General features: G+C 65.3%; 103 protein-coding genes, 1 other RNA gene and 2 pseudogenes (2 of these 106 running past the window's edge). 43 read left to right on the forward strand and 63 right to left on the reverse strand.

What is annotated here, in order from left to right:
• Positions 1-1,422: the 5' portion of a protein adenylyltransferase SelO gene (locus THITHI_RS0100480; RefSeq protein WP_018231101.1), read on the reverse strand. It extends 60 nt beyond the left edge of the window; 1,422 of the gene's 1,482 nt are visible here — the first part of the coding sequence; the start codon lies at positions 1,420-1,422; its stop codon lies off the left edge, out of view.
• A gap of 123 nt (positions 1,423-1,545) precedes the next feature.
• On the opposite strand from THITHI_RS0100480, the gene THITHI_RS0100485 reads away from it, so the two are divergent.
• Positions 1,546-2,511, forward strand: coding sequence for a class I SAM-dependent methyltransferase (locus THITHI_RS0100485; RefSeq protein WP_018231102.1), 966 nt, complete (start codon positions 1,546-1,548; stop codon positions 2,509-2,511).
• A 119-nt stretch (positions 2,512-2,630) separates the two neighbouring features.
• Here the strand turns inward: THITHI_RS0100485 and THITHI_RS0100490 are convergent, their stop codons facing one another.
• The gene (locus tag THITHI_RS0100490) at positions 2,631-3,449 is read right to left on the reverse strand and encodes an NYN domain-containing protein (protein WP_018231103.1); all 819 of its coding nucleotides are present in this window, start codon (positions 3,447-3,449) and stop codon (positions 2,631-2,633) included.
• Positions 3,450-3,626: 177 nt separating this feature from the next.
• The gene (serS, locus tag THITHI_RS0100495; RefSeq protein ID WP_018231104.1) at positions 3,627-4,907 is read right to left on the reverse strand and encodes a serine--tRNA ligase; all 1,281 of its coding nucleotides are present in this window, start codon (positions 4,905-4,907) and stop codon (positions 3,627-3,629) included.
• 213 nt (positions 4,908-5,120) lie between these two features.
• Here serS and THITHI_RS0100500 point away from each other — a divergent pair, with 213 nt between their 5' ends.
• Positions 5,121-6,611 carry an FAD-linked oxidase C-terminal domain-containing protein gene (locus THITHI_RS0100500; protein WP_018231105.1) on the forward strand — a complete coding sequence of 497 codons (1,491 nt, stop codon included), beginning with the start codon at positions 5,121-5,123 and terminating at the stop codon, positions 6,609-6,611.
• Between the two features lie 124 nt (positions 6,612-6,735).
• Here THITHI_RS0100500 and THITHI_RS0100505 read toward each other — a convergent pair whose 3' ends face one another.
• From THITHI_RS0100505 to THITHI_RS0100535, 7 genes are all read right to left on the reverse strand, one after another.
• Entirely contained in the window at positions 6,736-8,871 is a 2,136-nt protein-coding gene (locus THITHI_RS0100505) for a YgiQ family radical SAM protein (protein ID WP_018231106.1), read from the reverse strand.
• 347 nt (positions 8,872-9,218) lie between these two features.
• A complete protein-coding gene (gene ispF, locus THITHI_RS0100510) occupies positions 9,219-9,707 on the reverse strand; it encodes a 2-C-methyl-D-erythritol 2,4-cyclodiphosphate synthase (RefSeq protein WP_269646186.1) in 489 nt (162 codons plus the stop codon).
• A 67-nt stretch (positions 9,708-9,774) separates the two neighbouring features.
• Positions 9,775-10,473 carry a 2-C-methyl-D-erythritol 4-phosphate cytidylyltransferase gene (ispD, locus tag THITHI_RS0100515; protein WP_018231108.1) on the reverse strand — a complete coding sequence of 233 codons (699 nt, stop codon included), beginning with the start codon at positions 10,471-10,473 and terminating at the stop codon, positions 9,775-9,777.
• Positions 10,470-10,757, reverse strand: coding sequence for a cell division protein FtsB (gene ftsB, locus THITHI_RS0100520; RefSeq protein ID WP_018231109.1), 288 nt, complete (start codon positions 10,755-10,757; stop codon positions 10,470-10,472). Before ftsB ends, ispD begins: the two co-directional genes overlap by 4 nt.
• Before the next feature lie 223 nt (positions 10,758-10,980).
• Positions 10,981-12,261, reverse strand: a complete 1,281-nt coding sequence (gene eno, locus THITHI_RS0100525; RefSeq protein WP_018231110.1) for a phosphopyruvate hydratase — start codon at positions 12,259-12,261, stop codon at positions 10,981-10,983.
• A 170-nt stretch (positions 12,262-12,431) separates the two neighbouring features.
• Positions 12,432-13,274, reverse strand: a complete 843-nt coding sequence (kdsA, locus tag THITHI_RS0100530; RefSeq protein WP_018231111.1) for a 3-deoxy-8-phosphooctulonate synthase — start codon at positions 13,272-13,274, stop codon at positions 12,432-12,434.
• A 4-nt stretch (positions 13,275-13,278) separates the two neighbouring features.
• The gene (locus tag THITHI_RS0100535) at positions 13,279-14,922 is read right to left on the reverse strand and encodes a CTP synthase (RefSeq protein ID WP_026185927.1); all 1,644 of its coding nucleotides are present in this window, start codon (positions 14,920-14,922) and stop codon (positions 13,279-13,281) included.
• A 688-nt stretch (positions 14,923-15,610) separates the two neighbouring features.
• Between THITHI_RS0100535 and THITHI_RS0100540 the strand changes: the two genes are divergently transcribed.
• The 3 genes from THITHI_RS0100540 to metK all read left to right on the forward strand — a co-directional run bounded on the left by THITHI_RS0100540 (position 15,611) and on the right by metK (position 18,503).
• On the forward strand, positions 15,611-16,417 hold the full coding sequence (locus THITHI_RS0100540) for a glycine/sarcosine N-methyltransferase (RefSeq protein WP_018231113.1): 807 nt from the start codon (positions 15,611-15,613) through the stop codon (positions 16,415-16,417).
• A 2-nt stretch (positions 16,418-16,419) separates the two neighbouring features.
• Entirely contained in the window at positions 16,420-17,259 is an 840-nt protein-coding gene (locus THITHI_RS0100545; RefSeq protein WP_026185928.1) for a methyltransferase domain-containing protein, read from the forward strand.
• Positions 17,260-17,333: 74 nt separating this feature from the next.
• On the forward strand, positions 17,334-18,503 hold the full coding sequence (metK, locus tag THITHI_RS0100550) for a methionine adenosyltransferase (protein WP_018231115.1): 1,170 nt from the start codon (positions 17,334-17,336) through the stop codon (positions 18,501-18,503).
• Between the two features lie 396 nt (positions 18,504-18,899).
• Here metK and tilS read toward each other — a convergent pair whose 3' ends face one another.
• The 4 genes from tilS to rnhB all read right to left on the reverse strand — a co-directional run bounded on the left by tilS (position 18,900) and on the right by rnhB (position 25,694).
• Complete coding sequence (gene tilS / locus THITHI_RS21070) at positions 18,900-20,150, reverse strand: tRNA lysidine(34) synthetase TilS (RefSeq protein WP_018231116.1); 1,251 nt, start codon at positions 20,148-20,150, stop codon at positions 18,900-18,902.
• Positions 20,151-20,318: 168 nt separating this feature from the next.
• Positions 20,319-21,278 (reverse strand): acetyl-CoA carboxylase carboxyltransferase subunit alpha, encoded by a 960-nt coding sequence (locus THITHI_RS0100560; RefSeq protein WP_018231117.1) that lies wholly within the window; start codon positions 21,276-21,278, stop codon positions 20,319-20,321.
• Positions 21,279-21,415: 137 nt separating this feature from the next.
• Positions 21,416-24,904 carry a DNA polymerase III subunit alpha gene (gene dnaE / locus THITHI_RS0100565; RefSeq protein ID WP_018231118.1) on the reverse strand — a complete coding sequence of 1,163 codons (3,489 nt, stop codon included), beginning with the start codon at positions 24,902-24,904 and terminating at the stop codon, positions 21,416-21,418.
• Positions 24,905-25,097: 193 nt separating this feature from the next.
• The gene (rnhB, locus tag THITHI_RS0100570) at positions 25,098-25,694 is read right to left on the reverse strand and encodes a ribonuclease HII (protein ID WP_018231119.1); all 597 of its coding nucleotides are present in this window, start codon (positions 25,692-25,694) and stop codon (positions 25,098-25,100) included.
• A gap of 208 nt (positions 25,695-25,902) precedes the next feature.
• On the opposite strand from rnhB, the gene THITHI_RS18220 reads away from it, so the two are divergent.
• Genes THITHI_RS18220 through lpxB form a run of 3 tightly spaced genes read left to right on the forward strand, consistent with a single transcriptional unit; the run spans position 25,903 to position 29,183 of the window.
• The gene (locus THITHI_RS18220) at positions 25,903-26,862 is read left to right on the forward strand and encodes a Gfo/Idh/MocA family protein (RefSeq protein ID WP_051079895.1); all 960 of its coding nucleotides are present in this window, start codon (positions 25,903-25,905) and stop codon (positions 26,860-26,862) included.
• Between the two features lie 58 nt (positions 26,863-26,920).
• Positions 26,921-28,015 (forward strand): DegT/DnrJ/EryC1/StrS family aminotransferase, encoded by a 1,095-nt coding sequence (locus THITHI_RS0100580; protein WP_018231121.1) that lies wholly within the window; start codon positions 26,921-26,923, stop codon positions 28,013-28,015.
• Positions 28,002-29,183, forward strand: coding sequence for a lipid-A-disaccharide synthase (lpxB, locus tag THITHI_RS0100585; RefSeq protein ID WP_018231122.1), 1,182 nt, complete (start codon positions 28,002-28,004; stop codon positions 29,181-29,183). Before THITHI_RS0100580 ends, lpxB begins: the two co-directional genes overlap by 14 nt.
• 55 nt (positions 29,184-29,238) lie before the next feature.
• On the opposite strand, the gene lpxA is transcribed toward lpxB, so the two are convergent.
• The 13 genes from lpxA to rpsB all read right to left on the reverse strand — a co-directional run bounded on the left by lpxA (position 29,239) and on the right by rpsB (position 42,219).
• Positions 29,239-30,033 (reverse strand): acyl-ACP--UDP-N-acetylglucosamine O-acyltransferase, encoded by a 795-nt coding sequence (gene lpxA, locus THITHI_RS0100590; protein WP_018231123.1) that lies wholly within the window; start codon positions 30,031-30,033, stop codon positions 29,239-29,241.
• A complete protein-coding gene (fabZ, locus tag THITHI_RS0100595; RefSeq protein WP_408643084.1) occupies positions 30,030-30,479 on the reverse strand; it encodes a 3-hydroxyacyl-ACP dehydratase FabZ in 450 nt (149 codons plus the stop codon). The genes lpxA and fabZ overlap by 4 nt, the downstream gene beginning before the upstream one ends.
• Before the next feature lie 100 nt (positions 30,480-30,579).
• Positions 30,580-31,593: a UDP-3-O-(3-hydroxymyristoyl)glucosamine N-acyltransferase gene (lpxD, locus tag THITHI_RS0100600; protein WP_018231125.1), complete on the reverse strand. Its 1,014-nt coding sequence runs from the start codon at positions 31,591-31,593 to the stop codon at positions 30,580-30,582.
• A 92-nt stretch (positions 31,594-31,685) separates the two neighbouring features.
• Positions 31,686-32,213, reverse strand: a complete 528-nt coding sequence (locus THITHI_RS0100605) for an OmpH family outer membrane protein (RefSeq protein ID WP_026185932.1) — start codon at positions 32,211-32,213, stop codon at positions 31,686-31,688.
• 104 nt (positions 32,214-32,317) lie between these two features.
• Complete coding sequence (gene bamA / locus THITHI_RS0100610; protein WP_018231127.1) at positions 32,318-34,597, reverse strand: outer membrane protein assembly factor BamA; 2,280 nt, start codon at positions 34,595-34,597, stop codon at positions 32,318-32,320.
• A gap of 7 nt (positions 34,598-34,604) precedes the next feature.
• The gene (gene rseP, locus THITHI_RS0100615; protein ID WP_018231128.1) at positions 34,605-35,969 is read right to left on the reverse strand and encodes an RIP metalloprotease RseP; all 1,365 of its coding nucleotides are present in this window, start codon (positions 35,967-35,969) and stop codon (positions 34,605-34,607) included.
• Entirely contained in the window at positions 35,966-37,192 is a 1,227-nt protein-coding gene (gene ispC / locus THITHI_RS0100620; protein WP_033336979.1) for a 1-deoxy-D-xylulose-5-phosphate reductoisomerase, read from the reverse strand. The genes rseP and ispC overlap by 4 nt, the downstream gene beginning before the upstream one ends.
• A gap of 79 nt (positions 37,193-37,271) precedes the next feature.
• Positions 37,272-38,093: a phosphatidate cytidylyltransferase gene (locus THITHI_RS0100625; RefSeq protein WP_026185933.1), complete on the reverse strand. Its 822-nt coding sequence runs from the start codon at positions 38,091-38,093 to the stop codon at positions 37,272-37,274.
• Entirely contained in the window at positions 38,080-38,829 is a 750-nt protein-coding gene (gene uppS, locus THITHI_RS0100630; protein ID WP_018231131.1) for a polyprenyl diphosphate synthase, read from the reverse strand. Before uppS ends, THITHI_RS0100625 begins: the two co-directional genes overlap by 14 nt.
• 32 nt (positions 38,830-38,861) lie before the next feature.
• Positions 38,862-39,419 (reverse strand): ribosome recycling factor, encoded by a 558-nt coding sequence (gene frr, locus THITHI_RS0100635; RefSeq protein ID WP_018231132.1) that lies wholly within the window; start codon positions 39,417-39,419, stop codon positions 38,862-38,864.
• Positions 39,420-39,425: 6 nt separating this feature from the next.
• Positions 39,426-40,154, reverse strand: coding sequence for a UMP kinase (gene pyrH, locus THITHI_RS0100640; protein WP_018231133.1), 729 nt, complete (start codon positions 40,152-40,154; stop codon positions 39,426-39,428).
• Between the two features lie 223 nt (positions 40,155-40,377).
• Positions 40,378-41,259 (reverse strand): translation elongation factor Ts, encoded by an 882-nt coding sequence (tsf, locus tag THITHI_RS0100645; RefSeq protein ID WP_018231134.1) that lies wholly within the window; start codon positions 41,257-41,259, stop codon positions 40,378-40,380.
• A gap of 99 nt (positions 41,260-41,358) precedes the next feature.
• Positions 41,359-42,219: a 30S ribosomal protein S2 gene (rpsB, locus tag THITHI_RS0100650; RefSeq protein WP_018231135.1), complete on the reverse strand. Its 861-nt coding sequence runs from the start codon at positions 42,217-42,219 to the stop codon at positions 41,359-41,361.
• A 265-nt stretch (positions 42,220-42,484) separates the two neighbouring features.
• Here rpsB and map point away from each other — a divergent pair, with 265 nt between their 5' ends.
• Together map and glnD are read left to right on the forward strand one after the other, a co-directional pair.
• Positions 42,485-43,264 carry a type I methionyl aminopeptidase gene (map, locus tag THITHI_RS0100655; protein WP_018231136.1) on the forward strand — a complete coding sequence of 260 codons (780 nt, stop codon included), beginning with the start codon at positions 42,485-42,487 and terminating at the stop codon, positions 43,262-43,264.
• Between the two features lie 8 nt (positions 43,265-43,272).
• Entirely contained in the window at positions 43,273-45,966 is a 2,694-nt protein-coding gene (gene glnD / locus THITHI_RS0100660) for a [protein-PII] uridylyltransferase (RefSeq protein WP_018231137.1), read from the forward strand.
• Positions 45,967-46,076: 110 nt separating this feature from the next.
• On the opposite strand, the gene THITHI_RS0100665 is transcribed toward glnD, so the two are convergent.
• Together THITHI_RS0100665 and THITHI_RS0100670 are read right to left on the reverse strand one after the other, a co-directional pair.
• Positions 46,077-46,451, reverse strand: coding sequence for a VOC family protein (locus tag THITHI_RS0100665; protein ID WP_018231138.1), 375 nt, complete (start codon positions 46,449-46,451; stop codon positions 46,077-46,079).
• Positions 46,448-47,011, reverse strand: coding sequence for a pyridoxamine 5'-phosphate oxidase family protein (locus tag THITHI_RS0100670; protein ID WP_018231139.1), 564 nt, complete (start codon positions 47,009-47,011; stop codon positions 46,448-46,450). The genes THITHI_RS0100665 and THITHI_RS0100670 overlap by 4 nt, the downstream gene beginning before the upstream one ends.
• A gap of 139 nt (positions 47,012-47,150) precedes the next feature.
• On the opposite strand from THITHI_RS0100670, the gene dapC reads away from it, so the two are divergent.
• From dapC to THITHI_RS0100720, 10 genes are all read left to right on the forward strand, one after another.
• Positions 47,151-48,347, forward strand: coding sequence for a succinyldiaminopimelate transaminase (gene dapC, locus THITHI_RS0100675; RefSeq protein WP_018231140.1), 1,197 nt, complete (start codon positions 47,151-47,153; stop codon positions 48,345-48,347).
• Between the two features lie 30 nt (positions 48,348-48,377).
• Positions 48,378-49,199: a 2,3,4,5-tetrahydropyridine-2,6-dicarboxylate N-succinyltransferase gene (dapD, locus tag THITHI_RS0100680; RefSeq protein ID WP_018231141.1), complete on the forward strand. Its 822-nt coding sequence runs from the start codon at positions 48,378-48,380 to the stop codon at positions 49,197-49,199.
• A 106-nt stretch (positions 49,200-49,305) separates the two neighbouring features.
• Entirely contained in the window at positions 49,306-49,650 is a 345-nt protein-coding gene (locus THITHI_RS0100685; protein ID WP_018231142.1) for an ArsC family reductase, read from the forward strand.
• Positions 49,651-49,732: 82 nt separating this feature from the next.
• Positions 49,733-50,863: a succinyl-diaminopimelate desuccinylase gene (gene dapE / locus THITHI_RS0100690; RefSeq protein ID WP_018231143.1), complete on the forward strand. Its 1,131-nt coding sequence runs from the start codon at positions 49,733-49,735 to the stop codon at positions 50,861-50,863.
• 127 nt (positions 50,864-50,990) lie between these two features.
• A complete protein-coding gene (locus THITHI_RS20025) occupies positions 50,991-51,134 on the forward strand; it encodes a DUF3096 domain-containing protein (protein ID WP_018231144.1) in 144 nt (47 codons plus the stop codon).
• Positions 51,135-51,175: 41 nt separating this feature from the next.
• The gene (locus THITHI_RS0100700; protein WP_018231145.1) at positions 51,176-52,135 is read left to right on the forward strand and encodes a pyridoxal-phosphate dependent enzyme; all 960 of its coding nucleotides are present in this window, start codon (positions 51,176-51,178) and stop codon (positions 52,133-52,135) included.
• Between the two features lie 258 nt (positions 52,136-52,393).
• Positions 52,394-53,932 carry a DUF3300 domain-containing protein gene (locus THITHI_RS19685; protein WP_018231146.1) on the forward strand — a complete coding sequence of 513 codons (1,539 nt, stop codon included), beginning with the start codon at positions 52,394-52,396 and terminating at the stop codon, positions 53,930-53,932.
• Between the two features lie 129 nt (positions 53,933-54,061).
• The gene (locus THITHI_RS0100710; RefSeq protein WP_018231147.1) at positions 54,062-55,363 is read left to right on the forward strand and encodes a TlpA family protein disulfide reductase; all 1,302 of its coding nucleotides are present in this window, start codon (positions 54,062-54,064) and stop codon (positions 55,361-55,363) included.
• A 68-nt stretch (positions 55,364-55,431) separates the two neighbouring features.
• Entirely contained in the window at positions 55,432-55,902 is a 471-nt protein-coding gene (locus THITHI_RS0100715) for an aminoacyl-tRNA deacylase (protein WP_026185935.1), read from the forward strand.
• 111 nt (positions 55,903-56,013) lie between these two features.
• On the forward strand, positions 56,014-56,961 hold the full coding sequence (locus tag THITHI_RS0100720) for a PDC sensor domain-containing protein (protein ID WP_018231149.1): 948 nt from the start codon (positions 56,014-56,016) through the stop codon (positions 56,959-56,961).
• 225 nt (positions 56,962-57,186) lie between these two features.
• On the opposite strand, the gene THITHI_RS0100725 is transcribed toward THITHI_RS0100720, so the two are convergent.
• The 4 genes from THITHI_RS0100725 to THITHI_RS0100740 all read right to left on the reverse strand — a co-directional run bounded on the left by THITHI_RS0100725 (position 57,187) and on the right by THITHI_RS0100740 (position 60,673).
• Entirely contained in the window at positions 57,187-57,939 is a 753-nt protein-coding gene (locus THITHI_RS0100725) for a glycerophosphodiester phosphodiesterase family protein (RefSeq protein WP_026185936.1), read from the reverse strand.
• A gap of 121 nt (positions 57,940-58,060) precedes the next feature.
• Complete coding sequence (locus THITHI_RS0100730; RefSeq protein WP_018231151.1) at positions 58,061-58,771, reverse strand: hypothetical protein; 711 nt, start codon at positions 58,769-58,771, stop codon at positions 58,061-58,063.
• Positions 58,772-59,127: 356 nt separating this feature from the next.
• Positions 59,128-59,883 carry an FKBP-type peptidyl-prolyl cis-trans isomerase gene (locus tag THITHI_RS0100735; protein WP_018231152.1) on the reverse strand — a complete coding sequence of 252 codons (756 nt, stop codon included), beginning with the start codon at positions 59,881-59,883 and terminating at the stop codon, positions 59,128-59,130.
• A gap of 88 nt (positions 59,884-59,971) precedes the next feature.
• Positions 59,972-60,673 (reverse strand): hypothetical protein, encoded by a 702-nt coding sequence (locus THITHI_RS0100740; RefSeq protein WP_018231153.1) that lies wholly within the window; start codon positions 60,671-60,673, stop codon positions 59,972-59,974.
• A gap of 147 nt (positions 60,674-60,820) precedes the next feature.
• Between THITHI_RS0100740 and THITHI_RS0100745 the strand changes: the two genes are divergently transcribed.
• Complete coding sequence (locus THITHI_RS0100745) at positions 60,821-61,288, forward strand: rhodanese-like domain-containing protein (protein ID WP_018231154.1); 468 nt, start codon at positions 60,821-60,823, stop codon at positions 61,286-61,288.
• A 55-nt stretch (positions 61,289-61,343) separates the two neighbouring features.
• On the forward strand, positions 61,344-61,760 hold the full coding sequence (locus tag THITHI_RS0100750; RefSeq protein WP_083908625.1) for a c-type cytochrome biogenesis protein CcmI/CycH: 417 nt from the start codon (positions 61,344-61,346) through the stop codon (positions 61,758-61,760).
• A 62-nt stretch (positions 61,761-61,822) separates the two neighbouring features.
• Here the strand turns inward: THITHI_RS0100750 and THITHI_RS0100755 are convergent, their stop codons facing one another.
• The 6 genes from THITHI_RS0100755 to cysM form a co-directional block, all read right to left on the reverse strand.
• A complete protein-coding gene (locus tag THITHI_RS0100755) occupies positions 61,823-62,251 on the reverse strand; it encodes a YciI family protein (RefSeq protein WP_018231156.1) in 429 nt (142 codons plus the stop codon).
• A 74-nt stretch (positions 62,252-62,325) separates the two neighbouring features.
• Positions 62,326-63,138, reverse strand: a complete 813-nt coding sequence (locus THITHI_RS0100760) for a class I SAM-dependent methyltransferase (protein WP_018231157.1) — start codon at positions 63,136-63,138, stop codon at positions 62,326-62,328.
• A gap of 248 nt (positions 63,139-63,386) precedes the next feature.
• Positions 63,387-63,806, reverse strand: coding sequence for a hypothetical protein (locus tag THITHI_RS0100765; protein ID WP_232199363.1), 420 nt, complete (start codon positions 63,804-63,806; stop codon positions 63,387-63,389).
• Between the two features lie 55 nt (positions 63,807-63,861).
• Positions 63,862-65,199 (reverse strand): 23S rRNA (uracil(1939)-C(5))-methyltransferase RlmD, encoded by a 1,338-nt coding sequence (rlmD, locus tag THITHI_RS0100770; RefSeq protein ID WP_018231159.1) that lies wholly within the window; start codon positions 65,197-65,199, stop codon positions 63,862-63,864.
• Positions 65,199-65,984 (reverse strand): 3'-5' exonuclease, encoded by a 786-nt coding sequence (locus THITHI_RS0100775; protein WP_026185937.1) that lies wholly within the window; start codon positions 65,982-65,984, stop codon positions 65,199-65,201. The genes rlmD and THITHI_RS0100775 overlap by 1 nt, the downstream gene beginning before the upstream one ends.
• Positions 65,981-66,871, reverse strand: coding sequence for a cysteine synthase CysM (gene cysM / locus THITHI_RS0100780; RefSeq protein WP_018231161.1), 891 nt, complete (start codon positions 66,869-66,871; stop codon positions 65,981-65,983). Before cysM ends, THITHI_RS0100775 begins: the two co-directional genes overlap by 4 nt.
• Before the next feature lie 275 nt (positions 66,872-67,146).
• On the opposite strand from cysM, the gene THITHI_RS0100790 reads away from it, so the two are divergent.
• Complete coding sequence (locus THITHI_RS0100790) at positions 67,147-69,909, forward strand: response regulator (protein WP_018231163.1); 2,763 nt, start codon at positions 67,147-67,149, stop codon at positions 69,907-69,909.
• A gap of 257 nt (positions 69,910-70,166) precedes the next feature.
• Here THITHI_RS0100790 and acpS read toward each other — a convergent pair whose 3' ends face one another.
• From acpS to rpoE, 14 genes are all read right to left on the reverse strand, one after another.
• The gene (gene acpS / locus THITHI_RS0100795; RefSeq protein WP_051079959.1) at positions 70,167-70,550 is read right to left on the reverse strand and encodes a holo-ACP synthase; all 384 of its coding nucleotides are present in this window, start codon (positions 70,548-70,550) and stop codon (positions 70,167-70,169) included.
• A 10-nt stretch (positions 70,551-70,560) separates the two neighbouring features.
• Positions 70,561-71,307 (reverse strand): pyridoxine 5'-phosphate synthase, encoded by a 747-nt coding sequence (gene pdxJ / locus THITHI_RS0100800; protein WP_018231165.1) that lies wholly within the window; start codon positions 71,305-71,307, stop codon positions 70,561-70,563.
• Positions 71,297-72,016 (reverse strand): DNA repair protein RecO, encoded by a 720-nt coding sequence (gene recO / locus THITHI_RS0100805; protein ID WP_018231166.1) that lies wholly within the window; start codon positions 72,014-72,016, stop codon positions 71,297-71,299. Before recO ends, pdxJ begins: the two co-directional genes overlap by 11 nt.
• Before the next feature lie 131 nt (positions 72,017-72,147).
• On the reverse strand, positions 72,148-73,053 hold the full coding sequence (gene era, locus THITHI_RS0100810) for a GTPase Era (RefSeq protein WP_026185938.1): 906 nt from the start codon (positions 73,051-73,053) through the stop codon (positions 72,148-72,150).
• A 227-nt stretch (positions 73,054-73,280) separates the two neighbouring features.
• Positions 73,281-73,949, reverse strand: a complete 669-nt coding sequence (rnc, locus tag THITHI_RS0100815; protein WP_018231168.1) for a ribonuclease III — start codon at positions 73,947-73,949, stop codon at positions 73,281-73,283.
• The gene (locus tag THITHI_RS0100820) at positions 73,946-74,326 is read right to left on the reverse strand and encodes a DUF4845 domain-containing protein (protein WP_026185939.1); all 381 of its coding nucleotides are present in this window, start codon (positions 74,324-74,326) and stop codon (positions 73,946-73,948) included. The genes rnc and THITHI_RS0100820 overlap by 4 nt, the downstream gene beginning before the upstream one ends.
• Before the next feature lie 50 nt (positions 74,327-74,376).
• The gene (lepB, locus tag THITHI_RS0100825; RefSeq protein ID WP_018231170.1) at positions 74,377-75,183 is read right to left on the reverse strand and encodes a signal peptidase I; all 807 of its coding nucleotides are present in this window, start codon (positions 75,181-75,183) and stop codon (positions 74,377-74,379) included.
• A 49-nt stretch (positions 75,184-75,232) separates the two neighbouring features.
• Complete coding sequence (lepA, locus tag THITHI_RS0100830) at positions 75,233-77,047, reverse strand: translation elongation factor 4 (protein WP_018231171.1); 1,815 nt, start codon at positions 77,045-77,047, stop codon at positions 75,233-75,235.
• Complete coding sequence (locus THITHI_RS0100835) at positions 77,040-77,282, reverse strand: glutaredoxin family protein (protein ID WP_018231172.1); 243 nt, start codon at positions 77,280-77,282, stop codon at positions 77,040-77,042. Before THITHI_RS0100835 ends, lepA begins: the two co-directional genes overlap by 8 nt.
• Positions 77,283-77,286: 4 nt before the next feature.
• A complete protein-coding gene (locus tag THITHI_RS0100840) occupies positions 77,287-78,717 on the reverse strand; it encodes a DegQ family serine endoprotease (protein WP_026185940.1) in 1,431 nt (476 codons plus the stop codon).
• A gap of 49 nt (positions 78,718-78,766) precedes the next feature.
• Entirely contained in the window at positions 78,767-79,240 is a 474-nt protein-coding gene (locus tag THITHI_RS0100845) for a SoxR reducing system RseC family protein (RefSeq protein WP_018231174.1), read from the reverse strand.
• Positions 79,237-80,223, reverse strand: coding sequence for a MucB/RseB C-terminal domain-containing protein (locus THITHI_RS0100850; RefSeq protein WP_018231175.1), 987 nt, complete (start codon positions 80,221-80,223; stop codon positions 79,237-79,239). The genes THITHI_RS0100845 and THITHI_RS0100850 overlap by 4 nt, the downstream gene beginning before the upstream one ends.
• Before the next feature lies 1 nt (position 80,224).
• On the reverse strand, positions 80,225-80,806 hold the full coding sequence (locus THITHI_RS0100855) for a sigma-E factor negative regulatory protein (protein ID WP_018231176.1): 582 nt from the start codon (positions 80,804-80,806) through the stop codon (positions 80,225-80,227).
• A gap of 30 nt (positions 80,807-80,836) precedes the next feature.
• On the reverse strand, positions 80,837-81,412 hold the full coding sequence (gene rpoE, locus THITHI_RS0100860) for an RNA polymerase sigma factor RpoE (RefSeq protein ID WP_018231177.1): 576 nt from the start codon (positions 81,410-81,412) through the stop codon (positions 80,837-80,839).
• Between the two features lie 176 nt (positions 81,413-81,588).
• On the opposite strand from rpoE, the gene nadB reads away from it, so the two are divergent.
• Complete coding sequence (gene nadB, locus THITHI_RS0100865; RefSeq protein ID WP_051079896.1) at positions 81,589-83,208, forward strand: L-aspartate oxidase; 1,620 nt, start codon at positions 81,589-81,591, stop codon at positions 83,206-83,208.
• Positions 83,209-83,275: 67 nt separating this feature from the next.
• Here the strand turns inward: nadB and orn are convergent, their stop codons facing one another.
• Positions 83,276-83,821 (reverse strand): oligoribonuclease, encoded by a 546-nt coding sequence (gene orn / locus THITHI_RS0100870; RefSeq protein WP_018231179.1) that lies wholly within the window; start codon positions 83,819-83,821, stop codon positions 83,276-83,278.
• Between the two features lie 292 nt (positions 83,822-84,113).
• Between orn and THITHI_RS0100875 the strand changes: the two genes are divergently transcribed.
• Together THITHI_RS0100875 and rsgA are read left to right on the forward strand one after the other, a co-directional pair.
• On the forward strand, positions 84,114-84,428 hold the full coding sequence (locus THITHI_RS0100875; protein WP_018231180.1) for a c-type cytochrome: 315 nt from the start codon (positions 84,114-84,116) through the stop codon (positions 84,426-84,428).
• 64 nt (positions 84,429-84,492) lie between these two features.
• Complete coding sequence (gene rsgA, locus THITHI_RS0100880) at positions 84,493-85,368, forward strand: ribosome small subunit-dependent GTPase A (protein ID WP_018231181.1); 876 nt, start codon at positions 84,493-84,495, stop codon at positions 85,366-85,368.
• A 53-nt stretch (positions 85,369-85,421) separates the two neighbouring features.
• On the opposite strand, the gene THITHI_RS0100885 is transcribed toward rsgA, so the two are convergent.
• The 7 genes from THITHI_RS0100885 to THITHI_RS0100910 form a co-directional block, all read right to left on the reverse strand.
• On the reverse strand, positions 85,422-86,213 hold the full coding sequence (locus THITHI_RS0100885) for a hypothetical protein (RefSeq protein WP_018231182.1): 792 nt from the start codon (positions 86,211-86,213) through the stop codon (positions 85,422-85,424).
• 55 nt (positions 86,214-86,268) lie between these two features.
• Positions 86,269-86,613, reverse strand: a complete 345-nt coding sequence (locus THITHI_RS0100890; RefSeq protein ID WP_018231183.1) for a histidine triad nucleotide-binding protein — start codon at positions 86,611-86,613, stop codon at positions 86,269-86,271.
• 84 nt (positions 86,614-86,697) lie between these two features.
• The gene (gene recR / locus THITHI_RS0100895) at positions 86,698-87,288 is read right to left on the reverse strand and encodes a recombination mediator RecR (protein ID WP_018231184.1); all 591 of its coding nucleotides are present in this window, start codon (positions 87,286-87,288) and stop codon (positions 86,698-86,700) included.
• Positions 87,289-87,295: 7 nt separating this feature from the next.
• Positions 87,296-87,622: a YbaB/EbfC family nucleoid-associated protein gene (locus THITHI_RS0100900; RefSeq protein WP_018231185.1), complete on the reverse strand. Its 327-nt coding sequence runs from the start codon at positions 87,620-87,622 to the stop codon at positions 87,296-87,298.
• Between the two features lie 166 nt (positions 87,623-87,788).
• Positions 87,789-89,402, reverse strand: a complete 1,614-nt coding sequence (gene dnaX, locus THITHI_RS0100905; protein ID WP_018231186.1) for a DNA polymerase III subunit gamma/tau — start codon at positions 89,400-89,402, stop codon at positions 87,789-87,791.
• A gap of 154 nt (positions 89,403-89,556) precedes the next feature.
• An RNA gene (ffs, locus tag THITHI_RS20030) (signal recognition particle sRNA small type) lies at positions 89,557-89,653 on the reverse strand.
• 175 nt (positions 89,654-89,828) lie between these two features.
• The gene (locus THITHI_RS0100910) at positions 89,829-92,393 is read right to left on the reverse strand and encodes a PEP/pyruvate-binding domain-containing protein (protein ID WP_018231187.1); all 2,565 of its coding nucleotides are present in this window, start codon (positions 92,391-92,393) and stop codon (positions 89,829-89,831) included.
• 200 nt (positions 92,394-92,593) lie between these two features.
• Here THITHI_RS0100910 and THITHI_RS0100915 point away from each other — a divergent pair, with 200 nt between their 5' ends.
• The 6 genes from THITHI_RS0100915 (at position 92,594) to THITHI_RS20470 (ending at position 100,604) form a co-directional block, all read left to right on the forward strand.
• On the forward strand, positions 92,594-95,125 hold the full coding sequence (locus THITHI_RS0100915; RefSeq protein WP_018231188.1) for an ABC transporter substrate-binding protein: 2,532 nt from the start codon (positions 92,594-92,596) through the stop codon (positions 95,123-95,125).
• Positions 95,118-96,233 (forward strand): ABC transporter permease, encoded by a 1,116-nt coding sequence (locus THITHI_RS0100920; protein WP_018231189.1) that lies wholly within the window; start codon positions 95,118-95,120, stop codon positions 96,231-96,233. The genes THITHI_RS0100915 and THITHI_RS0100920 overlap by 8 nt, the downstream gene beginning before the upstream one ends.
• Positions 96,230-97,564 (forward strand): ABC transporter permease, encoded by a 1,335-nt coding sequence (locus THITHI_RS0100925; RefSeq protein ID WP_018231190.1) that lies wholly within the window; start codon positions 96,230-96,232, stop codon positions 97,562-97,564. The genes THITHI_RS0100920 and THITHI_RS0100925 overlap by 4 nt, the downstream gene beginning before the upstream one ends.
• Positions 97,564-98,538, forward strand: coding sequence for an ABC transporter ATP-binding protein (locus tag THITHI_RS0100930; RefSeq protein ID WP_018231191.1), 975 nt, complete (start codon positions 97,564-97,566; stop codon positions 98,536-98,538). The genes THITHI_RS0100925 and THITHI_RS0100930 overlap by 1 nt, the downstream gene beginning before the upstream one ends.
• Entirely contained in the window at positions 98,535-99,512 is a 978-nt protein-coding gene (locus THITHI_RS0100935) for an ABC transporter ATP-binding protein (protein ID WP_018231192.1), read from the forward strand. The genes THITHI_RS0100930 and THITHI_RS0100935 overlap by 4 nt, the downstream gene beginning before the upstream one ends.
• A gap of 504 nt (positions 99,513-100,016) precedes the next feature.
• On the forward strand, positions 100,017-100,604 hold the full coding sequence (locus THITHI_RS20470; protein ID WP_156820435.1) for a DUF6602 domain-containing protein: 588 nt from the start codon (positions 100,017-100,019) through the stop codon (positions 100,602-100,604).
• 80 nt (positions 100,605-100,684) lie between these two features.
• Here the strand turns inward: THITHI_RS20470 and ltrA (THITHI_RS0100940) are convergent, their stop codons facing one another.
• Positions 100,685-102,046, reverse strand: a complete 1,362-nt coding sequence (ltrA, locus tag THITHI_RS0100940; protein ID WP_156820578.1) for a group II intron reverse transcriptase/maturase — start codon at positions 102,044-102,046, stop codon at positions 100,685-100,687.
• 399 nt (positions 102,047-102,445) lie between these two features.
• Between ltrA (THITHI_RS0100940) and THITHI_RS20475 the strand changes: the two genes are divergently transcribed.
• The 8 genes and pseudogenes from THITHI_RS20475 to THITHI_RS0100970 all read left to right on the forward strand — a co-directional run bounded on the left by THITHI_RS20475 (position 102,446) and on the right by THITHI_RS0100970 (position 111,709).
• Entirely contained in the window at positions 102,446-103,138 is a 693-nt protein-coding gene (locus THITHI_RS20475; RefSeq protein ID WP_156820436.1) for a hypothetical protein, read from the forward strand.
• 164 nt (positions 103,139-103,302) lie between these two features.
• Positions 103,303-104,826 (forward strand): transposase, encoded by a 1,524-nt coding sequence (locus THITHI_RS0100945; protein ID WP_018231194.1) that lies wholly within the window; start codon positions 103,303-103,305, stop codon positions 104,824-104,826.
• Between the two features lie 244 nt (positions 104,827-105,070).
• Entirely contained in the window at positions 105,071-105,715 is a 645-nt protein-coding gene (locus THITHI_RS20480) for a HEPN domain-containing protein (protein WP_198005554.1), read from the forward strand.
• Positions 105,716-105,825: 110 nt separating this feature from the next.
• Positions 105,826-106,050 (forward strand): annotated as a pseudogene (locus THITHI_RS0100950) (transposase); the annotation flags it as partial.
• Positions 106,051-106,656: 606 nt separating this feature from the next.
• Positions 106,657-108,105, forward strand: coding sequence for a group II intron reverse transcriptase/maturase (gene ltrA / locus THITHI_RS18230; RefSeq protein WP_051079897.1), 1,449 nt, complete (start codon positions 106,657-106,659; stop codon positions 108,103-108,105).
• A gap of 182 nt (positions 108,106-108,287) precedes the next feature.
• Entirely contained in the window at positions 108,288-109,031 is a 744-nt protein-coding gene (locus THITHI_RS0100960) for a transposase (protein ID WP_408643385.1), read from the forward strand.
• Between the two features lie 281 nt (positions 109,032-109,312).
• Positions 109,313-110,674, forward strand: a complete 1,362-nt coding sequence (locus THITHI_RS0100965) for a hypothetical protein (RefSeq protein ID WP_156820438.1) — start codon at positions 109,313-109,315, stop codon at positions 110,672-110,674.
• Between the two features lie 501 nt (positions 110,675-111,175).
• Positions 111,176-111,709, forward strand: a complete 534-nt coding sequence (locus tag THITHI_RS0100970; RefSeq protein WP_018231199.1) for a hypothetical protein — start codon at positions 111,176-111,178, stop codon at positions 111,707-111,709.
• Positions 111,710-111,751: 42 nt separating this feature from the next.
• Here THITHI_RS0100970 and THITHI_RS0100975 read toward each other — a convergent pair whose 3' ends face one another.
• On the reverse strand, positions 111,752-112,696 hold the full coding sequence (locus THITHI_RS0100975) for an MBL fold metallo-hydrolase (protein ID WP_018231200.1): 945 nt from the start codon (positions 112,694-112,696) through the stop codon (positions 111,752-111,754).
• Between the two features lie 594 nt (positions 112,697-113,290).
• Between THITHI_RS0100975 and ltrA (THITHI_RS18235) the strand changes: the two genes are divergently transcribed.
• From ltrA (THITHI_RS18235) to THITHI_RS0100985, 3 genes and pseudogenes are all read left to right on the forward strand, one after another.
• Positions 113,291-114,628, forward strand: a complete 1,338-nt coding sequence (gene ltrA, locus THITHI_RS18235) for a group II intron reverse transcriptase/maturase (protein ID WP_198005555.1) — start codon at positions 113,291-113,293, stop codon at positions 114,626-114,628.
• A 109-nt stretch (positions 114,629-114,737) separates the two neighbouring features.
• Positions 114,738-114,861, forward strand: a pseudogene (locus tag THITHI_RS20940) (transposase); the annotation flags it as partial.
• Between the two features lie 193 nt (positions 114,862-115,054).
• A protein-coding gene (locus THITHI_RS0100985; protein ID WP_018231202.1) for a hypothetical protein crosses the window boundary here: on the forward strand, positions 115,055-115,343 show its 5' portion. The gene runs 62 nt beyond the window's last position; the window shows 289 of its 351 coding nt (coding positions 1-289); it begins with the start codon at positions 115,055-115,057; its stop codon lies beyond the right edge, outside the window.

Here is a 115,343-nt window from a genome sequence, read left to right on the forward strand (position 1 = left end):
CTCCAGCTCCGGCTGCTCGTCGAAGGGCCGTTCCAGCATCCGCCGCAATCCATCCACCGCGCTGAAATCCCTGTCCTTCTCCGCCTGCGTGATAACCATCTGCGCCAGGTGATTGCGCAGGATGTACTTGGGATTCACTGAAAGCATGTGCGCCAGGCGATCTTCGTCAGGGCGGTCCTCCTGGTCCAGGCGGTCACAATAGTCACCCATCCAGGCATCGAAGGCCTCGGGCTCGCGAAAGCCCCAGCGGATGCCGCCGTACCAGCCCGGCTCGTGGAACCGGCCCACCGCACGGAAAAAGCGCGTGTAATCAATGCTGCTTTCGGCCATGAGCGCCAGCAGGCGGCTGACCAGTTCCCGATCGCCGTCACGGACTTCCAGGAATCCCAGCTTCTCGCCCATGCGTTCCTGCCAGGCCCTGTCAAACAGGACCTCGAAATCATCCAGCACCGCCGTGGCCCGTTCCCTGGCCGCCTCTTCGTTGGCGTCAATCAAGGGCAGCAGCGCCTGTGCCAGGCAGGCCAGATTCCACCAGGCGATCCCGGGCTGCTGGTCGAAGGCATAGCGTCCCTGAGGGTCGGAATGATTGCAGATGTGGCCGGGATCGTAGGCGTCCAGGAACCCGTAGGGACCATAGTCGATGGTCAATCCCAGGATGGACATGTTGTCGGTGTTCATCACGCCATGGGCAAAGCCCACCGCCTGCCAGCGGGCGATCAGCCCTGCGGTGCGCTCGACCACTGCCTCCAGCAGGGCCAGGTAAGGGTTGTCCCGTTCCGCAAGCTCCGGGTAGTGATGCGAGATGACGTAGTCGGCCAGTTCCTTCAGCCGCTGCTCCTGGCCCGAGTGGGCGAAGTACTCGAAATTGCCGAAGCGCACATGGCTCCGCGCCATGCGCACCAGGATCGCCGCCGACTCCACCTCCTCGCGGTACACGGGCATGTCGCTGCCCAGGATCGTGAGCGCCCGGGTGGTGGGGATGCCGAGTCCGTGCATGGCCTCGCTGGCCAGGTACTCCCGGATGGTGGACCGCAGCACCGCCCGCCCGTCGGCACTCCGGGAAAAGCGCGTGGGGCCGCTGCCCTTGAGCTGCAGTTCCCATCGTCCGCCGTCCGGGGCCTCCACTTCGCCCAGTATCACGGCACGCCCGTCGCCCAGCCGGGGCACATAGACGCCGAACTGATGCCCCGCGTAGACCATGGAGACGGGCTCCATGCCCGGCAACGGCACCTGCCCGGTGAAGGCGTTGACGAACTCCGCCCGGTTCGCCTCCTCGGGATCCAGTCCGATCAGCTCGGCCGCCTTCTCGTTGAAGGCGACACGATAGGGTTGGGGAAACGGGGCCGGTGGCGGACGATCATAGAAGTCATCCGGGAGACGGGCGTAGGAATTGATGAACCTGAGGAACTCTAATGTCGGCATGGAGCGATGTTGCTGTTTTCAGCAATTTATATCAAGACAGAGGCCGCGCGGGAAAGCGGAAAGAGGGTGGTTTTTTCCCAATTCCCAATTCACACTTCGCACTTTCGCTCCCCGACGCCACCCATGTCCGACCCCGTTCCCTTCCGCAATCGCCTGACCAAGAATCTCCGTCACTGGTCCAGATGGGCGCGCCGGCAGGGTATCGAATGCTTTCGCATCTACGATCGGGACCTGCCGGAGTTTCCGGTCGCCATCGATCTCTATGCAGGCCGCCCCCACGTGCAGGCCTACGAGACCCGCTGGGATGCCGATGAGCAGACCCACGATGCCTGGGTGGACACGGTGCGGAAAACGGTGGCGGAGTTGTTCGGGACCCCGCCGGGCGAACTGGCCTTCAAGGTGCGGCGGCGGCAGAGGGGAACGGCGCAGTACGAGGCCACGGGCCGCCCGCCCGCCCCCTTCGTGGTGCAGGAGGGAGGGCTCCAATTCGAGGTGGATCTGCATCGTTACCTGGACACGGGGCTGTTCCTGGATCACCGGCGCACCCGTGCCATGGTGCGCGACCAGGCGAAGGACCGGCGGTTGCTCAACCTGTTCGCCTACACCGGCAGCTTCACGGTCTACGCGGCCGCAGGCGGTGCGGCAGCCTCCCTCAGCCTCGATCTCTCCAATGCCTACCAGGAGTGGACGCGACGCAACCTCGGGCTCAACGGCCTGGACCTGCCGCAGCACAGGCTCGAGCGCCGCGACGTGATGGACTGGCTGGAGGATTCACCCCGGCTCGGTGAGCGCTTCGACCTGATCGTCCTGGACCCGCCGTCGTTCTCCCACTCCAAGGCCATGCAGACCACGCTCGACGTGCAGCGCGATCACCCCTGGATGATCAACCGGGCCCTCGGCCTGCTGTCGCCGGAAGGCGTGCTGTATTTCTCCAACAACCGGCGCGGATTCAGACTCTACGAAGGTGAACTGATCCCCTGCCACGTGGAGGAGATCACGAAACAGACTGTTCCGGAGGACTTCCGGCGCCACAGGCCGCACCGCTGCTGGGTGATACGGCGGGGAAGCTGGAAGCCGGGGCTGAAGTGAGAAGTGTGAATGGAAGTGCGAAGTGTGAATTGGGAAGTGCGAAATAACCCCTCTGACCCATACCCTTGGGCCATCCTTCCCACTTCCCAATTCACACTTCGCACTTCGCACTTCAAACGTCATTCCACCAGCTGGATGATATGCCCCCCCGAGCGCTCGTCCCGGGTCAGCCCGATCAGGCCTTCCTTTTCCGCCGCCTCCAGCAGTTCGCTGAATGAGCGGAAACCGTAGTAACTCTCGTTGAAACCCGGCTTGCGGCGCTTGATGGCCTGCTTGACCATGGAACCCCAGACGGGTTCGTCTTCTCCACGTTCTGTCTGGAGGGCCTCGGCCGTCTCGACGATGAGGTCCATGGCCTCCTGCTTCTTGTCGTCGCCTTCCGGTTCGGACTTCTTCGCCGAGGCCCCCTCCTTGCCACCGGACTTGGCCGGCTTGCGGGGCTTGCGCTTCTTCTGGGCGGCCTCCCGCACCAGGTCGTCGTAGTAGATGAACTCGTCGCAGGCCGCGGTGAGCAGGTCGGAAGTGGATTTCTTTACGCCCACGCCGATCACCAGCTTGTTGTTCTCCCGCAGCTTGGCCACCAGGGGCGAGAAATCGGAATCGCCGCTGATGACCACAAACGCATCCACATGACCCTTGGTGTAACAAAGATCCAGTGCATCCACCACCATGCGGATATCGGCGGAATTCTTCCCGGACTGGCGCACGTGGGGAATCTCGATGAGCTCAAAGGCAGCCTCATGCATGGGCGCCTTGAATTCCTTGTAGCGGTCCCAGTCGCAATAGGCCTTGCGCACCACGATGTTGCCCTTGAGCAGGAGCCGCTCCAGGACCCTGCCGATATCGAACTTCGGATACTTGGCCTCGCGCACACCGAGCGCGATGTTCTCGAAGTCGCAGAACAGCGCCATGTTGCGGATCTCAGCGGGACTCGACATGGGGGACCTCTCCGGGCAGTGTCAGCCTTCAGCGTACATCAAAGCGGCGGGGGTGTGGCTGTATTCCGTTGTGGGACGCAGAGGGCGCAGAGACGCAGAGAACGCAGAGCCTTTTGATCAAGAATCCTTTGCGCTCTCCGCGTCTCTGCGGCCTCTGCGTCAAGTCCCCAACCCCGCTCAGGCCGCCGGATCCATGATCTCGAGCCCGCCCATGTAGGGGCGCAGGGCCTCGGGGATGTGGATGCGGCCTGCAGCGTCCTGGTGGTTCTCCAGTACCGCTACCAGGGTGCGGCCCACGGCGAGCCCGGAACCGTTCAGGGTGTGCAGCAGCTCCGGCTTTCCGGTGTCCGGATTGCGGTAGCGGGCCAGCATGCGCCGGGCCTGGAAGTCCTCGAAGTTGGAACACGAGGAGATCTCCCGGTAGGTGTCCTGCCCCGGCAGCCAGACCTCGATGTCGTAGGTCTTCGCGGCCGAGAACCCCATATCGCCGGCGCACAGGGCCATCACCCGGTAGGGGAGCTCCAGCCGTTGCAGCACCTGCTCCGCATGGCCGGTGAGCGCTTCCAGCGCGTCCCAGGAACGCTCCGGCTGCACCAGCTGCACCAGTTCCACCTTCTCGAACTGGTGCTGGCGGATCAGCCCGCGCACATCCTTGCCGTAGGACCCGGCCTCGGAACGGAAACAGGGGGTATGGCACACGAACCGGGCAGGTACATCACCGGCCTCCAGTATGCTGTCGCGCGCCAGGTTGGTGACCGGCACCTCGGCGGTGGGGATCAGGTAATAGCCATGCTCCGCGATATGAAAGAGATCCGCCTCGAACTTGGGCAACTGCCCCGTGCCGCGCAGGGAATCGGCATTGGCGAGATAGGGAACATACACCTCCTCGTAGCCGTGCTCGCGCACGTGAAGGTCCAGCATGAACTGAACCAGTGCCCGATGCAGGCGTGCCATGGCGCCGCGCTTGACCGCAAAACGGGCGCCAGCGAGTTTCGCGCCCGCAGCGAAATCCAGCCAGCCGTGCGGTTCGCCCAGGCTCACATGGTCGCGCACCGGGAAGTCGAAGCGCCGCGGCTCACCCCAGCGGCGCACCTCCATGTTGGCCTTCTCGTCCAACCCGTCCGGCACCGAGGCATGGGGAACGTTGGGGATGCCCATGAGAAACTCGTCCAGCTCGTCCTGGAGCCCGGCGAGCCGGGTTTCGGCCTCTGCCAGCGCCTCGCCGATGCGCGAGACCTCCGCCTTGAGAGGCTCGATGTCCTCGCCCCGGGCCTTGGCCTGGCCGATCGCCCTGGAGCGGCTGTTGCGCTCGCTCTGCAGCTCCTGGGTGTGCACCTGGATCTGCTTGCGCTCCGCCTCCAGACGGGCGAAGGTCCCGGTGTCCAGTTCGAAGCCCCGACGGGCCAGCCGCGCGGCGGTCTCTTCCAGTTCGTTACGCAGGCGTTTCGGATCCAGCATGGGGCGTTCCTGGCTCGCAATTCACGGGAAAATCAGGGGCGAATGTTAACACAGCAGCCGAAGCTCCCGGGACGGGGTGGTGCTAGAATGAGAAGATCGTTTCAAGAGCCCCGACGCAAGGGCGCCAGTACACAGTGATACGGGAAAACGCCCTTTGAGAAATTAACGCCGTGCGCCCCTCCGTCCACCCTTTCAGACAGTGAATCCCACATCATGCACGCAGAAGCCCGACAGACCACCCTCGACGCCCGGCAACGGGAAGACCTGATGCGCGACCTGGCGGCGGCCCTCCCGGCGGAAGGGCTGCTGCACACCGTCGAGGACATGCGTCCCTACGAGTGCGACGGTCTGGCCGCCTACCGGCGCCTGCCCATGGCGGTGGCGCTGCCGGAGACCCTGGAGCAGGCCCAGGCGGTCTTGCACCTCTGCCGGGAAGCGAAGGTACCGGTGGTCGCCCGGGGCGCGGGTACGGGGCTCTCCGGCGGTGCCCTGCCCCTGGAGAACGGCCTGATCCTTTCATTGGCCCGCTTCAACCAGATCCTGGAAGTGGACGTGGAGAACCGCTGTGCCGTGGTGCAGCCCGGCGTGCGCAACCTGGCCATCACCGAGGCAGCAAGCCCGCACGGGCTCTACTACGCCCCCGACCCCTCCTCCCAGATCGCCTGTACCATCGGCGGCAACGTGGCGGAGAACTCCGGTGGCGTGCACTGCCTCAAGTACGGGCTCACGGTGCACAACGTCATCGGACTGAAGTTCCTCAATATGGACGGCGACCTCATCACCCTGGGCGGCAAGACCCTGGATGCCCCCGGCTACGACCTGCTGGCGCTGATGACCGGCTCCGAGGGCATGCTGGGCGTCATGGTGGAGGTCACCGTGCGCCTCTTGCCCAAACCCGACCGGGCGCAGGTGCTGCTGGCCTCTTTCGACCAGATCGACGATGCGGGTCACGCGGTGGCCGCCATCATCGGCGCGGGCATCATTGCGGCGGGCCTGGAGATGATGGACAACCCCGCCATCCGCGCGGCCGAGGATTTCGTGCACGCCGGCTACCCGGTGGACGCCGCCGCCGTGCTGCTGTGTGAACTGGACGGCAGCAACGCGGAAGTCTCGGAACAGATCCTGGAAGTGCGGGAACTCCTGCTGGCCCACAAGGCCACCGCGGTGCTTACCGCCGAGACCGACGAGCAGCGGGACCGCTTCTGGGCCGGGCGCAAGGCGGCCTTCCCCGCCGTGGGCCGCATCTCGCCGGACTACTACTGCATGGACGGCACCATCCCCCGCAAGCATCTGGCCACGGTCCTGAACCGTATCGGCACGCTCGGCGAGGCGTACGGCCTGCGGGTGGCCAACGTCTTCCACGCCGGCGACGGCAACCTGCACCCCCTGATCCTGTTCGATGCCAACAACGAGGGTGAGCTGGAGAAGGCCGAGGAACTCGGGGGCGAGATCCTCGAACTGTGCGTGGAGGTGGGCGGCACCATCACCGGAGAGCACGGTGTGGGCGTGGAGAAGCTCAACCAGATGTGCGTGCAGTTCAGTGCCGAGGAACTGACCCAGTTCCACGCCATCAAGGCCGCCTTCGACCCGGACGGACTGCTCAACCCCGGCAAGGCCGTCCCCACCCTGCACCGCTGCGCCGAGTTCGGCGCCATGCACGTCAAGCAGGGCAAGCTGCCGTTTCCGGAACTGCCACGGTTCTGAAAGGCTTGACCGCGACGCAAAGGCGCAAAGACGCGAAGGGTCGCGAAGATCTTGTTAATCAAAGATCTTCTTTGCGTTCCTCTGCGTCTTTGCGCCTTTGCGTCGCGTTTGATCTTTTCCGCAGTTAGCGCGCCGGGCGCGTGTGCTGGGTGCGGAATTTCTGCGGGCGGTGTTTGCGGCCCGTGCGGTTGCCCTCGCCGCCGGTCCTGCCGGTGCCGGCGGGCTGGTAGCGCGGCACAAGATGGCGCTTGCCGTTGCCGATGAGGTCGGCGCGGCCCATCTTCTCCAGGGCCTCGCGCAGCAACGGCCAGTTCTCGGGATCGTGGTAGCGCAGGAAGGCCTTGTGCAGTCGTCGCTGACGCAGGCCCTTGGGTGAAACCACCGCCTCCGCCCCCTTGCGGCGCACGTTCTTCAGCGGATTGCGGCCCGAGTGGTACATGGCGGTGGCGAGTGCCATGGGACTCGGCAGGAAGGCCTGCACCTGGTCGGCGCGAAAGCCGTTGCGCTTGAGCCACAGGGCAAGATTCATCATGTCCTCATCGGTGGTGCCCGGGTGCGCGGCGATGAAATACGGGATCAGGTATTGCTCCTTGCCCGCCTCCTTCGAGAACCTGTCGAACAGGGCCTTGAACCGGTCATAGCTGCCCATGCCCGGCTTCATCATGTGGGACAGGGGCCCCTGCTCCGTATGCTCCGGGGCGATCTTGAGATACCCGCCCACGTGGTGGGTCACCAGTTCCTTCACGTACTCCGGGGATTCCACCGCCAGGTCGTAGCGCAGGCCCGAGGCGATGAGCACCTTCTTCACACCCGGCACTTTGCGCGCCCGGCGATACAGGTGGATCAGGGCGCTGTGGTCGGTGTTCAGGTTCTTGCAGATCTCCGGATACACGCAGGAGAGGCGCCGGCAACTGGCCTCGATCTTCTCGTCCTTGCAGGCGATGCGGTACATGTTGGCGGTGGGACCGCCCAGGTCCGAGATCACGCCGGTGAAGCCCTTGACCTTGTCGCGGATCTCCTCGATCTCCCGGATGACGGATTCTTCCGAGCGGTTCTGGATGATGCGCCCCTCGTGCTCGGTGATGGAACAGAAGGTACAGCCGCCGAAACAGCCGCGCATGATGTTCACCGAGAAGCGGATCATCTCCCAGGCGGGGATGCGCGCATCCCCATACGCGGGGTGCGGTGCCCGGGCATAGGGCAGATCGAACAGGGCGTCCATCTCGGGCGTGGTGAGCGGGATGGGCGGGGGATTGAGCCACACCTCCTTGTCGCCGTGGCGCTGTACCAGTGCCCGGGCATTGCCCGGGTTGGTCTCCAGGTGCAGCAGCCGCGAGGCATGGGCATAGAGCACCGGATCGCTTTTCACCTTCTCATAGGACGGCAGGCGCACCACGGTCATGCCACGGGGATGGTCCCGGGGGATCTCACGGTGCAGGTGCACCACCTTCACCGGCGGCGGCGCATCGGGCACCTGTTCCGCCGACTCGCAGGTGGCGGGCGTGACCATGGCGTAGGGATCGGGATGGGGGTCCACCGTGCCCGGTGTGTCCACTTCCGTGGAATCCAGTTCCACGAAGCCGCCGGGCACCGCGTCACGCAGGAAGGCCGTGCCGCGCAGGTCCCGGATGTCTCTCGGGTGCTCGCCCTTCGCCACCCGGTGGGCCACATCCACCAGGGCGCGCTCGGCGTTGCCGTAGAGCAACAGGTCCGCTTTCGAATCCAGCAGAACGGAGCGGCGGACCTTCTCGGACCAGTAGTCGTAATGGGCGATACGGCGCAGGGAGGCCTCGATGCCGCCAATGATCACCGGGGTATCCTTAAAGGCCTCCCGGCAGCGCTGGGTGTAGACGATCACCGCCCGGTCCGGACGCCTGCCGCCCTCGTCGTCGGGGGTGTAGGCGTCGTTCCGGCGGATCTTCCGGTCCGCCGTGTAGCGGTTGACCATGGAGTCCATGTTGCCCGCGGTGACCCCGAAGAACAGGTTGGGCCGCCCCAGGCGCTGGAAGTCCTCCGTCGAGGTCCAGTCCGGCTGGGCGATGATGCCCACCCGGAAGCCCTGGGCCTCCAGCAGGCGGCCGATGATGGCCATGCCGAAACTGGGGTGATCCACGTAGGCGTCGCCGGTGACCAGGATGATGTCGCAGGAATCCCAGCCGAGTGCCTCCATCTCCGCCCGGGACATGGGCAGAAACGGCGCGACGCCGAGGCGTTCCGCCCAGTACTTGCGGTGGGAGAAGATGTTGCTGGCGCGAAGCATAAGGGTCGATTCAAAATTCAAGATTCAAAATTCAAGATTCAAGAGGGCCATTCCGGGGACGTGCACGACCTTGCGCCCCGACCCCTCCCTTGAATCTTGAATGTTGAATCTTGAACTCGCTCGTTGCGGTTCCGAGAAATTCAGTCAGGTATTAGACGCGTGCCGGGGCAGAAATTCAATCGGGGGCCGGAGTCGTGGCGGCAGGAAATGCCTGATAGCCACAGAGGACACAGAGGACACAGAGAGGATACGGAACACCCACATCAGAGCGGATTACGCCCCCCGAGAACCGGATGCGATGACTTTTCCTCTGTGCCCTCTGTGCCCTCTGTGGCCAAAAACCCGCCTTACCCCGTCACCCCTTCGATCAGGACCACCGCATGGGCCGCGATGCCCTCCTCCCGGCCGGGGAAACCGAGGCGCTCGGTGGTGGTGGCCTTGACGCTGACCCGGTCCAGGGCCACGCCCAGATCGTCCGCCAGATTGGCGCGCATGGCCTCGATGTGGGGGGCCATCTTCGGCGCCTGAGCGATGATCGTGGCGTCCACGTTTCCCACCCGGTAACCCTGATCCCGGATGAGTTCCGCCACCCGGTGCAGCAGCACCCGGCTGTCGGCACCCTTGTAGGCCGGATCCGTGTCGGGGAAGTGCCGGCCAATGTCGCCCAGCGCCGCTGCGCCCAGCAGGGCGTCGCACAGGGCGTGGATCAGCACGTCGCCGTCGGAGTGGGCGGCGAAGGCGCGGGTGTGCGGGATGCACACCCCGCCCAGGACCAGATGGTCCCCGTCTCTGAAGGCGTGCACATCGTAGCCGTGTCCGATGCGGATGTTCATAATGGTCGGCTCCTGGTTCGAAAGAGGTTCTCGCCGTCGAGACCCTCTGCGGAAAACCCTTCGCCTTGACTCAACGCTGCCCCAGAAAGAACTCCGCCAGCGCCAGATCGGCCGGGCTGGTGATCTTGATGTTGGCCGGGCTGCCTTCCACGAGGCGCGGAGCATGGCCGGCGCGTTCCATGGCGGAAGCCTCGTCGGTCACCAGCGCGCCTTCGGACAGGGCCGATTCCAGCGCTTTCGTGAGCATCCCCAGACGAAACATCTGCGGCGTGAAGGCACGCCACAGGTGACTGCGATCCACGGTGTCCGTCACCCGGCCACCGTCATCCGAACGCTTCAGGGTGTCACTCACCGGGGTGGCCAGCAGGCCGCCCACCAGGTCGTCGGCCAGTCTGTCCAACAGGCGATCCAGGTCGTCTCTGCCCAGGCAAGGGCGCACCGCGTCATGGACCAGCACCCAGTCATCGGCCGCCGCCTGGCCCTTGAGCGCATGCAGGGCGTTGAGCACCGAGTGGCAGCGCTCCTCGCCGCCGTGCACGATGAGCAGCGGCCTGTCCGTACGCACCCGCAGGGTCTCGTAGAACGGATCATCTGCGCCGATGGCCACGGCGAGTCCGGTGATGCGCGGGTGATGAATGAACACGTCAAGGGTGTGTTCCAGCACCGTCCGGCCGGCCAGTTCCAGATACTGCTTGGGACGGTCGGCTCCCATGCGACGGCCCACCCCGGCTGCGGGGATCACGGCCCAGAAGGCGGGGGATGCGGTCATCGGGCGTCGCCGGTCTGCTCGACCACCTGGAAGAAGATCTCATCGCGACGGATCATACCCAGGTCGCGCCGGGCCCGCTCCTCGATGGCGTCCAGGCCTGTCTTGAGGTCGGTGACCTCCGCATCCAGGGCGGCATTGCGGGTGCGCAGTTCCTCGTTCTCGGCACGCTGGGTCTCCAGGGCCTGACGAAGCTGCCACACCTCGGCGACACTGCCCTCGCCGATCCACAGCTTGTACTGCAGCCCCAGCAACAGCACCACCAGCAATCCGGTCAGCCACTTCATGGGCGGTTAGTGTAACCCAGATGCGCGGGGGATCCATTGGGCATGGGCAAAAGTACCCCGACGCAAAGACGCAATGGCGCAAAGGGTTAATGAAGAATAGAGCGGTCTGCGGAATTTTGGGATAATCACTGCTCGCATATCCGCTTGTATCTGCCTTTAACGACAAGAAGTCTTTGCGTTCCTTTGCGCCATCGCGTCTTTGCGTCGCGGTTCCTTTCCACCCTCATCCCAACTGCCTGAAAGCACCCCGCCCGGCGTATTTCGCGGCGCTGCCCAGGGCCTCCTCGATGCGGATGAGCTGGTTGTACTTGGCCACGCGGTCCGATCGGGACAGGGAGCCTGTCTTGATCTGGCCGGCCCCTGTGGCCACGGAGAGGTCGGCAATGGTGACGTCCTCGGTCTCGCCGGAGCGGTGGGAGATGACGGCGGTGTACCCGGCATCGTGGGCCATGCGGATGGCGGCCAGCGTCTCGGTGACCGTGCCGATCTGGTTGAGCTTGATGAGGATGGAGTTGGCGATGCGCCTGTCGATCCCTTCCTTCAGGATTCCGGTGTTGGTGACGAACAGGTCGTCACCCACCAGCTGAACCCGGCGGCCCAGCTTCTCCGTAAGCAGCGCCCAGCCGTCCCAGTCGTCCTCGGCCATGCCGTCCTCGATGGTGAGTATCGGATACTGATCCACCCAGCCGGCCAGGTGGTCGACAAACGCCGCTGGCTCGAAACTGCGGCCCTCGGATTCCAGCACGTACTTTCCATCCTTGTGGAACTCCGAACTGGCGCAGTCGAGCCCCAACCAGATCTCTTCACCCGCCTTGAACCCCGCCAGTTCGATGGACTCCAGGATCACCTCGATGGCCGCCTCGTTGGAAGGCAGGTCCGGCGCGAAACCGCCCTCGTCACCCACGGAGGTGGACGCCCCCCGGGCGTTGAGCACCTTCTTGAGCGCATGAAACACCTCGGCACCATAGCGCACGGCCTCGGCGATGGAATCGGCGCCCACCGGCAGGATCATGAACTCCTGCATATCCACGCTGTTGTCGGCGTGGGCCCCGCCGTTGACGATGTTCATCATGGGCACGGGCAGGGTCACCGCTTGCTCGCCGCCCAGGTGACGGTACAGGGCCTGCCCGGCGTCGGCGGCGTTGGCGTGTGCAGTGGCCATGGAGACCGCCAGCAGGGCGTTGGCACCCAGACGGCTCTTGTTGGGTGTACCGTCCAGTTCGATCATGCGTTCATCCACGGCCGCGAGTTGGGTGGCCTTCATGCCCAGCAACGCCTCGCGGATTTCCCCGTTCACATGGGAGACGGCCTTGCGCACACCTTTGCCCCCGTACCGCGCATCGCCGTCACGCAGCTCGATGGCCTCCCGCGCGCCGGTGGAGGCGCCGGACGGCACCGCCGCCCGGCCGCGGGCGCCGGAAGCCAGGGTGACTTCGGCCTCCACGGTGGGGTTGCCGCGGGAATCAATGATCTCGCGGCCGTGAATGTCGACGATCTCGGACATGGTCGGTGAATCCTCTGGATCTTCAGGTTTGGAATCTGATTATGAATGGACAGGATGAACAGGATTTACAGGATTCAAAGAGCCGTTCTTGCAATCGTGTAAATCCTGCCTGAACTTTCCATGGTTCTTACATCCTGTTAATCCTGAAAAATCCTGTTCATCCTGTCCGTTCATTTGTTCAAGAAACTTGACTCAATAAAACCCTGGCGCTTGACGGTGTCATCCAGGGTCTTGAGCGTGACCAGCAGTTCTTCCATCAGCGGCAGCGGCCAGGCGTTGGGGCCGTCGGAGAGCGCCTTTTCCGGGTCGGGATGGGTTTCCATGAACAGGCCCGCGACGCCCGAGGCTACCGCTGCCCGGGCCAGGACGGGAACGAACTCCCGCTGCCCTCCGGAACTGGTACCCCGCCCCCCGGGCTGCTGCACGGAATGGGTGGCGTCGAACACCACGGGACAGCCGGTCTCGCGCATCACCGCCAGCCCGCGCATGTCGGAAACCAGGGTGTTGTAGCCAAAGGACACTCCGCGCTCGCAGACCATGATCTGTTCATTGCCCGTCTCCCGCGCCTTGTCCACTACGTTGGCCATGTCCCAGGGGGCCAGGAACTGGCCCTTCTTGATATTGACGGGCCGGCCCTGACGGGCCACGTTCTGGATGAAATTCGTCTGCCGACAGAGAAATGCCGGCGTCTGCAGTACATCCACCACGGAGGCCACTTCCTCAAGGGGCGTGTCCTCGTGCACATCGGTGAGCACCGGCACGCCGATCTGCCGCTTCACGGCCTCCAGGATGCGCAGACCCTCTTCCAGCCCAAGGCCGCGGAAGCTCCTGGTCGAGGAGCGGTTGGCCTTGTCGAAGGAGGACTTGTAGATGAAGGGAATGCCCGCCCGGTCGGTGATCTCCTTAAGCCGGCCGGCAGTCTCCAGGGCAAGCTGTTCGCTTTCGATCACGCAGGGACCGGAAATGAGAAACACCGGGTGATCGAGACCCGCCTGGAAATGACACAATTTCATGAATTCAGTCGCTCTTGGTCTGGGTCTTCTCGTGCTGGGCGCGCGCAGCACGGATGAACCCGGCAAACAGGGGGTGTCCATCCCGGGGCGTGGAGGTGAACTCCGGGTGGAACTGGCAACCCAGGAACCATGGATGGTCATTGAGTTCCACCACTTCCACGAGGGTGCCGTCGGCGGAGCGGCCGGAGATCACCAGGCCTGCCGCGCTCAGGGTGTCCAGGTAACCGTTGTTGAACTCGTAACGGTGACGGTGGCGCTCGGTAATGTCGTCGCGTCCGTAGCACCGATGCGCCAGGGTGCCCGGCGTCAGGTGGCAGACCTGTCCGCCAAGGCGCATGGTGCCGCCCAGATCGGAATCCTCCGTGCGCTGCTCGAGCCGGCCGTCGCGATCCTTCCATTCCGTGATGAGCGCGATCACCGGATGCGGGGTATGGGGCCGGAACTCGGTGCTGTGCGCATCGTCGAGCCCTGCCACGTGGCGCGCGAACTCGATCACCGCCACCTGCATGCCCAGGCAGATGCCCAGGTAGGGGATGCCGTTCTCCCGAGCGTGGCGTACCGCGGCAATCTTGCCCTCCACGCCACGCTCGCCGAACCCCCCCGGCACCAGGATGGCATCCAGTCCGTCGAGGCAGGCGGTGCCCTCGTTCTCGATCTTCTCGGAGTCCACGTAACGGATATTGACCTTGGTGCCGGTATGGATGCCCGCGTGTGTCAGTGCCTCGTTGAGCGACTTGTACGACTCGGTGAGATCCACGTACTTGCCCACCATCCCGACGGTGACCTCCGACTCCGGAAACTCCATGGCGTTGACCACATGCTTCCAGTCGGAGAGATCGGCCGACGGGGCCTCGATATGCAGCTTGCGCAGGACGATCTCGTCCAGCTTCTGGGCGTGCAGCCACAGGGGAATCTTGTAGATGTTGTCCACGTCCACCGCGGAGATGACCGCCTTCTCCTCCACGTTGGTGAACAGGGCGATCTTGCGCCGTTCGCCTTCCGGCAGCGGCTGATTGGCGCGGCACAGCAGCACGTCCGGCTGGATGCCGATGGAGCGCAGTTCCTTGACCGAGTGCTGGGTCGGCTTGGTCTTGATCTCGCCGGCTGCGGCGATGTACGGCACCAGGGTCAGGTGGATGAACAGCGCATTCTCATGGCCCATCTCCACGCCCATCTGGCGGATGGCTTCCAGAAACGGCAGTGACTCGATGTCGCCCACCGTGCCGCCGATCTCCACCAGGGCGATATCGGCGCCTTCGGCACCCTCACGGATGCTGCGCTTGATCTCGTCGGTGATATGCGGGATCACCTGCACCGTGCCGCCGAGATAGTCACCACGGCGCTCTTTGCGGATCACGTTCTCGTAGATCTGCCCGGTGGTGAAGTTGTTGCGGCGGCCCGTCTTGATGCGCACGAAGCGCTCGTAGTGGCCCAGATCAAGGTCCGTCTCGGCCCCGTCCTCGGTGACAAAGACCTCGCCGTGCTGGAAGGGACTCATGGTGCCCGGATCCACGTTGATATAGGGATCCAGCTTCAGCAGCGTGACCTTGAGGCCCCGGGCCTCCAGAATGGCCGCCAGCGATGCGGATGCAATACCCTTGCCCAGGGAGGAGACGACACCCCCTGTAATAAACACATATCGCGTCATGAATTGACTCTTGGCGAGTGAACCGGCCCGGCGGCACGAGACGGGCCCAAAGCTTAGCAAATCCGGGCTGTTCACTCAATTGCGCATGAACCGGCCAGGTGCCCGGACCATGCACCGCAACATCGGCTCGGGGGCGCCCCAACACGGTGATTGCGCGCCTTTCGCCGATGACTCCGGGCCCGCGTTTCCGACCCGGAGATCCTTCATGTTGAGACCCCGGGCCTTGCAATCTGGCCCGGACTCCCACATGGTAAATAAGAGATCACCGTCCGGCCCGTGGCCGGGTGGCCACCCAGGGACCGGCTGCGGGTGATCCTGCCAGACCGTGGGAGCCGCCGGGAAATCGGCTCCAGGCTCGGTACCATCCCGCAGGGGACAACTGAAGTGGTCCGGCAGTATCCGGGCGCACGTCGTCACATCAGGGTCCGGACCATGCATCCGGCCCATCCAACGGGGCCCCGGAACCCGGCGCCCCGTGAGGTCACAGTCCGCAGGGCCGGGCCGTCAGACCTCATCGCTGACAAACTCAAACGCGATACCGACAACGGCGGCACAGCCGCCCACGAAACACCAGCCCCGTGGCGGCAGCAACCGGCGCCACGGCGGAAAACCGTGATACCGGTGACATCCGGGCCATCCGGGTGCCGCCGATTCATCCTTCGAGCCAGTTCAACGAGGTAGGACAGCCATGTCATCCACAGTCAAACAGCAGGAATTCGGCGACGCCCCCACAGAGGTCCGCGATACCGAGCACTACCAACACGAGTACGTCAAGTCGTTCGTGGACAAGTGGGACGAGCTCATCGACTGGGACAGCCGCAAGGCCAGTGAGGGTGATTTCTTTATCCGCACCCTCAAGGAACGTGGCGCACAACGCATCTTGGACGTCGCCACCGGCACGGGCTTTCACTCCGTCCAACTGGTCGAGGCCGGCTTCGACGTGGTCAGTGCCGACGGCAGCGCCGAGATGCTCGCCAAAGCCTTCGAGAACGGGCGCCGCCGCGGGCACATCCTGCGCACCATCCAGTCAGACTGGCGCTGGCTCAACCGGGACGTACACGGGCGCTTCGACGCCATCGTCTGTCTGGGCAACTCCTTCACGCACCTGTTCAACGAGAATGACCGCCGCAAGACCCTGGCCGAGTTCTACTCCGCGCTCAACCATGACGGGGTGCTGATCCTCGATCAGCGCAACTACGATTCCATCCTGGATCACGGCTACTCCAGCACGCATACCTTCTACTACTGCGGCGACAACGTGGAGGTGAAGCCCGAGTACATGGACGAGGGTCTCGCCCGCTTCCAGTACAGTTTTCCGGACAAGTCCGTCTACCACCTGAACATGTACCCGCTGCGCAAGGCCTACGTACGCCGCCTGATGCGCGAGGTGGGCTTCCAGCACATCGAAACCTTCGGCGACTTCAAGGAAACCTACCGTGAAGCCGAACCGGACTTTTTCATTCATGTTGCCGAGAAACAGTATCGGGAGGAATGAACATGACCCAGAACTACACCGGCGCGGTAGCAACCGCACGCGAGTATTACAACAGTGACGACGCCGACACGTTCTATCACCGGGTATGGGGCGGCGAGGACATTCATGTGGGGCTCTACGAGTCCGACGACGAACCCATCTTCGACGCCAGCCGCCGCACGGTGGCCCACATGGGTGATCTGCTTGGCGAACCGTCCTCCGACATGCATATCCTGGACCTGGGCGCCGGCTATGGCGGCTCGGCCCGCTACCTCGCCAGCACCTTCGGCTGCCGGGTGGTGGCACTGAACCTCAGCGAGGTGGAGAACGAGCGCAACCGGGAGAAGACCCGCGCCCATCACCTGGACAAGCTGATCGAGGTGGTGGACGGCAGCTTCGAATCCGTGCCCTATCCGGATGCCAGCTTCGACGTGGTCTGGTCCCAGGACGCCATCCTGCACAGCGGCAATCGCCGGCAGGTCATCAAGGAGGTGGCGCGTCTGCTCAAACCGGGCGGTGTCTTCATCTTCACCGATCCCATGCAGACCGACGACTGCCCCGAGGGCGTGCTGGAACCCATCCTGGCGCGCATCCACCTGGACACCCTGGGCTCTCCTTCCTTCTATCGCGAGGCCTGTGCCGCGGAAGGTCTCGAGGAGATCGGCTTCGAGGAACACGCCGAACAGCTGCCCCGCCACTACGGCCGGGTGCTGCGCGAGACCGAGGCGAAGGAAGACTCGCTCAAGGGCGAGATCTCGGAGGAGTACATTCAGCGCATGAAGAAGGGCCTCGGCCACTGGATCGAAGGCGGCCGAAACGGCCACCTCACCTGGGGCATCTTCCGTTTCCGCAAGCCCGCCTGATACCCATCTCGACATCACCCGGCCCGCGCCGGCCGGGTGAATGTCTCAAACCCCATTCAAACCAAGGAGCAACCATGAACAAATCCTACCTGTTTACCTCGGAGTCCGTGTCCGAGGGCCACCCGGACAAGCTCTGCGACCAGGTCTCCGACGCCATCCTGGACGCCTATCTGGCCCAGGATCCCAAGGCCCGCGTGGCCGCCGAAACCTTCTGCACCACCGGCGTAGTGGCCGTGGGCGGAGAGGTGAAGTCCAGCGCCACGGTGGAGCTTGAGAAGATCGTGCGCGACGTGGTGCGTGACATCGGCTACACCAGTTCCGAGATGGGTTTCGACGCGGACACCTGTGCGGTGATGAACCTGCTGGGCGAACAGTCGGCGGACATCAACCAGGGCGTGGATCGCTCCCGTCCGGAGGAGCAGGGCGCCGGCGACCAGGGCCTGATGTTCGGCTACGCCTGTGACGAGACCGAGGTGCTCATGCCCGCGCCCATCCACTTCGCACATCGCCTGGTACGCCGCCAGTCCGAAGTGCGCAAAAACGGCACGCTGCCCTGGCTGCGCCCGGACGCCAAGAGCCAGGTGAGCTTCCGTTACGAGAACGGACGCGCCACCACCGTGGATGCCGTGGTGCTCTCCACCCAGCACGCCCCCGAGATCGAACAGAAGGATCTGCACGAGGCCGTCATGGAGGAGATCATCAAGCCGGTGCTGGGCGACAAGCTCCACAAGGACACCCGTTACCACATCAACCCCACCGGCCGGTTCGTCACCGGTGGCCCCCTGGGCGACGCCGGTCTCACCGGGCGCAAGATCATCGTGGACACCTACGGCGGCATGGCCCGTCACGGGGGCGGCGCCTTCTCCGGAAAGGACCCCTCCAAGGTGGACCGCTCCGCCGCATACGCTTGTCGTTTCGTCGCCAAGAACATCGTGGCCGCGGGGCTGGCCTCGCGCTGCGAGGTGCAGGTCTCCTACGCCATCGGCGTGGCCGAGCCCACATCCATTGCCGTGGAAACCTTCGGTACCGGCAAAGTGGACGAGCAGACCCTCACCGCCCTGGTGCGCGAGCACTTCGACCTGCGCCCCTACGGCATCCTCACCATGCTCGACCTGGAGCGTCCCATCTACCGGCCCACGGCCGCCTACGGCCACTTCGGTCGTGAGGATCTGGACGTGACCTGGGAACGCACGAACAAGGCCAAGGAACTGGCCGAAGCGGCCAAGGGACGCAAGGCCTCCTGACGGAGGGTCAGAAAAAAGGCGGCCGGTTGGCCGCCTTTTTTGAAGGTGGAGGGATGAAGGTGGAGGGATGAACGAAACCATTACTCCGTCACCCGCCACCCGCCAATACCTCTCACCCCTCGCTGCCGGGGGGCCGGCATCCCGGTAGGATGGGCAAAGCGCAGCGTGCCCATGCGGAAGGGCGGAGCGGGACGGGGCCTGTCACTTGTCACTCGTACCCGTCACCAGTCGCCTTTCGCTCGTTGCTGACTCCCTCACTCGTTCAAGCCGGCATCCGCATGGGCACGCTGCGCTTTGCCCGTCCTACGGTCCCACTCACTCCTCAAGCCATCCGCATGGGCACGCTGCGCTTTGCCCGTCCTGCGGTCTGTGTCAGTGCTCCTGAGTCCCTGACGGCTATCCATCTCCCGGCCAGAACACGGCGACGAGTGTCTCACCCCGGTACACCAGGGGGATCCGTTCCCGCTCCCACGGAGGCACCCCGCGCTCCTGCATCAGCTTCTTGAGTTCCCGGGTCCTGCCCCGGAGGCGCAGGGTCTCGCCGCCTTGACGGAAGCTGACCGTGAAAGACTCGTTCGTTTCAGGCGTCACGCCCTGGCCTCGCAGCCAGTCGGGCGTGAGCACCACCCCGAGAGACGGGATCGGGAGATCGCTCTTGCCGTCCCAACGCAAATGCTGGCGCGGATCGTGTCTGGCCGGGGGCACCATGGCGTGGAGCGCATCCCGATATCGGCGAATCTGTGCGCCATCCCAGACAACGCAAGGGGTGGTGTCGGCGCCCGCGGTCAGGACATCGTCCAGTACGCTCTGGAGGCGTGCCAGGGACGGCAGGGGCAGCCCCTTCTCCATGAGCCAGAAGCGCAGGACATTGCGGATACGGGCCGGGCGCAGGACCGTGAGCGCGACGACCGACAACGTGCCGGGCGTTTCGCCCCGAAGGCCCTCCAGGTCCTGGCGCGCCAGGTCGCCCAGCAGCGCCAAGGCCTCTGCCTGATGCCCTGCCGCCCGGGCCAGGGTCTCGTCCAGGGCCGGCCAGCGCTCGCGAAGCGCGGGCATGACATGACATCTCAACAGGTTACGATCGAAGCGGGTATCCAGATTGCTGTCATCCTCGATCCAGCGCAGACCATGAGTCCGGGCATGGGCCTCCAGCCGGCCCCGGGAGACATCGAGCAGCGGCCGGCCGTGCCATCCGGCACCCAGCGGCTGCCATAGAGGCATGGAGGCAAGGCCCGCGGGCCCCGCGCCGCGCAGCAACTGCAACAGCAGGGTCTCGGCCTGATCACGCCGGTGGTGGGCCGTGAGCAGCCCGTCGCCCGGCAAAAGCCTGTCCTTGAATGCCTGGTACCGGGCCGAGCGCGCTGCCGCCTCGGGACTTTCCCCCTCCGCCCCACGGGCATCCACATACAGGACCTCCAGCGGTACCCCCAGGGAATCGCACACGCCCCGGCAATGGCTCACCCAGCGTTCGGCCTGCGGGCTCAGCCCATGGTGCACATGCAGCGCGCGAACCTCGGGAAACCCCTCGCCGCGAAGCGCGGCCAGGGCATGGAGCAGCACATGGGAGTCGAGACCGCCGCTGTAGGCGACGAGGTAGCGGGGGGCGGGAGGGAGACGCTTCAGGGTGTCGTATAGGGCATCGTGCATCTTCGAACTCGAAGTACGAAGCGGGAAGTCAGAGAAGTGCGAAGTGAAGTGAGAAGTGGGAACTGGGAAGGGCGAATAAAACGACCCTCACCCCGACCCTCCCCCACAGCACGAGGGAGGGTTGCGCAGGGACCTTCTCACTTCCCAATTCCCACCTCCTACTTGAATTCATCCTTCCTTGAACTGCCCATACCCCATCAGGCGCTGGTAACGGCGTTCCAGCAGCTGGTCGGTGTCCATGGCGCGCAGGGTCTGAAGGGATTCGGACAGCGCGTCGCGCAGGTTGTCGGCCATCTGTGCGGGATCACGATGGGCGCCGCCGAGGGGTTCGGGAACGATGGTGTCGATCAGCCCCAGTTCCTTGAGGCGCGAGGAGGTGATGCCCAGGGCCTCCGCAGCATCTGCCGCACGCTCGGCACTCTTCCAGAGGATGGAGGCACATCCCTCGGGGGAGATCACCGAATAGGTGCTGTACTTGAGCATCATGACCTGGTCGCCGACGCCGATGGCGAGCGCGCCGCCGGAACCGCCCTCACCGATCACCGTACAGATCACGGGCGTGCGGAGGCCCGCCATGATCTGGAGGTTCTTGGCAATGGCCTCGCTCTGGCCGCGCTCCTCGGCGCCCACGCCCGGATAGGCCCCGGGGGTGTCGATGAAGGTGAGTACCGGCAGGCGGAAGCGCTCGGCCAGACGCATGAGCCGCAGGGCCTTGCGATAGCCCTCGGGGCGCGGCATGCCGAAGTTGCGGCGGATCTTCTCCTTGGTGTCACGGCCCTTCTGGTGGCCGATGACCATCACCGGCTCACCGTCGAGCCGGGCCAGCCCCCCCACGATTGCGGGATCGTCCGCATAGTTGCGATCGCCGTGCAGTTCCTCGAAGTCCGTGAACAGGCGCTGAATGTAATCCAGCGTGTAAGGCCGTCGCGGATGGCGCGCCAGTTGCGCCACCTGCCAGGCGCTGAGCTTGGCGAAGATGGACTCCGTCAGCGAGGTGCACTTGGATTGCAGCCGGGAGATCTCGTCATGGATGTTGACTTCGGCGTCATCACCCACGTAGCGAAGTTCCTCGATCTTGGCCTCAAGTTCGGCGATCGGCTGCTCAAAGTCGAGAAAGTCAGGATTCATATAACAGTGCCGGTTCTGGATTGGTCATGGTCGGCGGAATCCGGGATTCTAACCCTATTGAAGTGCGAAGTGCGAATCGGGAAGTGGGAATGAAGATCCACTCCTCACTTCCCGATTTTCCGTTCACCCTTCGCACTTCAGCGAAGCGCCACCGCATCCGCGCCCAGCACGCCGCGCAGCCGTTCCAGCAGCTCGCCGCTGGGGCGCACGCGCCAGGCCTCGCCCAGCTCGTAACAGGCCTGGATGCGGTCATCCCGGAAGTGGATGTACACCGGGCACCGGCCTTCCCGGCTGGGCGCCAGGGCCTCCTTGAGGTCGTCCAGCAGGCCGTTCACGGGACGGCCCAGAATGCGCAGGTCGAGACCCTGCACGCATCGGGTCAGCGCCTCGTCCAGATCCATGACCTGGCGGGCCCGCAGGCGTACGCCGCCGTTGAACTCGTCCACCCCGGCCTGCCCCTGCACTACCAGCAACCGGTCCCTGACGAGCAGGTGCTGGAAACGGTTGAAATCGTCTCCGAACAGGCCCACCTCGATCCGTCCGCTGCGATCATCCAGGGTGACAAAACCGATGCGCCCGGTCTGCGTGTTGCGGGTTCGGATGCTGATGATCAGGCCCGCCACGATCGCGGACTGGTCCCGGCGCCGCCGTCCCTCGCCCGGCGCCTGTTCGCTCACCTCCGCCACCAGGTCGGCGATCCGTGTGCTCTGGATTGCAAGCAGTTCCGTCCGAAAACGCTCGATGGGATGCCCCGTGAGATACAGGCCCAGGGTCTCCTTCTCCGCCGAGAGCCTCAGGTCCTCATCCCATTCGGGAAGCTGCTCATCCGGAGAATCCGGGGCATCCGGGGTCACCGGGCCGCCGAACAGGTCCTCCTGTCCCAGGCTCTCGTTGCGCAGCTGCTGCTCCGCCCGGGACAGGGCCCGGGGCAGATTCGCCATGAGCGTGGCCCGATTGGGTCCGATGGAGTCCAGGGCGCCGGCACGGATCAGCGCCTCCAGTGTGCGGCGGTTGATCTTCTGGGGATCGGCCCGCATGCACAGGTCATCCAGACTCCGGAAGGGCCCGCCCGCCTCCCGGGCGCCGATCAGGGCCTGGATGGCGGACTCTCCGACGCCCTTGATGGCCCCCAGACCGTAGATGACCGTGTGATCGTCACCCACGCTGAAACGGTACCCGGACCGGTTGACGTCCGGCGGGACCACTGTCAGGTCCATGGACCGGCAGTCTTCGATCAGGTTCACCACCTTGTCGGTATTGTCCATGTCGGCGCTGAGCACCGCGGACATGAACGCGGACGGATAGTGCTGCTTGAGCCAGGCGGTCTGGTAGGAGAGCAGTGCGTAGGCGGCCGAATGGGACTTGTTGAAACCGTAGCCGGCGAACTTCTCCATCAGGTCGAAGATGTAGCTGGCCGTGGCCTCGTCCACACCCCGGCCGGTGGCGCCCTCCAGGAAGATCGCCCGCTGTTGGGCCATCTCCTCGGGCTTCTTCTTGCCCATGGCGCGGCGCAGCAGGTCGGCACCACCCAGGGTGTAGCCGGCCAGTACCTGGGCGATCTGCATCACCTGTTCCTGATAGAGGATGACACCGTAGGTGGGCTTGAGGATGGGCTCCAGATCCGGGTGGGGGTACTCCACCCGGGCACGGCCGTGCTTGCGGTTGATGAAGTCATCCACCATGCCCGATTGCAGCGGCCCCGGGCGGTACAGGGCTACCAGCGCCACGATCTCCTCGAAACTGTCGGGCTGGAGGCGCTTGATGAGTTCCTTCATGCCCCGGGATTCCAGCTGAAAGACCGCCGTGGTCTCCTGGCGCTTGAGCAGCCCGAAGGTGTCAGGGTCGTCCAGCGGAATGCGGCTCATGTCCAGGGGCGGCTCACCGGCGGCTTCGCGCCGGGCATCGATGGTGCGCACCGCCCAGTCGATGATCGTCAGGGTGCGAAGGCCCAGGAAGTCGAACTTCACCAGGCCCACTTCCTCCACATCGTCCTTGTCGAAGTGGGTGACCACCCCCTGACCCCCGGGCTCGCAGTACAACGGCGAGAAATCGGTCAGCCGGGAGGGGGCGATCACCACGCCGCCGGCGTGCTTGCCGGCGTTTCGGGCCACACCTTCCAGCTTGCGGGCCAGGTCGATGAGCCCGCTTACCTCTTCGTCATCCTCGTAGAGGCGGCGCAGTTCCTCCTCCTGCTCCAGGGCCTTGTCCAGCGTCATGCCGATCTCGAACGGGATCAGCTTGGCGATGCGGTCCACGAAACCGTAGGGATGGCCCAGCACCCGGCCCGCATCACGCACCACCGCCTTGGCCGCCATGGTGCCGTGGGTGATGATCTGGGAGACCCGTTCACGCCCGTAGCGCTCCGCCACGTAGTCGATCACCCGGTCGCGCCGCTCCATGCAGAAGTCGATATCGAAGTCGGGCATGGAGACGCGTTCCGGGTTGAGGAAGCGCTCGAACAGCAGATCGTAGCGAAGCGGGTCCAGATCGGTGATCCCGAGGGCATAGGCCACCAGGGAGCCCGCCCCGGAACCGCGCCCCGGCCCCACGGGAACGGCGTTGTCTCTGGCCCACTGGATGAAATCGGCCACGATCAGGAAATAGCCGGGGAAACCCATCTGGCAGATCACGTCCAGCTCCGTATCCAGGCGCCCCCGATAGGTACGCTCACGGCCCTCGCGGTCTGCTGCCTCGCCTTCCAGAATCACGGACAGCCGCCGGTCCAGACCCTCCCGGGAAACCTTGCGGAAGTAATCGTCCGTGGTCATGCCGTCGGGGATGGGGTACTCGGGCAGCACCGGAGCCCCCAGGGTCAGGGAGAGGTTGCAGCGCCGGGCGATCTCCACCGAGTTCTCCAGGGCCTCGGGGATATCGGCAAACAATTCCTGCATCTCCCTGGGGGTTCGCAGGTACTGCTGCGGGGTGTAGTCGCGGGGCCTGCGGGGATCGTCCAGTACGCGGCCGTCGTGGATGCAGACCCGCGCCTCATGGGCATCGAAATCCGCAGCATGGAGGAAGCGCACGTCGTTGGTGGCCACCACCGGCAGGGACCGGGCCTGGGCCAGGTCCACCGCGGCATGCAGATGGTCCTCCTCGCCTTCCCGGCCGGTGCGCCCGACCTCGAGATAGAAGCGCCCGGGAAACAGGCCTTCCCAGTACTCGCACAGGGCCTCCGCCGACCCGGGCTGGCTGCCCATGAGCGCCCGGCCCACCTCCCCTTCGCGACCGCCGGACAATGCGATCAGCCCCCGGCTCGCGCCCTCAAACCAGCCGCGCTCCAGCACCGGTGCATCCGTGCCCCGCTGGCCCTCCAGGTAACCCCGGGACACGAGCCGGGTCAGGTTGCGATAGCCGTCTTCGTCCTGGGCCAGCAGCACCAGCCGCGACGGCGCTTCCCCGGACTGGGGCGCGGAGACCCACAGATCCACGCCCACGATGGGCTTGATGCCGGCCTTCAGGGCGGCCTTGTAGAACTTGACCATGCCGAACAGATTGCCCTGATCGGTCACCGCCACCGCCGGCATCCCCGCCTCGCGCACCACCTCCACCAGCGGGTCCACGCGTACGAGGCCATCCACCAGCGAGAACTCGGTATGCAGATGCAGATGTACGAAGCTTGCGGTCATGTTATGGAGTCAACCGTGGTTCATGAATGTGACGCGGAGATCGCAAAGACGCAGAGGGCGCAGAGTTCTTGTGTGGTCGCGGCAGACCAGGCTCATGGTGGCTGCAATGTCACGCCTCCATGGTCGCCCTTGCACTGTCGTGATTCCATGTAGAAATTTCTCTGCGCCCTCCAGATCTCCGCGATCTCCGCGTTCACGACCCGGACAAGTCAAAACGACTCTGCCGTGCCACCAGCGCCCGGCGCACGGGGGCAAAGCTGGTGCGGTGGCAGGCGCTGGGGCCGAGGCGTTGCAGGGCGTCCAGGTGCACGGGGGTGGGATAACCCTTGTGGTCGGCCAGACCGTAGCCCGGGTGAAGCGAGTCCAGATCCCGCATGAGGGCATCGCGACAGACCTTGGCGATGATGGAGGCCGCGCTGATGGCCGGCACGAGGCTGTCACCCCTCACCACCGGCCGGGACGGAACGGAAAGCTCCGGACAGCGGTTGCCGTCCACCAGGGCCAGTTCCGGAGAGACCTCCAGCGCCTCGACCGCCCGGCGCATGGCCAACAGACTGGCCTGCAGGATATTGATCCGATCGATCTCCCCGGGGCTGCACACGCCGATGGCCCAGGCCACCGCACGATCGCGGATCATGTCGGCCAGGGATTCCCGCCGGGAGGCATTCAGCTTCTTGGAATCCCTGAGCCCGTCGATGGGCGCCTGGGGATCCAGAATAACCGCCGCCGCCACCACCGGGCCCGCCAGCGGTCCCCGGCCCGCTTCATCCACCCCGGCCAGCCCCGGCATCCCCGACAAAGCATCCAGATCCACGCATCCCCCCGGGAATTCAAGTAAACTACGGCACGCGTGAACTCGGCCCGCCAGGCGTGCTCAGCCGGCATCCAGGCCTCCTGGCGCCTGAACCCGCCCTTTTGACCCCAAGATGCTATCACAGGCCCGGGGGGCCGGGACGAAGTCGGGCGAGACGGCCCCAACACATTGAAAATCTGCGGAAATATCCATGTCCAGCACGCGTTGCGCCGTTATCGGCGTGGGCTACCTCGGCAAGTTCCACGCCCAAAAATACGCCGCCCTGCCCAATGCCGAACTGATCGCCGTGGTTGATACCAACCCGCAGCAGGCGGCCTCCGTGGCTGCCGACTGCAACTGCCGCGCCATCACCGACTACGCGGACCTGCTGGGACGTGTGGAGGCGGTGAGTATCGCGGTGCCCACCACGCTTCACTTCAAGATCGCCCAGGAGTTCCTGAACCACGGCACCCATGTGCTGCTCGAGAAACCGATCACCGCCACGGTGAGCCAGGCGGCTGAACTCAACCGCATCGCCCGGGAGAAAGGATTGATTCTGCAGGTCGGTCACCTGGAACGCTTCAATGCGGCGCTCATGGATCTCGCGGACCGCAGGATGGCGCCGCTGTTCATCGAGTCCCACCGCCTGGCACCGTTCAAGCCGCGGGCCACCGATGTGAACGTGGTGCTGGACCTGATGATCCACGATATCGATATCATCCTGGACATGGTGCGCTCGCCGGTGAAATCCCTGGCGGCCAGCGGGGCCCAGGTGCTCTCGCAGGCCATCGACATCGCCAACGCGCGCATCGAGTTCGAGAACGGCTGCGTGGCCAATGTGACCTCCAGCCGGGTCAGCATGAAGACGGAACGCAAGATGCGCATCTTTCAGCAGAACGCCTATATTTCCGTGGACTTCCAGAACCGCGGCCTGGCAGTGCACCGGGTGGGTGAAGGGGAGATGTTTCCGGGGATCCCGGAGATCACCAGCGAGGAGAGTTTCTTCGAGGAGAGCGATGCGCTCAGATCCGAGATCATCGCCTTTCTGGACGCCATCCAGAACGGTGCGCCGGTTATCGTAACCGGCGAAGACGGCCAGCGGGCCCTGGAGACCGCGATACGCATCACGGATCTGGTTCTGCGGGACAAACAGATCCTCCGCTAAGGCCGGACGCGCACCCCCGGCAAACCTGAACACGGCACGGCAGGAGACGACACACTCCATGATCCCCATGGTCGATCTGAAGACTCAGTACCACCGATTGAAGACGGAGATCGATGCGGCCGTCGCGGAGGTGCTGGAAAACACGCAGTTCATTCTCGGCCCGAACGTGAAGGCCCTGGAGCAGGAGACCGCGAACTATCTGGGCGTGCAGCACGCCATCGGCTGCGCCTCGGGCACAGACGCCCTGCACCTGGCTCTGGCTGCCGCAGACATCGGCCCCGGAGATGAAGTAATCACCACCGCATTCACGTTCATCGCGACGGCCGAAGCCATCGCCTACACGGGCGCCACGCCGGTATTCGCGGACATCGATCCGGAAACGTTCAACATCGATCCGGCGAAAGTGGAGGCGGCAATCACCGCGCGCACCCGGGCCATACTACCGGTGCACCTGTTCGGCCAGCCAGCGCGCATGGACCTGCTCGGAAGGCTGTGCGAAGCGCATGAACTGCTGCTGGTGGAGGACTGCGCGCAGTCCTTCGGGGCGGATGCGCAAGGCACGCAGACCGGCGCCATGGGTGAGCTGGGCTGCTTCAGTTTCTTTCCCAGCAAGAATCTCGGATGCTACGGGGACGGGGGGCTCATCACCACCCGCTCGGATTCGTACGCCGAGCGCATCCTCGCGCTCCGCAACCACGGCAGCCAGGTGCGTTACCACCATGACATGATCGGTTACAACAGCCGCCTGGACGAGATCCAGGCAGCCATCCTGCGCATCAAGCTGCGCCACATCGACGAGTTCAACCGGCAGCGCCGCCGCGTGGCGCACCGTTACAACGAACTGCTGCGGGGGAGCGGCGTCATCACGCCCCGCGAGGACGGTTACGGTCGGCACGTGTTCCACCAGTACACGCTCCTCTCGGAGCATCGTGACGAGATCATGAAGGCCCTGCAGGCCCGCCAGATCGCCTGCGCGGTGTATTACCCCATCCCGCTGCACCGGCAGAAGGCCTTCGCGCATCAGGGCGATCAGGTCTCCCTGCCGGTGACCGACGATGTAACCGCCCGCTGCATCTCCCTCCCAATCTACCCGGAGATGCCGGACGAACACATCGTGACCATCACCGACGTGATCCGGGATGTCGCCGGCTGAGGACAACAACAGCGCTCATGTAATGGTGGTGGCCGGCGAAGCCTCCGGCGACCTGCATGCCGCCAACATGGTCCGCGCCCTGCGCCGCATGGATCCGGGTCTGCGGTTCTCGGGCATGGGGGGCAGCGCCCTGCGATCAGCCGGGGTCGAGATTCTCGTGGACAGCACCCGGCTTTCCGTGGTGGGCCTGGTCGAGGTGCTGGTCCATTACCGGGACATCCGCCGGGCACTGGCAACACTGCGCGCACGGCTTCAGCGGGACCGCCCCGCTCTGCTGGTGCTGGTGGATTACGTGGAATTCAACCTTCGCCTCGCGCGCACTGCCAAGCAGTTGGGCATCAGGGTGCTGTTCTACGTGAGCCCGCAGGTCTGGGCATGGCGCTCGCGAAGGGTCAAGCGAATCGGCCGCGTGATCGACGCCATGGCTGTCCTGTTTCCCTTCGAAGCCGAGGTCTACCGCAGGCATGGCATTCCCGTACGTTACGTGGGCAACCCGCTGGTGGACGAGGTGCGTGCCTCCGCCGATTGCCGCACCCTGCGCCGGGAGTTCGGTCTGGACGAGGCGGCACCGGTCGTGGGCATCCTGCCCGGCAGCCGCCGCGGGGAATTGAGCCGGCACCTGCCCCTCATCATGGAGGCGGGCCGGCTGTTACGTGCGCGCATCCCCGACGTGCAGTTCATCATGCCGCTCGCCCCCGGCGTCGACGTGGCACGTGACGTTGCTCCCCATATGGACTCGCGGCTGAACATCGTTCAGATCGCCGGTCGCACCTATGACGCCATGCACAGTGCCGACGCGCTGATGATCGCCTCCGGTACCGCCACCCTCGAGGCCGGCCTGCTGCGTGTTCCGATGGCCATTCTCTACCGGGTGTCTCCGATCACCTATTTCATCATCAAGCGTCTGATCCTGATCAGAAACGTGGGACTGGCCAATATCGTGGCAGGCGAACGGGTGGTGCCGGAATTCATACAGAACGATGCCACCCCTGAGAATATCGCTGGCGAGATCGAACACCTGCTCACGGATCCGGACTATACCCGGGCAATGCGTGAACGTATGGGGGTCATTCGGGAGAAACTGGGCAGCGGCGGCGGATCGGACAACGTGGCCAGGATGGCGCTCGAACTTATCGAGACAGGGGGACTTGATCAAAGTAAAGAGTGAGGATCCTGCGGCGAGGCAAAGGCCTTCACCATCCGCCGCCCGGTTGGACTTGCCACTACACTTCGGAACCGTGCTTTTTCCCCGTGCGCACGATGCCGCGCTTGCTCTCCCTGACGAACTCGACAAAACGCGCCACCTCCGGCACCTGCGCCGCCAGACCCTCGACGGCCGCCATTCCACCCTTGCGGTCTCTGCCGCGCACCAGCAGCCTGAACGCCTGGTGCAGGGCATGCACGGTGTCAGGCGGAAATCCGCGGCGATTCAACCCAAGCTTGTTGATGCCGATCGCCCTGGCGTAGTTTCCCGAGGCCAGGGTATAGGGGGGAAGATCCCGATTCAGCGCCGCGCCCATGCTGGTGAAGGCATGGGTACCGATGCGGCAGAACTGGTGCACCAGCGTAAACCCTCCCAGGATGGCCCGGTCCTGCACCTGCACATGACCGGCTAGGGAAGCGGCATTGGCAAGCGTCGTGTGGTCGCCGACTTCGCAATCATGGGCAATGTGCACATAGGCCATGATCAGGTTGTCGTGGCCGACACGGGTCACTCCACCACCCTTGGGTGTACCACGGCTGATGGTCACGTACTCCCGGATCACGTTCCGGTCACCGATCACAAGCCGCGTCGGTTCGTCCCTGTAGCCAGTGTCCTGGGGCGCCTCACCCAGGGAAGCGAACTGATACACACGGCAGTCCTCCCCGATGTCCGTGTGCCCGGTAATGACCACATGGGGACCAATGCGCGTCCCGCGGCCGATGCTCACATCCGGGCCGATGACGGAAAACGGACCGATACTCACCTCCTCGGCGATTCGGGCACCCGGCTCGACGATCGCCCGGGGATCGATCACAATTCGATCTCCTTCCCAGCGCACATGAGAATGGCGGAGGCCACCACTTCCTCCGAAACCCGCGCTTCGGCCTTGAATCTCCATATACCGCGCACCACGCGGACCAGGTCGACACGCATGCGCAACTGGTCACCCGGCTCCACCTGGCGGCGGAAACGGGCCTCGTCGATCCCCACGAACAGGTAGAGTTGCTGCTTTTCCTGCCCTTCGTTTCGGGCCTCCTGAGTCTTGAAGGCCAGAAGGCCCGTGGCCTGCGCCAGCGCCTCCATGATGAGGACCCCGGGCATCACCGGGCGAATGGGGAAATGACCCTGAAAGAACGGCTCGTTGATGCTCACGTTCTTGACGGCCTCCAGGTATTCCCCGGGCCGGAAATCGGTGACACGATCCACCAGCAGGAACGGGTAACGATGCGGCAAATAGCGCATTACCTCTTGAATGCTCATGGAGTCCAATGTCTCGATCCCCTGATGAAATGATGCCCGGACGAGGCCCTCGCGCCAGGCACGGGGACCGCCATATCGCGGGCCTTCCGCTTGCCCGCACTTATATTCTGTTGTTTTCCAGCTTCCTGATTCGTCGAACCAGATCGTCCAGATGTCGCAAGTGGACCAGGCTGCGGCTCCACTCCCGCATGGGTACGTGCGGCACGCCCGAGCCGTAGACGCCGGGTTCCGGAATCGACCGGGACACAAACGACATGGCGGTGACGGTCACCCGGTCCGCGATCTCCGCGTGTCCGATTATACCGGCTCCCCCTGCGATCGCGCAGTTCCGTCCGATACGGGTGCTGCCGGCAATGCCCGTGCAGCCGGCAATGACCGTATGCGCACCGATCCGGACGTTGTGGGCCACCTGGATCAGGTTATCCAGCTTGACCCCCTCCTCGATCACCGTATCCCCCAGGGTACCCCGGTCGATGGTCGTATTGGCGCCGATCTCCACGTCATCGCCCACCGTCACGGCGCCAAGCTGCGGCACCTTCTCCCAGCGATCCCCGTCCGGAGCGAAACCGAAACCGTCGGCACCCAGAACGGCGCCCGGATGAATACGCACCCGCTGACCGAGCCGGGTACCGTGCCCCAAAGTGACGCGGGCGGTCAGGACGCTGTGCGCGCCGATCCGGCAGCGGGCCCCCACGATACAGCCGGGGCCAAGTACCACCGACTCGCCGATCTCGCAATCCGACTCCACCACGCATTGCGGTCCGATGCTCGCGCTTTCATGAATGAGCGCTCTGGGGGCCACCACTGCGGAGGGATGAATCCCCGGGGCCCGCTTCTCCTCGGGACAGATCAGCGCGCAGGCGCGCGCATAGGCCAGATAGGGATTGTCGGTGACGATCGCCGCCACCGGACAGCGATCCAGGTACTCCGGGGACAGGATGACCACACCCGCACGCGTCGTGGCCAGGTGAGCACCAAACTGTGCCCTCGAAAGGAAGGACAGCTCGCCCGGGCCGGCACGGTCGAGGGGCGCCACGCCGTCGATGACTGTCTCGGGATCACCCTTCAGTTGCGCACCTAGGCGGGTGGCGAGTTCACCTGCGCTGATCGGCATCGGATGATCCGGATGCTGAATCGCCGCAGCGCGGCGACCGCCCGCGGTTCACGCCCGGCCGGCATACATGCGAAAACGCCTTGTCGGGTCGATCAGCGGCCATGCTGTTCCCTGAGCTTGTCCAGTACCCTTTCCGTGATATTGATGCGCTCGCTGGCAAACAACACGTTGCGCTCGGTCACCACGACGTCGAGATTCTCCTGCTGCGCAAGCTCCAGAATGACGTTCTGGACCAGACGCTGCAGCCGTCCGAGCTCCTCGTTGCGGCGCGCGTTCAGATCCTCGCTGAACATGTCCTGGGCCCGCTTGAACTCACGGGAACGATTGCGGAAGCTGCGCTCCAGCTCGGCACGCTGCTCTGCACCCATCACGTCCGCATCCCGTTCCAGACGTTCCTGCATCTGGCGAAGCGCATCGCGCTCGGCCACAAGCTCCGCATCCCGCGGCGAGAACTCCCTCTCCAGCGCCTCCAGGGCGGCTTCCGCCTGCGGCGATTGTTCCATGATGAAATTGATATTGACGAATGCCACTCGGGCCTCAGAGGCCATGGCTGCCGGCGAACCCGCCAGCAGGGCGATACCGAGCACCACGGCCTTGAGCAAATCGGACTTCCTATTCAAAACTCGTCTCCATTCCTTACGCCGGTACGATACCATGCCCAACGTCTCGTTGATGTGGGGGACGTGACATTTCGAACGCTGTGCGGATGCACGCAAGCGCCCGGTCAAAACGCGGCCCCGATGCTGAACTGAAAGACCTGCTTTTCGTCATCCGGGCCTTCATTTAACGCTTGCGCCAGACTGAATGTCAACGCGCCCACCGGTGACAGCCAGGTCATGCCGACACCCACGGAGGTGCGGATCTCGCCGGCATCAAAATCCTCGTAACTTTCATACACCTGGCCCGCGTCGAAGAACAGGCTCATGCGGATATTGGCCATATCCTCCAGGAAAGGCGGCGGGAACAGGAGCTCGGTCGAACCCACGGCGCGGAAGGTGCCGCCGAAGGGGTCATTGTTGGTGCTGTCGCGCGGCCCCAGGCTGAAATCCCGATAACCCCGCACCGAACGGGCACCACCCGCAAAGTAGTGTTCGAAGAACGGCACTTCGTTGTCGCCGTAAGACTCCGCGTAACCCACTTCCGCCGAAAGCCCGAAGGTGAGGTTCTCACGAAGCGGTTTGAACCACTGCATACGGTAGTCGGCCTTGTAGAACTCCAGGTCGCTGCCGGGCAGCGTTGCCTTGAGACCCACGCGCTGCAGATTGCCTTCCGTGGCGAACACGGTACGATCCCGGGTGTCGTGGGTAAAGGACGTCTCCAGGGAATAGAGGTTGAAGTTGTTGCCGTTCCGATCAAGAAAATCGGTGACTTCCACCGGGGAAAGCTCGGTGGTCAGGACCTCCACATGCTCATAACCGGGCGTCACACGGAACGTGTCGTACTCGGTCAGCGGTATGCCGTAGCTTACGGTGCCGCCAAAGCGGTTCGTGGCATAGCGGGTAATATCCGCCTGGGATGCATCGGTCTCCCGGTAAAACAGGCTGAACCCCCGGCTGATGCCGTCCATGGTGTAGTAGGGGTTCACATAAGAGACACTGTATATCGTGTGCACACTGCTGTTGTTGAATGCCAGGTCGAGACGGTTCCCGGTCCCGAAGAAGTTTTCCTGTGAAAGCCCCAGATTGAACAGCACGCCTTCAGTCTGGGCATAGCCGACACCCACCGTGAAGCTGCCCGACAGACGTTCCCTCACCGAGATATCCAGGTCCACCTGATCTTCCTGGCCCGGGACGCGACGCGTTTCGACATTGACGTTCTCGACATAGGAGAGGCGCTGCAGACGCACACGCGAGCGGTCCACGTTGGACGCGTTGTACCAGGCGCCTTCCATCTGGCGCATCTCGCGGCGGAACACCTCGTCCTTGCTGCGCGCGTTGCCGGTGAAGTTGATTCGCCTCACGTAGACTCGCTGACCCGGGTCGACGAACAGGGTCAGGGACACCTCCTGGTTCTCGTCGTCCATCTCGGGAATGGGGTTGACGTTGGCGAAGGCATAACCCTCGTCGCCGAGGCGCTGGGTGATGCGTTCAGCGGCCTCGGTGATGCGTGCGCGGGAAAAGACATCACCGGGCGAGACATCCACCAGTTCCATCAATTCCTGCTCGTCGACGATGAGGTTCCCCCCCAGGCGCACATCGCTCAGGGTGTACTGGTCGCCCTCGTCTACATTCACCGTAATGTAGATATCCTTGCGGTCCGGCGTGAGGGTCACCTGGGTGGAGTCGATACTGAAATTGACAAAGCCGTCATCCAGGTACTTGGAGCGCAGCGTCTCCAGGTCACCGGCCAGTTTCTGACGGGAATAGTGATCCCGGCGGCTGAAGAAGGCATACCAGCGGGGTATGCCGGAATCGAACCGGCGCAGGATATCCCTGTCCCGGAAGGTCTCGTTGCCCACCAGGTTGATGCGCCTGATCTTGGCCACCTGCCCTTCGGCAATATCGATGTTCACGTCGACCCGGTTGCGGGGCAGTTCCTCCACCTCGACTTCCACGCGCACGTTGTACTTGCCGCGGGCAAAATACTGCTGCCGCAACTCGTTCTCCATGCGTTCCAGCACGGTGCGGTTGAACACCCTTCCGCGAACCATGCCCACCTGGCGCAGGGCATCCATCAACTCATCGTCCTTGATGTCCCGGTTGCCGGAGATATTGATCTCGTTGATGGCGGGCCTTTCCTCCACCACCACCACCAGCACGTTGTCACGGCGGCGCAGGGTCACGTCGGAGAAGAAGCCCGTGCGGAACAGGGCCCGCACCACCTCGGCGCTGCGGGCATCGTCGAACACATCTCCCACCTGCACGGGCAGATTGGTGAACACCGTCCCCGGGGCGATGCGCTCCAGGCCCTCCACCTCGATATCCTCGATGGCGAAGGTGGAGGCCTGTGCGGATGCAGCAAACCATAACGTCAGCAGAAGGACGCGTCCCAGAAGTTTCAGCATAGAGGGGTCAGCCCAGTATTCTCATGATGTCGTTGTAGAAGGCGAGCGTCATCAGCATCGCGATCATCAGGATCCCGACGCGCTGGCCCACCGCCTCCACCTGGGCGGACACAGGGCTCCCCTTGACGATCTCCACCACATAGTAGAGCAAATGCCCGCCATCCAGCATGGGTATCGGCAGCAGGTTGATGATACCCAGACTGATGCTCACGATGGCCAGAAAACCGAGGAAGGCCGACAGACCGATCACGGCCGTCACTCCGGCATACTCCGCGATCGTAACCGGACCGCTGATATTCTTCACCGAGGCCTCTCCGAGCACCAGACGCCACAGCACGCGCAGGGTCAGCGTGGTCATGTCCCAGGTCCGGGTGACGCCCCGTCCGAGGGACTCCACGGGCCCATGGCGTACCGTCGTGCGCATGTGTTCGAAACGGGCGGGGTCGAAGTCCACATGGGCGCCCACCATGCCGATGTACCTGCCATTCTCCTCCCGCGTATCGGTGCGTACATCCACGTTCAGGCGCGCGCCGTCGCGCTCCACCTCAAGGCGCAGGGTTTCATCGGGCCGCGCCTGGACCATGGCAACCCACTGCTGCCACGTTTCCACCGGCTCGCCGTTGGAGCGCACAATACGATCGCCGGCTTGCAGTCCGGCCCGTTCCGCCGCGCCGCCCGACACCAGATCGCCCAGCACCGGCTCGAGTACCGGCCGCCAGGGTTCGATACCCAGCTTCTCCAGCAGCGGCCCCTCGTCCAGCAGCCGCCGGGTATCGCTCAGATTCAGTCGCCGCACGTAGTCCCGGCCATCCTCCGTCTCCACGCGCACGCCAACCTCCCCCGCCTCCAGGCTGCGCTCCAGTATCGCCAGGGAAGCCAGTTCCCAGGTGGGGGTGTGCCTGTCTCCCACGCTGATGAGCCGGTCGCCCCTCTGAAATCCCGCCTCCGCGGCCAGGGAGGCGGGCACCACCTCCCCCACCACGGGCTTCACGCCGGACACGCCCACCATGAACATGAGCCAGTACGCCAGTATGGCAAACAGGAAGTTGAACGCCGGCCCGGCCACCACGATGGCGATGCGCTTGCTCACGGGCTGGCGATTGAAGGCCCGGGTCAGATCCTCGCCCGGCGGCACATCCCCGTCACGCTCGTCGAGCATCTTCACGTAACCGCCCAGGGGGATGGCGGCCACCACGTACTCGGTGCGATCCGCCCCGGCGACCCGCTTCCACAGGGGCCTGCCGAAGCCCACCGAGAAACGCAGCACCTTCACACCCATGCGCCGGGCCACCCAGAAGTGGCCGTATTCGTGAATGGTGACCAGCACGCCGATAGCCACCACGAAGGCGGCGATGCTGATGAGGATGGTCATGACACCCTCCCCAACCGCATGCCGGCCAGCCGGTCCACGCGTTCCCGGGCAAGCTGTCTGGCCGCCCGGTCCGCCGTCAGAATCTGTTCGAGATCGCCGGCCGGTCCCGGGGTCGTCTGCGCCAGCGCGTGTTCGATCACGTCCGGGATATCCGTAAATGGCAGCCTGGAATCGAGAAAGGCCTCCACGGCCACCTCGTTGGCGGCATTGAGTACCGCCGTGGCCGTACCGCCCGCCGCAAGGGCCTCGTAGGCCAGCCGCAGGCAAGGGAAACGGTCCGGATCCGGGCGCTCGAAATCCAGCTGCCCCACGGCCACGATGTCCAGGGGGTCGACACCCGAGGCCACCCGTTCCGGCCACGCCAGGGCATGGGCGATGGGGGTGCGCATGTCGGGATTGCCCAGTTGCGCCAGCACAGAGCCGTCACTGAAGGACACCATGGAATGAATCACGCTCTGGGGATGAAGCACTACGTCCACGCGGTCAGCGCCGGTGCCGAACAGCCAGCAGGCCTCGATGACCTCCAGCCCCTTGTTCATCATGGTGGCGGAATCCACGGAGATCTTGCGGCCCATGACCCAGTTGGGATGGGCACAGGCCTGCTCCGGCGTCACGGCGGCCATGTCCTCGGCGCTAAAGGTCCGAAACGGCCCGCCGGAGGCGGTAAGCACGATCCGCTCGACGCCCACGTCGCCCAGGCCCCGGCCGAAATCCGCCGGCATGCACTGAAACACCGCATTGTGCTCGCTGTCGATGGGCAGCAGCTCGGCGCCGCTGGCACGCACCTCGTCCATGAACAGCTGCCCCGACATGACCAGGGCCTCCTTGTTGGCCAGCAGGACCCGCTTTCCCGCCCGGGCGGCCGCCAGGGTGGGCAGCAGTCCGGCGGCGCCCACGATGCCGGCCATGACATACCGGGTGGCCTCCAGTTCCACCACCTGCTCGAGCGCCTCCGGCCCCGACAGCACGCGGGTGGGCAGATCCGATCCGGCCAGTAATTCTTCCAGCCGCAGGGCGCCGTCGGGGGACACCATTACCGCGTACTCGGGCCGGAACCGGCGACACTGTTCGGCCAGCCGATCCGCGTTGCCCTGGGCGGTCAACGCCACCACATGGAAACGATCCGGGTGACGCGACAACACATCCAGGGTATTCACGCCGATGGTGCCGGTGGAACCCAGTATCGTGACGCCAATGGAGGCGCGCGCGGCCCGTTCAGTCATCGCGGCCGCGGGCCCGATGGCCACACCATGCTGTGAATTGTGTATGCCGCATCACTCTCCACCGTCGTTGCCCTGTCCGTCACCGGGCCAGGATGCCACCCCATAGCAGACCCATCAGGAACACCGGGGCGGCAGCCGTCACGCTGTCGATCCTGTCCAGTACACCGCCGTGCCCCGGGAGAATCTGTCCACTGTCCTTCACGCCCGCCTCGCGCTTGATCAGACTTTCGAACAGGTCCCCGGCCACGGACAACAATACGGTTACCAGGCACAGTGCGACGAAATAGAACCACAGGCCCTGGTGCACCTCGAAGTACCGGGCACCCGCCAGCCCCAGCACCAGTGTGGCAGCCAGGGCGCCGAACAGGCCCTCGCGGGTCTTGCCCGGGCTGATGTGCGGTGCCAGCTTGCTGCGGCCGAAGCGCCGGCCCGTGAAATAGGCGGCGCTGTCGGCGCAGGAGGTCAGCAGGAGCAGAAAGACCAGCCAGGCGGGTTGGAGCGAGTGAAAGACCACCAGCGCGACGCAGGCGGGCACCAGCGTCAGCACACCCGCAATCCCCTTCAGGGCGGGACTTCCCGCGCCGGGACCGCCGGGGCGGTAGACCGCGAGCAGGACCACGACCAACGCCCACCATATCACACCCGCCTGCACCGGCCACAGCCGCTCGAGCGTCAGGACGTGGTCCAGGGCCACGAAGCCCGCCAGCAGGCAAAGGCCCAGGTAGAGGATACGCACCGGCTTCTCCTCGACCCCCATGAGCCGCGACCACTCCCAGGCGGCCAGCAGCAGCACCGCCAGCACCAGCAGCAGGAACAGGGCGGTGGGCAGCAGCAGGATCGCGGCCAGGACGCCGGCCGCCAGTGCCACGCCCGTGATGACCCGCGGCCTAAGCCCGCTCACGGCTCACCTGTTCACCGGTGCGACCGAAGCGGCGCTCGCGCCGGGCGAAGAACCCGAAGGCCGCCTCCAGTTCCGACGCATCGAAATCCGGCCACAGCACATCGCTGAAGAACAGCTCGGTATAGGCCAGCTGCCAGAGCAGGAAGTTGCTCAGCCGGCGCTCGCCGCCGGTGCGAATGAACAGGTCCGGTTCAGGCAGGCCGGCGGTGGACAACCCGGCATCGAGCATTTCCGCCGTGATGGAACCGGGCTCGAGGCTGCCTGCCGCCGCCTGCTCCGCCAACCGCCGGGTGGCGCACACGATGTCCCAGCGCCCCCCATAGCTCACGGCAATGACCAGATGCATACCGGTATTGCCGGCGGTACGCCGCTCGGCCTCATCGATCCGGGACCTGAGCTTGCCGGAGAAGTTCTCCCGTTCCCCGATGAACCGCACGCGGATATTCCTGGATTCGAGTTCCGGAAGCTCCTTCTCCAGGGCAGTGACAAACAGGCCCATGAGCGTGTTCACCTCGCCGGCCGGGCGGCGCCAGTTCTCACTGCTGAAGGCAAACAGCGTCAATGCCTCCACGCCCCGGGAAGCACAGAAGCGCACGGCCGCGCGGGTGGCGTGCACCCCCTGGCGGTGTCCCTCGGTGCGAGGCAGATGACGCGCGCGCGCCCAGCGGCCGTTGCCATCCATGATGATGGCCACATGGCGGGGTATGGCATGCTTGTGGGAGACGTCGGAGCTCACGGAACGAACGACGGAATCGGCGCTTGCACGCCCTACACTTCCATCAGTTCCCTTTCCTTTTCGGCAAGGACTTTGTCCACCTCCTCGATGTGGGCGTCGGTCAGCTTCTGGATCTCGTCCTGGCCCCGGCGCTCCTCGTCCTCGGAGATCTCCTTGTCCTTGAGCAGGGCCTTGAGGGCGTTGTTGGCATCACGGCGGATGTTGCGCACCGCCACACGGGCATTCTCGGCCTCGTTACGCACCACCTTGACCAGGTCCTTGCGGCGTTCCTCGGTCAGTGCCGGCATGGGCACGCGAATCACGGTCCCCTGGGTGGCCGGGTTGAGGCCCAGATCCGAGGTCATGATGGCCTTCTCCACCTTACCCACCATGTCCTTCTCCCAGGGCGTGACCGTCAGCGTACGGGCATCCTCCACGTTCACGTTGGCCACCTGGCTGATCGGCACTTCGGCGCCGTAGTACTCCACGGTGACATGATCGAGGAGGCTGGTGTGGGCACGCCCCGTACGGATCTTGGCCATTTCGTGTCGCAGGGATTCGATACTCTTGCCCATGCGGTTCTTGGCATCCTTCTTGATGGCATCAGTCATGGGATCTCAGCCTCTTTCGACCAGGGTGCCGATGGGTTCGCCGGTCACGAGCCGCATCAGGTCGCCCTCATTGAATATATTGATCACCCGCAAGGGGATGTTGTTGTCCCGGCACATGACCAGCGCGGTGGCATCCATGACCTCCAGGTGGCGGGTGAGGGCCTCCTCGTAGGTCAGACGCTCGTAGCGCACGGCGCCGGAATTCTTGAACGGATCAGAATCATAGACCCCGTCCACCTTGGTGGCCTTGATCATGATGTCGGCATTGATCTCGATGGCCCGCAGGCTGGCGGCGGTATCGGTGGTGAAGAAGGGGTTTCCGGTACCGGCGGCAAACACCACGATCCGACCCTTTTCCAGGTGACGCACGGCACGGCGCCGGATGTAGTCCTCGCAGACCTGGTTGATCTGCAACGCCGACATCACGCGGCAGAACTTGCCCACGCGCTCCAGGGCATCCTGCATGGCCAGCCCGTTCATGACCGTGGCCAGCATGCCCATGTGATCGGCGGTGACCCGGTCCATGCCCGCCTCGGCCAGTCCGGCGCCGCGGAAGATGTTGCCGCCACCGATGACGATGGCCACCTCCACACCGATCCGGCTCAACTCGGTCACCTCCCGGGCGATGCGGTCGATCACCCTGGGATCGATACCGTAGTCCTGATCCCCCATGAGGGCCTCGCCACTCAGCTTGAGCAGAATGCGCTTGTATGCCGGACGGGGTTGTTCGCTCATGGGTGACCCTGGTTTCCTGTCATGCGTTGTTATGAGGGAGATGCCTCCCCGACCGACACGGCAGGCCCGGCGTTCACCGGGCCCCGGGGGGCCCATCTCATCCGTACAGTCATCGGACACGCCGCGGGCATCGACACACGCCGGCACCGCAATCCCCGGCCGGATCATCCAGGCTGGCCCGCAAAAAAAGGGGCTCCTGCCGGCGCCCCCTGTGTGTTCCGAATCAGGCGCCCCTGGCCTGGGCCATGACCTCTTCGGCAAAGTTCTCGGATTTCTTCTCGATCCCCTCGCCGACCTCGTAGCGGACAAACCGGCGCACCGTGGCGTTTGCCCCGTCCAGCAGCTTGCCCACGGTCTTGTCCGGGTCCTTGACAAAGGGCTGCCCCACCAGGGTGATCTCGGCCAGGTACTTCTTGATGCGGCCGGTGACCATCTTCTCGACGATCTCCGGCGGCTTCCCGCTTTCGGCGGCCTGTGCGGAGAAGATCTCGCGCTCCTTGTCCAGCAGGTCCTGGGGCACCTCGGACTCGTCCACGCACACGGGCCGGCTGGCGGCGATGTGCATGGAGATGTCCTTGGCAAGTTCGGCGTCACCGCCGGCCAGTTCCACCACCACGCCGATGCGGTTGCCGTGACGATAGTAACCGAACTCGCTGCCGTCACCGGCCTCCAGGCGCTCGAAGCGGCGCACCTGAACATTCTCGCCGATCTTGGCCACCAGGGCGGCACGGGCCTGCTCCAGCGTGCCGTCACCGGCGTCGAGCGCCATCAGCGCCTCGACGTCGGCGGGGCCATTGGCGAGCACCAGTGACGCCACGCGGTCGGCGAATCTCTCGAAGTTCTCGTCCTTGGCCACGAAGTCGGTCTCGCAATTGACCTCGACGATGGCGGCACGGCCGGCATCGTCGGACAACGCCACCATGACCTGCCCCTCGGCGGCCACGCGATCGGCCTTCTTGTCGGCCTTTGCCTGGCCGGACTTGCGCATCAGATCGATGGCGGCCTCCATGTCGCCGCCCGTCTCGGTGAGCGCTTTCTTGCACTCCATCATGCCGGCGCCGGTGCGCTCGCGCAGTTCCTTGACCATGGATGCGGTAATCTGCATGGGAATACTCCTGAATCGAATTCTGTGAATCGGGCAACGGCCCCGGCGCCTGCCGGGGCCCGCCGATGGTTGCGCCGCCCCAGCCGGGGCGGCGCATTGTCACTCTGCCGCGGCTCCGGACTCGGCCGCCGCCCCGGACTCGGCCGGAGCTTCAGCCGGCTTGTCGGCGTCGGCCGGCGGCGCGGCCTTCTTCTTTGCAGCCGCCTTCTTCCTGGGCGCCTCGGCGGTGTCCTTGACCTCGACGAACTCGTCATCACCGGATGCGGCGGCGGCCCGCACGGCCACCTGTGCATTGCTGATGGCGTCGGCTGCCGCGGAGACATAGAGCTGGATGGCGCGCATGGCGTCATCGTTGCCGGGGATCACGTAATCGACACCTTCAATGGAGTTGTTGGTGTCCACCACGGCAACCACCGGGATACCCAGCTTGTTGGCTTCGCTGACGGCGATCTTCTCGTAACCCACGTCAATGACGAACATGGCGTCCGGCAGGCCGCCCATGTCCTTGATGCCGCCCAGGCTGCGTTCGAGCTTGTCCAGTTCACGGGTACGCATCAGGGCCTCTTTCTTGCCCAGACGGTTCAGGGTGCCGTCGTCGCGCATCAGCTCCAGCTCCTTGAGCCGGCGAATGGATTCGCGCACGGTCTTGAAATTGGTGAGCATGCCGCCGAGCCAGCGGTGGTTCACGAACGGCATCTTGCAGCGGATGGCCTCTTCGGCGATGGTTTCGCGGGCCGAACGCTTGGTGCCCACGAACAGGATCTTGCCGCCGTTGCCGGCCAGCTTGCCCAGATAGTTCATCGCCTCGTTGAACAGAGGCAGGGTCTTCTCGAGATTGATGATATGGATCTTGTTGCGGTCCCCGAAGATGAAGGGGGCCATCTTGGGATTCCAGTAGCGGGTCTGATGGCCAAAATGGACACCGGCCTCCAGCATCTGGCGCATGGTCACGCTAGACATAAGGTATTCTCCGAATTGGTCTGGGTTGGGCCTCCATGCACCCCATCCAGAAACCCCCGCCCTTGGGCAGCGGCACCCGACTGGATGTGTCGGCGCATGTGCGGATTTAGTGGTTCACGTCGCGCCCGGCGGGTTTACACCCGGCGCGGGCGCTTTATACCATAATCGCCCCGCCACAACAAACTCCCCCGGCACGTCAGGGCTTTTGACCGGGTCCGGCGGCCCTGTCATTCTAGGGCGCTTTGAAAGCCCGGATTGGAACGTCATGGCCGTCACCATCAAGACCCCCGAAGAGATCGAGAAGATGCGCGTGGCCGGGCGGCTCGCCGCGCAGGTCCTCGAGATGATCATTCCCCATGTCCAGCCGGGGATCACCACCGACGAACTGGACCGCATCTGCCATGACTATATCGTCAATGAGCAGGACGCCATTCCCGCGCCCCTCAACTACAAGGGCTTTCCCCGCTCCATCTGTACCTCGGTCAATCATCAGGTATGCCACGGCATCCCCGGCGACCGGCGGCTCAAGGGCGGCGACATCCTCAATATCGATGTCACCGTGATCAAGGACGGCTTTCACGGCGACACCAGCCGCATGTTCTGCGTCGGCAAGCCCTCGGTCAGCGCCCGGCGGGTGGTGAACGTGGCCCACAAGGCACTCTGGCTGGGCATCGGACAGGTACGCCCCGGCGCCCGGCTGGGCGACATCGGCCACACCATCCAGCAGTACGTGGAGGCCAACCACTGCAGCGTGGTGCGCGAGTATTGCGGCCACGGCATCGGCCGCGTGTTCCACGAAGACCCCCAGGTGCTGCACTACGGGGAACCGGGCACCGGGCTGGAACTGGAACCGGGCATGACATTCACCATCGAACCCATGGTCAACGCCGGCAGGCGCCATACGCGGCTGCTGGCCGACGGCTGGACCGTCGTGACCAAGGATCACAGCCTCTCCGCCCAGTGGGAACACACCATCCTGGTCACGGCGGACGGACACGAGGTGCTCACCCTGCGCGGCGAAGAAAAGGAACAGACCGCCGCCTGAGCCTCACCATGGCCATCGCCTCCCCCATCGACGACCAGACCCCCCATGACTGGGTCCCCCTGCCGGACGCGGTGGCCCATCCCCTGGACTGGGAATACCACGACCGGCGCCTGCGCGACCATGCCGCCGACGTCGCCACCTACAGCGATTTCCTGGAAGCGACGCGGCGAACACTTGAGGCCGGCTTCCGTTCCGGGGTCAGCGTGGTGGAACTGGTGCACGGCCGGGCCGCCATTGTCGACCGGCTGCTGGGGCTGGCCTGGGACGGATTCGGCCTGGGCCGCCATCCGAAGCTGGCCCTGGTGGCGGTGGGCGGCTACGGCCGCGGCGAGCTTCACCCCGGCTCCGACGTGGACCTGCTGCTGCTGTGCGACACCGAACTCACGGAGGATTGCGGAGATGATATCGGGCGATTCCTCACCTTCCTCTGGGACATCGGCCTGGACGTGGGCCACAGCGTGCGCAGCCTGGACGAATGCATGCAGGAGGCGCGCCGGGACATCACCGTGGCCACGAATCTCATGGAGGCCCGCCTGCTGGCCGGAGACGAGACCCTCATGGACCGGCTGGAGCAGTCCATGTCACCCGCCCGGCTGTGGGCAAGCAACGAGTATTTCTTTGCCAAGCTGAGCGAGCAGGATGCCCGTCACCACCGTTACGGCGACACCGCCTACCGGCTCGAACCCAATCTCAAGGAAAGCCCCGGGGGGCTGCGCGATATCCAGATGATCGGCTGGGTGACGCACCGCCACTTCGGCGGCAGCAGCCTGCACGAACTGGTGGAGCACCATTTCCTCAACGAGGAGGAATACCGGGATCTGATCGACGGCCAGACCTTCCTGTGGCGCGTGCGCTTCGCCCTGCACACGCTCACGGGGCGAAGGGAAGACCGTCTCCTGTTCGACCACCAGCGATCCCTGGCCGACCAGCTGGGATTCACCGACCAGAACCACAACCTGGCCGTGGAACAGTTCATGCAGCAGTACTTCCGCACGGTCATGGAGCTCGAGCGGCTCAACGAGATCCTGCTGCAGCATTTCAAGGAGGCCATGCTGCCCGATGACGGGGATGACACCCCGGCGCCGATCAACCGCCGCTTCCAGGCCCGGCACGGCTATCTGGAAACGGTGGACGACCGGGTCTTCCTGCGCCATCCCCCCGCCCTCCTGGAGCTCTTTCTCCTGCTGGAGCAGCACCCGGAGCTCAAGGGGGTACGCGCCTCCACCATCCGCCAGATCCGCACCCACCGCTCCCTGATCGACGAGGATTTCCGCTCAAGGCCGGCCTGCCGCAGCCTGTTCATGGAGATCCTGCGCCAGCCCCGGGGCGTCACGAACCAGCTGCGGCGCATGAACCGTTACGGGATCCTGGCCGCGTACCTGCCGGCATTCGGCATGATCGTCGGACGCATGCAGTACGACCTGTTCCACGCGTTCACGGTGGACGAGCACACCCTGTTCGTGGTGCGCAACCTGCGCCGCTTCGCCGTGCCCGAACTGGCCGACGAGCTGCCCCATTGCAACCACGTCTTCAAGGGCATCCCCAAGCCGGAACTGCTGTATCTGGCGGGCCTGTTCCACGACATCGCCAAGGGGCGCGGCGGGGACCATTCCGAGCTCGGGGCGGGAGAGGCCAGGGAATTCTGCCTGCAGCACGGACTTTCCCGCTACGACGCGAACCTCGTGTCCTGGCTGGTGCGCGTTCACCTGCTGATGTCCCTGACCGCGCAGCGCCGGGACATCTCCGACCCGGACGTCGTGCTGGAGTTTGCCACCCAGGTGGGCAACAGCATGCGCCTGGATCACCTCTACCTGCTCACGGTGGCCGACATCCGGGGCACCAACCCGGATCACTGGAACTCATGGAAGGACTCGCTGCTGGCCACGCTGTACGGCGCCACTCAGCGCATGCTGCGCCGCGGCCTGGACAATCCCCTGGGCCAGGACGAACTGATGGGCGAGGTCCAGACCCAGGCCCTGGATCTGCTGCGCGGCGCGGGCGTCGACGAGGCCGCCTGCCTGGCGCTCTGGAAGGCGTTCGAGCCCGAGTATTTCCTGCGCCATTCCGCCGACGAGATCGCCTGGCACACCCGCGCGGTGCTGGAAGCGGACACCACGCCGCTGGTACGGGTGCGCCAGGAGACCGCCCGGGGCAGCACGGAGATCTTCGTCTACACGGATGACCATCCGCACCTGTTCGCCCTGACCACCACCGCACTGACCCAGCTGGGTCTGGACATCGTGGACGCGCGCATCATCACCACCCGCAACGGCAAGACCCTGGATACCTACCTGGTGCTGGAGGATGCCGGGCAGCCCGTGGACGGGGAGATGCGCATGGACGAGATTGCACAGACGCTGACGCGCCGCCTGGCCAACCCCGACCGCCCCCCCACCGCCGTGGTGCGCGACACGCCCCGCCGCCTGCGCCACTTCAACGTGCCCACGCGCATAGAATTCGGCGAGAAGCTCTACTTCAACCGCACCGTGCTGGCCATCACCACCGGCGACCGTCCGGGACTTCTGTCACGCATCGGCACCACACTCACCCGCTGCGGAATCCGGGTGCACAACGCCAAGATCGCCACCGCCGGTGAACAGGCCGACGACGTGTTCTACATCACGGACCTGGAGGACCGGCCCGTCACGGACAGCGCGCGGCAGGCGGAGATCGAGAAGGCGTTGAGGGAAGCGCTTGAGTAAGTACGAAGTGAGAATCGGGAAGTGGGAAGTGGGAAGTGGGAAGTGGGAAGTGGAAAGTTAGCCACTTTCACGCGACATGCCGAATCAGGCTTGCATCTTGTATCTTGTCTCTAGGGAGCTTCCATAAGCTCCAATGCATTGCCGTCCGGATCCCGCACGAATACGGCGGACCGGCCCGACCGGCTCCGGGTATAGGTTATGCCCGCCGCCTCCAGGCGCTGACAGATCCTGTCGAGCCCGGCGACCAGCAGGGCCACGTGCCGGTCACGGCCGCCATGTTCCGGACGGCCTTCGACGGGATCCGGGTTCGGCAGTTCCAGCAGGTGGATCTGCTGCCCGCCCGCCTCCAGCCAGGCGCCGGGGAACGGCAGATCGGGACGGTCGAGCACCGGCATGTCCAGCACATCCCGGTAGAAGTCCAGCGAGCGCTGCGTGTCGGCGACCAGGAGACTCGCATGGTGGAGACCGCGAAACTGCCCGCTCATGGCTCCGGCTCGGCCTCGAGCCCCGGCGCCGGCAGCCCGTCGATGCTCACGTGGTTCCTGAGCCGCTGATACGCCACGACCCCTTCGGGCCCCCTGCGACGGGCCCAGGCCTCCAGCGCGTCGCGCTGTCCCACCATGTTCATCTCCGGCACGCCGAATCCGCACGACGTCTGCGTGTGGCGCACGTCCACCCGCACGATCTGACGAATACCCGGAAAATCCGGGAATTGCCGCACCAATCCGGCCCAGTCCGGATCTCCCGGGCGCACCACCCGCCCCTGTCCGTACAGGCGCACGATGCCCGGGGCGCCCTCGAAGGCGCAGAACATCAGGGTGATCCGTCCGTTCTCCTTCAGGTGGGCGGCGGTCTCGTTGCCGCTGCCGGTCAGATCCAGATAGGCCACCGCGTTGGGGCTGAGCATCCGGAAGCTGTCCAGACCCTTGGGCGAGAGGTTCACATGCCCGTTGTCGGCGCGCGGCGCGGTGGCCACGAAGTAGACGGGTTGCGCCCGGATGAACGTGGCCTGCGCCGGGGTGATGAAGTTGAGGATCTTGCCCATGGACACTCCGTTGAAGGGCTATGCCAGGCTACCAGCATACCGTTGCAGGCGCTGGAAACGCGACAGCCTCTGCACCTGCAAGGCCTTTCCCCTTCACGTATAATCGCCCTCTTCGCCGACGCCCCGAACCCGACCGCCCATGAACCCCGACCTGGACCGCCTCCAGCCTTATCCGTTTCAGAAGCTTGCGGAACTCAAGGCCGGGATCACCCCGCCGGCGGACAGGGAGCATATCGCCCTGTCCATCGGCGAACCCGGGCACCCCGCGCCGGCATTCATCGCCGAGGCCCTGTCGAGCCACCTGCACGGCCTGGCGCGCTACCCGCTCACCCGGGGCGAAGACACCCTGCGTGAGGCCATCGCCGCCTGGACGGCGCGGCGTTTCGACCTGCCCGCGGATTCCCTGGATCCCGCCCGCCACGTGCTGCCGGTCAACGGCACCCGGGAGGCCCTGTTCGCACTGGCCCAGTGCGTGGTGGACCGTACAAGCCGCCCGCTGGTGGTGATGCCGAATCCCTTCTACCAGATCTACGAGGGCGCTGCCCTGCTGGCGGGCGCGGAGCCCCATTATCTGAATCTCACCGCCCGGAACCGGTTTCTGCCGGATCTGGAGGCCGTGCCCGCATCGGTGTGGGCGCGTTGCCAGCTGTTGTACCTGTGCAGCCCGGGCAACCCGGGCGGGGCCGTCATGGACGAGGCCTCTCTGCGCCTTGCCATCGAGCTGGCCGAGCGTCACGACTTCGTCATCGCCGCCGACGAGTGCTACTCGGAGATACACTTCCCGGGCAGCACACCGCCGCCGGGCCTGCTGGGGGCGGCGGCACGCATGGGCAACTCCGGCTACCGGCGCTGCGTGGTGTTCCACAGCCTGTCGAAACGCTCCAACGTGCCGGGCCTGCGTTCCGGATTCGTCGCCGGGGATGCCGGTATACTGGAGCGCTTCCACCTGTACCGCACCTACCACGGCTGCAGCATGGCCCCGCCCACCCAGGCCGCGAGCCGGGCCGCCTGGTCGGACGAGACCCACGTGGAGGAGAACCGCCGCCTGTACGCCCGCAAGTTCGACGCCATGCTGGAGATCCTGGGGGACGTGCTGAACGTGCAGCGCCCGGACGCGGGATTCTACCTGTGGCCCGAGACGCCGGTGGACGACGACCGCTTCGCCCGCGAGCTGTTCGCACGGGAGAACGTGACCGTGCTCCCCGGCAGCTATCTCTCCCGGAGCACGGACGGCGCAAACCCCGGCGCCCACCGGGTGCGCATGGCACTGGTGGCACCGCTGGATGAATGCATCGAGGCCGCCGGACGCATCCGGCGCTTCATGGAAACCCTTTGACCCATTGCGAGACATGAACGGAGCCACACCATGAGCAAGCTTCAGGAGATCATCAACGAGGCCTTTGACCGCCGCGCAGACATCACCCCGCGCAACGTGGAGACCCACGTGAAGGACGCGGTGCTGGAGGCCATCGACATGCTGGACCGGGGCACCGCCCGCGTGGCCGAGAAAAAGGACGGGGAGTGGATTGTCAACGACTGGCTCAAGAAGGCGGTGCTGCTGTCGTTCCGCATCCATGACAACCAGTTCATCAAGGGCGGTTTCACCAACTACTACGACAAGGTGCCCTCGAAGTGGGCCGACGCCAACTCGCGGGACTTTCGTGAAGGCGGCGCCCGGGTGGTGCCACCGGCCACCGCCCGCAAGGGCTCCTACATCGCACCCGGCGTGGTGCTGATGCCCTCCTACGTCAACATCGGCGCCTACGTGGACACCGGCACCATGGTGGACACCTGGGCCACCGTGGGTTCCTGTGCGCAGATCGGCAGGAACGTGCACCTCTCCGGGGGGGTGGGCATCGGCGGCGTCCTGGAACCGTTGCAGGCCGCGCCCACCATCATCGAGGACAACTGCTTCATCGGCGCCCGCTCGGAGATCGTGGAGGGCGTGATCGTCGAGGAAGGCTCCGTGATCTCCATGGGCGTGTACATCGGCCAGAGCACCCGCATCTACGATCGGGAGAAAGACGAGGTCCTCTACGGCCGCGTACCCGCCGGCTCCGTGGTGGTCTCGGGCAACCTGCCGTCCAGGGACGGCAAGTACAGCCTGTACTGCGCCGTGATCGTAAAGAAGGTGGACGAGAAGACCCGCTCCAAGGTGGGCCTCAACGAACTGCTGCGGGATATCTGAATGGGCGTGAGGGGGGAGGCGTGAGAGGTAGGGGTTTTGGTCATTGCCCCCTCCCCCCTCCCCCCTCACGCCTTACCCCTCACCCCTCACCCCTTACGGACAACCCATGACCACGCTATACGGCATCAGGAACTGCGACACCGTGAAGAAGGCGCGCAGGTGGCTGGATGCACACGGCGTCGACTACCGCTTCCATGACTTCCGCGCCGACGGCCTGGAGGCGAAGAAACTGGATGCCTGGATAAAGGCCGTGGGCTGGGAGGCGCTGCTCAACCGCCGCGGCACCACCTGGCGCAGGCTGCCCGAGGGCGTGCGCGACGGCATCGACGAGAAGCACGCCGCCGCCCTGATGCTGGAGCAGCCCACCCTCATCAGGCGCCCGGTGGTCGAGCACGGCAAGCAGGTGCTGGTGGGCTTTGACGCCCAGGCGCTCACACAATGCTTCAAATAGTTCTCCGGTAGCGGTTCGCTTTACACTGCCATCTCAGCCACCCGATACAATTCCCTACCGACAACTGACAACTGACCATCCGATGTCCGACACCCTCGACCTCGCCCGGGAACTCATCCGCCGCCGCTCCGTTACGCCGGAGGATGCCGGCTGCCAGCAACTCATCGCGGAGCGCCTGGCGCCGCTGGGCTTCGAGGCCCATCATCTGCGCTTCGGGGAGGTGGATAATCTCTGGCTGCGCCGGGGCAGCGAGGGTCCGGTGCTGGCCTTTGCCGGACACACCGACGTCGTGCCTCCGGGGCCGCCGGAACAGTGGTCCTCGGACCCGTTCCGCCCGGAGATCCGGGACGGGCTGCTCTACGGGCGCGGCGCGGCGGACATGAAGAGTTCCATCGCGGCGTTTGTCACCGCCTGCGAACGGTTTCTCGAAGCGCATCCGGATCACACCGGCTCCATCGGCCTGCTCATCACCTCCGACGAGGAAGGCCCGTCCGTCAACGGCACGGTGAAGGTGGTGGAATGGCTGGAATCGAGAAACGACAAGATCGACTGGTGCCTGGTGGGCGAACCCTCCAGCACCGCGCGCCTCGGCGACGTGATCAAGAACGGACGCCGGGGCTCCCTCTCGGGGCACCTGCGGGTACGTGGCCAGCAGGGCCACGTGGCCTATCCCCATCTGGCGGACAACCCGGTGCATCGTGCCCTGCCCGCCCTGACGGAACTGGCGGGCATTGAATGGGACCGCGGCAACGAGCACTTCCCGGCCACCTCCTTCCAGATCGCCGGCATCCAGGCGGGTACAGGGGCGGAGAACGTGATCCCCGGCGAACTGGCGGTGACCTTCAACCTGCGCTTCTCCACGGAACAGACCGACGAGGGCATCCGTGCCCGGGTGCACCAGGTACTGGATGCCCATGACCTGGATTATGCACTCACCTGGCGCCTGTCGGGCCACCCCTTCCTCACCGCCGAGGGGGAACTGGTGGAGGCGGCCCGTGCCGCGATCCGCGAGATCACCGGCCACGACACGGAACTGTCCACCGCCGGCGGCACCTCCGACGGCCGGTTCATCGCACCCACCGGCGCCCAGGTGGTGGAACTGGGGCCCGTGAATGCCAGCATCCACAAGATCGACGAGCACGTGCGGGTCGAGGACCTGGATGTCCTGTCACGTGTCTACGCGGAAATCCTGCGCCGCCTGCTGGGCGCCTGAGCCCTCGGGCGCCGCATTTGGGCGCGAGGTACGGCCGCCGGACCCCGGGCGTGTGTTACAAACAGGAGCCGGGGATGAACCATGCCCCGTGGACAACCCGACACAACCCGCGAGGAGGACAAACCCGATGACCCTGCAACTGAGCCTGGCCCCGCTGCTCGCCCTGATCGCCGGCATCCTGATCCTTGTGAAACCGCGGCTGCTCAATTACGTGGTGGCCATCTACCTGATCGCCATCGGGATCATCGGCCTGCTCAACATCCGCATTTGAACCGGGACGCACCCGGACTCACCGGACCCCGGATTTCATCCATGCCCGCACCCGTGCTCGCCGACATCCGCGAAGCGGCCAGACGCATCCGGCCGCATGTGCATCGCACACCCGTATTCACCTGCACGAGTCTCGACCACTGGCTCGGTGCGCGCATACTGCTCAAGTGCGAGAACCTCCAGAAGGTCGGCGCCTTCAAGATCCGCGGCGCCACCAATGCCGTCTGCTCCCTCGGCGACGAAGAGGCCGCCCGGGGCGTGGCCACCCATTCCTCCGGAAACCACGGGCAGGCACTGGCGCTGGCCGCGCACACACGGGGCATCCCCGCTCACGTGGTCATGCCCCACGATGTGCCGGAGGTCAAGAAGGCGGCCGTGGCGGGCTACGGCGCCCGGGTGCGCTATTGCGAGCCGTCGGTACGGGCCCGGGAAGAGGCCCTGGCCGAGCTCGTTGCCGAAACCGGCGCCACGGTCATCCACCCCTACAACGACCACCGGATCATCGCCGGACAGGGCACCGCCGCCCTGGAACTGCTCGAGGATCACCCGGACCTGGATGCCATCATCGCGCCGGTGGGGGGCGGCGGCCTGCTGAGCGGCACGGCCATCGCGGCCCGCGCACTCAGCCCGGACATTCGCATTCTCGGGGCCGAACCGGCAGGTGCCGACGACGCCATCCGTTCACTGGCGGCGGGGCACATCATCCCCTGCGCACAGCCCCGGACCGTGGCGGACGGCCTGCGCGGCACCCTGGGCAGTCTCACCTTCCCCGTCCTGCACGAGCACGTGGAGCGCATCCTGCCGGCGGGCGAGGCGGCCATCATCGAGGCCATGCGATTTGTCTGGGAACGCACCAAACTGATCATCGAACCCTCCGCCGCGGTGCCGGTTGCCGCACTGCGGGAATCACCGCGCACCTGCGCGGGGCTCAAGGTGGGCATCATCCTCTCCGGCGGAAACGTGGATCCGGACCACCTGCCCTGGTCACCGGAGAATCGCTGACGCGGCGGGTTTCCTCCCCACCCTCGCAGCAGCGGATGGGCAGGCCCTCTGACTTATCCAGGGGACGGAATCCGAAGCGCACGGTTCAGCGCCCGTTCAGCTTGTCTGTGTGACGCTGGGGCGAGATTCCCGACTCACAGGCATCCGCTGGGGGGATCACCCCGGGGAACGGAGCCGGAGCCGCGAGGTCGGAACTTTTATGGGCCCGGGGCAGACGCCTGCCCCGCCACCACCCCGCCGTCCGAGGAGGATCCGCCCATGAAGCGCCCCGCCAGGCCGCTGGCCGCCCTGCTCTTGGCACTCACGCTCGGTATGCTCCTGACGGCGCCGAACGCCGCTGCCCTGGATGAGGAGCCCTTCACCGAAGGCGAGTTGGCGCAGATGCTGGCCCCCGTCGCCCTGTACCCGGACGCCCTGCTGTCGCAGATCCTCATGGCCGCCACCTACCCCCTGGAGGTGGTGGAAGCCGCGCGCTGGTCCCGTGACAACCCCGTTCTGGAGGGCAGGGCGGCGGTGGATGCGGTGGAGGATCGGGATTGGGATCCCAGCGTCAAGGCGCTGGTGGCCTTCCCCCGCGTACTGGCGCAGATGAACGAGGACCTGTCCTGGACCCGCAACGTGGGCGACGCGTTCCTGCTCCAGGAGGAGGACGTGGCCGCCATGATCCAGGAACTGCGGCACAAGGCCCACGAGGCGGGACAACTGCAACGCCAGGAACACATCCGCGTGGTTCGGGACCGCGAGGTCATCGTCATCGAGCCGGCCAATCCCCGCGTGGTGTACGTGCCCTACTACCGGCCCACGGTGGTCTACGGTGGCTGGTGGTGGCCCGCGTACGCACCGGTGTACTGGCATCCCCCCTACGGTCACACGTTCAGCGTCGGCATCACCTGGGTGAGCGGCGTCCCGGTGTCCCACGGGTTCTTTTTCAGCACCTTCAATTGGCATCACCGCCACGTGGTCGTCATCCGCCACTATGACCGGCACCGTCATGTGGGCAGCAAGGCACGTCCGGGCACGTATCGCTGGCGTCATGACCCGTGGCACCGGCGCGGCGTGGCCTACAAGCACCGCTCCGTGCAGGAACGCTTCACCGGCCGGCATGGACAGGTCACCCGGGAAGCCCCCCGCACGGGGACCGGCAGCCGTTACTCGGGCCGGCCAACGTCCCCCTCATGGCAGCCGCGCGGCACACGGCGCGGCGGCGACACGTCGAGCCGAGGCACGGGTCCGCGTACCCGCTCCGACCGGCAGTCGCGCGGCAGCCCCGGCCCTGACACCCGCCGAGCCTGGCAGAACGAGGGTCGCGACGGCGCAAGAACCGGCCGGGGTCCCGCCACCACGGATCACACCACGCCCCGGCGCAACGCCGCGCCCCGTCTGCGGGACCGCTCCGGCCCCGAACAGCAGACCGGGACCCTCCGGCGCGAACTCCAGGACCGCCGTGCATGGACGGAACGGCACGGGGCCGGCCGCACTGGTGAGACACGGCCATCCCGCGGCGCACAGCGGCCCGATGTCGCCGTGCGGGACGGCCAGCACACGGAACGCGCCCGCGGCCGGCCTTCGGACCAGATCGGCCGGGATGCCCGCACCTGGCGCAGCCAGCGGGGTGATGCCACCCACCAGGGGACACCGCGCGCCGGAGGCAGTCGCGGTGCCTGGCAGGCCGACGGCTCCCACCGCCCGGGACGCGCCGAGGGGCGCGGCAGCAGCCGGTCCCAGACCTGGACCCGCCAGGGGCCCCGGGCGGGCGGCGGCAACCGGGGCGAGCAGCGCGGCGGTTTCTCCCGCTGAGCCGACCGGCCCGGCGACGGGAACCGCCGGGCGTTGCCAGACGGGCCCCCGCATGGCAGAGTCTGCGCCGGCCCGGAGGGCCCTTGACGACCCTCGGACATTTCGCAACCGCGCCATGGATCCCGACTTGTGCCCTACCGTTACCTGTTGTTCGTCCTTGTCCTTTTCCCGCTCCTGATCCTCTCCTCCACCACGCAGGCGGCGGAGTTCACCGTGCCCCTTGGCGGCGGTGACCGGCTGGACGTACAGGTCACGGAAGGTCATGGAGACGGTCCCCTGTTCGTATGGCTCATCAACCAGTACGGCGAACGGCGCGGGGTCGATGACCTGGCATCGCGCCTTGCGGCGCGCGGCGCGACGGTCTGGCAGGTGGATCTGCTCAAATCCCTGCTGCTGCAGCGGGACAACGAGACCGTGCGCGCGCTGCAGGGCGATCCGGTGGCGGCGCTGCTGCAGGCGGCAGCGGACAGCGGGCTCGGGCCGGTGGTGGTCATCGCCTGCGACCGCATGTCCGTGCCCCTGCTGCGGGGGCTTCGCACCTGGCAGGAGGGCGCCGCAGACATGTCGGCCGTGGCCGGCGGCGTGCTGTTCTTCCCCAACCTGTTCAGGGGCACACCGGTGGCCGGCGAGGACCCCGAACTGATGGGCATCACCGGCGCCACCACCCTGCCCGTGGCCGTGATGCAGCCGGAACTGGGCACGCACCGACTGCGCCTGGCGGAACTGCTGGAGACCCTTCACCGGGCCGGCAGCCCCGCCTACGGCTGGCTGATCCCGGGCATGCGTGACTACTACCTGTTCCACACGGAATCGCCGGACTCCGGGGTCTTCGAAGGCTTCGGGGGGGAGGTCCCGCCGGACGTCCGGGCCGTCCTGGACGAGACGCCCGCCCGGCTCATGGCCGCCGCGCGTCTGCTGACCGCCACGCCCCGGCCGGAGCGGATGGGCGCCCTGGACCCGGATGCCGATCGCTCCATCGCCACCGCCTACGGCCTGGTGGAACGCCCGGCCGAACCGGCCCCCGGCTATGACCTGCTGGATGCCCGCGGGGAACGCCACACGCTGGAGGAAAGCCTGGGCCGGGTCACGCTGGTGAACTTCTGGGCCACCTGGTGCCCGCCCTGTGTCCACGAGATCCCCTCCATGAACCGGCTGGCCGCGGCCTATCACGAGGACGAGTTCGCCATCGTCTCCATCAATTTCCAGGAAGACGCGGCGCACATCCTGGCGTTCATGGACGAGGTGCAGGTGGACTTTCCCGTGCTCATGGACGTGGACGGCGCCGTATCCGCCCGCTGGCGGGTGTTCGCCCTGCCCAGTTCTTTCCTGCTGGACGCCCGGGGCCGGGTCCGCTACTCGGTCAATACCGCCATCGAATGGGACACCGAAGAGGTCCGGGCGGTGATCGACCGGCTGCGCAGCGAGGAATGACGGGGACGGCGGGTCCCGCGGGGCCGATCTATACTTGAAGGCAGGTTCAGCTTCACGGAGGCATGACCATGGCCATCGCGGAAACCCTCAAGGCCTTTCTGGACGGGCATGGCGTGGATTACCAGGTGGTGACACATGCCCATACCCCGTCGGCCAATCGCAGCGCCGAGGCGGCGCATGTGCCGGGAGACTCCCTGGCGAAGGCCGTGGTTCTGGAGAACGGCGGCCAGCTCCTGCTGGCCGCCCTCCCCGCCACCCGGCGGCTCAAGCTGGGGCGCCTGCACCAGGCCCTGGGCGAGCACGTGGGCCTGGCCACCGAAGCGGAGATGGGACGCCTGTTTCCGGACTGCGAGCGCGGCGCCGTGCCGGCCCTGGGCGCCGCCTACGGCATGGAGACCCTGCTGGATGACAGCCTCGCGGCACAGGACGACGTCTACATCGAGGGCGGCGACCACGAGTCGCTGATCCACCTGAGCGGCGAGTCTTTCCGCACCCTGCTGGGCCAGGCGCGCCACGGGGATTTCAGCACCCATGTCTGACCGGTGAGGGCGTGACCCGGGGCGCGGCGCGGGTGGTCCTGAGGCGCGCGGAACAGTATGATCCGGCCTGACCCGCAAGGGTTGGAACCCGAATCCACTGAACGGACGCCCATGGACAATCTCAAGCGCGCCATCGAGCAGCATCACCGGCGCCTGGAAGGCCTGCTGCACGACCCCCTGCAACGCATCGCCCAACGACTGCCGGCCGCCTGGCCCGACCGGGAGGCGCTGGACGCCGTGCTCGAGCCCGCCATTCGGGAGATCCCCGAATGCACGTTTCTCTACGCGGTGAACACCGCCGGGGTGCAGCTCTCCGACAACATCGCCCGAACCGGCCTGCTGCCCGAGTATTTCGGTCGCGACCGTTCCCAGCGGCCGTACATGAAGGAGGTGGTCCCGGCGGACGGATTCCTGCTGTCCGACGCCTATATCAGCCTGTATGCCCGGCGCCCGTCGATCACCGCACTGCAGCTGATCCGCGACGCGGAGGGCAACGCACTGGGCTTTCTCGGTGCGGATTTCGACCTGCGCAACCTGCCCGACATCGCCAGCCTCTACGAGGAGACCACGGAATGGCGCCAGATCAAGGGCGATCCGTCCATCCGCGGGGCGGTGTTTCAGCAAAGCCGCGCCGAGAGCGTCATGGACCGGGAGATGGAGTCGGTGCTGTCCATCCTGGAGGAGCTGTTCACGGAGCGGGGCGTGTTTCAGGCGGTCCTGCATTTCTCCAGCAGCCGGGCCACGGTATGGACCCTGGATGACCCCTACCGCTACCGCATCCTGACCCACGAGGCCCTGAGCGACCCCGACACCTGCCTGGCCTTCCCCCACCGGGACTATCCGGAAAACGCCCAGATTCCGTCCCACGCCGTACGCGACGTGCTGGACAACTTCCGGGCCCTGCGCTTCGCGGACGAAACCGTCTACCTGCGCTCCGCGTCCATCAACCTGTTCAACGGCATGATCAGCCTGACCTTCTCCTGCGACGGCTCCCATTACATGACCTGGGCCGATTTCCTGGATCGCTCCATCGACTTCTGGCTCGGCAGCACGGGCTGATCAGCGTGCGAATGGCGTGGACCGGGGTGAGCAAGCGAACCCCAACAATGACTGCCACAGAGGGCACAGAGAAAAAACCAACAGGATTGCAGGTTGGGGTGAGCACAGCGAACCCCAACAATGACGAGGCCGCTCGAACCCCGTTGGGGTTTGCTCCGCTCACCCCAATCTACTGTTCGGAGAAACAAGGGTCTTTCTTCGTCTGCTTCGTGGGGAACAACGAACTCACCCGGTCAGCCGGGCCCGCAGGCCGGGCAGGTCGAAGGTTTCGATGAAGCGCACGCCGCGCGCCGCGAGCGCCCGGGCAACCTCGGGGTCGGCCACCTCGTAGACCGCCATCCGGACCGACTCGAAGGCGATCGGGCCCGATGCGGGCAGACCACGGACATCGCAGAACAAATAGCCGAGCCCCAGGCCGGCCATCCGGTCACGCTCATCCCAGCGGTCGATGACGCCGCCCAGCGCCGACCAGCCGGGGCGGCTTCCATTGGACAGACGCGAACCGGCCTCGGCCAGCAGGGGCACGGAGAACGAGATCAGCACGCACCGATCGGCCACCGGCTCCAGTACCGGACTGACGGCATCCAGCACCGTGCGCACCCCGAAATGGGCCACCGCCACGCGCTTGATCTCCACGAACACCCCGACGCCGGGGTGGTCCTGAAGGCACGCCGCCATCTGTTCCAGACTCGCGAGCCGGTTGTCCGCGAAGCGCTCGCCCAGGCGGTCAGGCTCGGAGGCGCTCAGCCTCAACAACGAGGCCAGGTCCTGTTCGTGGACGGCGCCCGGCACGCCGCAGACGCGCTTGAGATCCGCGTCGTGGAACAGAACGGGCACCCGGTCCGCGGACAGCTGCACGTCCACCTCCACGTACCGCGCGCCGGCGGCGATTGCCGCCTCGATGCCGGGCAGGGAATTCTCCGGGTAGCAGGCCCGATGGCCTCGATGGGCGATGAGTTCAGGGATGACCGGTGCCATAGGGAGAAGGGCGTCCTCGCGCCGGAGACCGTCCGGCATGGACATGACCCGGGCCGGGGGCCGTGGGTTCACGGGCAATATAGCCCCGGACGGCCGCAGGGGCCATGCCCCCGAGGGCCCCTCAGTCCCGCCGGTAGACCCCGAACCGGCACTGCCAGGGATCCGAGTAACCCGCGGGGCAACTGTAAGTGCCCATGAACTCGCGGTCCGGGCTCAGCATGGCGCCGGCGATTCCGCTGCCGGATGACGCCGTGTAATCGCCCCACCACAGGCCGAAATCCCTTTCAAGGAGGGGCAGGTCCATGAGCATGCCGAAGCCGTCGGCGTTCAGGGTGCTGCACAGTCCCGACCCGCAGGTCGCCTCGGATGCCGTCAGTGCAAGCCGGCCGCCGTGCCGGCGCATCTGCCGCCCGAACCAGCTCCCGTCGATATCGCGGAAACGGTAGCGCGGCAGACCGGGGGCATGACGCTCCAGCACCGCGAAATCGAAGAACTCGCTCACCATGATCCCGTGCCGGCGCCCCGGATCGGTGAACAACCTTGCCCGGGAACCGTCGCTGAACCGTGCGCGATACACGCCGTGGGCTTCCTTAAGCAGGTACCCGGTGATGCCGAAGTCGCTCCCGGACAGTCGATGCCGGACGATGTGATCGTCACAGATCCGCCATTCCAGCGTGAACAATGACCCCGCATCGTCTTCCATGGCGCCGAACCAGGTCCCGTCCAGTCCGAGCACCCCGTGGCAGCCGCGCACCTTCGTGTCCTCCACGCAGGCGGACAGCAACGGCAGCAGCAGCACACAGGCCAGCACAATCTTCCACCGTGACCACATGCCCCACCTCCATGCATGCGCCGGCATCACGCGGCGCTTCATGGCGGTCAGCCTGCCGGAGGTTACCTGAACACAGGCTGAGCGGGGACAAAGAAGACGGCTCCTCGACGTTCCCGGTGGGTTCGATCATCACCGAGGATCCATGAACATCAGGGCGATGCCCCCCGTAGGAGCCCGGTCCTCCGGGCGATCCTGATCCCCAGGCCAAACCCCGCTCCCCGGGCGAACGGGCGCCACCGACAAAGGCTTTCCATTCGAAACGTCGAAGCACCAAAAAAACCGGGGCCGCACATGACGGCCCCGGATTGTCTCGGATGATCAGGTTGCCGGGGTCCTGCGGCCCCCGGAACGCCCTGTCAGCACTGGGTGCCGGACTCGTTGGCCGGGCAGTCCCTGGTCACCGGACGCCCCTCGGCGGTCCAGCCCATGATGCCGTCGGTGACGTTGTAGACCTGCTGGTAGCCGGCCTGTTCCACCATGGCCCGGGCCAGCAAACCCGTGCGGTTGCCCACCCGGCAGATGATCGCCACCGGCTGGTCGGGCTTGACCAGTTGATCCAACTCCGCGGGGAAGGTCTGCACGAAGTTGCCGCGCTCATCGAACGCGGTCAGCAGATAGCTGCCTTCCACCACGCCGGTCTCGCTCCACTCGTCCGCGCGGCGCACGTCGATCACGGTGACGCCCTCCTTCACCAGTTCCGCGAATCGGGTGTTGTCCACCTCGGTAAAGGGCGGCGGCTCCACGGCCAGCAGTTCCACCTCGAAACGCAGCGTGGCGTTGGGCGGAATCACGCCGCCCGCGCCCGCCGGCCCGTAGGCCAGGTCCGGCGGAATGATCATCTCGCGCTTGCCGCCCACACGCATGCCCTCAATGCCCATCTCCCAGCCGGGGATCACCTGGCCCATGCCGAGCACCAGGGTAAACGGGGTATCGCGGTCATGACTGGAGTCGAACTGCGTGCCATCCTCCAGCCAGCCGGTGTAGTGGACCTGAATGGTGGTGTTGCGCACGGCCTTGTCGCCCTCGCCTTCGGTCAGGTCGGTGACCTGCACTTCCGCCGCGCCGGCGGCCGCCATGAACACGAACATCAGGGCGGGAATCCAGAATCTCATATGCACAGAAAACTCCCGAATTTGTATGGATCTACCGCAGGAATCGGCTCAGCTTAACACAGCCCGTCAGCCGGGACCGGGCGGGGGGTCACTCCTCCGGGATGCGCGCCCGCACGGCATCGCGGTCGAACCACCATTTCTCCCCGACGATGGCGTTGACGATCAGGCCCAGTCGCGGAAACAGCCGCTCGATGTTGTTGAGCTCGTACATCTCGATCCAGGTCTCGAGGGTTTCCTGGTCCTCGATGCCCCGATGACGGCGCGCCACCTTGGCGATCACCTGGTTGGTCAGAAAGGTCAGGTTGTCCCGTTCGCGCCCCTCGGTGCGCAGCCCGGCGATGTAATGAGCCACCATGGCCGCCACAGCGGCACCGTCGGAATCCTCGGGCGTCTCGTCCACCACGTGATTGAGCATGCCCACGGTGGTGTGTGCCTGGATGGGGAACGTCACTCCCAGCCAGACCCCGTGACCCAGGGCCACGATGGAATCGTCCTGTTCACTGCGATAGAGGATATCGCAGGCCTCCACCGCCTCCTGCCACGCGCCGGCCTCCACCAGGGGCTCGACCAGGGGCCGGACCGTCTCCCAGGCCTCTTCGAGGCGCTCGAGGCCCAGCAGGGCCTCGCCCATGTCCAGCAGCACGTGGGCACGCTCCGGCAGGGGGGCGTCATCGGGCATCGCCGCCAGGCGCACCTGCAGATCCGCCAGCTGCTGCTCCATGGCGGCCTGATCCGTGGAGAGGACGCCGGTGAAGGGATTGCCGGGGCGGGTTTCGGGGTCGTGTTCCATGCGTGGGGCTCCGTGGCGTGGGGGACTGTCCGGGCGTGGGCGTCTGGCTTTTTACCGAAGCGGGGCCCGGTTGGCAACCAGCCCCTTCGGATACAGGGTCTTTACTCCCCTATAATGGGCGCCCGTCCTGAACAATCGAGGCATGCAATGAAGAACTACCAGTCGCTGGTGGACGAAGCGCTGACCCGGGTGCCTGAGGTCATGCCCTGGGACCTGCGCGAGCGCCTTCAGGGCCCGGACCGGCCGGTGCTCCTGGACATCCGCGAACCGGAAGAATACGCCGCCATGCACATCCCGGACAGCCTGCACGTGCCCCGGGGCATCCTGGAGGCGGCGGCCGAATGGGGCTTTGACGAGACCGAACCGCGCCTGGCGGGGGCCCGGGACGAGGAGGTCGTGGTGATCTGCCGCTCCGGCCGGCGCAGTGCCCTGGCGGCACGGACCCTGCAGGAGCTGGGATTCACCCGTGTGCAGTCCCTCAAGCTGGGCGTGCGCGGCTGGAACGACGACGACGGCCCCCTTGAGGACGCCCGAGGCGAACCGGTGGACCCCGACGAGGCCGACGAGTACCTGCGGGTCAAGGTGCGGCCGGACCAGATGGGCCCCGATTCCTGACCCGCACCGATGGGTTACACTTGGCCGCATTTCCCACAACAGCGGAGCCTGTGCCATGCCGAGACTGCCAGCCTTGATCCTCCTTACCGTCCTGCTCGCGGCCTGCGGGGGCAACGGTGCCGACAGCGTCGAGGGTGGCGTGGGCGGCGTAGTCAGCCTGGACCCGCAGCTCGCCGGCCAGGCGACGCCCGGGGAAACCGTTTTCCTGTTCGCGCGCCGCCCCGACGGCCCGCCCATGCCGCTGGCGATTCAGCGCCTGCAGGTGCAGGATCTCCCCTACCGCTTCCGGCTGGACGACAGCCACGCCATGACGGACATGACCCTTTCCTCGGTGGATCGGGTGGTGGTGGTGGCCCGTGTATCGCGCTCCGGCCGGGCGATGCCGGCCTCGGGGGATCTGGAGGGTCAGAGCGGGCCGGTGACCACCGGCACGGGCAATCTGGAGATCGTCATCGACCGCGTGCTGCCCTGACGGCACGGCCGGGCGGCAGGACGCCCGGCAGTCGAAGCCCGCACGCCCCGGGCACGGGCGGATCAGCGCTTCCCGGGGGTCCCGGTGCGCAGGCGCTCCTCCTGCGCGCGCAGTTCCGGCGTCAATGCCTCGCCAAAGTCCTCCGGTTCGAACACCTGGCGGATCTCGATCTCGGCCTCCGAGCCGGGCATGGGGTTGGGGCAGCGCTTCACCCACTCGATGGCCTCCTCCTTGGACCTGACCTGCCAAAGCCAGTAACCCGCGATCAGTTCTTTGGTCTCGCTGAACGGGCCGTCGATGACCGTGCGCCGGTCGCCGGCAAAGCGCACGCGTGCGCCCTTGCTGCTTGGCTGCAGCCCTTCACCGGCCAGGAGAATGCCGGCCCGGGCCAGTTCCTCGTTGTACCTTCCCATCGCCTCCAGCAGTTCCCGGCTCGGCAGCCTGCCGGCCTCGGAATCCCTGCTCGCCTTCACAATGATCATGAATCGCATGCTCGTCTCTTCGCGGATTGTGCCATTACCAACCTGTCGAACGGCCGGGCACCGATTCGACAGGTAACCGCCCGCTATGCCCGCGTCGCCACGGTCAGGAGATAGGTATTCTCGATCACCGCGGTACCGTCGGTGGCGCGGTTGTAGCGGTGGAACACCGCCCCGAGGTCCTCCTGCAGTCGTTCCCTTCCGCCCTTGCCGACTGCGCGGATCGCCGGACCGAAGTACGTCAGGAACAGATCCACGGCATGATCCACCGACCGGTAATACTGCAGTGCCGTGCGCTTCTCGCTCTCGATCGAGCGCGTGCCATCACCCAGCAACTCCGCCAGCCCGGCATCGGTCCCCCAGCGAAGCGGCGGCTTCACGCCGGGCGGAGGCGGCACGTACCTGGCATTGGTCGCAAAGAAATCACCGCTCCAGCCCTCGGGGACCGGCGTCGCCAGTCCGATGCGGCCGCCGGGCCTGCAGACACGCAGCATCTCGCGGGCCGCCTTCTCCTGGTCCGGGGCGAACTGCATGCCATACACCGAGAGCACCACGTCGAAACTTCCGTCGGCAAACGGCAGGGACTGCGCATCCCCCACCTGGAACACCGCATCCAGATCGTCTGCCTCCGCCCGCCTTCGGGCACGATCGATCAGCTCGGGGACGTAATCGATGCCGGTGACCTCGCAATACCTTCGTGCCGCCACCAGTGCCGCGGTCCCGCTGCCGCACGCGATATCCAGCACCCGCTGTCCGCCATGGGGATCCACGGCCTCACACAGCGCTTCGGCCATGCAGACGTTCTGGCGGGCAATCTGATGAAAGTCACCCGTGGCCCAGGTCTCCTTCTGCTTCGCCGTAACGGCATCCAGATCGACGGTGTTGCCTGCTTCGCTCATGGGAGTTTCCTCCTTCGCTTCCGAGGCGGGAACTGCTGACCTGCTGATGGCGATCGGCATGCCCGCCGTCCCGTGCTTGCGTGCGGCGGGGAAGACCCGCCTCCGTGGGTATGACATGCCGGAATGCGAGAACTGCCGCCGAACCCGTCCTCATTCCATCCGGTTTATGACGAACTCACCCTGGACATATCGATCATTCGAATCCCGCAAGGATCCTCGCGATCGACGCGTTGGTATCCGGAGAAGGGCTACCCCGCCCCGTCCGCTGCCGGATCGGGAAGCCCGCTGTAGACGGCCTCGTCATCGGGCATGATGCGCTCCCGCACCACGCGCCATTTGCCGTCGGCCTCCTGTTCCAGCAGCACCTCCAGCCCGTGGCTCACGATAGTGCCGTCGGCGGCCTCCACCCGCTCCCGGGTCTGGAACATGATGCGCGTGTCGGTGCTGACCGTCATGCGAAGGCCCTGGTACCTCACTGACTTGAGCAGGCCTTCCTTGAACTCGTGCTCGCACTGGCGGGCCCAGTCCTCGTAGCCGATGACGTCGAAGCCGGAGATGCCGTGCACCTGCACGCGCTTCGAGACGAGGTCCATGTGGGCCTCGTAATCCAGGGCCCGGGCGGTGCGTTCAACCGCGTCGAGCCATTGAAGGACGATTTCCCGGGACATGTTGTTCTCCGTCATGGGGGCATTGTGGCAGGGGCGGCGGCCGGGGGCCACGGAGTCATCCGCGCACGAACAGGGCCATGGATTCCACGTGGCTGGTGTGCGGGAACATGTCCATGACCCCGGCGGCCTCCAGGCGGTAGCCGTGGGTGTTGACCAGGATGTCCGCGTCCCGTGCCAGGGTGGCGGGATTGCAGGACACGTACACCACGCGGTCCGCCCCGACCCGCCCGGGCAGATCCAGCACGCCTGCCGCCCCCGCCCTGGGGGGGTCCAGCAGCACGGCGTCGTAGCGCGCCTGCGCCCAGGGGCTGTCGTGCATGCTCGACGCCAGGTCAGCGGCGTGGAAATCCACGTTGTCGATGCCGTTGAGGCCGGCGTTCTCCCGGGCCCGGGCCACCATGGCCGCCTCCCCCTCCACGCCGGTCACGTGACCGGCCCGCCGGGCGAGGGGCAGGCTGAAGTTGCCCAGGCCGCAGAACAGGTCCAGCACCCGGTCACCGGGCCCGGTCTCCAGCAGGTCGATGGCCCGGGCCACCATCGCGCGGTTGATGTCGCGGTTCACCTGGATGAAATCCAGCGGACCGAAAGGCACCCGCACGTCGAAATCCGGATGGGCGTAGACCAGCGGCCCGGGCTCGGCCGGCCACAGGCGGTGCACCGTGTCAGGGCCCTTGGGTTGCAGCCAGACCTGCACGCCCTCGTCCCGGGCGAAGGCCGTCAGGCGTTCCCGGTCGGCATCGCTCAGGGGCTTGAGATGGCGAAACACCAGCGCCGTGCGGTCGGCGTCGTCCACGGCCACCTCCACCTGGGGAATCCGGTCCCGGGCAGCCATGGCGGTGATCAGATCCCGCAATGCACGGATGCGCCGACCCACGGACGGGTGCAGCACCTCGCAACCCCCGATGTCCGCCAGGAAATGGCTGTAGCGCTCCCGGAATCCCACCAGCACGCCGCCCTTCTTCGGTACATGCCTGGCACTGAGCCGGGCCTTGCGCCGGTAGCCCCAGGGTTCACCCCGGATGGGCGCCACGATGCGTTCCGGCCGCACCCGACCCACGCGTTCAAGGACCTCCAGCACCGCCCGCTGCTTGGCCTGGATCTGGGCATCGGCGCCCATGTGCTGCAGGCTGCAGCCGCCGCAGACGCTGAAATGGGGGCACCGGGGTTCCACCCGCTCCGGCGCGGCCTCGATGATCTCCACCGGCGCCGCCTCGTCGTAACGCCGGTGACAGGCCACGTAACGGGCCCTGACCCGTTCGCCGGGCAGTGCGCCGTCCACGAACACCGTCTTGCCTGAGACCCGGGCCACCCCGCGCCCCTCGTGGGTGAGGGATTCGATCATGACCTCCACCGGCGCGGCGGGCACCGGCGCCGGACGTGCCCTGCGGCCCATCAGCCCTTGTGCCCCGCCTGCCATGCCTCCAGGAAGGCGCCCAGGTGTGCCTCGGGGGATTCGGCCAGCATCCGGCGCACGCGCGCCAGTTCCTCCTCCAGGGCCTGCTCCGTGAGCCGGCCCCGCAGGTGCTCGAAGCGCAGGTACACCAGGTAGGTGTTGAGCACGTCGGTCTCGCAGTAGTTGCGGATGCCGCGGATGTCCCCGGCGAGGTACGCATCCCAGACCTTCGCGCCGCTCATGCCCATCTTGCCGGGGAAGCCGAGCAGGCTCGCCACCTCGTCCAGGGGCGCATTGGCGCGCATCTGGAACCCCGCCAGTACATCCATCAGGTCCAGGTGGCGCCAGTGGTAGCGGGAGAGATAGTTGTTGTACCGGAACTCCCGGTCGTCATCGCCCGTGTCCCAGTAGCGCGGCGCGCTGATGCCGTGCAGCAGGGCGCGGTAATGGATCACCGGCAGATCGAACCCGCCGCCGTTCCAGGTGACCAGCGTCGGGGTGTAGCGCTCCACCCCTTCGAAGAATCGGGCGAGCAGTTCCTTCTCGGGTGCGTCCTCCTCGCCCAGGGACCACACGGCCAGCCGGTCCCGGGTGGCCAGCACCACGGAAATCGCCACGATGCGGTGCAGATGCAGGGCGAGAAACTCGCTGCCCGTCTTCTGCACCCGCAGCTGGGTGAGCGCCCGGGCGGTGTCCTCGTCTGAGAGCCCCTGAAACCCGTGAATCCGGCGCCCGCCTTCCACGTCCGGCACGGTTTCGATGTCGAATACCATCACCGGCGTCATGCGGGAAACACCCCGGTGGAGATGTAGCGGTCGCCCCGGTCGCAGATGATGGACACGATCACCGCGTTTTCCAGCTCCCGCGAAAGGCGCAGGGCGGCGGCCACGGCCCCCCCGGAGGACACGCCGCAGAAGATCCCCTCCCGCGCGGCCAGGAGCCGCATGGTGTCCTCGGCCTCCGGCTGGGTCACCTCCAGGGTGCGGTCCACGCGGAAATCCTCGAAGATGCCCGGCAGGTAGGCCTCGGGCCAGCGCCGGATGCCCGGGATGCTCGCGCCCTCGGCAGGCGTCACGCCGACGACCTCGACGGACGGGTCCTGTTCCTTGAGATAGCGCGAAGTGCCCATGATGGTGCCGGTGGTCCCCATGGCGCTGACGAAATGAGTGATGCCGCCGCGGGTGTCCCGCCAGATCTCGGGGCCTGTGCCCTCGTAGTGGGACAGCGGGTTGTCCGGGTTGGAGAACTGGTCGAGCACCCGCCCCCTGCCTTCCGCCTCCATCTGTTTGGCCAGATCACGGGCACCCTCCATGCCCTGTTCGCGGCTCACCAGGATGATCTCCGCACCGAACGCCTTCATGGAGGCGCGGCGCTCGGCACTCATGTTCTCCGGCATGATGAGCACCATGCGATAGCCCTTCATGGCCGCCACCATGGCCAGCGCGATGCCTGTGTTGCCGCTGGTGGCCTCCACCAGGGTGTCGCCGGGGCGGATGTCGCCGCGCTCCTCGGCCTTGCGGATCATGCCCAGCGCCGGGCGGTCCTTCACCGATCCGGCGGGATTGTTGCCTTCGAGTTTCACCAGTATGGTGTTGGATGTCTCCCCCGGCAGGCGTTGCAGGCGCACGAGGGGGGTATTGCCGACACAGGATTCCAGGGTGGGATAGGTCATGTACTCGCAGGGACCGTGCAGGAACGTGGGCGGACATTATAAACAAGACCGGGGGATACGTCCTGAACGCCCCCGGGCATCTCCAACGGCGATAACATGGTGGGCATCATGCTGACCATCGATCGCACAGGGACCCCGTCCACCGGCGGCCCGGAGACCCGGGACCGCGCGGCGATGCCGCTCACGGCGCGCGCGCCGCCGGTACGGGCGGGTACGCGGTTCCAGCGGACCTGTTGTGCGGTGCCTGACGGGCGCATGCGGCTGCGGCGGGCGCCATGAGCCGGTCCTGGCGCATCAAGCACCGGCTGTTCATCCTGGCACTGCTGCCCGCGGTGGTGGTGGGTATCGTGCTCACCGCCTACTGGTCCATGCTCAAGGTCCAGGAACTGGAAAGCCGGCTGGTCACCCGTGGCAACACCATCGCGGGCTTTCTGGCGCCGGTGGTGGCCCACGGTGTCACCTCGGGCAATGACGCGCTGGTCCGTTCCGTCGCCGCACACATGCGCTCCCAACCGGACCTGGTGGCGATCCGCGTCTTCGATCGGCACGGCAACCCGATCTACACGCACGTGCAGGAACCCCCGCCGTCCCGGCGGCTGCATGTGCTGTCGGAACGGCTGTTCGGGCACGGCACGCGGGCATTCGAGGCACCCGTCCTGTCGGGCGGCCCGGGTGACATCGGACACAACGGCGGTCCCGTCGACACCGGGGCCGGCGAACCCCGGCAGGTCATCGGACAGGTCCGTATATCCCTGTCCACGATCCCCACCGCGATCAAGCAGACGGAGTGGATACTGCGCAGCATCGCGATCATCCTCGGCCTGCTGGCGATCACCGCGGTGATCGCCAGCCGCCTGGAGCGCCCGCTGTCGCGGACGCTGGAGGAGATGGCGGACACGGTGCATCGCATCGGCAGGGGGGAACTGGACGCGCGCCTCCCCGTGCGCGGAGGCGGGGAACTGGAGGTACTGGCCAACGGCATCAACCGCATGGTGGAGAACCTTCGCCAGGCCCATGCCCGCATGACCGCCCGCGTCCAGGCCTCCACCCGGGACCTGCAGGATCAGCTCAAGCTCATCGACGAGAAGAACCGCGCCCTGACCGTTGCGCGCACGCAGGCCGAGGAAGCCAACGTCAAGAAATCCCGTCTGCTCGCCAACATCAGCCACGAACTGCGCACGCCCCTGAGCGCCATCCAGGGTTACACCGAACTGCTCGCGCAGCAGGGCAACCTGGACGAACGCCAGCAGGGGTGGCTAGGGATCATCAATGCATCCAGCCGGGACACGCTCAAGCTGGTCAACGAACTCCTGGACGTGTCGCGGCTGGAATCCGGGCGCATGAGCATCCACAAGGCGCAGTTCGACCTGGGCCAGTGTCTTGCGGAGGTCATCGGCATCTGCCGCCGTTCCGCCCATGGACGCCGGGCGGACGTCACCCTGCTGATGGATCCGCAGACGCCCGAGCGCATCAGTTCCGACAACCTGCGCTTCAAGCAGGTCATCACCAACGTCCTGAGCAATGCACTGAAGTTCACCCGCGACGGACGCGTAAACATCCACACCGGGGTGCGCAGTGCCGACGGGCGCCGGCAGCTGGAGATCGGCGTGCGCGATTTCGGGCCGGGCATCAACCGGGACGACCTGTTCCACATCTTCGAGCCGTTCTTCCAGGCCGGTCAGGCGCACACCGAAAGGCCAGGCGGCGGTGCCGGGCTCGGCCTGAGCATCACCCGCGGCATCGTGGGCCTGCTGGGTGGCCGGATCACGGTGGACAGCACCCCGGGCACGGGCAGTCTGTTCACCATCTTCCTGCCGCTCGACGACGCCGACGTACCCCCGGCCGTTCCCTTATCGCCCCGCTCCGTGGACAGGGTGGCGGTATGGAGCGACGACCCCGAGATTCAACGGGCGCTGCTCGAGACGCTGGAAGTCATGCGTCTGTCTGCCCATGCCTGCCGGGACCAGGAAACGTATCTCCGGTACCTGGGCACCCATGCGCGCGACCTCGGTATCGTCTGGGTGGGCGAACTGCCGGATCACGCACTGACGCAGTTCAGGGATCACCCCGACCCATGTGCCCGCACCCTGCTGGCACGCCGCACGGGCCTCGGCAGGGAGACCATGGACACGCTGGCCGCGCAGGGGGCACACCTGATACCGCTGACCGTGTCGGTGCCCGCCCTTGACCGGGCGATTCGGGACATGACACGGCCCGGCGGGGCGGACACGCGGCGGACCGCGGCGGCGGACCCGGGGCATGCCCGACTTGACGGTTACCGGTTCCTGGTGGCCGATGACAATACGGTCAACCGGCGCCTGCTCACCGAACTGATCCAGCGCCACGGCGGCAAGGTGGAACAGGCCGGAGACGGCGACGCGGCCGTGCGCGCCCACCGGGCGAATCCGCCCGATCTGGTGTTCATGGATGTGCACATGCCGGGCAAGGACGGCATGGCCGCGCTGGAGGAGATCCGCGCCGCGGACGCCACCGCACGCGTGGTGGCCGTCACCGCCGATCTCCGCCCCGAGATGCATATCGCGCTGCTTCAGCATGGCTTCGACAACGTGCTCTACAAGCCGGTCTCCGAGGATGATCTGCTCGCCTGCGTGGAGGACGCGCCGCATGACCGCCCCCGGGCGCCTGGGCGCACCGGGGGGGACGTGTTCGACGCGCACCAGCCGGTCCATGACAACGAGATCGCCCTGCAGCGGGCGGGCGGCAACCCTCGGCTGGCCAGGGACATGCTGCAGATGCTGATCCGGGACGTGGAACGGGTGCGCGCGCAATTGGGCCGGGGCACGACCGATGCGGAAACCCTGGGGGACACGGTACACCGCATCCATGGCGGTGCCCGCTGCTGCGGCACCGTGCGCCTCGCCGCCCGCAGTCATGCGCTGGAGGCGGCACTCAAGGGCGGGCAGCCGGATCGCCTGGAGGCGCTGAAGGATGCATGGATCGGGGAACTGGATGCGCTGCTGGAACAGGGTGACGCCCTGTTGCGATCCCTGGAGGACATGGCGTCGAGCACCGACTGAAGGTCGACGCGATCCGTACACGATCCCCGGGAATGCTGCTCTGGCGCTCACCGGTGCGCCCGCGGGCCCGCATAGCTCACCACCCTTCTACTGCGGCCGCCGATCTGCGCACTGTGGCGGGGCGTACTCGCTTCGAACGGTGGTGAGATATGCGTGCCAGGGCAACGCGTTCCGAATGCACGTTTCAGGCGGGAGCCTGGATCCCTGCCGAACAACGCACGGCCATCTCGCGAGGAGACGAAGACCGGGTGAACCGCTCAATCACCCAGGAGCATGACGAAGGCCAGCGCGTATGCCCGTTCGTCGGCCAGGCTGATTCGGGACCCGGTCACGCCCAGGCGCCGGGCCGTGTCTTCGGCCCGGCCGGAAAACACCAGCACGGGCCGCCCCCGGCCGTCATGGTCCACGCCCACGTCCGCGAAGCGCATGTGCGCCCCCACCCCGACGCCCAGGGCCTTGCTGACCGCTTCCTTGGCGGCAAAACGCCGCGCCAGGAACGCCGCGGGCGCGGCGTTGCCATGATAGCCGGGCCATTCCACCGGGTGCAGGATCCGGCGCGCGAAGCGCTCGCCGTGACGGGTCAGCAGCCGCTCCACCCGGGCGATGCTCACCAGATCCGTACCGATGCCCAGCACCGTCATGGCCGGTCCGTCACGCGCGGGCCGCATCCATGGCCGCGCGCATGTCCCGCACGGCGGCGGTGATCCCGGAGAAGATGGCGCGTGCCACGATGGAGTGACCGATGTTCAGTTCGTGCAGCACCGGGATGGCGGCCACGGGACCCACGTTGTAGTAATCGAGACCATGACCGGCGTTGATCACCAGGCCCAGCTCACGGCCGTGGGCGGCGGCCGACCGGATGCGCGCCAGCTCGGCGTCCCGGGCGGCGCCCGGCGCGGCATTGGCGTAGGCACCGGTATGGAGTTCCACCACAGGCGCGCCAATGCGCCGGGCCGCGTCCAGGTGCGCCGGTTCCGGCTCCACGAACAGCGACACCTCAATGCCCGCCTCCACCAGCGGCGCGCAGAAGGCCCGGAGACGCGTCTCCCCGCCCAGCACGTGGAGACCCCCCTCGGTGGTGAGTTCCTCCCGGCGTTCGGGCACGATGCAGCAGGCCTCGGGCCGGACCCTGAGGGCGATGCCCTGCATCTCCGGGGTGGCAGCCATCTCCAGGTTCATGCCCGTGCGGATGCGTTCCCGCAGCACCTCCACGTCACGGTCCTGGATGTGGCGGCGGTCCTCGCGCAGGTGCAGGGTGATGATGTCCGCACCCGCCGCCTCCACCAGGCGTACGGCCTCCTCCAGATCGGGGTAAGGCGTACCCCGGGCCTGGCGGATGGTGGCGATATGATCGATGTTCACACCCAGGCGCAGGTGTGTGTCGGCATCAGGCGTCATTGTCCGGCGCAACTCCTCGTGGACGCGAGTGGTCTGGCGAATGCGGGCGAAGCAGCGCCCGGCTGATGATTCGGCGTCCCTGCAGATGGTAATCCAAAAGGCCGCGCAACATGTGCTTGGCCTCCTGCCGCGCCTGTCGTGATGCCAGGCGGCCCTCCAGCAGTTCCCGCAGGGTGCCGCCATGCACGAAGTCCCCCCGGGAGACCTCGGCGGCGCTCGCCGGACGCAGGCCCCGCTGGGGCTCGTAGACATACGCGCCCCCGGCGTCCAGGGCGCCCGTATCCAGGCTGTCGAGCCCTTCGCCCAGGTGGCGCAGGAGATGCAGTTCGTAACGTCGCAGCGGCGGCTCCAGCGCGGCCTGCGGGTCGGCCAGCCGAGCCAGGGCCTCGGCATACTCGTCCACCAGCCCCTCCAGCGGGATCTGCCGGGGCAGCAACTTGAGGGCCAGCTCGTTGAGGTAGAACCCGCAGGCCAGCCGCGGTGCGGGCAGATCGAAGGCCGCCTGTTCCTCCATGAGCGAGAGGGTCTTCAGTTCACCGCGCCCCTGCCACACCAGTTCGTGGCGCACGAACGAACGACAGGCGGCACCGCGACCGCGGTACAGGCAGGCGGTGCGTCCCTCGGCCTCGGTGAGCAGATCCAGCACCCGGCTGTTGTCCCGGAAAGGACGCGCGTGCAGGACGAAACCGGTGGTAGAAACCCTGCTCACGTTGGAACTCGCAGTTCAAGGTTCAAAGTTCAAAGTCGAGGCGTCGATATCTTCGGTGTAAGACCCGGCACGGTGTCCCCCTTAAACATTGAACATTGAACATTGAACCTTGAACTTTGAACTTTGACCCTCTACGGATCAATACCCATGCGGCGGATGGAATCCGCATCGCCCTGCCAGCCCTCGCGCACCTTTACCCAAAGGCGCAGCATCACCTTGCGCTCGAGTATGTCCTCCAGGGTCTCCCGTGCCGCGATCCCGACATTCTTGATCATGCGCCCGCCCTTGCCCACCACGATGGCCTTCTGGCTGTCCCGCTCCACCCAGATGACCGCGTCGATATGGGTCACCGAGGGCGTGTCACGCCAGGATTCCACTTCCACCACTGTGGCGTAGGGCACTTCCTGGCCCAGCCGTTCCAGCAGCTGCTCGCGGATCACCTCGGTGACGCGAAAACGCTGGCTGCGGTCGGTCAGTTCATCCTCCGGAAAGAGATGCACCCCCTCGGGCAGACAGCCCGTGAGGACATCCACGAGGGGTTCGAGGTTCACGTGGCGAAGCCCCGACACCGGCAGGATATCGGCAAACTCGTGCAGGCCGCGCAGCTTCTCGATGAACGGCAGCAGCGCCTCTTTGCGGGGCAGACGGTCCACCTTGTTGATGGCCAGCACCACCTTCGCGCCCGCCGCCTTGAGCATGTCGAGGATCTGCGCATCCCCGTCTTCCCAGCGATCCGCCTCCACCACAAACAGCACCGCGTCGCAGTCGGAGAAGACCGCCTGGGCGGACTGGTTGAGCAGACGGCCCAGCAGTTTCCCGGAGCGGGTATCGATGCCCGGGGTATCCACCAGGATCAACTGATCCGCGCCCCGGGTGACAATCCCCAGGATCCGGTGGCGGGTGGTCTGGGGCTTGCGCGTCGTGGCCGCGATCTTCTCGCCCACCAGGGCGTTGAGCAATGTGGACTTACCCACGTTGGGGCGTCCGACGATGCCGATGTAGCCGCAACGGGAGGGGCGATTGGGTTCGGTGCTCAAGGGATCAGCCTGATTCAAAGTTCAAGGTTCAAGGTTCAAAGTTCAAGGTTCAAAGTTCAAAGTTCAAAGTTCAAAGTGGGAGCCGTCGAGGGTTCCCGAGTCCAACCTGGCATGGTGTTCCCTGGAACCTTGGTTCACGATTGAAGGTTCAACGCGGGGGTCGTCGATGCTCCCGGCGTCAAGGCCGGCAAGCTTGTCCCCTTGAACTTTGAACCTTGAACTTTGAATCATCCCGTCAGCGCCTTCAAAGCGCTTTCCGCCGCTGCCTGCTCCGCACGCCGGCGGCTGCTGCCCTCGCCGTGGGCTTCCAGCGCGGCGCTTTCGATTCGGCACAGGGCGCGGAAGTGCTGCGCGTGCGCCTTGCCCGTCACGGACTCCACCTCGTAGACCGGCAGGGCATGATTGCGTGCCTGCAGCCATTCCTGCAGGCGGGTCTTGGGATCCTTGAGGGCATCGGCGCCCGGCAGGTCTTCAAGCCGCTCACGGTAAAGCGCCAGCACGAAATCCCGTGCCGCCGCGAAGCCGCTGTGCAGATAGACCGCGCCGATGACGGCCTCCACCGCGTCCGCCAGGATGGATCGGCGCCTGGCGCCGCCGCTCTTGAGTTCTCCCTGCCCGAGGCTGATACGGCCTTCAAGGCCCCACGCCCGGCCTACGGCCGCCAGGCTGTCCTTGTCCACCAGCACGGAACGCAACCGGCTGAGATCCCCTTCCGTGGCATCGGGCCGCTGCCTGAACAGCTGCTCCGCCACGACAAGCCCGAGCACCGCGTCACCCAGGTACTCGAGGCGTTCATTGTTTCGGGTGCCGGCGCTTCGATGGGTGAGCGCCTCCTCCAGCAGTTCGGAGTCGCGCAACGAGGACGGCAGCAGGTCCAGCAGCGACGCGTCGCTCATGGGCCCACGCGGTACTCCCGCTCGAAGCTCACCACCGCATCCACATTGGCGATCACGTTGGTGCGCACTTCGTACTCAAGCAGGATGAAGCGCTGCTCACCGCGCTGTTCCAGCGTGATGTTGTCCCGGCTCACATGATCCACGCCATTGATCTGAAAACGCCGGTCGGCGGCCCGGCGTATGTCCCGCACGTTCCGGGCCTGCTCGCCGCCCTCGCCGGATATATCCTTGAGAATGGAGTTCACGGTCATGAACTCGGTATAGATGGGAAACAGGCGCAGACCCACCGTTCCGAAGATCACTGCCACCGCGGCGATCAGGAGCAGTGCGATGAGGCTAACACCGCGTTCCCTGCGAAATCCTGGCAACCTCTTCATGTCGAATCTCTCCCCCTGTGCTGATCGCCGGGGCACGCTCCCCGGCACCGTCAACGGATTCTTGTACCGATGCGGCTCAGATCCGACGACTGATCACCGAAATCCCAGTGCATCCAGATCATCACCGCCTTGCCAACCAGGTTCTCCTCGGGCACGAAGCCCCAGAAACGGCTGTCATTACTGTTGTCGCGATTGTCTCCCAACACGAAGTAATGCCCTTCCGGCACCTCGATCTCGCCTTCCACCGACGAGCGCTGGGGCCACGACAGGATCTCGTGGGTCACATCCCCCAGGGACTCCTCGGAAAGCATAGCACCGGTCATCACCGAACCGGACCCCACGCCTTCGTAGGTACCCACCTCCTGCTGCGGCACCAACTCATCATTGATGTACAGGCGCTTATTGTAAAACGCCACGCGATCCCCCGGCAGCCCCACCACACGCTTGATGTAGTCCTCGCGCGGGTTCTCCGGATAACGGAACACCGCCACCTCGCCGCGCTTCGGCAGCCCGGTCGGGATGATCTGCTGGCGCGTCACGGGAAGACGGATGCCGTAGCTGTACTTGGTGACCACGATGAAATCGCCCACCAGCAGGGTGGGCATCATGGAGCCGGAAGGAATGCGGAAGGGCTCGATCATGAATGAGCGCAGCACCAGCACGATCAGCAGCACCGGGAAAAAGGACTTGGAGTACTCCACGTACCAGGGTTCTCCCGGCCTGGCGTTGCCATGCGCGGGTGCGCCATCCGCCGCGGCGGCCTCGCGCTGCCGGCGCCATACGAAGGCGTCCAGCAACCAGACGGCACCCGTGACCAGGGTGCCCACCACCAGCACCAGTTCAAGATCGAAAGTCATCCCCTGCTTCCCCTGTGCTCCATTGTTTTCACGGCCTTCGTCTCGCGCGTCAGCCGCTCTTGGTATCGGCACGCAGCACCGCCAGGAAGGCATCCTGGGGCACCTCCACACGGCCGATCTGCTTCATGCGCTTCTTGCCGGCCTTTTGCTTTTCCAGCAGCTTTCGCTTGCGGGTCACGTCACCGCCATAGCACTTGGCGGTGACATTCTTGCGCAGGGCGCGCACGTTGGTGCGGGCGATGATATGGCTGCCGATGGCCGCCTGAATGGCCACCTCGAACATCTGCCGCGGAATCAGCTCGCTCATGGTTTCGGCAACCTGGCGCCCCCGGCCTTGAGCCTGATCCTTGTGAACGATCACTGACAGGGCGTCCACCCGGTCGCCGTTGATGAGCAGGTCCACCTTGACCAGCGGCGCGGCCTGCATGCGAATCAGTTCATAATCGAAGGAGGCATAGCCCCGGCTCACGGACTTGAGCCGGTCGAAGAAATCCAGCACCACCTCGGACAGCGGCAGCTCGTAGGTCAGCGACACCTGCCGGCCCGTGTACAGCATACGCGTCTGCACGCCGCGCTTCTCCACGCACAGGGTGATCACCGCTCCCAGGTAATCCTGGGGCACCAGGATATTGGCGCGAATGATCGGCTCGCGAATCTCACTGATTTCGTTGATCGGCGGAAGCTGCGAGGGATTATGGATCTCCAGCACCTCCCCCCGGGTGGTCTCCACCTCGTAGACCACCGTGGGGGCGGTGGTGATCAGGTCCAGGTCGTATTCGCGTTCGAGCCGCTCCTGGACGATCTCCATGTGCAGCATGCCGAGGAAACCGCAGCGGAACCCGAACCCCAGGGCCTGGGAAGTCTCCGGCTCGTAATGCAGGGATGCATCGTTGAGCTTGAGCTTGTCCAGCGCGTCGCGCAGGTCGTTGTAGTTCTCGGCGCTGATGGGGAAGATCCCGGCAAACACCCGGGGCTGCACGTCCTTGAAGCCCGGCAGGGCCGATCCCGCCGGCCGGTCGGCACCGGTGAGCGTATCGCCCACCTTGGCGCCGGCGATGTCCTTGATGGTGGCGATCACGAAGCCCACATCACCGGCGGACAGCTCGTCCCGGTCGGTGGGCTTGGGCGTGAACACCCCCACCCGGTCCACCAGGTGAGTACGTCCGGTGGCCATGGCGATGATCTTCTGTTTCGGCCGCACGGTGCCGGCCATGACCCGCACCAGGGCCACGACACCCAGGTAGTTGTCGAACCAGGAATCGATGATCAGCGCCTGCAGCGGCGCATCCGGATCGCCCGCTGGCGCCGGGATACGTGCCACCAGCGCCTCCAGCAGGTCTTCAACGCCCTGGCCGGTCTTGGCGCTCACGCGAACCGCGTCCTTCGCCTCGATGCCGATGATTTCCTCGATCTCGGCGGCCACCCGCTCCGGATCCGCCGCGGGCAGATCGATCTTGTTGAGCACGGGCACCACTTCCAGGTCCAGGTCGATGGCCGTGTAGCAGTTGGCCACGCTCTGGGCCTCCACGCCCTGGGAGGCATCCACCACCAGGAGCGCGCCCTCGCAGGCGGCCAGCGAGCGGGAAACCTCGTAGGAAAAATCCACGTGCCCGGGTGTGTCGATAAAGTTGAGCTGGTAGGTCCGTCCGTCGCGCGCGCTGTAGTTCAGGGATACGCTCTGGGCCTTGATGGTGATGCCGCGCTCGCGCTCCAGGTCCATGGAATCCAGCACCTGCTCGGACATCTCGCGTTCTTCCAGGCCGCCGCACACCTGGATAAAGCGGTCCGCCAGGGTCGACTTGCCGTGATCGATGTGCGCAATGATGGAAAAATTGCGGATATGATTCTGTCGGGTCTCAGCCATCGATCAGGGCCTGTCGCAACTCGGCTTCGTCCAGAAAATGGCAACAGAGGATCTCGCCGTCCAGGGCCAGCACGGGCACATCGACGTCAAAGCGCGCACGCAGTACGGGATCCGCGTCCACGTCCACGGTCTGCAGAGAGACATCATGCGGAAGATCCAGCGCGGCCACCTGCGCGAGCATCTGCTCGCACAGGTGGCACCCCGTCCGGCTGTAGAGGGTCAGCGTCCGTGTCATACGGTCAATCCGGCAGCCTCAGCGCCAGAAAGACCGGTCCCTGCCCCCGCTGCACCAGCACCGGTACGCGCACACCCCGGGGGAGTGCGTCCACCAGTTCGGCGAAATGCTGCGGGGATTCGATCCGCTGGTTGTTGATCATGACCAGCACATCACCTCGCTGAATCCGGGCCTCGCGGGCCGGGCCTTCGGAGACCTGCGCCACCACTACGCCGCCCTCCTCGAGGTTGAGCGCCTCGCGGATCTCCTGGGGCACCGGCTCCAGTTCCATGCCCAGCAGGCTGGCGGCATCGGGCCGCGCGGGCGGCTCGCTGGGCGCGCGGCTGGCCAGCTCGTCGTCCGGCGGCAGTTCGGCGATTGTCACCTCCAGGGTGAGCCGCTCGCCGTCGCGCAGGACCTCCACCTCCGCGGGGGCACCCACCCGCGTACGGCCCACCAGCGGCGGCAGGGCGCTGGAGCGGGGCACCTCCATGCCGTTGAAGGTCAGGATCACGTCACCCACCTGCAGCCCGGCCGCCTCGGCCGGGCTGTCGGGCAGGACGCGGGCCACCAGCGCACCGGTGGGGCGGGTCATGCCGAACGAGTCGGCAAGATCCCGAGTCACCTCCTGGATGAGCACACCCAGCCAGCCCCGGCTCACATAGCCTTTGGTGCGGATCTGTTCCACCACTTCCATGGCCATTTCAATCGGGATGGCGAAAGACAGGCCCATGAACCCGCCGGTACGGCTGTAGATCTGGGAGTTGATGCCCACCACCTCGCCATCCATGTTGAACAGCGGGCCGCCGGAATTGCCGGGGTTGATGGCCACGTCGGTCTGGATGAAGGGCACATAGTTTTCCGAAGGCAGTGCGCGGCCCTTGGCGCTGACGATTCCGGCGGTGACCGAATGGTCGAAGCCGAAGGGCGAGCCGATGGCCAGTACCCACTCGCCCACCTGCAGAGAATCGGAATCGCCCAGCTTCAGGGTGGGCAGCCCGTCCGCCTCGATCTTGAGCAGGGCCACGTCGCTTTTGGGGTCGGAACCCACCACTTCCGCGGCGAAGGTGCGCCGATCGCTGAGGCGCACCACGATCTCGTCGGCCTGGTGGATCACGTGATGATTGGTCACCACGTAGCCGTCTTCGGTGATGATGAATCCCGAGCCCAGGGAAGGCGTTTCAAACGATTCGGGCATCTCGCCGCCCTCACCGAAGAAACGCCGAAGCAGGTCACCCAGGGGACCGTCCTCAGGCATGTCCGGGATGCGGAACTGATGGCCCTCGGGCCCGCCCCGGGCCATGGTGCGCGTGGTGCTGATGTTGACCACGGCCGGGCTGTTCTTCTGCACCAGGGGCACGAAATCGGGCAGATTGCCGCGTCCGGCTGCGGGAAGCGACAGCAGCAGGCAGAGCACGAACGTGATCAGGGAAAAGGTACTGCGACGAAGAACCATCATGAAAAACCAGCCAGGTGAACGAAAAAATCAGGCCCGATTATGACAATCAGGGCGCGAAAACGCCATTGGCATGAGGGGCCTGGACACTCAGGCGGCGCAGAATCACCGGCTGGTAGCGACGGTTGCCGCTCACGCGCCAGGCAAAAAACCGCACCCAGGCCAGTCCGGCCGCCAGTCCGCCCAGTCCTGCCACGACCACCACCGGCTCGCCGGCCGAGGGCCACAGTGCACCCGCCGCCACCGCGAAGGCCAGCAAGCCGATCAGCGGCACCGTGTAGATGGCCAACGAGCCTCTCACCAGCGCAGACTCCTCGATACCAACCATGACTTCGTCCCCCAGGTGCACGCCCACGGGGTCGATGGCGCGCACCCGGCTGCGGCGGTTGCCCAGCACCTTGGCCAGCACCGAGGTGCCGCAACCCTTGTTGGCGGCGCAGGTCCCACAGGTGGACTGGCGCCGGGTCTCCACCCAGGCGTGGCCGTCACCCACTGAAATGACGCGGGCGCGCTCCTCGATCACTGCGCACCGCCCTCGTAGGTCACCGAGTCGGCGATCATGCGCACCGTGGCACCGGGCACCTCACCCACCACGGTCACCTGGTAATCTCCCGACGGTACCGCCATGGCATGGAGGGCCCCGGACTGGGTGACGCCCATGTAGAGATCATCCGGGCCTCGGGCCTGGGAAATGAAAACGGATACCGTGGCGAGCCCGTCGCTCAGCACCAAGTGCTGCACCGGATTCTGGTTGGCGGCCATGGGCCGCTTGGTGACGGAGGTCAGATGAAATCCCGCCGGGATGTCCCGCACCTTCCAGCCCGGGTCCGGGGGCAGATCGCTGTGCCCCGGCTGGGTATCCACCCGGTAGGTGCTGAACCCCTCCCCCTTCATCACCGACTGGAAACGGTCATCGGACACCTGCACCGGAAACTGGATACTGGTGAACATGAACTGCTCGATGGTGCTGCCCTCGTGATCCACCATTTCGGACTTGAGCAGCATGCCCGACTCCTCGTTGATGCACAGGCGGTGCGCATAACGGAGTTCATCCTGCGGCTCGATCTGGACCGTGCGGCAGGGCAGGCCCGCGATCCGCTGTTCATCCTTGAGGGAGAAACGGTAGGGGGAGTCCGGCCCGAATCCGCGATCCGGTATCGCGGCGGGCAGACCGCCCAGTCGGCTGCGCCGCGGCTCGATGACCACTGAACGGCTTGCGGGCCAGATGCAGGTGAGGATGTTGTCGTCCCGGATCACCTCCCGGGGTTCCCCGGTCAGCGACAGCAGGCGCTCACGCTGGCCGCGCTCGTCCCGCGTGTGGACGATCTGCATGGTTTCTGTTTTCTGGCCGTGGATGTAGACGAAAGTGCCTTCGTAGCTCAGGTTCTCCACCGCCTGGATCATCCGCTGCAGGAGCAGGTCGGCCCTGTGATCCTCGGCCCAGGCGACCGGTGAGCCCAGCAGCGAGCAGGCCAGTACGACGCGAAAAAGCCCGGGACCCGGCATGCTATTCCGCCGGTGTCTCGTAGCCGACCACGCGCACATAGGGCATCAGCCCCCGGCCCGCGCCGTGCTCCGCGTGATTGACGATGAAGCTGTGTATGCGGGCATCCGATGCCTCAAGAGGCTCCATGGCGGGCCGGTTGCGGGACGTGCTGCTGGCAATCACCGGGCCCGCATCGGCCGCCGGCGTGGCACGCGGAGCGGGGGGCGCAACGGTGCTTTCGGCTTCGGCCACGGCCGGGGCGACCGTATCCTCGCCTCCCGTCAGGTTCACCACCCCTACCAGTACCGCGACCGCCACCGAGGCCGCCATGGCCACCCCTGCCACGGGCTTGACGAGGCGGCGTCCCACGGCGGGCACGGATTCCGCCTCGTCCGCGATCCGTGCCATGACAGCATCGGCAAACCCCGGTCTGGCCGCATGGTTCAGGCCTCCGCGAACCGCATCCCCGATCAGGTGGTAGCGTTCCCACAAGGCCATGTCCTGTTCGTTGCGTGCCAGTTCATCCAGCAGACGACGCACCTCGAAGCCTTCGGCTTCGCTGTCCACGAGGGCTGAAAGCCGTTCGTTCTTCGTGACTGTCATGGCGGTACTCTCTCTTACAACTCGAATGCGTCAGTCCAGGAGCGGCCGCAACGTGCGGTCGATGGCCTCCCGGGCTCGAAAGATCCGGGATCGCACGGTACCGATAGGGCATCCCATGGTCTGTGCGATCTCTTCATAGCTCATGCCTTCCAATTCCCGAAGGGTGATGGCTGTCTTCAGGTCCTCGGGCAGCGACTCGATGGTTCGCTGCACCGCGGCCTGTATCTCTTCGGACAACAACTCCCCCTCGGGGGTTGCATATTCCTTGAGCGCGGATTCACCGCCCATCTGCTCCGCATCCTGGGCGTCCACCTCGTAATCCGGGGTGCGCCGGCTCTGGGACACCAGGTGGTTCTTGGCGGTGTTGATGGCAATCCGGTACAACCAGGTGTAGAACGCGCTGTCACCACGGAAACTGGACAGGCCGCGATAGGCCTTGATGAAGGCCTCCTGGGATACGTCCTGGGCAGCGGAGGGGTCATAGACGTACCGGGAGACCAGATTGACAATCTTGTGCTGGTACTTGCGCACCAAGGCGTCGAATGCAGTCTTGTCTCCGGCCTGTACACGCTTGACCAGCTCCTCGTCGGTGACTTTCTTGCCCATTCGGGCACTCCCCCCTTCAGGGTACCTCCTGTACCCTACCTGCGATTGACCCGCAAAGCTGCGGTAAGTTCTGGAAGAAACGCCCCGATCTTGCCGCCCCGTGCGCCGGGGCCCGTGTCGACCATGCTGCAAGCGACTCATCGGCAGCCAAAAACTGTGACAAAATACCCCAGACCATGAACGTGTCTCAAGCCAAACCTCAAGCCCACCACCATGACGTGCTGATCATCGGCAGCGGCGCAGCGGGTCTCGGACTCGCCCTGCGCCTGGCATCCCACCGGCGCGTGGCGGTGCTGAGCAAGGGCCCCATCACCGAAGGCAACACCTTTTACGCCCAGGGCGGCGTCTCCGCCGTGCTCGACGATCAGGACTCACTGGATGCCCATGTGCAGGACACCCTCTCCGCCGGCGCCGGCCTGTGCGTGGAAGAAGTGGTGCGGCACACGGTGGAACAGGGTCCCGAGAGCATCCGCTGGCTCACGGAACTGGGCGTACCCTTCACCCGGGAGACCCTCGCCGACGGCCGCACCCAGTTGCACCTGACCCGCGAAGGCGGCCACAGCCACCGCCGCGTGGTGCATGCGGCCGACGCCACCGGCAAAGCCATCGAGGATACCCTGGTGGGGCAGGCGCGGCGCTCGGACAATATCGACCTGTTCGAGCAGCACATCGCGGTGGATCTCATCACCACCGGCAAGCTGGGCATGCCCGGCCCCAACCGTTGTGTCGGTGCCTACGTACTGGACCGGGCCAACGGCGTGGAGATCTTCCAGGCGCCCTGCGTGGTGCTGGCCACGGGCGGCGCCAGCAAGGTCTACCTGTACTCCAGCAACCCGGACGGCGCCACCGGCGACGGCATCGCCATGGCCTGGCGCGCGGGCTGCCGGGTGGCCAACATGGAGTTCATGCAGTTCCACCCGACCTGCCTGTATCACCCGAAGGCCAAGTCGTTCCTGATCTCCGAGGCGGTGCGAGGCGAAGGGGGGAAACTGCTGCTGCCGGACGGCACGCCCTTCATGCACCGCTTCGATCCCCGCGGGGAACTGGCGCCCCGGGATATCGTCGCCCGGGCCATCGACCACGAGATGAAGCGCCTGGGCGCCGAATACGTCTACCTGGACATCACCCACAAGCCGGCCGAATTCATCCGCGGCCACTTTCCCACCATCCACGAGCACTGCCTGAGCTTCGGCTTCGACATGACCCGGGAGCCCCTGCCCGTGGTGCCCGCCGCCCACTACACCTGTGGCGGCATCGCCACGGATCTGCGTGCCCGCACCGATCTGGACGGTCTCTACGCCATCGGTGAAACCGCCTACACGGGCCTGCACGGCGCCAACCGCATGGCCAGCAACTCACTGCTCGAATGCCTGGTCTTCGCAAGGGCCGCCGGAGAGGACATCCTGGCCCGCGGCCCCCTCGACAACGGGACGCTGGTGATCCCGCCCTGGGATGAAAGCCGCGTGACGGATTCCGACGAGGAGGTGGTGGTCTCCCACAACTGGGACGAATTGCGCCGCTTCATGTGGGACTACGTGGGCATCGTGCGTACCACCAAGCGCCTGGAACGGGCCCGCCACCGGGTGGACCTGCTCATGACGGAGATCCACGAGTACTACAGCAACTTCCGCGTCACCAACGACCTGCTGGAACTGCGCAACCTGGCGCTGGTGGCCGACATCATCATCCGTTGCGCCCTGTCACGGCAGGAAAGCCGCGGCCTGCATTACACCCTGGATTACCCGGAACCGGACCCAAAACTGGACGGCATGCCGACGATGGTGGCGCCGCCATAGGCCAAATGGGAATTGGGAATTGGGAATTGGGAATTGGAGACTCATTTCCCACTTCCCAATTCCCACTTCACACTTTAATAAAGTGTTCCCGGTAATGCTTCAGCTCCTCCACCGACGCGCGGATGTCGTCCAGGGCCTGATGGGTGGACTCCTTGGTCAGGGCATTGACGACCCCGGGGGCCCAGCGCCGGGCCAGCTCCTTGAGGGTGCTGACATCCAGGTTCCTGTAATGGAAGAAGGCCTCCAGATCCGGCATGCAGCGGGCCAGGAAACGCCGGTCCTGACAGATGCTGTTGCCGCACATGGGGGAACTGCGCGGGGGCACGTACTTCTCCAGGAAACGCAGGGTCTCCTGTTCCGCCTCGATCTCGGTGTGGAAGCTTGTCCTGACCCGCTCCAGGAGGCCCGAGCGGCCATGGGTATCACGGTTCCAGTCGTCCATGCGGCTGAGGATGGCGTCGTTCTGATGCACGGCAATCACCGGGCCCTCGGCCAGGAGGTTGAGGTCCTTGTCCGTGACCAGGGTGGCGATCTCGATGATGTAGTCCGACTGGGTGTCCAGACCAGTCATCTCCAGATCGATCCAGATCAGGTTGTCGGCATTGGGATTCATGAAGCTCCTTGAACAGGCGGGTCAGGGGCATCGGACAATCCGCACCCGGGCGATCGCTGCCTTCAGCCGGTCCGGCGGGCCCGTACAAGACGCGTGATCACCCTTTCGAGACAGCAGTGTACATGGATTGTTCCGGCCGGTTCGAGCCGGCCGGCGGCGCGACACACCCTATGAGGATACGTCCGATCTGCATACGGCCGCTTCAGGCCATATACTCTCTGGTCAGGCAAGCCCCGCGCGGGCCGGGCAACCCGCTGTTGCCCTGCACACAATATATCGAGGAGTTTCACACATGAAGACCGGTATCCCCGCCAAAGCGACGATGTTGGCCTCATCCGTCACCCTGGGGCTCCTGTTGAGCACCCCGGCAGCCGCGGACGTGCGACACGGCCAGGAGCTGCACACCAACAACTGCGTAACCTGCCACACCAGCATGGTGGGCGGCGACGGCAGCGGCCTGTACACCCGCGCCGATCGCAAGGTGACCTCGCGAGACCAGTTGGTCACCCAGGTCAACCGCTGCGAGAGTACGCTCGGGCTGAACTGGTTCGAGGAGGACGTCATGGCCGTGGTCGAGTACCTGAACCGCAACTACTACAAGTTCTGAGGCCGGTGCACCCGCCTGTTCATCCTGATACGCCCGGCCGGATGAACGTCAACCGGGCATCGCCGTGCTGACCCGCCAGGGGCGTGTGATCATCCGCTTCGGCGCCGAGCTGATCATCGAGGACGAGCACGGACAGCGTCACCGCTGCACCACGCGCCGGAATCTGCAGCACGCGGTCTGCGGTGACCGCGTGACCTGGACGCCCAGCGATTCGGGCAACCAGGTGGTCAACGGTATCCTCCCCCGGCGTAATCTCCTGGAACGCCTGGATCCCCGCGGGCAGATCCGCCCGGTCGCCGCCAACATCGATCAGGTGGTGCTGGTCATCGCCCACCGTCCGCCGCCCCAGTGGCCGCTGGTGGACCGATACCTGGTGGCCATCGAGGCCCTGGGTGCAACGGCCCTGCTGGTCATCAACAAGGCGGATCTGGACGAGGGCACCGGGGACGGCATGGAGGAGAGGGTGGACCTGTACCAGGCGCTGGGCTACACGGGGCTGCGCACCAGCGTGACCACGGGACTGGGAATGGACTCGCTGCGCACGCACCTCAGGGACGCCACCAGCGTGCTGGTCGGCCAGTCCGGGGTCGGGAAATCCTCCCTCATCCAGGCCCTGCTCCCCGATGAGGATCTGCGCATCGGGGAGCTCTCGGAGGCGACCGGCGAGGGGCGCCACACCACCACGAGCGCGCGACTGTACCACCTGCCGGGCGGCGGCGAGCTGATCGATTCACCCGGCGTGCGGGATTTCACCGCCCCGCCCCTGCCCGTGGACGCCCTCGCCCGGGGCTTCGTGGAATTCCGTCCCCACATCGGGCACTGCCGCTTCCACAACTGCGCCCACGACCGGGAGCCCGGCTGCGCCATCAAGGCGGCCATGGAAGCCGGAGAGATCAGTGAACAACGCTACGCCAGCTATCTGGCGATGAAGAGAAGCTGAAGATCCGGGAGGGAGCTTTGTGCCTTGCGACGGATTGCGTCCTGAATCGCGCGTCAGAAATCCACGCCCATCTCCAGCCCGAACACGTCGCGATCCCGGCCGGTGGAGAAATCATCCGCGCTCAGGGAGTGCCAGCGGGAGCTTTCCGACAGTCCGTAACGCTGACTGTCGTAATACAGATCCAGGCGCAGGGCGCTGCTGTCACCCAGCTGGAACAGGTTCTGGAAACTGACGAACCCGGCACTGCGCCGCCCGTTTCCGGCTGCCTCGATGCCACCTGCCGAAACGGACCCCTGTGCACCGTCGCTGTAGTCCAGAGGGACACGAACGCCCAGCTCCAGATATCCCTGCCAGTTGCCGCTGGTGAACCTGGGGCCTCCGGAGAGCTGGGTGTAGAACACGCCCAGATCGTCGTCTCCCGACGCCCCCGGCAGGCGGGGATCACGGCTCATGCCCCGGTACCCGAGGCCCATGCGCATGTCGTAGCGCACCGTGTCGCCCGGCGCACCGAAGCGATAGCCGCTCATCGCCTGCACATCCATGCCGTGGTAGTCGTACTCGGCACCGCCCATCATGCGGGGCTCCGTTCCCTCGGCGCGGTCGCGCCAGTGGACCCGACCGTCCAGGCCCAGCAGGAAACCCTCGTCCGCGCGGAAGAAATTATCCAGGTGGGCGTTGAGCGTCATGCGCGACGTGGGCACGGTCACCAGGGGATCCTGATGCCGCGGCGCCAGGTTCCAGCGATCCGGGAAGGTGTCCAGGGAGACGCCCAGCTGGTAGCCGTGCTCCGCCGGCTCGGCCAGGGCGGGCGCCCCGTGCACCGCGAAAACCAGAACCGCCGTCATCAAACCAGAAACTTTCATTGCCCGTCACCCTTCCGGTGTGCCTACCGCCGGCGTTTCAACCCGGCGGCCACTGCATGGCGCGGCCGGCAAGTATATGCATATGAATATGGTAGACCGACTGACCGGCCTCAGAGTTGCAATTCATCACGGTTCGGTAACCCCGTTCCGCGACCCCTTCGGCTTCCGCGACCTTGCGGGCCGCCAGGTAGAGCCGGCCCGCCAGCTCGGCATCGCCGGGCTCGATGTCGTTGATGGTGGCGATATGACGCCGCGGAATCACCAGCACATGTACCGGCGCCTGTGGGTTGAGATCCCGAAAGGCGATCAGCTCATCGTCCTCGTAGACGACCTCGGCGGGGATCTCGCCCCGGGCAATCCTGCAGAAAATACAATCAGTCATGAGAAAAACGCCAGAGAAAGGTTATAAGAGAGAAGATACAAGAAAAACCACCTTCTTGCCTCTTGTATCCTGTCTCTGCGCGAGTCAGTACTCGCGCCTGCCCTCGAAGGCGTGCGACAGGGTGCCGCGGTCCACGTATTCGAGTTCACCGCCCAGCGGCACACCATGCGCGATGCGGGTACTGCGGATGCCCCGGGCGCGGGCCATCTCGCCGATGTAGTGGGCGGTCACCTCGCCTTCCGCGGTGGTGCCGGTGGCCAGGATCACCTCGCGGATCTCGCCCGCGTCAAACCGGGCCTCCAGCCGGTCCAGGCCCAGTTCCTCCGGGCCGATGCCGTCCAGGGGGGACAGGTGACCCAGCAGCACGTGATACTGGCCCCGGTATCCGGTGGCCTGCTCCACCGCCAGGACATCGGCCGGCGCTTCCACCACGCAGACCAGATCCCGCCGCCGGCCGGCATCGCCGCACAGGGCACAGGTTTCGTGTTCCGTGAGCGTACGGCAGGTGCTGCAGTGACCGATACGCGCCATGGCATCGCTCAGGCAACGGGACAGCCGCTCGCCGCCCGGGCGGTCACGTTCGAGCAGGTGCAGCGCCATGCGCTGCGCCGATCTGGGCCCCACCCCGGGCAGGCAGCGCAGGGCGTCGATCAGTTCGTCGAGCAGGCTGGCCACGTACGGTTCAGAACGGCAGCTTGAAGCCCGGCGGCAACCCCATGCCGGCGGTCATGCTGGCCATGCGTTCCCGTGTGGTTTCCTCCACGCGGTGCACGGCGTCGTTGATGGCCGCGGCCACCAGGTCCTCCAGCATGTCCCGGTCATCCTCCAGCAGGCTCGGATCGATGCTCACGCGCCGCACTTCGTGCCGGCCGGTCATCACCACGCTTACGAGGCCGCCGCCGGATTGTCCGGTCACTTCCATGCCCGCCAGTTCCTCCTGGGCACGGGCCATGTCCTCCTGCATCTTCTGGGCCTGCTTCATCAGATTGCCAAGTCCACCTTTCATCATCTGTTCACCTGTATTGATCTGTTCTCGAAATGATAACGGAAGGGACACCGCACCGCCCGTCATGGAAGACGGCGCGGACGGGCCGTCTCGGTAATGTCCCGCGTGACGCGCACGACTGCCTCACCGAACCGCCAGGCACGACGCTGCCCGGTGACCGCCACGCAAATCACACGGGCTTGACGGAACCGGGCACCACCCGGGCGTCGAAGGTCTCGCTGAGGCGCGCGGTCAATTCATCCTCCGCGACGGCCGCCTCGGCGGCCTCCTGACGCTCCGCGCTGGCCCGCGCCGCGGATTCGGCGGGGGTCTCCGCGTCGGGCTGCTCCAGCACGATACGCACCTTGAGATCCGCACCCAGGTGCCGCCGGACCGCATCGATCACGCGCCGCTCGCTGGCTGCGGATTTCATGGCTTCGTGACTTGGCGACAGCACGAGCACCAGTTCATCGTCCGTCCGGCGCCCGGGCGCGCAATGATTGGCCAGGTTGAGCGCCGGACCGGACAGGCCCAGGGCCGGCACCGTGGCGGTCCAGTCCAGCGGCGCATCCCCTTTCCCGGTCGTGGCGGCGGCCGGCGCCGGTTCCGGCGTCGCGGCCTTCGGGGAGGCCCCTGTCGCGGCGCGGCGCGGTGCCGGCGCCGCCTTCGTGCCCGTATCCCGTTTCGGCACGGCGGGCGGCTCACCACCGGATGCCGCCGTGGCCGGACGGAAGGCCAGCATGCGCAGCAGGGCCATCTCGAACCCGGCCCGGGCATCCGGGGCAAGGGGCAGATCCCGACGCGCCAGCAAGGCGATCTGGTAATGGAGCTGGACATCCTCCGGCCCCAGGGTCTCCGCCAGGGCCCGCACCGCCGCCACGTCCATGGCGGCCTCATCCAGTGCATCGGGGACCTGCTGCGCCAGGGCCACCAGGTGAAGCAGGGAAAGCAGTTCCCCGAGCACCGCCGCGTAGTCCGGCGTGCGCTCCGCGAACGCGTCCACCGCACTCATCAATGCGCGGGCGTCCCCGGCGGCCAATGCCCCGAGGATCCGTTCCAGGTGATCATTGGAGATGGTGCCCAGCATCTCGCGCACCTCCTCGTCCCGGAGCGCGCCTCCGCCATGGGCGATGGCCTGATCCAGCAGGCTCAGGGCATCGCGCATGCTGCCGGACGCGGCCCGGGCAAGGCGCATGACGGCCGGCATCTCGTGCGCCAACCCCTCTTCCTGCAGCACCTTCGCCAGATGCCCGGCCACCATGTCCGCCGGCATGGCCTTGAGATTGAACTGAAGGCAACGGGACAGGATGGTGGGGGGGAGCTTCTGGGGGTCGGTGGTCGCCAGCAGGAACTTCACATGGGGCGGCGGCTCTTCCAGGGTCTTGAGCAGGGCATTGAAACTGTGGCCGGAGAGCATGTGCACCTCGTCGATGAGGTACACCTTGTAGCGGCCCCGGGTCGGCGCGTACTGCACATTGTCCAGCAGCTCCCGGGTGTCCTCCACCTTGGTGCGCGAGGCGGCGTCCACCTCGATGAGATCGATGAAACGCCCTTCGTCGATCTCCCGGCAGGCGGTACAGGTGCCGCAGGGCGTCGCCGTGACGCCGGTTTCACAATTGAGACACCTGGCCAGCACCCGCGCCACGGTGGTCTTGCCCACGCCCCGGGTTCCCGTGAACAGGTAGGCGTGATGCAGACGCTGGTCGCGCAGCGCGTTGGACAGGGCCCGCACCACATGGGGCTGCCCCACCATCTCCTCGAAACTGCGCGGACGCCACTTGCGGGCGAGAACCTGATACGACATGGGATCTGATCGATGCTCAGTGGTGTATCGAAGTGATCACCATCATACAGCAGGGGGGGTTGATGGTCAGTGGTCAATAGTCAGTTGTCCGTTGTCAGTTGAAAAACAACGGACCACTGACAACGGACAACTGACCGCCCTTAAAGGTGGCAACCCGCACCAGCCACACCCCGGCGCCCAAGTCCACTGCTGCCGTTGCTCCCTTCCGGGCCTGGCGGGGTTCACAGTTTATTGTCGCGAGGGGACCGATGCGGGTCACCATTGAGGATTGCGCGGTGGGCCGGGGCATCCGGACGGGCCGGTCCCGCGCACAGGGGCGGCAGTGTAACACCGGCGGCGATGCCCGGTACACCCGGCCATGGCGAAGGGCGGGGCCCTGCCCTCTCACCATCGGGCGTTTCCCGGATCGCCGGGTGATCGCGGCAGTCAGGACCCCGTCGTGACCACGATGCGCTGCGCCTCGGCGTCCGCGTACAGGGTCACCTCCCCCGGCGCCACGTCGGCCACGTGCACCACCTGTGCCCACTTTCCGGCATCCGGTACCAGCCCGGCGAGCCGGTTCGGCAGATCGAGCAGCGCCCTCTCGTCGATCCCGTTCTCCGGGCGCTTCGGGAACAGCGCGAAGTACAGCATGTCGGACTCGATCAACTCGTTGATGAAATGGGTGCCCAGGGAGACATCCGGCACCAGGTTGTCGTGCATCGCCACGATCTCGCACAAGGCGTCCACATGATTGATCTCGGAGAACGAGACCGGCAAACCCAGCGAAGGATCGCGCGTGCCCCAGCGGCCCGGACCGAGCATCAGCACGCAGCGCCCGGCGCTCTCGCGGTTGATCCTGCCCACCAGCCGGGTGACCGCGAGACGGTCATCCTGGGTAAGCGCGCCGAACGACCCGGGCACGACGTAGACGATGCGCTCGGGGCGTATCACCCGACTCGGACCGATCACCGCGCCCTGCGCGGTGATCAGGCGCGGCGCCTGTTCCGGCGGTTCTCCGGCGCTGCCGCCGCCCAGATCGCGAACCTGCATCGGGCGGCACTGCAGTACATTAATGCGGTAACTTCCGTCGGGCAGGAAGTTCAGTGCGAACTCGATCTCGACCGCGTGCCGGTACGCGGCGTGAAGCCGCTCGAGGATCATGCGCAGATCGTCCACGAAGGGAGTCCTCTCCACCAGCCCGTCGAAGGTCAGGAAGGCCGGGCGCCCGGCGTCCTCACGGGTGGTGAACAGCGCCATCGGGAAGTCCGGCTGTCCGCGCACATACTCGGAAAAGGGGCCTGACACCACCCTGTTGTCATGCAGGTCCAGCGCGTCCATGCGGCGCTGGGCGTAGCGGGCGATGGCGCCGAAGCGGGTTTCCGGGCGCAGGTTGGGGGCATTGAGGGCGATCAGCCGCGTGTAGTCGTCATCGGCCCGATCCACCGCGCGTGTTCCCAGTCCGGCGACCAGTCGAACGACCCCCGCGTGCATGTCGATTCGCGGGTTCCAGGGATAGGGATTGACCGACAGGCCCACGCCCGCGGCATGCGGGTGGAAGTAGCGCGTGCCGGCGGTGCCGGACACCCGCATGATCAGCAGGCCCATCTGCTCGTCCTCGCCCAGCAGGCCGCGCCGTTCACGATAGCGCAGGGCCTGTTCGCCCAGCGTGCTCGCGTAGACCTGGCGCACCGCATCCAGCAGGTCCGCAAGCCGCTTCTCCCGCGGACCCTGGTTGACGCAGAAGACGCTCTCGTACTGCCCGGCGAACGCGTTGCCGTAGCGGTCCTCCAGCCGCGAGCTCGAACGCACGATGAAGGGCCATTCGCCGAAATAATCGAGCATGCCCTCGAACTGCCGGATCGTCGACTCGGGAAAGACCCCGTTCATGATCCGTTCGCGCGCCTCGTCCAGTTGCTGCAGGAAACCCGACGGGTCGCGCTGGCGCCGGCGGATCCACCAGACCCCGTTCTGCACGAGAAAGGACTCGAACACCACGGAACCGACATAGAACGAGTCATGCGCCTCCAGGCGGGCATGCAGCTCGGGGGCGTCACGGTGCAGGATCGCGCGCGCCAGCAGCATGCCGAGCGCCTTGCCGCCGATCGACCCGATGCCGATCATGCGGTCACGCACCAGGAGCACATCGTCGATGGTGAGGTACTCGCGGATCAGCCGCGCCATCTGCGGATCATCGGGGAAGACCCGGCGGCTCAGGCTCTCGAACCACCGCGCCTCCAGCGCCGGTTCCGGATCGCCCGCCTGACGTTTCGCGATCACGGCGCGCACGGCGGAGAACTGGCGTTGCCAGTGGCCGACGGACGGGGTGTCCTCGAGTCCGGGCCACTGGGAGCCCGCCAGGACCTCCGACACGGTGCCGCTGTCGGCCACCGCCCGGAAGGTGTCGCCGCTCTCCCATACGTGCATCAGGTTCATTGCCGCGGCGGAACGGTGCTGCACCTTGATCGGCCGGATGTAGTGCCGGCCCCGGCAGCGGAACACGTCGAGCAGAAACTGCGTGGTGTCGATGATCATCTCCATCGCTTCCCACGCATGGGTGTTTCGATAGATGCTGAAGTAGGTCACCGTGTACAGATCGAACAGGCGCGGGCAGGTGAGCCGGAAGAAATTGCCCATCATCCGGTCCGACTGCCAGGCCTCGGCCAGGTCCGACAGGCAGTCGAAGACGTACAGCGTCTCCGTGCCCGCCTCCTCGATAACCGAATGGACCTGATCCACGAAGGCATCGAAACCGTCGCCCGGCTGCGGATAATGGATCTCCACATGCCCGTCATCGGGCAGCAGCGGCGCGTGGGCGGCGAAGCGGAAATAGATCAGGCGGCGCCGCTGGCGTCGTGCCGATTCGGCATAAGGGGCAACCAGGGCGAGATACTCGTCCAGGGTCTGGATCTGCCAGACGATGTTGTCACCGCGCTCCACGCCTTGCAGCACGGCGTCCAGGCCGGGCAGGCCGGTGGTGGGCGCAAACGAGGCGGGTGTCGGCGAAGTCATGGCATCCCCTGCAGGGCCGGGCCGGAATGGACCGGTGGGGCCCACGTTACAATGCGCCCGTGGTCAACGGAAGGATCACCCGCCGAATCCCGGCGCATCCGCACGGGCTGTTTCAGGACCACCGGCGCTTACAGTAGGCTGTAGGCAGCCCTGCGCCGCCATCCCGGCGACGCGTCGACCCATGGAGGAATCCCCGGCCGATGGCTCTGCGCACGCTCCTGCCCGTCATTGTGGCGGTCCTGCTGGCCGGTGTGGTCTCCATCATCCTCTGGATGGGCGGTCGCGGCGACGTCCTCGACGGGGCCCCCGCGGTACAGCCCGGGCAGCCCGCCGACCGGCAGGGCGCCCTGGTCGACGAGGTGATCTTCACCCAGGAGACCGACCCGGGCCGCATCACCGCCCTGATCGAACGCGGCTCGCACCACCTGTTCACCCAGGGCATCAACAGCACCGCGATCTTCCGCCAGATCCAGGCCTCCCCCCATGTGGACTACCACCTCTCGCGCGGCACCGTCACCGAACTGACCCTCAACCCGGCGCCCTTCGAGGACGGCCGGCTGAACCCCTTCCAGGTGCCGGCGGTGCGCGAGGCCATGAACTGGCTGGTGGACCGCCGCTACATCGCCGAGGAACTGTTCGGCGGGCTCGCGCGGCCCCGCTACCTGCCGCTCTCCACCGCCTTCCCCGACTACGCCCGCCTGGCCGGGACCGCGCGCGAACTGGAAATCCGCTACCGCCACGACCCGGCGCGCGCCAAGGCGGTGATCAGCCGCGAGATGGAGAAGCTCGGTGCCGAGCGGGTGGGCGGCCGCTGGCATTACCGAGGCGCGCCGGTGGAGCTGATCGTGCTGATCCGCACCGAGGACCTGCGCGAGCGGGTCGGCGACGATGTGGCCAACCGGCTCGAGGATCTCGGCTTCCGGGTGCGGCGGCTGTACCGCACCGCCGACGAGGCCTCGCGGATCTGGATCGCCACGGATCCCTCCGCCGGAGGCTGGCACGTCTACACGGGCGGCTGGATCTCCACGGTGATCAACCGCGATGCCGGCGGCGATCTCAGCTACTACTACACCCCGCGCGGGCGCCCCGATCCGCTCTGGCAGGCCTACGATCCGGACCCCGCCTTCGCCGCACTGGCCGAGCGCCTGGACCGGCGCGACTACCGGAGCCTGGAGGAGCGCGAGGCGCTCATGATCGAGGGGCTGGGCGGCGCCATGAAGGAGTCGACCCGCATCTGGCTGGTGGACCAGGAGAGCGCCTGGCCCCACGCCCGGAACCTGGACATCGCCGTGGATCTGGCCGGCGGGGTGTCCGGCTCCGCGCTGTGGCCCTACACCCTGCGTTTCCACGAGGGGCTCGGCGGGCGCGTGGTGGTGGGCACGCCGAGCCTGCTCACCGAGCCCTGGAACCCGGTGGCCGGCAGCAACTGGATCTTCGATCAGATGATCCTGCGCTCGCTCAACGACACCACCGTGCTGCCCGATCCCTTCACCGGCCTGTACTGGCCGCAGCGCCTCGCCGGGGCCGAGGTCACCGTCGCGGAAGACGCGCCGGTGCGGCGCACCCTGGACTGGGTGACGCTGGACACCGCCGCCTTCATCCCCGTCCCCGAGGATGCGTGGATCGACTGGGACGCCGGGGAGGGCCGCATCGTCACCGTCGGCGAGAAGCATCCCGAGGGCGTCACCGCCCGCTCCCGCACCGTCCTGCGCTACGAGGACGACTACCTGGAGCGCCGCTGGCACGACGGATCGCAGGTGTCGCTCGCCGACATGATCCTGCCGTGGATACTCGTCTTCGAGCGGGCCGACGAGCAGAGCCCGCTGTTCGACCCCGGTCACCTGCCGCCCTTCGAGGTCTACCAGCGCCATTTCAGGGGCTGGCGGATCGTGGACACCGCGCCGCTCACCGTCGAGGTCTACAGCGACCAGATCTTCCCGGACGCCGAGGTGCTGGTGGCCAACCGCACCCCCGGGATGCTGCCCTGGCACGTACTGGCCCTGGGCATGGACGCCGAGCGTTTCCGGGAACTGGCGTTCTCATCGGGCAAGGCCGACCGTACCGGCGTGGAATGGATGAACCTGGTCTCCGGGCCCAGCCTCGAGATCCTGCGCGGTTACCTGACGGCGGCGGTGGCATCCGGGCGGGTGCCCCATGCGCATGTCCTGGGGCCCTGGATGACCGCCGATGAGCCGCAGCGGCGCTACGCGGCGCTGCAGGAATGGCATCGGCAGCGGGGCCACTTCTGGGTCGGCGACGGCCCCTTCCGGCTGCATTCCGTGCGGCCGGTGGAGGGCGTCGTGGTCCTGCGCCGCCACGAGGACTTCCCGGACCGGGGCGACAAGTGGCTGCGCTTCACCGAGCCGCGCATCCCGGAGCCGGACCTGACCGGGCCGCTGGTGGTGGAGCACGGCGAGGCGGTGACACTGGAACTTGTCCTCACCTTCACCGGCGAGCCCTACCCGAACGCCGAGATCGACGGGGTGCGCTACCTGCTCTTCGACGGCGACGACCGCCTCGCCGCCCGGGGCGACGGCGAGCCGGTGGACGAGGGCCGCTGGCACATCCGGCTGCCCGTCGAGACCCTGGCCCGGCTGGGCACCGGGGCGAACAGCCTGGAGGTGGCGATCACCACCGACAACGTCGCCCTGCCCGTGTTCGTCACCCACGCCTTCGCCACCGTGCCGTCCCGGCGCGAGGCGGTGCGCCGCGAGGAGAACCCCGATGAGTGAATCGAGCGCCCCGCTCGCCCGCGTGCCCGGCCTGATGCGCGACCTGCGGCGACTCACGCTGTTCACCCTGCGCCGCCTGCTGGCCCTGCTGGTGACGGTCCTGATCGGGGTCTATCTCACCATCGTCATCGCCAACATGGGCGGACAGGTGGATCAGCTGCGCCTGGTGCAGATCGAGAGCCAGGTGGCCGAGCAGGTGCGCGCCGACCCGGCCTTCCATGACCTGACCGCGGAGGAGCGCACCGCGATCATGCAGCGGCAGGTGGGCCTCGAGGTGGAACGCCTGCGCCTGGACGAGCCCTTCATACTGCGCAGCTTCGACTACCTGCGCCAGGCCATGCTGCTGGATCTCGGCCGCGCCGAACAGATGCACAGCGACGCCGGCTCGCGCCAGGTCTACAACATCATCGTCGAGCGCCTGCCGGCCACGCTGCTGCTGTTCGGCACCGCGAACCTGCTGGTGTTCTTCGTCGCCGTGTTCGCGGCCCTGGGGCTCTCGCGCCGCTACGGCAGCCGCCTCGACCAGGCGGTGATCGCCCTGGCGCCCAGTTCGGCGGCGCCGGGCTGGTTCTACGGCATCTTCCTCATCCTGCTGCTGGCCTTCGTCATGCCCCTGTTCCCGAGCGGCGGCATGGTGGCGGTGCCGCCGCCCGAGGACGGCTGGGCCTACGCCGCGAGCGTGCTCAGGCACATGGCGCTGCCCGTGGCCGCCATGTTCATCTCCTCGATCTTCATCTCCATCTATTCCTGGCGCACCTTCTTCCTGATCCACTCCAGCGAGGACTACGTGGAGATGGCCCGCGCCAAGGGGCTGCCGGACCGCCTGATCGAACAGCGCTACATCCTGCGCCCGACGCTCTCGCCGATCGTCACCAGCTTCCTGCTGATGCTGATCGGCCTGTGGAGCGGCGCGATCATCCTGGAGCAGGTGTTCAACTGGCCGGGGCTCGGCTCGCTGCTGTTCCAGGCCATCGGCCATCGCGACACGCCGGTGATCATCGGCTCGGTGGTGATCTTCGCCTACCTGCTGGCCGTGACGGTCTTTCTGCTGGATATCCTCTACGCGATCCTCGATCCCCGCGTGCGCATCGAAGGAGGCCGGCGATGACGGGCGCGTGGCGCGAGGGCATCCGGCGGCTGCGGCGCTATCCGTCCGCCGTGGCGGGGCTGCTGATCATCGCCGTGCTTCTGTTCACCGCCTTCTACGCGGTGATCGCCATCCCCTACTCTGAGGCGCAGCGGCTGTGGCGCGGCGGCGAGATCTGGCAGGACCTGCCGGTCAACGCCCGCCCCGCCTGGGTGGACCGCCTCACCCGCGGCAACGCCCCGCGCACGATCCGTCTGTCCACTTCGGATGCGACCCTCGTCGAGGAGGCCTACGAGGGCGTGCGCATCCAGGCGATGACGCTTGCCCTGGACTTCCCCTACGACGACTTCCCGAGCGAGATCAACCTGTTCCTCAAGGCCGGGTTCGAGCAGCGCCAGCCCTTCGTGCGTCTCACCTGGCACACCCCGGGCGGGGAGACGATCCCGCTGGGCGCACGGCGGGTGGCGGCCTCGGAGCGGGTCTCGCTGTCCCAGGACGCGGGGCTCGAGACGCGCCTCGGCTTCCCGCCGGCGGTGGGGCTGTTCACCGGCAGCACGCCCGGCGAGACGGCCGAGGTGCGCCGGGGGCGCTACGAACTGGTGATCGAGACGGTGCATTTCGAGGAGGCGGCGGGGCTCGAGGCCGAACTGGTCGTCTACGGCCGGGTGCACGGTCTCGCCGGCACCGACCACCAGCGCCGCGACCTCCTGGTGGCCCTGCTCTGGGGCACGCCGGTGGCGCTCGCCTTCGGCCTGATCGCGGCGGTGGGGACCACCATCACCACGCTCATCATCGCCGCGGCCGGGGTCTGGTACGGCGGCTGGCTCGACGCCACCATCCAGCGCCTGACCGAGGTGAACATCATCCTGCCGCTGCTGCCGATCCTGGTGATGGTGGGCACGCTCTATTCCACCAGCATCTGGCTGATGCTCGGCGTGGTGGTGGCGCTCGGCATCTTCAGCGCCGGGATCAAGATGTACCGGGCCATGCTGCTGCCCATCCGCGAGGCGCCCTACATCGAGGCGGCGCGCGCCTACGGGGCCGGCAGCCCGCGCATCATCCTGCGCTACATGGTGCCGCGCATCCTGCCGGTGCTGATCCCCACCTTCGTGACACTGATCCCCACCTACGTATTCCTGGAGGCCTCGCTCGCGGTGCTGGGCCTGGGCGATCCGGTGCTGCCCACCTGGGGCAAGGTGCTTCACGACGCCCAGACCCAGAGCGCCCTCTACCACGGCTTCTACTACTGGGTGGTGGGTCCGGCGTTCCTGCTGATGCTCACGGGCCTCGGCTTCGCCATGCTCGGTTTCGCCCTGGACCGGGTGTTCAACCCGCGGCTGAGGAGTCTCTGATGAGTGACGCGCCGCTGCTGGAGATCGAGGACCTGTGCATGAGTTACGCCACCGAGCGCGGACTGGTGCGCGCGGTGGACGGCGTGAACCTGGAGGTGCGGCGCCACGAGGCCCTGGTGGTGCTCGGTGAATCCGGCTGCGGCAAGAGTTCGCTGGCCAAGGCCCTGATGCGCACCCTGCCCCGCAACGCCCGGGCCCCGACGGGACAGGTGCGCCTCGGCGGCGTCGACGTCATGGCCTACCCCGAGGAACGCTTCCGGCGCGAGGTGCGCTGGGTGCGCATCGCCATGGTGATGCAGGCGGCCATGAACGCCCTCAACCCGGTGGTGCGGGTGGGCGAGCAGGTCTCCGAGCCGCTTCGCATCCATCGCGGCTGGTCGCGGCGCGAGGCGGCGGCGCGCGCGGCGGAGGCCTTCGCCGAGGTAGGCATCGCCGCGGACTTTCTCCAGCGCTACCCCCACGAACTCTCCGGCGGCATGCGCCAGCGCGCCGTGCTGGCCATGGCCCTGGTGACCGAGCCCGACCTGATCATCCTCGACGAGCCCACCTCGGCGCTGGACGTGCTCACCCAGGCCGCCATCATGAACGTGCTCAAGCGCATCAAGCGCACCCGGGGCACGAGCTTCATCCTGATCACCCACGACGTGGCCACCTCCAGCGAACTGGCGGACCGGGTGGCGCTCATGTACGCCGGAAAGATCGTCGAGGAGGCGAGCGCCGCCGAGTTCTTCTCGACTCCGGCGCACCCCTACTCGCAGATGCTCATGGCCTCGGTGCCGCGCCTTCGCCAGACGACGCGCCCCGAGTCGATTCCCGGCCGGCCGCCGAGCCTGCTGGAGCCGCCCGCGGGCTGCCGCTTCGCCGAACGCTGCCCGAAGCGCTTCGGCCGCTGTGACGAGGACCCCCCCGGCTTCCAGCCCGGCGAACGCCACCGGGTGCACTGCTGGCTCCATGCCGGCGGGGAGAAGCCATGAGCGAACCGCTGCTGGTCGTCCGGGACCTGCGCACCCATTTCGAGCTGCGCCGCTGGGGCTTCCTGCGCGCCGGCTTCGTGCGCGCCGTGGACGGCGTGGACTTCACCCTCGACCGGGGCGAGTCGGCCGCGGTGGTGGGCGAAAGCGGCTGCGGCAAGAGTTCCCTGGTGCGCACCCTGCTGGGCCTTTACCTTCCCACCGGCGGCGAGGTGCGTTTCGACGGACAGTCCCTCGCGCAACTGACGGGCCCCGCACTCAAGCAATACCGCGCCGGGGTGGGTTATGTGCAGCAGGACCCCTACGGCGCCCTGCCCCCCTTCATGAACGTTCGGCGCATCCTCGCCGAGCCGCTGATCATCCACGGCATCGGCCCGCGCGCCGAGCGCGACCGCCGCATCGACGCCGCCCTGGACGAGGTGGGGCTCGGCTCGGCCACGGAGATCAGGAACGCCTTTCCGCACCAGTTGAGTGGCGGCCAGCAGCAGCGCGTGGTGATCGCCCGCGCCCTGCTCCTGCGCCCGCGCATGATCATCGCCGACGAGCCCGTCTCCATGCTCGATGCCTCCGTGCGCGTGGAGATCCTGGAACTGCTGCGCAGCATCCAGGACGAGCACGGCATCGCCCTGCTCTACGTCACCCATGATCTGTCCACCGTGCGCCACTACGCGCACCGGGTGTTCGTCATGTACGCCGGCCGCATGGTGGAACAGGCGCCCGTGGACGCCCTGCTGGAATCGCCCCAGCATCCCTACACCGAGGCCCTGCTGGCGGCGCTGGCCGATCCGGATGCGGAGAATGCGCTGCACGAGCGGGAGGTCCCTTCCGGGGAGCCGCCGAGTCTGGTGAATCCGCCCGCGGGGTGCCGGTTTCATCCGCGTTGTCCTCATGCGATGGCGGGCACCTGCGATGTGCGGGAGCCGCCGGATTTTGAGCCTGTGGGGGGGCATCGGGCTGCTTGTTGGTTGCAGGAGTAGGTGGATTGCGCCGCTCACGCACTCTCCGGGAGAACCCGCATGGGAACGCTGAAAGCGGAGAGACGCGGGGGGTGCCGAAGCGCCGTGATACGTTGCGAGAATTCCCAGCCCGCAATGCGATTCGCTCGGCCAAACACTTCCAGGTATGCAGGGCGATCCGACCCCGAAACCGACTTGATCCGGCACCCGTTTTGGGCCCTAATGAATGTCTAGACGTGCTTGACGTACCAGCGCCGCTGCCGCTCTGGAACGGCATATTTCTCCAATGGCCTCCGATAGATATCAAAGAAACGAGGGGCTGCGCGGGAACTGGGAGGGGAAGGATCCGGCCTATGAGTTCTCCTTATCGCAAAGCTGGGCATCCTGCCCGGGACATCATTGCGTCTGATTTCGTGCCAGGCGGACGCGGCCATTCGTGCGATAGGCTGATGCAGCCTATTACGCAATACTGCGGCGTCAGTTCAATACACTGTTAGCCCAATAAGATAACCAAAGAGTATTACGATGATTCATGATGCTTCGGAATTGCTAAAGGGAATAATGCATGAAGAACGCTCGAAACTTGATGAGTATTCGTTAAAGCATGGTCCGACAATTGGAAAAATGTATGAAGGGTTGGCATCGGATGTCCTAGGAAGAGCGATACCTGAATCACTGGGTCTGCAGTTGCAGCATGGAATTATTCATGACGGCAAAGGAGCAATGTCTGGTGAAATCGATTGTATGCTGGTCAAAGGTGAAGGCGAAAAAATACCATACACTGACTCTTATAAATGGCATGTGAAAGACGTTATTGCAGTCATAGAAGTCAAAAAAACGCTTTATTCAGCTGATTTGAAAGATTCTTTTGCTCATTTGCGCGGTGTAGCCGACAACTATGGGGCTTATCTCCAGTCTGGCGAAGGGAGTGAAAAATTCGACCTAAGTCCTGCTAGAAAAGCATTCTCAGAAGCTACTGGACTAATGCCGCCAGAGCATTCAAAAGTTGATTCTCTCGGTATAGAAATGGAGATTCTTTATCACACGTTTGTGATGGAGCATATATCGCCTATTAGGATCGTGCTTGGATATCATGGGTTCAAATCGGCATAGGGGCGGTCAGCATAGCTGACCGTTCCCCTGCCACACCACCCGGCATGCGGGTCCGCACCGGGCGGTTCGAGAAGTTGAGGTCATGAGAGACGCGGCACTCCCAGCCGCTCAAAATAGGCAATCGTCAGCACGTGGTGCACGGCAGAGAGGCTGTTATGCCACCAGCGGCGGCTCAGCGCCGCCACCGATTGCGCCACCCGGGCACTGGCTCCCAGCCGGATCAGTTCCCGGTAGATCGTCTTGCCGCGTCGCCACTGTTTGAGCTGCAAGGACCGTAGGCGGCGGCGTATCCACTCGTCCAGCCTGCGCCAGACACTGGGGGTTTGCGCCAACCCAAAGTACCCTTTCCAGCCCAGCAGATAACTGCGCAACCTGCCGATCACCTCTGCCATGCTGCACCCGCTGTTGCGCCGGGTCAGTTGCCTGACCCTCTGCCTGAACGCCTCCAGCGCCTTTTCCGACACCCCGCGTCGCACCTCGCCATCCCCGGACCGCCACAGGGCGTAACCAAGGAATTTGCGGCCGAATACGCGGGCCACCGCACTCTTGGATTCATTGATCCGCAAGCGCAGTTTGTCGTAACAGCGCCGCAGCAGACGCATCACCCGCTCGCCCGCCTTCTGACTGCGCACGTACACGTTGCAGTCGTCGGCGTAGCGGGCGAAGCGATGGCCTCTGCGTTCAAGCGCTCGATCCACTTCGTCCAGCAACACGTTGGCCAACAGCGGCGAGAGCGGGCCGCCCTGCGGCGTCCCCCCCACGCGCTCGATCACCACACCGCCATCCAGGATGCCCGCGCTCAGGTAGGCACGCACCAGCCGGATGACCCCGGCATCGTTCACGCGCCTGCTCAGGCGCTCNATCAGGATGTCGTGGTTGACCCGGTCGAAGAACTTCGACAGGTCGATGTCCACCACGATGTGGCAACCTTGGCTCACGTAGCGCTGCGCGGCCAGCACCGCGTCCCGCGCCCGGCGACCGGGACGGAACCCGTGGCTGTGCTCGCTGAAGGTCGGATCAATCTGCGGTTGCAGCACTTGCAGCAGTGCCTGCTGAATCAGACGGTCGGTGACGGTGGGTATCCCCAACTCCCGTTCGCTCCCGTCCGGCTTCGGGATGCCCACGCGCCGCACAGGCTGCGGCCTGTACGTGCCGTCCAGCAACTGCTGCCGGATGCTCGGCCATGCGTGTTTGAGGTGTTCTCCCGTCCGGGCTATGTCCAGACCGTCAACACCCGCAGCTCCCTTGTTTGCCTTCACGCGCTTCCAGGCGCGTTGCATGTTCTCCCTCGCGAGCGCCTGCGCCAACAGGTCCCGCCCTGCGTCCTCCGATCCTCGTCGCGGGAGGCCGGTTTCATCGCTGGTCCTTCGGGGCAGGGCTTCACCCTGGCCGTTCACAACCCGCCCCGCTGATGCGGGCATCTGATGCTCTACCGTTCTCATCGACAAGGCGTTTGACGCTCCTTCTCGTTCGGCCCTTCGCCCCTTGTTGGCAGCTACTACGGCCTCTGCTGACTTCTCGCTCCGGCTCTACACCGTCGCCCTTTCAGGCACAAGGCGAGATCTCCCCGGGTAAGAACGCACCCCTTCACCGCACAACCGCCGCATTTACGCCGCTTCGCCTTGGCCACGAGAGCTTCGCGGCTTCTTGCCCGCTCGCCCTGCTCGGCAGCGCCTTGTATCCGGTTCTTGTCCATCGGCTCGCGGTTTACGCTCCACGCTTCCTCCCCACGGTCGGTCACCCTTCCGCAGTTGCGCTTCGCTTCGTTCGCTGTGGCCAGCTTACGGGGGGACTTGCACCCCCAGGAGTGCGCCCGTGCCGGGCGCACAAAAGAAAGCTCTTTGAGAGAAGCGCTATTTTTTTTTATTGAAGAAAATCAACGGACAAAAGGTTTTGGTGTCGGAAGCTTTCCGCAGCTAATTGTGTGTGGTAATTACTCACTTGTTAAAATGAATGGCTACCCATATAGCGCACCAATGAATTCAGATTTTTGGAACTTTTATGCATCAAGTAACGCGAACCCCATTCTTCTTATTCTAGAGCTGATCTGGACTCGGTTGTCTTATCAAATAAATGTCGAAAACCTTTGGGGAGACGATCTTAGTATTGAAAATTTTGCGCCATTTTTATCAGCGAAAATTAAAACAGTTGGTGACCTGGCAGGGTGGGAATACAAATATACACCAATCAGTGAAGATACTTTAAAAGAGCGTGCAGCTGCAGGTGAGTGGTCACCAACCATTGTTTCTTCAGCTCAATTTGTAATATTCAATAGACTCTGCAATGGAGCAGAAGAATCCATAGATGACAAGTCATTGAGAGAGTATATCGAGAAAGAAGGTGAGGATTTTGATCATTTTATTGAGTCCCTCACTAGTACTGGTTTAATTGCCCTAAAAGACGATAAATTGCAACTGACAACTTATGAATGTCAATGTGTCATTCTACCAGATGGTCGCTTTGCTGTTGCTGACAACAACAGTGGCCGTTTAACTCGTTGGATTAATAAACAAATTGAACAAAATAAGGCCTAACAACGCCATAAACTCGAACCCCGAAAAGCTGCGCTGCGCTCCACTTTTTGAAGCTGGTTATGGCTGGCGTTGAGACTGTCGAATAACGCGCCAACCGCTTAGAATTACGGACAAAGCAGAGATAGACCCCCGCCAACAGCGGTTAGTCGCACAGGGAGGGACGGATGCCCCGCTACAAGCCGACCAATCTCGCGCAGGATGCATTCGTTGCGATCTGTTTCGAGAAGCAGATCCTTCCGGGCACTTTCGAGTATGCGCTGCACCACCTCATGGAGCATGAGGTGGATCTGTCGGCGTTCGACGCGCACTACGATAACGATCTGGCTGGTGCCCGCGCCTATCACCCGAAGGTCTTGCTCAAGGCGGTGCTGTTTGCTTACGCCAGAGGTTTGATTGGGAGCCGCCGTATTGAACGGGCCTGCCGCGAGAACGTGCAGTTCATGGCGCTGACCGGCGAGGCCAAGCCGGATCATGCCACGATCGCCGCCTTCATCAGCCGCTCGCCCGAGGCGATCGAGGCGGTGTTTCGCGAAGTGCTGCTGGTGTGCGATCAGGCCGGGCTGATTGGGCGGGAGGATTTTGCCATCGATGGGGTGAAGCTGCCGTCCAATGCGTCAAAGGTATGGAGCGGCCGGCACGAAGAGCTGGCGTCGAAGTCACGCAAGCTTGATCGGGCGGTGCGGCGGATGCTCAAGGCGCATCGTCTGGCAGATGGGCGCGAGGCGGATAGTGAGCTTGAAGGCCACGGTGCCCGGCAGATCGAGAAGCTCAAGCGACAGAGCGCGAAGATCAAGGCGTTTCTCAAGGAGACAAGCCCCAAGCTCGGTCCTCGAGGCAAGGAGCGCAAGAGCAACCTCACCGACAATGACAGCGCCAAGCTCGCCACCGGCAAGGGGGTCATCCAGGGCTACACGGCAGTAGCGGTCACGGACGCCAGGCATCAGATTATCGTCGAGGCGCAGGCCCACGGGGTGCCCCAGGAGCAGGAGCTGCTCAAGCCGGTGCTGGAAGGGTTGCAGGAGTCTTTCCAGGAGTTGGACCTCTGCGACAACATTCTTGCCGACACCCGGTTGAGCGCGGATTCGGGCTTTCACAGCGGCGAGAATCTGGAGTGGCTGGCGGCGCAGCATTGTGACGCCTACATCGCCGACAATCTGTTTCGCAAGCGCGACCCGCGTTTTGTCGATGCAGACAAGTACAAGCCCCCCAAGCCGCCCCCTGAGCATTATCGTCCCAATGACTTCAGCTACGATCCCGATCGCTTGACGTGTGTCTGCCCGGCGGGCAAGTCCTTGTATCGCAACGGGGCCAACGTGCGCATCAACGGACGCTGTGGCATCAAGTTCACTGCGCCCAAATCGGCCTGCGGTCCCTGTCGGCAGCGAGCCCGTTGCCTGAAAGATGTCGGGCAGAAGAGTCCGCGCCAGGTGGTTTTCTTTCGGGAGCCGGCGCAGGAGGCCGACACGGCCGTGCGGCGCATGCGCGAGAAGATCGACAGCCCGCGAGGGAGGATGCTCTACGGCAGGCGCCTGGGGACGGTGGAGCCCCCGTTTGGTAACCTGCGTTATCACAAAGGGCTGGATCGCCTGACGCTACGGGGCAAGGCCAAGGTCGAGGGGCAATGGAGGCTATACGCTCTGGTGCACAACATCGAGAAGCTGGCGCATTACGGAGAAATGAGGTGGTAGGTCGGGCAGGAGGCTGTTCGGATCAGGTGGTCAACGAGTCCTTCGGAAAGGGCCAGACGCCCGTCATGGCCCCGGCGTGTCTTCCACGTGGGAGGACCGCGTCCCGAACGGAATTCCCGTTTCACTCATGGTGAATCCGAAAGTAAACCGGCCGATGCTTCTCAATCCAGAAATTCGACAGTCTCGTTAGATCTTGAAGCGAATGGAACCTCCAACACTGATATTTAAGGACAGTTTAGAAGAGGTGCTCCAACTGATGTTGGTTCATCAAACACTAACCGGTCGCGCGCCTGGCCGACGGCACAAAGTGGAGGTGCTTAACAAGAGTGCGATTTTGTTTCTTTGCGCGTCATTTGAAGCGTTTATCGAGGACTTGGCTGGTGGCGCCTTCGATTACATCGTTGACAACTCGCCAGCGCCAGCTGCGCTGCCAATTCCAATTAAGAAATCAATTGCCGAAGCTCTGAAGTGCCACAAAAATGACCTGAAAGTCTGGGATTTGGCTGGTGACGGGTGGAAATCGGTCGCGGCAAGTCATAAGCGGCGCGTGGTAGATAGACACATCGGCAGGTTCAACACCCCGAAATATGGCAACATCTCTGACCTTCTTCGTGATCTCATTGGCTTCGGCAAGGCAGAGAAGTGCTTCACGTGGACAAGAATGAAGTCAACGGAATCAAAAGAAAGACTCAGAAAGTTTGTTGAGCTACGCGGGGCACTCGCGCACGGCGAGAAACCCGCTCCAAAAGTGCAGAAAGCCGATGTAACTCGATACCTGTTGTTTCTCGCTCCGCTGAGCGTCCGCCTGTCGAATGAGGTCCGCGCTTATGTAGAAACATGTGTTGGGAGTCCTCCATGGGATGTGGCGGCGTATAACAAGATTAAATGATATCTAACCATCGGCTCCGGGCTAGAAACAGAGGACACCCATGACCCGGTTGACAACCCGGATCCAAGGAACTAGCTTCAATTCCACCACTTGGGACAAGGAGAGCCCCAATGACGCGAGCACGAAGGGAACTCGTTCATCCGAACACCACCCCGTACTACCACTGCATCTGCCGCTGTGTGCGGCGGGCGTTTCTGTGTGGGCAGGACGCCTTCTTCGGCAAGAGCTACGAGCACCGCAAGCACTGGGTGCTGGAGCGCCTTCGGGCGTTGCAATCCGTGTATGCGGTGGACATCTGCGCCTATGCGGTGATGTCCAACCATTACCACCTGGTGCGACACGAAGTCGCACGCTTATTTATCAGGGAGTTAGATCTGATGTTCAGCCATCAGTCCCCTATCGGGCCGTGCGTCGGGGGTAACCCCGGGGTACGAAGCGTCTGAGACAACGTAGCCTCCGTCCGCGGACGGGTCACCACGCCGTGAGGTTCGGTGGCGACTGCCAGCTCCAGGGCGGTCGGGAGCCAGGGGTGTGAGGGATGGTCAACCGAGGTGAACCGTCATTCGACCCGTCGTTAAGTGGAACGTGCCAAAGGAGCTGACAGGCACAAGCCAAAATGGCAAGCAGCCCGGTCGGGATGTTTAGGTGTCATCCCGCGCTGACATCGTGGTGCCGGCGGACAGACGGGACCTACTCCTCACGGGAGTGGTAAGCGTGCGGAACGTGGTAAGCCCCAATGAGCCCACAAGGACCGTGGAAAGCGACCCGCGAGGGTCGCCGGTACGAGTGGGGGTAAGGGATGCCGGAGAAAGCGAACGCCGCCCCGTAATCGGGCGGATAGGGGTTCAGACTTTGCCCCACCCGAAAGGGCGCCCACTTCCGGCGGGTCTTGGATCACGAGAAAGGCCGAGGAAAGGCTTTACCCGAGGGTTTCTTGGACAATGAACGCCACTGGCTTCATTGAAGGCCCTCTGGACGCCCCGCTACCGTGGAACCGCATCTGCTGGGAAACGGTACGTCGGAACGTCAGCCGATTACAAGCCCGGATCGTGAAGGCCGTACGCGCAGGCCGGTGGCACCGGGTTCGCTCGCTGCAGCGCCTGCTCCGGAAGTCGCTCGGGGCCAAGTTGCTGGCCGTGCAGCGAGTGACTTCCAACCGAGGGAAGAACACGGCCGGGGTCGACGGCATCGTCCTGAAGACCCCGGAGCAGAAGTGGCAGCAAGCCCAAGCGTTACATCGTCAGGGCTATCAGCCGTTGCCCGTCAGACGGATCTACATCCCCAAGAAGAACGGAAAGAAGAGAGCCCTCGGCATCCCGGCGCAGTGTGACCGGGCCGAACAGGCGCTCGATCTGCTGGCACTGGACCCGGTGTCGGAAACCTTGGCCGATTCGTGCTCCTACGGCTTCCGGAAGGAACGGAATTCCCAGGACGCGATGGCCCGGTGTTTCACTGCACTGTCGAAACGGACCAGCGCGGAATGGATTCTGGAAGGGGACATCCGGGCGTGTTTCGATGCCTTCGATCACGAATGGCTCGTCGAGCACACCCCGACCCATCAAGGACGACTCCGGGCGTGGCTGAAGTCAGGGTTCATGGAGCAGAGACGCCTATTCCCCACGGATCGGGGCACGGCCCAAGGGGGTGTGATTTCCCCGACGGTCGCGAACATGGCCCTCGACGGACTGGAAGACCGCCTCCGTGCCCGCTTCAAGCGCCGCGGCAAGGTCAATCTGATCCGTTTCGCCGACGACTTCGTGATCACCGGCGAAAGCCGGGCGATTCTCGAACAGGACGTGATGCCGTTGGTCACGGAATTTCTGAAAGAACGCGGACTGGTCCTCGCACCGGAGAAGACCCGCATCGTCCACATCGATGAAGGGTTCGACTTCCTCGGGTTCCACTTCCGCAAGTACGGTGGAAAGCTCCTGATCAAGCCATCACGCGCCAGCATCGGCCACTTGCGCGCGAAGGTAGAGATGATCCTCCAAAAGGGCCGACACTGGCCCCAGTCGGAGATCATCGGCATGCTCAACCCCGTCCTGCGGGGCTGGGGGAACTACTTTCGCCACGTGGTCAGCCAGGTCGTGTTTCAGAAACTCGACCACTGGATCTGGCGTATGACATGGAACTGGGCACGTCGCCGCCATCCACAGAAAAACCAACGGTGGATCAAGGAGCGTTATTTCCACCAGCAAGCGGCACGGAAGTGGGTGTACGGTGACGATCGCCACACGCTGGTCTCGCTCGCGCGCATCCCCATTCGGCGGCATGTGCACGTGCGTTCCGGAACCAACCCGTATGATCCGCAGGACGCGGATTACTTTCAGCAACGGCGCGCGGCCAACCGCGCGTACCCGAGCCACCAGGGGTTGGCTTCTGTCCGGTAACAACGACATCGGTTCTTTCTCACGGCCGGGTGCTTCACGGCGCCTTAGCAAGGCTTGAGCCGTGTGCGGTGAAAGTCGCAAGCACGGTTCTTAGGGGGCGGGGCGGCGGTAACGCCGCCTTGCTACCCGACGTGGTGCGCCTCGATCCGGAGCTGGCCCGGGGCTGGTCTGACGAGGAGGTGATGGCGCGCTGGAACCGGCTGTTCTCGCTGCCCGTGCTGGTGACCCGCTACAGGGCCGGCAAGACCGCCACCGCGGCCGAACGGGCGCAGGCCAGGGCCATGATCGCCGAGTGGCGCGAACGCCTCGCCGATCTGTCCTGGTTCATGCGAAGCCTCAACGAATATCTGGCACGGCGCGCCAACGAGGAAGACGGCTGCAAGGGCCGCTTCTGGGAGGGTCGCTTCAAGAGCCAGGCGCTGCTGGATGAGGCGGCCATACTCACCTGCATGAGCTACGTGGACCTCAACCCGGTGCGCGCCGGATTGGCGGATACACCGGAAGAATCCGAGTTCACCTCCATCCGGCAGCGTATCGCCGAACTCTCAGCCTCCAGCAACGATCCGCCAAAGATCGAGCCGGAACCTGAAAGGCCGCGGCTGATGGCGCTTGAGACCCCTGCGCAGGACCGGCATCCCAACCGGTTCTCATTCTCCACCGAGGACTACCTGGAGCTGGTCGATTGGGCCGGGCGCGCCATCCGGGAGGACAAGCGAGGCGCGATCCCCGGAGACCTGCCGCCCGTACTGACGCGCCTCGGCCTGAACCCGGAACACTATCTTCGCCTTGTTCGCCGGGGAGGGCGAAGCCATCACGTGGCCGCTCTGGGGCATGTGGAGCGCCTTCGCGAGGCTGCCGCGCGCCTGGGCCGTCGGTTCCTCAAGGGGATGGATCAGTCGCGCCGGCTATATCAGGTGCACGGCTAATCCGTCGATGATCGTTGGATGCGACGAGCTCGTTGCTGTCAAAAAAGTGTTGGGTGCCCCAGAAGGGCAAGGGGGACCGCTCATCCCCGACCCTGCGCCATTCATCGCCTGTTTCACCCCGAGGGCTGTAATGGCCTTGACGAGACTCGATGGGCCTTCCTATAAGCCACAAAAAGTAAATGGACTTATCGGAAGGGAGTCCCGGTATGGAAACCGTCGCCCCGCACGGTCTGCGTTATCCCTCTCCTTCGCCTTGCCCAGCCTTCGGCCACACACGCGGCGTGGGCGGGAAGCTCCTTTCGGCTCTGGCGCTGACGGCCGCCTGCTCCACGGCGCAGGCGCTCGACGTCCGTTTTGACGGGCTGATCCAGTTCGCCAGCGGCGGGTCCGTTCATCTCATGCAGGACAATCTGTTTGAACGCCAGGAGTACCGCTTTGCCGGTGCCCGAGTCATCTTCCAGCCGTGGCAGTGGGATCCCGAGGAGCAGGAATGGATCTACCTTGTACAGCCGGGCGATACCTTCTCCTGGCGGTGGCACGATGTGGCGGACGGACGGCTGGTTGCATGGCACGACATCCGCTATCTGGGAGGCGAGAACCAGTGCTGGAGCAACGGCCACTGTGGACCCGGCGGTCGCTTCTCGGCGGGGGCGGCGACCGGCGTGTTCTGCATGCCGGACGAGTCCCGCCGCAGCGTGGCAACCTACTTCAATGGAAAGCCGATCGGATCGGATGCCTTCCGGGCGACGCGCTTTGTGCCAAGGGTCGAGCCGGAGATCTCTGAGCGCCGGATCGAGCCTCGGCGCACCCGATCCGCCGAGGGGCAATCGACCCTCATCGGTGGGCGGGTGGTCGATGACCTGGGCTGCAACCAGGCCCTGCCGGGCGTGGAGGTGACCATCGAGGCCACCGTCAGGGGCGGCACCAACGGGCAGATCTATCTCGCGGAGAATGACATCGGCACGGGCCGGTTCCACGGCCTTGGCGACGGGGCCGTGCTCAACCCGGACGGTCCGCAGCAGAAGGATACCGTGATCCGCGTCGAGACTGATGCGGGTGGCTACTTTCAGGCGCGGTATCAGGCGGAGGATCACGGCGCCGAGGAGCGCATCCGCTTCACGCCGAGGCGGCCTGCCACAGTCGCCGACCCGGAAGTGTTCGGATCCGAGTCCGGGGAGGATCTGCTCATTGCGGTCCCGGGGCTGGTGCGGATCACCTCCGAGCTGGCTCACGTGGGATTCGGCGATCGTGGCGGATGTCCCCACGACCCGAAACCCCACTGGCTCACCCCGGGCACCCTGGAGACTGTGATCACCCTGGCGGACATCTACTACATCGAGACGGGTCGGATGCTCTCGCTCAACGATGCGAGCTTGGAGCATGGCGGTGTGATCGCCAACAAGCTCAGGGATATCAGTCCAACGAAAGAGGCACGGGATGCTCACTGCCATGATTCGCACCGGCAGGGGATTGATATCGATTTCAACAGCGTTGATATGGGGCGTGTGAACTTGAGGGTGGCGACGATCGAGTTTCGCGGGGAACCGTGGACTTTGCTGAAGTATCTGAACTATCTGGCGGGAAGGTTCGATGGTATCGACTTCCACGGAACAAGCTCAATTCATTACCGCTTTCCCGACTGATGGGGGTTACTTATGCCTGAAATAGTCAAATACTCAATCGCTTTGCCGCTATTTGTGCTGCTCAGCAGTCCCGCGCCATATGCAGCAGAGAAGAAGGATCCCTTCCTGCGCGATGACGATATCTCCATGACCTCGGTGACATTCAATGTAGGCCGCAATGCGCAGGGACTATTCGTCTATACCTACGACATCAGAATGCCGACAGAGAACACTGGATCTGTTGGAACGTTCCGTCTGGATATCAGTTGTAGAGAATTGGTAGACCCACGCGGATTCAATTCGCGGGACTTTCCATCAGACGCCTTGCCGAGTGTGTCCCGTGACGGTAAGCATGTTCCGGTTGCCGTCGATGCGCCGTGGGGACAGTCTGGAATGTTTGGCATTTCCGAGAGCAACGCCGTGCACTGGGGGATGGTGGGTCTTCCTGGAGAAAACAAGCTTGGTCTTCAGCTTATTTCTCCGTATCCCCCTGGTGCCCGCGAATACCGTCTGGTTCCTAACATGCGGTACCGCGAGCACGAGTACGATTACAGTGACCTGGACCACGATGAGGACGTACCCTGGACGGATGACTTCACCGTCACCGGCATCACCACGGGCCCCGCCTGCCCCGGCGAGGAGTACCCCGACGACGGCACCGAGCCCGATGTCCGCTTCCCCGGCAGTCCGTTCCGCGGGCAGCCCGATCAGCTCAACGAACTGCTGACCTACTCTGCCCCGCTGCGCGACCAGTTCCATGTGGAGGCGGGCACGCACGAGTTCGAGATGACCATCCACTACCACGAGACCATCGACCCGCGAAGCTTCCGCGTGACGCCTGAGCGTAATCAATTGCGCCGCCTGTTCAACCCGCGTCCCGGCACGAGCGAGACGGTGCGCATCCCGCTCGAGCCGGGCAAGAACCGCATCGAGCTGCAGGTGCAAAGCCAGTTCACACCGCCCGGCCGGGCGACCACGCCTCCCCGCGAGACGCGCGGCCGGGAGGGCGTGAGTCTGGATCGGGATGTGTTCGTGATCCGGGTGGACGGGAACTGAACGCGCACGAGAGGGGTCAGGTTGAACCTCCCCGGAACAAATCTATTCACCGGCCTCCAGATTCAGGTACACCCGGTTGATGTTCAGGCGATGCCACTCGTCGTAGTGCCTCAGATGACGAAACCGCGGCATCTCGCCCAGACGCTCTGTGGTTTCGTGAAGCTCCTCCCATTCATCGAGCCCCCGGCGCACCCCCGCCAGCAGGGCCGCCAGGTAGTCCCCGGTGTCGGCCCGGGAACGCGCCATGTCCGCCGCCATCCCGTGGCCCGGGATCACATGCGCGGGGTCCAGGGCCTCCAGCTCCGCGAAGGCATCCAGCCAACCCCGGATATCACTCCAGGGGTGGATACCCAGGATACGGTCGAGGTACACGACATCCCCGGTGAACACCGTATCCTCATTGGGGACCCACACCAGCACGTCGCCGGGGAAATGGGCATCACCGGCGTAGATCACCTCAAGTTCCACACCCCCGAGGGTCACGGCATGGCGTTCCGCGTCCACGGGGTCGGGTGCGGGCAAGGGTCGGGTGCCCTCGAGCCGATCCGCCAGGATGCGCTCCAGGCGTGTCAGGTGCTGATCGGCGAATCGCGCCTGGGTCTCGGTGGTACGCCTCAGGGCGATGATCTCGGCACCACGCTCGTGGAAGTAATCGTTGCCGAGCCAGCGATGGTCCTGGCTGCCGCTGTTGATCACCCAGCGCACGGGCCGATCCGTGACCGTCGCGATGGCCTGCTCGATCCGCTCCGCCACCCAACGGGACGGCCCGCTGTCGATCAGCACCACGCCGCTGTCGGTCACCACGAAGGCCAGGTTGTTATTGACGGCCTGATTTTCGTAGCTGCGCACGTCCAGGGAGCCCTTGAAGTAGTACACACGATCGGTCACCCGGATGGGTTCCAGGATGGCATCCAGTTCCATACCGTTGGCCATTGCCTCGCCGGACAATGTGAACAACACGATTGCGAGGGTCCAGCGATGCAGCATGCATATCTCCAGGGCAAAGGAAGGCGCCTCACCGAAGACGCGGATTCAGTATGATAAAAGAACTGGGGACACCCAGTGCGCCGAGATAAATCGGTAGAAGATTGGAGGTGAGATTCCTCTGCTTGGCAAGGGTTAGCCACCCACCGAGACCCCGAGTCATGGGCCGTTGTCCGTAAGGGCGGGGGTTAAGCGTTGACAGGGGAAGATGCAGGCCCAGTATTGAGCTCCGAAATCAACGTCGAGAGCGCCGACTCTGTTGGGTGAAGGGGAAGGCCATACCGGCGGCTGCGACATGGCAAGTAGCCGCCGAGGCTCTCCGGAGTCAGAGACCTGGAGCATGTGTTGATGTCTTCTATGCGGAACTCGGGAGATCCTGCTCACGATCTGCGCCCGTCCCGGCGTGGGTCGGATCCGGGGAAGTAAGTACATCGCCCGGCTGTCAACGTGAGCAGGAAGTCGGACAAGACCATAGTAGCGAAGAAGCGAGCGAACAATGGGTACAGAGCGTGACACAGGAAGTCAGACTGCCCCCGGCGGAGCTCGTGGAGCGAAGGGTTTTGACAAAGAGAAAGCAGGATCGGACGGGGTGTGACGATGACACAGAGCATCGGGCAAACGCCGCCTGGACTGATCCGGCTACATGAAGCAGCAAGACGGGACCGTCGGCTGAGATTCAATAACCTCCTGCACCATGTCACGGTGGAGCTGCTGGAGAAGGCGTATTATGCCCTCAACCGCAAGGCAGCCTCCGGGGTCGATGGCGAGGACTGGAGCGGCTATGGAGAGGGGCTCCAGGAGCGGCTCATCGAGCTTCACCAGCGACTTCACACCAACCGTTACAAACCCCGGCACGTCAAACGGATCTGGCTCACCAAGGCCAACGGCAAACCGCGTCCGATCGGCATCACCGCCATTGAAGACAAAGTGGTCCAACAGGCCCTGGTGTGGATCCTGGAGGCGATCTACGAAAGTGATTTCCTCGGGTTCAGCTACGGGTTTCGGCCCGGCCGCTCGCAACATCAGGCGCTGGATGCCGTCTACATGGCGATCACCGTCAGGAAGACAAGCTGGGTACTGGATGCAGACATCAAGGGGTTCTTCGACGCCATCGACCACGACTGGATGATGCGGTTTCTGGCGCACCGGATCGCAGACAAGCGGATACTGCACATTATCGAGCGCACGCTCAAATGTGGGGTGGACGAAGACGGCAAACGGGAAAGAACCGTGGTGGGGACGCCACAAGGTGCGGTGATCTCCCCCATCCTGGGGAACATCTACCTGCACTACGTTCTGGACCTATGGGCAAGCCAATGGCGTAACAGGAGCGCTGGAGGTGAAACGACCATCGTACGCTACGCCGATGACAGCATCATCGGCTTCCAGTACCGCGCCGATGGCCAGCGCTTTGAGGCTGAGCTAAAGGAACGGCTGGCGAAGTTTGGACTGAGCCTGAACGACGAAAAGACCCACCTGATCGAGTTTGGCCGATTTGCCCAAAGCAATCGTGCCCGGCGTGCAGAGGGTAAGCCGGAGACCTTCGACTTCCTGGGGTTCACCCACGTGTGCTCAAGGCGGCGAAGTGACGGAGGCTTTTCCCTCAGGCGCTACACCATTGCCAAAAAGCAGCGGGAAAAGCTCGGCCAGGTCAAACAGGTGCTAAGGAAGACCCGCCACCGGCATCCGTTTGATGTCGGGCGGTGGCTGCGCCGCGTCGTCCAGGGTTATCTCAACTACTTCGCCGTACCGGGAAACAAACAGGCACTTGATGCCTTCCGGGCGGAAGTCTGCCGCGCATGGTTGAGGGCACTCAGGAGGCGAAGTCAGAAGAGCGCTGGGATTCCGTGGAAACGAATGACAGCCCTCATCAAGCATTTCATCCCCAGTGTCCGCGTACTACACCCATACCCGAATCAGCGGCTTTGTGTCTGACTCGATGTAGGAGCCGTATGCGTTAGTAGCGCACGTACGGATCTGTGCCGGGGGCCTGTCGAGCAAACTCAGCTATCCTTGCGAGACAGGGCTCTACGGCGACTGATCCCTGGTGGCCCGTTACAGGGCCAGGGAGACCGGATCCGGGGCAGAACGGGAAGCCGCCAGGGCCATGATCAAACAATGGCGCGAACGCTGCCGATCTGTCCTGGTTCATGCGAAGCCTCAACGAATAAATACATGGCACGGCGCGCCAGCCAGGCTGCCGTGCGCCTCAAGCGGCGGTTCCTGAAGGGGATGAACCAGTTTCGTCAGTTATGTCAGGTACCGGTCTGAGGGCCGAAATACGGGCGAGGAGATGGTGGCGATTGTGACCGAAAGCAGTTGGAAGTCCCCGTGTGCGAGCATCCTGTGGAAAGGGAATCGATGACCCCGTCGGCAAGTCGTCTGAAGTGGGGGGACAGGGCCCTGCGCATCGGGATCGCCGGGTGGTCGGTTTGGGCGATCCTGGTGTGGGTGGTTGACGATGCATTGGAGCGGCGCCGGATCAGTTACTCCGCCTTGCGGGCACTGTTCGGGTGGACAGAGCCGGGGTGGACCATCAAGTTTGTGTCGCTGACGACGTTCGCCATTCTGCTCGGCCTCACCCTGGCGTGCATTTTCATGGTGACGCTGCGCTTGCTCCTGTTATGGTTCGGTGCGTCCGCCTCGGGGC

This window comes from Thioalkalivibrio thiocyanodenitrificans ARhD 1 (genome assembly GCF_000378965.1).
Classification (GTDB): Bacteria; Pseudomonadota; Gammaproteobacteria; order Ectothiorhodospirales; family Ectothiorhodospiraceae; genus Thioalkalivibrio_A; species Thioalkalivibrio_A thiocyanodenitrificans.

Bases quoted from the DNA above. Each gene is read 5' to 3' on its own strand.
- lepB (WP_018231170.1), bottom strand. From the start codon at position 75,183: ATGACTTTCGATCTTGAACTGGTGCTGGTGGTGGGCACCCTGGTCACG.
- THITHI_RS0100740 (WP_018231153.1), bottom strand. From the start codon at position 60,673: ATGGAACACGACCCCGAAACCCGCCCCGGCAATCCCTTCACCGGCGTC.
- THITHI_RS0100835 (WP_018231172.1), bottom strand. From the start codon at position 77,282: ATGACACGGACGCTGACCCTCTACAGCCGGACGGGGTGCCACCTGTGC.
- THITHI_RS0100735 (WP_018231152.1), bottom strand. From the start codon at position 59,883: ATGAGATTCTGGATTCCCGCCCTGATGTTCGTGTTCATGGCGGCCGCC.
- THITHI_RS0100730 (WP_018231151.1), bottom strand. From the start codon at position 58,771: ATGTGGTCACGGTGGAAGATTGTGCTGGCCTGTGTGCTGCTGCTGCCG.
- THITHI_RS0100850 (WP_018231175.1), bottom strand. From the start codon at position 80,223: ATGCCGGGTCCCGGGCTTTTTCGCGTCGTACTGGCCTGCTCGCTGCTG.
- THITHI_RS0100700 (WP_018231145.1), top strand. From the start codon at position 51,176: ATGCCCGCACCCGTGCTCGCCGACATCCGCGAAGCGGCCAGACGCATC.
- THITHI_RS0100885 (WP_018231182.1), bottom strand. From the start codon at position 86,213: ATGACGGCGGTTCTGGTTTTCGCGGTGCACGGGGCGCCCGCCCTGGCC.
- lpxD (WP_018231125.1), bottom strand. From the start codon at position 31,593: ATGCCGATCAGCGCAGGTGAACTCGCCACCCGCCTAGGTGCGCAACTG.
- THITHI_RS0100765 (WP_232199363.1), bottom strand. From the start codon at position 63,806: ATGTCCCGGGAAATCGTCCTTCAATGGCTCGACGCGGTTGAACGCACC.
- rlmD (WP_018231159.1), bottom strand. From the start codon at position 65,199: ATGGGCCGCAGGGCACGTCCGGCGCCGGTGCCCGCCGCGCCGGTGGAG.
- dapC (WP_018231140.1), top strand. From the start codon at position 47,151: ATGAACCCCGACCTGGACCGCCTCCAGCCTTATCCGTTTCAGAAGCTT.
- THITHI_RS0100820 (WP_026185939.1), bottom strand. From the start codon at position 74,326: ATGAAGAGGTTGCCAGGATTTCGCAGGGAACGCGGTGTTAGCCTCATC.
- THITHI_RS0100665 (WP_018231138.1), bottom strand. From the start codon at position 46,451: ATGAGCGGGCAGTTTCGCGGTCTCCACCATGCGAGTCTCCTGGTCGCC.
- map (WP_018231136.1), top strand. From the start codon at position 42,485: ATGGCCGTCACCATCAAGACCCCCGAAGAGATCGAGAAGATGCGCGTG.
- dnaX (WP_018231186.1), bottom strand. From the start codon at position 89,402: ATGTCGTATCAGGTTCTCGCCCGCAAGTGGCGTCCGCGCAGTTTCGAG.
- THITHI_RS19685 (WP_018231146.1), top strand. From the start codon at position 52,394: ATGAAGCGCCCCGCCAGGCCGCTGGCCGCCCTGCTCTTGGCACTCACG.
- THITHI_RS0100930 (WP_018231191.1), top strand. From the start codon at position 97,564: ATGAGTGACGCGCCGCTGCTGGAGATCGAGGACCTGTGCATGAGTTAC.
- THITHI_RS0100910 (WP_018231187.1), bottom strand. From the start codon at position 92,393: ATGACTTCGCCGACACCCGCCTCGTTTGCGCCCACCACCGGCCTGCCC.
- THITHI_RS0100485 (WP_018231102.1), top strand. From the start codon at position 1,546: ATGTCCGACCCCGTTCCCTTCCGCAATCGCCTGACCAAGAATCTCCGT.
- THITHI_RS0100760 (WP_018231157.1), bottom strand. From the start codon at position 63,138: ATGAGCGAAGCAGGCAACACCGTCGATCTGGATGCCGTTACGGCGAAG.
- THITHI_RS0100935 (WP_018231192.1), top strand. From the start codon at position 98,535: ATGAGCGAACCGCTGCTGGTCGTCCGGGACCTGCGCACCCATTTCGAG.
- lepA (WP_018231171.1), bottom strand. From the start codon at position 77,047: ATGGCTGAGACCCGACAGAATCATATCCGCAATTTTTCCATCATTGCG.
- THITHI_RS0100490 (WP_018231103.1), bottom strand. From the start codon at position 3,449: ATGTCGAGTCCCGCTGAGATCCGCAACATGGCGCTGTTCTGCGACTTC.
- THITHI_RS0100960 (WP_408643385.1), top strand. From the start codon at position 108,288: ATGGCGCGCTGGAACCGGCTGTTCTCGCTGCCCGTGCTGGTGACCCGC.
- tsf (WP_018231134.1), bottom strand. From the start codon at position 41,259: ATGCAGATTACCGCATCCATGGTCAAGGAACTGCGCGAGCGCACCGGC.
- THITHI_RS0100580 (WP_018231121.1), top strand. From the start codon at position 26,921: ATGATCCCCATGGTCGATCTGAAGACTCAGTACCACCGATTGAAGACG.
- THITHI_RS0100725 (WP_026185936.1), bottom strand. From the start codon at position 57,939: ATGGCACCGGTCATCCCTGAACTCATCGCCCATCGAGGCCATCGGGCC.
- rseP (WP_018231128.1), bottom strand. From the start codon at position 35,969: ATGACCATCCTCATCAGCATCGCCGCCTTCGTGGTGGCTATCGGCGTG.
- THITHI_RS0100560 (WP_018231117.1), bottom strand. From the start codon at position 21,278: ATGAATCCTGACTTTCTCGACTTTGAGCAGCCGATCGCCGAACTTGAG.
- rpoE (WP_018231177.1), bottom strand. From the start codon at position 81,412: ATGGGCAAGAAAGTCACCGACGAGGAGCTGGTCAAGCGTGTACAGGCC.
- glnD (WP_018231137.1), top strand. From the start codon at position 43,273: ATGGCCATCGCCTCCCCCATCGACGACCAGACCCCCCATGACTGGGTC.
- THITHI_RS0100925 (WP_018231190.1), top strand. From the start codon at position 96,230: ATGACGGGCGCGTGGCGCGAGGGCATCCGGCGGCTGCGGCGCTATCCG.
- THITHI_RS0100875 (WP_018231180.1), top strand. From the start codon at position 84,114: ATGAAGACCGGTATCCCCGCCAAAGCGACGATGTTGGCCTCATCCGTC.
- THITHI_RS0100715 (WP_026185935.1), top strand. From the start codon at position 55,432: ATGGCCATCGCGGAAACCCTCAAGGCCTTTCTGGACGGGCATGGCGTG.
- bamA (WP_018231127.1), bottom strand. From the start codon at position 34,597: ATGCTGAAACTTCTGGGACGCGTCCTTCTGCTGACGTTATGGTTTGCT.
- THITHI_RS0100900 (WP_018231185.1), bottom strand. From the start codon at position 87,622: ATGATGAAAGGTGGACTTGGCAATCTGATGAAGCAGGCCCAGAAGATG.
- THITHI_RS0100685 (WP_018231142.1), top strand. From the start codon at position 49,306: ATGACCACGCTATACGGCATCAGGAACTGCGACACCGTGAAGAAGGCG.
- lpxB (WP_018231122.1), top strand. From the start codon at position 28,002: ATGTCGCCGGCTGAGGACAACAACAGCGCTCATGTAATGGTGGTGGCC.
- THITHI_RS0100745 (WP_018231154.1), top strand. From the start codon at position 60,821: ATGAAGAACTACCAGTCGCTGGTGGACGAAGCGCTGACCCGGGTGCCT.
- THITHI_RS0100720 (WP_018231149.1), top strand. From the start codon at position 56,014: ATGGACAATCTCAAGCGCGCCATCGAGCAGCATCACCGGCGCCTGGAA.
- nadB (WP_051079896.1), top strand. From the start codon at position 81,589: ATGAACGTGTCTCAAGCCAAACCTCAAGCCCACCACCATGACGTGCTG.
- pyrH (WP_018231133.1), bottom strand. From the start codon at position 40,154: ATGAGCGAACAACCCCGTCCGGCATACAAGCGCATTCTGCTCAAGCTG.
- cysM (WP_018231161.1), bottom strand. From the start codon at position 66,871: ATGACCTATCCCACCCTGGAATCCTGTGTCGGCAATACCCCCCTCGTG.
- THITHI_RS0100775 (WP_026185937.1), bottom strand. From the start codon at position 65,984: ATGACGCCGGTGATGGTATTCGACATCGAAACCGTGCCGGACGTGGAA.
- metK (WP_018231115.1), top strand. From the start codon at position 17,334: ATGAACAAATCCTACCTGTTTACCTCGGAGTCCGTGTCCGAGGGCCAC.
- THITHI_RS20025 (WP_018231144.1), top strand. From the start codon at position 50,991: ATGACCCTGCAACTGAGCCTGGCCCCGCTGCTCGCCCTGATCGCCGGC.
- THITHI_RS0100790 (WP_018231163.1), top strand. From the start codon at position 67,147: ATGAGCCGGTCCTGGCGCATCAAGCACCGGCTGTTCATCCTGGCACTG.
- fabZ (WP_408643084.1), bottom strand. From the start codon at position 30,479: ATGAGCATTCAAGAGGTAATGCGCTATTTGCCGCATCGTTACCCGTTC.
- dnaE (WP_018231118.1), bottom strand. From the start codon at position 24,904: ATGACCGCAAGCTTCGTACATCTGCATCTGCATACCGAGTTCTCGCTG.
- THITHI_RS0100535 (WP_026185927.1), bottom strand. From the start codon at position 14,922: ATGACGCGATATGTGTTTATTACAGGGGGTGTCGTCTCCTCCCTGGGC.
- tilS (WP_018231116.1), bottom strand. From the start codon at position 20,150: ATGCACGATGCCCTATACGACACCCTGAAGCGTCTCCCTCCCGCCCCC.
- rpsB (WP_018231135.1), bottom strand. From the start codon at position 42,219: ATGTCTAGCGTGACCATGCGCCAGATGCTGGAGGCCGGTGTCCATTTT.
- dapD (WP_018231141.1), top strand. From the start codon at position 48,378: ATGAGCAAGCTTCAGGAGATCATCAACGAGGCCTTTGACCGCCGCGCA.
- THITHI_RS0100855 (WP_018231176.1), bottom strand. From the start codon at position 80,806: ATGACAGTCACGAAGAACGAACGGCTTTCAGCCCTCGTGGACAGCGAA.
- frr (WP_018231132.1), bottom strand. From the start codon at position 39,419: ATGACTGATGCCATCAAGAAGGATGCCAAGAACCGCATGGGCAAGAGT.
- ftsB (WP_018231109.1), bottom strand. From the start codon at position 10,757: ATGAAGTGGCTGACCGGATTGCTGGTGGTGCTGTTGCTGGGGCTGCAG.
- THITHI_RS0100500 (WP_018231105.1), top strand. From the start codon at position 5,121: ATGCACGCAGAAGCCCGACAGACCACCCTCGACGCCCGGCAACGGGAA.
- acpS (WP_051079959.1), bottom strand. From the start codon at position 70,550: ATGACGGTGCTGGGCATCGGTACGGATCTGGTGAGCATCGCCCGGGTG.
- orn (WP_018231179.1), bottom strand. From the start codon at position 83,821: ATGAATCCCAATGCCGACAACCTGATCTGGATCGATCTGGAGATGACT.
- THITHI_RS0100840 (WP_026185940.1), bottom strand. From the start codon at position 78,717: ATGGTTCTTCGTCGCAGTACCTTTTCCCTGATCACGTTCGTGCTCTGC.
- ispC (WP_033336979.1), bottom strand. From the start codon at position 37,192: ATGACTGAACGGGCCGCGCGCGCCTCCATTGGCGTCACGATACTGGGT.
- THITHI_RS0100755 (WP_018231156.1), bottom strand. From the start codon at position 62,251: ATGCGATTCATGATCATTGTGAAGGCGAGCAGGGATTCCGAGGCCGGC.
- ispD (WP_018231108.1), bottom strand. From the start codon at position 10,473: ATGACCGCATCCCCCGCCTTCTGGGCCGTGATCCCCGCAGCCGGGGTG.
- THITHI_RS0100505 (WP_018231106.1), bottom strand. From the start codon at position 8,871: ATGCTTCGCGCCAGCAACATCTTCTCCCACCGCAAGTACTGGGCGGAA.
- dapE (WP_018231143.1), top strand. From the start codon at position 49,733: ATGTCCGACACCCTCGACCTCGCCCGGGAACTCATCCGCCGCCGCTCC.
- THITHI_RS0100975 (WP_018231200.1), bottom strand. From the start codon at position 112,696: ATGCTGCATCGCTGGACCCTCGCAATCGTGTTGTTCACATTGTCCGGC.
- rnhB (WP_018231119.1), bottom strand. From the start codon at position 25,694: ATGCCGGGGCTGGCCGGGGTGGATGAAGCGGGCCGGGGACCGCTGGCG.
- pdxJ (WP_018231165.1), bottom strand. From the start codon at position 71,307: ATGACGCCTGATGCCGACACACACCTGCGCCTGGGTGTGAACATCGAT.
- serS (WP_018231104.1), bottom strand. From the start codon at position 4,907: ATGCTGGATCCGAAACGCCTGCGTAACGAACTGGAAGAGACCGCCGCG.
- THITHI_RS20470 (WP_156820435.1), top strand. From the start codon at position 100,017: ATGATTCATGATGCTTCGGAATTGCTAAAGGGAATAATGCATGAAGAA.
- THITHI_RS0100920 (WP_018231189.1), top strand. From the start codon at position 95,118: ATGAGTGAATCGAGCGCCCCGCTCGCCCGCGTGCCCGGCCTGATGCGC.
- THITHI_RS0100750 (WP_083908625.1), top strand. From the start codon at position 61,344: ATGCCGAGACTGCCAGCCTTGATCCTCCTTACCGTCCTGCTCGCGGCC.
- THITHI_RS0100915 (WP_018231188.1), top strand. From the start codon at position 92,594: ATGGCTCTGCGCACGCTCCTGCCCGTCATTGTGGCGGTCCTGCTGGCC.
- THITHI_RS0100545 (WP_026185928.1), top strand. From the start codon at position 16,420: ATGACCCAGAACTACACCGGCGCGGTAGCAACCGCACGCGAGTATTAC.
- THITHI_RS0100970 (WP_018231199.1), top strand. From the start codon at position 111,176: ATGCGGTACCGCGAGCACGAGTACGATTACAGTGACCTGGACCACGAT.
- THITHI_RS0100945 (WP_018231194.1), top strand. From the start codon at position 103,303: ATGCCCCGCTACAAGCCGACCAATCTCGCGCAGGATGCATTCGTTGCG.
- kdsA (WP_018231111.1), bottom strand. From the start codon at position 13,274: ATGAAATTGTGTCATTTCCAGGCGGGTCTCGATCACCCGGTGTTTCTC.
- ltrA (WP_198005555.1), top strand. From the start codon at position 113,291: ATGACACAGAGCATCGGGCAAACGCCGCCTGGACTGATCCGGCTACAT.
- ltrA (WP_051079897.1), top strand. From the start codon at position 106,657: ATGAACGCCACTGGCTTCATTGAAGGCCCTCTGGACGCCCCGCTACCG.
- THITHI_RS0100540 (WP_018231113.1), top strand. From the start codon at position 15,611: ATGTCATCCACAGTCAAACAGCAGGAATTCGGCGACGCCCCCACAGAG.
- THITHI_RS0100670 (WP_018231139.1), bottom strand. From the start codon at position 47,011: ATGGGCAAGATCCTCAACTTCATCACCCCGGCGCAGGCCACGTTCATC.
- rnc (WP_018231168.1), bottom strand. From the start codon at position 73,949: ATGAGCGACGCGTCGCTGCTGGACCTGCTGCCGTCCTCGTTGCGCGAC.
- THITHI_RS0100890 (WP_018231183.1), bottom strand. From the start codon at position 86,613: ATGACTGATTGTATTTTCTGCAGGATTGCCCGGGGCGAGATCCCCGCC.
- eno (WP_018231110.1), bottom strand. From the start codon at position 12,261: ATGTCCGAGATCGTCGACATTCACGGCCGCGAGATCATTGATTCCCGC.